The organism is Oceanidesulfovibrio marinus (assembly GCF_013085545.1).
Lineage (GTDB): Bacteria > Desulfobacterota > Desulfovibrionia > Desulfovibrionales > Desulfovibrionaceae > Oceanidesulfovibrio > Oceanidesulfovibrio marinus.
The window spans coordinates 1,434,491-1,546,021 of the sequence record NZ_CP039543.1 but is presented as its reverse complement, the minus strand read 5'-3'; the positions used below and the strand labels follow the sequence as shown (position 1 = coordinate 1,546,021).

Below are 111,531 nucleotides of genomic sequence, written 5' to 3'. Positions count from 1 at the left end.
ACCGAGCGTGGACCCGGATAGGGAAGAGCTTACCGGCCACATCGAGTCCATCACCTTCACCAGCGAGGACGACGGCTTTACCGTGGCCAAGGTCCGGGTGCAGGGCCAGCGCGGCTTGGTTACCGCCGTGGGGCCCATGGCCCAGCCCATGCCCGGCCAGGCAGTGACCATGGCCGGCCGCTGGGTTGTGGACAAGCGCTACGGCGAGCAGTTCCGTGTGGAGTCCTCGTCCGCCGCACTGCCCACCAGCATTACGGGCATCCGGCTCTACCTCGGCTCCGGCCAGATCAAGGGCATCGGCCCCACCTACGCCCAACGCATTGTGGACGCCTTCGGGGCCAAGACCCTGGACGTCATCGAACACGAGCCCAAGAAGCTGCTCTCCGTGGACGGCATCGGCGCCGGCCGGCTGAAGAAGATCGTGGAGGGCTGGCAGGAGCAGCGCGAGTCCCGCGACCTGATGCTTTTCCTGCAATCCCACGGTGTTGGGCCAGGCCTGTCTGTGCGCATCTTTCGCGCCTACGGCCGCGCCGCCCTCGACCTGGTGCGGGAGAATCCGTACCGCCTGGCCGAGGAGATCAGCGGCATCGGCTTTCTCACGGCGGACGCCATTGCCGAAAAGCTGGGCTTTCCGAAAGACTCGCCCCTGCGCCTGGAGGCCGGCCTGCACTACGTCATGTCGGAGTCCGTCAACCAGGGCCACGTCTACATGCCGTCGCACGAGCTGCTGAAGCGCGCATCCGAGATATTGCAGGCCGAGTTCGAGGCGCTGGAGGAGCCCCTGCGCTCCCTGTGCCAGCAGGACCGGCTCACGGCCGAGTACTTCCGCGGCGAGGAGGAGCCCGCCATCTACCTGCCGCGGCTGCACACCGCGGAGAAGATCGTGGCCCACCGGCTGCTGGCGCTGTGCGCCGCGCCCAAGTCGCTGCGGGCCGTGGATGCGGAAAAGGCCATCGCCTGGGTGCAGGAGAAGCAGCGCATCACCCTGGCCCCCAAGCAGGCCGACGCCATCCGCATGGCCGCGCGGGAGAAGGTGCTCGTGGTCACGGGCGGACCCGGCACAGGCAAGACCACCATCATCCGCGCCATCCTGCGCATATTCTCGGCCATGGGCGCCAAGGCGCTGCTGGCCGCGCCCACGGGCCGGGCGGCCAAGCGCATGGCAGAGACCTGCCGCCACGAGGCCAAGACCATCCACCGCCTGCTGGAGTACGGTCCGCAGAACAACGGCTTCCACCGCAACGAGGCCAACCCCTTGTCCTGCCAGCTCATCATTGTGGACGAGGCCTCCATGGTGGACATCTCGCTGATGCACCACCTGCTCATGGCCATTCCCCTGGGCGCCACCGTGGTCCTGGTGGGCGACGGCAACCAGCTGCCCTCGGTGGGGCCGGGCAACGTGCTCTCGGACATCATCGAGTCGAACGCCGTGCCCGTGGTGGAGCTGGACGAGATCTTCCGCCAGGCTCAGCGCAGCGAGATCGTCATGAGCGCCCACGCCATCAACGAGGGGCGGCTGCCCAATATGGAGCCTCCGGCTGACGGTTCCTTGTCCGACTTCTACTTCGTGCGGCAGGAGGACCCGGAGATGGCCGCCGACATGGTGGTGGAGCTGGTGCGCGAGCGCATTCCCCAGCGCTTCAACCTCGACCCCGTGGAGGACGTGCAGGTGCTCTCGCCCATGCACAAGGGCGCCTGCGGCGCGGCGCGGCTCAACGAACGCCTGCAGGACGCGCTTAATCGGGAGACCGCCACGCTCAAACGCGGCAAGCGGATCTTCCGGCTCGGGGACAAGGTCATGCAGGTTCGCAATAACTATGAAAAAGACGTCTTCAACGGCGATATTGGCCGCATCGTAAAGCTGGACCAGGAGCACACCGCCCTTACGGTGCGTTTTGACGACCGCGATGTGGAGCTGGACGACGCCGACCTGGAGGACGTGGTCACGGCGTACGCCGTGTCCGTGCACAAGTCCCAAGGCTCGGAGTACCCGGCCGTTGTTGTGCCCGTGCTGCTGGAACATTACGTTCTGCTGCAACGCAACCTGCTGTATACTGCCGTCACGCGCGGTCGCCGTCTCGTCGTGGTCGTGGGCTCCAAGAAGGCCCTGGCCATAGCCGTGCGCAATAATGCCATCCGCCGCCGGCATACCCGCCTTGCCCAGCGCCTGGCCAAGGGAGCCGACAATGGCTGATCGCACATCCAAGAAATCAATGACGCCTTACGAGATGCTGTCCGGCTTCTCGGAACGCGTCGCACAGGTGGACGGAGAGCAGAGGCAGGGCAGGGACCAGGCCTCGCATGAGGCGTCGCTGCGGTTGGTGCTGTCCAACGCGCCCTTCGGCGTCATGCTGCTCGCACCGGATCTGAGCATCCTCTATATGAACGTGGTGGCCGCCGCGCTGCTGGACGAGGGCAACGGAGTCCCCGAGGATTGGGCCGGGGTAGGCAGGGCCATGGCCGCCGAGACCGGGGAGACGCTGGCGGATCTCGTGCGCTTCGAGGATGGTCAGCAGACCGAGCGCTCCACCGGTGTCATGGAGTTGCACACGCAGGACGGCGTGCGCAGCGTCGATTTCCGCTCCTGCCGTCTGCAGGACGGTCGCATCGTCGTGGGCTTCGCCGATATCACGGAACGACGCAATGTGGTGAAGGATCTGCAGCGCTCCCACAAAAAGCTGGAGCGCATGGTGCACGAGCGCACGCGCGATCTGGTGGCCGCCAACAACGCCAAGCGGGATTTCCTGGCGAACATGAGCCACGAGCTGCGCACGCCGCTCAACGGCATCCTGGGCATGTCGGAGATCCTTCGCGACACGGCGCTGGACGAGGAGCAGCGCATCTGCCTGAGCGCCATCCGCCAGGCCGGCCATGAGATGCTGCGCATCGTCAGCAACCTTCTGGACGTATCCAAGGCCGAAGCCGGACGGCTGGTGCTGCGGCCGCGCAACTTCGCACTGCGCAGCAGCCTGGAGCAGGTCATCACCTTGTTCCGCCGCCGTGCGCTGACCAAGGGCCTTTCCTTCTCCTCGATCATCGAAGCGGACATTCCTGAAGAAATCAATGCCGATCCGGACCGGCTCAAGCAGCTCGTCTTCAACCTGCTGGACAACGCCGTGAAGTTCACCCAGTCGGGCGGCGTTTCGCTCAGCATTCGTCTGGGCACTTCGTCCGCAAGCGGCAGGATTCCCCTGCGCATCGAGGTTTCGGATACCGGGCCGGGCATCGAGGCAGAAGCGCAGGAGCACATCTTCGAAAGCTTTTTCCTGGGCGAGGAGCTGATGACCAAGAAGCACGCCGGTGCGGGTCTGGGCCTGCCCATCGCCAGGCATATCGCCATGTCCATGGGCGGCGGCGTGCGACTGGAATCCAATAAACGTCGGGGCAGCCTGTTCGTGGCCGAGCTGATGGCGGCGCCTGCGAACGGACTTTGGACCGATCGCAGCGCGATGCGGCGCGTTGAGCCCCCCACTTTGGGCCCGCTCAAGATTCTGCTGGTGGAAGATGAGGAGGTGAGCCGGATGTATGCGCGCCTCATGTTGGACAAGATGGGCCACATCGTGGTCATGGCGGAGAATGGCGTTGCGGCGTTGCAGCGTCTTGGCGCAGAGGATTTCGACCTGGTGATTACCGACATCCAGATGCCGAAGATGGACGGCGTCACTGCCGTGGAGCACATCCGCGGCGTTCGGGAAGGGTACGAGGTTCGCGATCCCGCGATCCCGGTGGTGGCGCTCACCGTCTTTGCGCACAACGACGCCCGCGAGCGCATCCTGGCCGCCGATGTGGACGAGTATGTGACCAAGCCTGTAGAGTCGAAGCGTCTTACGGAGGCGATGCGCAACGCCCTGGCCAGACGCGGGCGCAAGGCGTGACGAACGATCCGGCCGCCGCGTCTCCCAAACCTCTCACCCCTTTTGCAGAGTGAGATCATGACATCCGAAAAAAGCTCTTCCAGAACCTTTGCCACGCGTTTTCTCGTCTGCATGGCTGCGATGCTCCTGATTCTGGCCGCCGGTTGCGCGCCGAAGGGGCCGCTCCCGGGCCAGCGCATCGCCGGTGCGCCTGTTGCCGATCTGCTGGAGCTCTCCCAGGACCCGCGCGACTACGTATCCAACGACGCCTCCACGTCCCTGGGATCGGAACGCCAGCACGAGCTTTATGAAAAGTACCTGACGCGATTCTTCGGCCCCTGGCGCATGACCAAATCCGCCCACACCGCGCGGGAGGCGCTCTGGGGGCTGGAACGCTACGGCAGTCAGCCCGGCTACGGCGAGAACACCCTGCGCCGCGGCCCGGAGTTCATGGACGAGCTGCGCCGGGAGAGCCGGCCCGAGGCATTCCCCAGCGAGGCCCGGCGGGCCATTACCCTGCGCAACACCAGCATGCGGGTGCTGCCCACCAATCGCCCGTACTTCGAGGACTTCGACAAAGCCGGCGAGGGCTTCCCCTTCGATTACTTCCAGAACACGGCGGTCTGGGTCGGCACGCCCGTGTTCATCTCGCACGTTTCGGCCTCCAAGGCGTGGCTCTATGCGGAAACGGCCTTTGCCTCGGGCTGGGTTCCGGCCGAGGACGTGGCCTTTGTGAGCGACTCCTTTGTGGACGAGTACCAGACCGGCGACTATGCGGCCCTGGTGGAGGACGACGTGCCCGTGACCGATCCGGGCGGACGCTATGTGTTCACGGCGCATGTGGGGGCGGTGTTCCCGCGTTTCGGCCATGAGGACGCCGCGTCTGCTGGCGGGTATGACGTGATGGTGCCCGTGGCCGACACCGAGGGCAATGCCGTCATCAAAATGGCCCGGCTGAAGCCCACGGACGCCGTGGTCATGCCGCTGACCTTTACCAGCCGCAACATGGCCGAGGTCGCCAGGGTCATGGTGGGCCGGGAGTATGGCTGGGGCGGGCTGTATGAAGACCGCGACTGCTCCTCGCTGCTCAAGGATCTGTTCACCCCCTTCGGCGTGTGGCTGCCGCGCAACTCCAGGCAGCAGTCCAAGGTGGGCGTGGCGACCGAGCTCAAAGACCTGGACCGCGAGGCCAAGAAAGAGCGCATCATCGCAGAGGGCTTGCCGTTTCGCTCGCTGCTGCACATGCCCGGCCACATCATGCTCTATCTGGGCGAGCGCGAGGGCGAGCCCATCGTGCTGCACGCCGTGTGGGGCCTGCGCACCAAGAGCGAGGAGGGTGCCGAAGGCCGCAAGATCATCGGCCGCGCCGCCATCACTACCACGAGCCCGGGCATGGAGCTGGAGCTTGTACAACGCTCCGGCTACGATCTGCTCACGCGCATCGACATCATGAATGACCCCCTTGCCAGGCGCGCTCCCAAAACGGAGCAGGATGCGACGGCAGGAAAGGACGGGCAATGAAAGCCGCAGCCATCGTAGGGTACAAGAACTCGGGCAAGACCACGCTTACAGTGGAGCTGGCCAGGACGCTGCAGGCGCGGGGGCTCTCCGTGGCCGCCGTGAAGTTCGCCCATCATGGGCTGGACGTGGCCGGCCGGGACACGGACCGCCTGGGCAAGTACTGCACGGCCGTTGCCGGCTTGTCGGACGAGACCTCCATGCTCATCTGGCCGGGCCGCCGGCGGTTGGAAGACTTGCTGCCGCTGATGCGCGCTGACTTCCTGCTGGTGGAAGGGGGCAAGAGCCTGGACGTGCTGCCACGGGTGCTGGTGCTGCGCGAGCCGGCCGAGGCGGAAACACTGAAGCCGGAGCTGGCCCTTGGCGCGTATGGCGCTGTCACGGCTTCCGGGCTGGGGCAGCTTGCCGATGTGGACGCGGTGGCCGATGCGGTTCTCGACAAGGGTTTTTTACTGCCCGGGCTGAACTGCGAGGCCTGCGGCAGGGAGAGCTGCCACGACATGGCGGCCGAGATCGTGGCGGGCGACGCCGAACCCGGCGACTGCCGCGCCTTCCCCGAGAATCTTCGCGTAGAGTGCGACGGCAAGGTGCTGCCGCTGGGGCCGTTCGTGGCCGGCATCGTGGGCTCCACCATCCGCGGCCTGCTTTCCGAGCTCAAGGGCTACACTCCAGGCCCTGTCACTATCAAACTTGACTGATTGCTCATGCGTTCATTCTTCCAGGTCCTCTCTGTTGCGGAAGTTGTTCTGAAGCTCACTTCCTTCCCGCCGCTGCCCGTTGAAACCGTGCCCCTCAGCGATGCGCTGGGCCGGGTTCTCGCCGCCGGCGTAACGGCCGACGAGGATTTGCCCCTGGCCGCGCGTTCCTCCATGGACGGCTATGCCGTGCGCGCCGAGGACCTCTTCGGTGCGGGCGAGCTTTCCCCGGCGTATATCGAGTGCGTGGCCCAGGTGTCCGTGGACAAGCCCACCGAGCGCGCCATCGGACCCGGTGAGTGCGCCTCCATCGTTACCGGCGGCATTCTGCCAGAGGGCGCGGACGCCGTGGTCATGGTGGAGCACACCTCGGCCCTGGAGGGCGACGAGTCCGGCGGCGTCGTAACCGGCACTATCGAGGTGCGCCGCGCCGTGGCTCCTGGCGAGCACGTGATGCTCCGCGGCGAGGACGCCGAGTCCGGCAGCGAGGCGCTTTCCGCAGGAATCCGGCTGCGGCCGCAGGAGATCGGCCTGCTTGCCGCGCTGGGCAAGACCGAGGTCCCGGTGGGGCGTCTGCCCCGCGCGGCCGTGCTCTCCACGGGCGACGAGGTCATCCCCATCGATCAGAAGCCGCGGCCCGGCCAGGTGCGTGACGTGAACAGCCCGGCTCTGGCCGCGATGATCGCCCGCGCCGGAGCAACGCCCATTTCTCTGGGCCTGGTGCCGGACCAGGAAGCTGCATTGGAAAAGGCCCTGCGCGAGGGGCTGGAGCAGTGCGACGCGCTCTTTCTTTCCGGCGGCAGCTCCATCGGCGTACGCGACCTGACCCTTGCTGTGGTTTCCCGGCTGCCCGGGGCGGAGATCCTGGCGCACGGCGTGGCCATGCGGCCCGGCAAGCCCCTGGTGCTGGCGCGGGTGGAGCAGGGCGGCTCGGCCAAGGCAATATTCGGCCTGCCCGGCCAGGTGACCTCGGCCCAGGTGGTCATGCACGTGCTCGGCCTGCCGTTTTTGCGCGGCCTCATGGGCGACACGGCGTCCTTCTCCTGGAGCCGTCGTGCATTCGTGCCGGCGGTGATGGGCCGCAACGTAGCCTCCAGGCAGGGCCGCGAGGACTACGTGCGCATCCGGCTGGAGCGTTCATCCAAGCAGGAGCTTCCGGTGGCGCAGCCGGTGCTCGGACCATCGGGACTGCTGCGCACCCTGGTGGAGGCCGACGGCCTAGTGCGCATCCCGGCCGGGGACGAGGGGCTGTACGAGGGCCGCAAGGTCGCGGTCTGCCCCCTGTGGCATCCGGGGGAGGAGCCGGAGGGCCTTTCGTGAGAATTCTCTTCCTGGGCGACGTTGTCGGTCGCCCCGGCCGCCGCGCTGTTGCAGCGCTCCTGCCGGCGCTGATTCGGGAGCACGACCCGGCCCTGGTGGTGGCCAACGGCGAGAACGCCGCAGGCGGCCTGGGCATGGACTTCAAGACCGCGCGCCAACTCTTCGATGCCGGCGTCCAGGTGCTTACCTCGGGCAACCACGTCTGGAAGATCAAGGATTTCTACCCCACCCTGGACACGGAGCCGCGCATCCTGCGGCCGGCCAACTACCCGCCCGGCGCGCCCGGCCGCGGCATGGGCGTGTACGCCGCCGGCGGCGTTGAGGTGGCGGTCATCAACCTCATGGGCCGCACCTTCATGGACGACATCGACTGCCCGTTCCGCACTGTAGATGCGCTGCTGGACAGGCTGGATGCACGGGATACGCCTGTGCCTGTGAGGCTGGTGGATATCCATGCCGAGGCCACATCGGAGAAGATAGCCCTTGCCTACCACCTTGCCGGTCGGGTAAGCGCAGTGCTCGGGACGCACACCCACGTCCAGACAAACGATGCGCGCATCCTGCCCGGCGGAACGGCCGCGCTGACCGACGCCGGCATGTGCGGCGTGCGCGACTCGGCCCTGGGCATGGACCCGCGGGCCATCATCGAGCGGTTCATTACCGGGCTGCCCAAGCGATTCACCGTAGCAAGCGGCGAGGAGCTGGTTTCCGGCGTCTGGGTGGACGTGGACCCAGAGACTGGCAGGGCCCTGGACGTGGGCCTTGTCTCGTGATGCAGCATATTCCAAGGATTCATTTCATATTGACGACCAGAGAGGAGTATTTCCCGTGAGCCAAGACATGGCCCAGATCGAACGTGGCGCTGTCGAGATCATCAATACCGAGGAGTTGCAGAAAAAACTCGCCAAGGGCAGACCTCTGCGCATCAAGGCCGGGTTCGACCCCACCGCGCCGGACCTGCACCTCGGCCACACGGTGCTTATCCAGAAGCTGAAGCACTTTCAGGACCTCGGCCACCAGGTCATCTTCCTGATCGGCGACTTCACCGGGATGATCGGCGACCCCAGCGGCAAGTCCGAGACCCGGCCGCCGCTCACGCGCGAGCAGGTCATGGAGAACGCGGAGACGTACAAGCGCCAGATCTTCAAGATCCTCGACGAGGAGCGCACCGAGATCGCCTTCAACTCCACCTGGATGGACGCCTTCACATCCGCGGACTTCGTGTCCCTGTGCTCACGCTACACCGTGGCGCGCATGCTGGAGCGTGACGACTTCCACAACCGTTATGCCGAGAACCGTTCCATCGCCATCCACGAGTTCCTCTACCCCCTGGTGCAGGGGTACGACTCCGTGGCCCTGAAGGCCGACGTGGAGCTGGGCGGCACGGACCAGAAGTTCAATCTGCTTATGGGTCGCCACCTGCAGCAGCAGTACGGCCAGGAGCCGCAGATCATCCTCACGGTGCCTATCCTCGAAGGGCTGGACGGCGTGAAGAAGATGTCCAAATCGCTGAACAACTACGTGGGCATCGAGGAAGATCCCACCAATATGTACGGCAAGATCATGTCCATCTCGGACGAGCTGATGTGGCGCTACTACGAGCTCCTTTCGGACAGGAGCCTGAGCGAGATCGAGACGCTGAAGAAGGACGTGGACTGCTGCACGCTGCACCCTAAGAAGGCCAAGGAGCTGCTGGCCTGGGAGATCACCGCGCGGTTCCACTCCGAGAGTGCGGCCAAGCACGCCGAGGAGAACTTCCGCCAGGTATTTGCCAAGGGCGAGAACCCCGACGACATGCCCGCGTACACCGTGGAGACCGGCGAGAACAGCCGGCCCATCGCCTTCCTGGCCGACTCCGGCCTCACGGAATCCCGCGGCGAGGCCAAGCGCCTGATCAAGCAGGGCGCGCTCTCCATTGACGGCGAGAAGTACAGCGACGGCGAGTACGTGCTGCAGCCCGGCGAGTACACAGTGAAGCTGGGCAAGCGGCGCTTTCTGCGGCTTACCGTGCAGTAGCGAAAAATACTGTGACGGAGGCTTCGCGGCTTCCGGATGTCAGGCGGACGCTCCGCTGGCCGGCCATGTGTCGGTTCGCGCGGGGCGTCCGCCTTTTTTCATGGCAGGGCGTGTGCGCTTCCCCGGTATGATTACACATGGGCTGTTTCGCCAATGCGCGTTTTTTCTCCTCGAAATGCTCTGCTGGCTGACGCGCTGTTTTCACAATCCTTCGCGCATGTGACAATTCGGCTCTGCCCGGCCATTTCCCTGACAGCGGCCGCGCGGCTGTGGTACCTTATAGGCTGCGCGTCTTGTTGCGCGCCACCCCGCGAACCGAACGAACCATGAATCGAACGACAAGGAGCAAGCGCTGTGGATCCGCACGATATGGAAGAACGCGAGGAAATGATGGAGTCCCGTGAGCAGGCAGGCGAGGAACAGCCCGAGGAGGAGCAATCAGGGGACGCGCCGGTCTGGCAGGACGAGCTGGACCTCGATTCGGAAAACCCGGTTCTGTCGCTGCTCTCCACAGCCCGCACCTATGCCCTGAGCCGCACCAACGGCGGCTTGCTGCCCAAGCACATGGGCAAGCAGGCGAGCGATGTGGTGGATCAGGCCTTCAGCCTGGGCTACGTGGCCTTCGTCAGCCTGGAGACGGGCGAGGGCAAGGTCAAGGGCCTCGTGCTCACCGACAAGGGCTACGACGCCCTTGCCCGGGAGTGCGGCTAGGCGCGTCCGGTAGTACTCGTCAGATACCGCGCCGGCCGGGTCATTCAGGCCGGATCAGATGTCCTTGGACGCCGACTCGTCAAAGGGGATGTGAAGCTGCTCTTTCTCGATGGCGTCCGGGTTCTCGGATGCATACCGCACCATGTTCAGCAGGTGGGGGTAGCTGTCCGGGTCGATGGCCGTGAAGTCCAGCGCCGCCAGATGCTCGTCCGTGCGTGCCACAGTAGCCTCCGCCCTGACCACCACGTCATCGGCCAGGGGAATGCGCACCTTGCAGACATCGCCGGCGCTCAGGATCGTTTCATCCGGCTGGCGGAACTTCATGCCGGTCAGGCTGAGGTTGTGCATCCAGACCTCGAACTCCTGACCCCGGCAGGTAACCAGGGCGCGGAAGTGTGCTTCAACACGGCTGCGGCGGCGATGGGGCATGGCTGGTTCCTCTACTCGTCGAGGGGCAAGGGCGGCGGCGTGGAGCCGTAGGGGTAGGGCATCATCTCCAGGATGGAGGCGATGCGCATGCGGTCCGGAGCAGGGCGCGTGACGATGAGCACTTCCTGGCCGAACTCGTAGAGCACCTGGAGGTCGTCACCCGCGGGAGTGATGATGTTGCCCTTGGCGTCCATCATGACCACGCCGCGCAGGACCGTCTCGCCGTTGGCAATGGCGTTGTAGATGGCCACGCGCAGGGCCGAGCCGGTGAGGGCCGGCTGGCGGTTCTCCACGTTCACGCCGGTGTAGATGGTGCCGGACGCGCCGAGCACGGCCGCGCCCTGCGGGTCCTGGGAATAGGGCGCATAGGCGTTGACCAGCGAGGATGAGGCCGACTGGACCATCCGGTCGATCTGCTCCTGCGTCAGGTCGCGCACGAACCACTTGCGGAACAAGTCCACATAGCCGCCGTTCTCCATGAGCTCCCACAACCCCTGGTCGAGCCGTTTCTTCAGCTCGGGTGTTTCCTTGGAAATAGCGTAGTAGATCCGCGTAACCTCCAGCGGCGTGCCCACGGGCGTCACGTTGGCCAGGCCGAGCTTCTGCACGTAGTAGGCCGCGGTCTTGTCCGCGCCGCCAAAGGCGTCCACCTGGCCGTTGGCCAGGGCGCGCAGGGCCTCGTGCTCACTCTTGTAACCCTTGATGTTCAGGCCACCGAAGTCCTGGAGGATACGCTCGTAGAGCGACCCTTCCTGCACGGACACGGCCTTGCCACGCAGCTGGATCACGTTGCCCACGCGGTTCTCGTTGCGGGTGTAGAGCCGCACCTTGAGCGGGGCCGTGGGGAGCTGGCTGAAGTCGAACAGGAGCTCGCGCTGGGGCGTTCTGGCCATGCCGGATGTTATCTGGATGGAGCCGCCGGAGAGGTCGAGCTGGACTCGCTGCCAGTCCATGGGAACCATCTTGAGCTGGACGTTGCGGCCCTCCAGGGCGGCGTTCAGCAGCTCTACCTCGAAGCCGGCCGGTTTTCCGTCTATCTCGTAGGAAAAAGGCGGGAACTCGCGGTCGAAGCCGTATACGGCCTGGATTGGGGGCAGACTCCCGGGTTGCGCCGCGGCTGCAACCGGGAACAACGCCATGCTTATGAACAGGAGCAGGAGAACGCGGGGGGGAAAGGCGCGGAGCATGGGTGGATTCCTTGTGTCGGTTATTCGCTAGGGGTGTTCGTTCAGGATGGATGTGGCAGTGATTCAAGCGCCCGGCTGATTTCTTCGCCGCGCTTTGCATACAGCTCTTTGGCGAACCGCGTGACGGCGTCGGCGACCGCCGCCAGCGGCGGCAGCTCCGGGAGCGGCGTCAGGTGCAGGGTGGAGCAGTCCACGGGCAACATCATCAGGTCGTGGTCCAGGTCGCAGAGGGAGCCGCCCTCGACGGCTCCGGTCACGCGCTCTTTCTGCATGGTGTCCGGGTCCAGGCACTTGCAGAAGTTCATGACGCACGACGGGGCGTGGTTCTTGTTCACCTTGCGGATGGCCTCGTTGAGCTCCTCGCACTGGTTCATCACGGAAACATAGTTCACGGACAACCGCTGCCGGCCTTCCTGGTCCTTGGCGTAGCTGCCGTTGATATACGCGTTGAGCTCGCGCTGGGCGCGTTCATACGCCAGCTTCATGAGCCTGGAGAAACGGGAGGCAGCGGTCAGGCCGAAGGGCCGGCCCAGGGAGAGCACCGGCGTCCGTCCGCAGGCGTGATTGCACAGCTCCTCGCCGGCGTACGGATCCAGGCCCACGGCCTTGTAAAAGGAGAGGACCGTGGATTTGTCCAGCAGCATGGCGTGCAGCAGGGCCACGGCGTCCAGCACGTGTTCCACCTTGCGGTTGAGCGCGGCGGCCCGCTCGCGCAGCAGTTCCTCTTCCCGGTCGATGCGTACACGCGCACTGAAGAAGCTGTCCGCAGCTTCGGCCAGTACCTCGTCGGCGAGTCCTTTGGAAAATTCTTCAAGAACGGTCATGGGCTATTCCTTAACGTTTCGGATTGTGCCGCCTTCCGAAAGGGAAATCAAGGTGCGATGCGTACTGGCGAGGGTTTGCGTGCACAGGGCGAAGCGGTATAGTGAACGTTACCCCGCGCGTTCGATGCATTCCCGCGCCAACCAATAACAATCACATACCACACTATGATTGATGATATCGAGAAGCTTTCCCGAGAGCTCGGCGAGGCGCTCCTGGCGCAGAGCCTGACCCTTGCCGTGGCCGAGTCCTGCACCGGCGGGCTCGTGGGCGGCGCGCTCACGGCCATTTCCGGCAGCTCGGACTGGTTCATGGGCGGCGTCATCGCCTACCACAACGAGGTGAAGGAGCAACTGCTGGGCGTCGATGCCGCCATCCTGAACACCAAAGGCGCCGTGAGCGAGGAGACCGTGCTGGCCATGGCCTACGGTGCGGCACAGCTCTTGAAAACACAGGCCGCTCTTTCCATATCCGGCGTTGCCGGCCCCACCGGCGGCACGCCGGACAAGCCCGTGGGCATGGTCTGCTTTGGCTGGCATCTGAACGGCGAGACTACGGCGTGCACCGAGCATCTGGAGGGCGACCGCGAGGCCGTGCGCCTGGCCTCGGTGCGCCGGGCCCTGCGCGGCATGCTCAGAATGGTCCGGGGGCAAACACCCTAAATCACGGGTAGACTCGCAAGGAGGGGCCTTCATGCGCTGCTTTGTCGGACTGCCGCTGCCCGAGAGCTATCAGGACGGGCTGGAACGCGTGCGCAGGCAATGGGGGCCACGCTTTGCGCCGCCGCTTACCTGGACGCGACCCGGCAACTGGCACATCACTCTGGCGTTTCTGGGCGAGGTGGAGGAATCCCAACAGCCGGACCTGGAGCAAGCGCTGTCGGCCGTGGCCTTTGCGCCGTTCACCTTCCAGGCTGGCGGGGCTGGGGTCTTTCCGCCCCAGGGCAGGCCCAAGGTGCTGTGGGTGGGCGCGCTGTACGGCGAGCAGGCAGTTGCCGCCCTGGCAAGCGAAGTGCAGCAGTCGCTCATTCCGCTTGGCTTCGAGTCGGACGACCGGCCATTCACCACCCATCTGACCCTGGCGCGGGCCAAGCGCGGCAAATCCAAACGCCACAAGCACACCGGTGCGAAGCGCGGAGCAGGGGACGAATCGTTCCAGAAAATCCCGGACGCCAACGCCTGGCAGGAATGCATTGCCGGCCTGGGCCGCGTGGAGTGGCCGCCCGTCACCATGGATTCGTTCATCCTCTGGCGCAGCCACCTGAGCGAGGCCGGTCCGCGCTACGAGCCCTTGGCGAGCTTTGGAGCGACGAGCGAGTCCAGCAATGGTTAGCAGTGGAATGCAAGAGGCGACAGCGCGGTCAGGCGTTGTATTCGGTAACGAGAAACGAGTTGGCGCGGAAAAAAGCGCCGGACGATTGGATTCGGTGCGTGGGGCGATGCCCCACACGGCGGGCCGGGGGAGTGTGCGACCCGCCGTATCGGACAAAGGTTGTGGTAACTGCAGGAGCCGCCGGCACGGTGGAACAAGGTCCCTGCCGGTTGCCCCTAGAGGTAGTCTCCGCGATTGAACTTGAACCGTTCGGTAACGGTGAGGATCTCAAGAGAATCCACCATGGATTGCAGGGAGGGGTTTTGCTCCTCCAGACCGCCGGCGGCGGCCTTGAGTCCCTCCACATCGCTCGAAATGTCCTCCAGGACCCCGTACGCGTGACGCAGGTCGCCTTCTTCCTGGTTGCTGCTCAGGCTGTCGGCGTACTGCTCCCATTTGTTGAAGACGTGGTCTAGTGTTTCCATTACCTCACGCTCTGTGGTAGGCGGTTGCACTGCCTCGGCCCGGTCCACATTCTGGACGTCCTCGGCTGCTTGCGCGGCCTCGGTGCGTCCGGGGGGCGTGGCCCCTTCCGCAGCCTCGGGGGATTTACCCTTCCGCACTTCCTGTGCGAGCATGTCCCCGAACTTCCCTGTCTTGTCGGGCTGGGAGCGGGACCGGAGCTCTTCCTCTCGCCTCAGTGATTCGAGTTGTTCCGGTCTGATCTTCATAGGCTCCCCCTACTGGTTTGCATCAGGACGAAGCAATAAGCTTGCCAATCGTGTGATATTTGCAACATTATGAAATGGTAGAATAAATTTCCTGGAGGCCCGGAACTTTTTGCCGTATGGCGGCCAAAGGATCTGCTCCGGTGTCCGGCCGGGAACGATCAAGCCAAAAAACGTTTCTTTGCGCCGTGTTCCGACCGTACTGCCTCTGTAAAACAGAAGAAATGCCTTGTCTATCATACCCGCATCTGGCACAAGATGAAGTAATGACTTTATAATGAACAAGCGGCCCCGACACCGCCGCTCCAGCGTATCAAAAGGGGATTGTGATGAAACAGGTCCAAAAAATTCTTTGCGCCGTCGACTTTTCCGAGTTCAGCCCGTCCGTCGCCGAAACGGCCAAGACCATGGCCAACGCATTCGGCGCCGAGATCGTGGTGCTCTATGCGGCGCCCTCGCTGTCCCAGTATGTCGGTTTCCACGTGCCGCCCACGTCCATCGAGAACTTTGTGGGCGAGATCGTGACCGGCGCGGAAAAGAGCATGGACAACTTCCTGTCCGAGCACTTCGAAGGCGTCAAGGCCACCGGCAAGGTCGCCACCGGCTACGCCGCCGAGGAGATCCTCAAGGTCGCCAAGGACGAGAAGGCCGACATGATCGTCATGGGCACTCATGGCCGCACCGGCATCGACCTCATCCTTTTCGGTTCCGTGGCCGAGAAGGTCGTCAAGAGCTCTCCCATCCCCGTGCTCACGGTCCGGCCCGGCAAGTAGTACCGCCAGGTTGATTCCCACGCCGTTCGGAAGTATGCATTGACGGCCCGGCCGCTCACCCGGTCGGGCCTTTTTTCTTGCATTTGCAGATGGCGGGGCATGGCCCCGACCTCCACACGAACACTCTCGAAAAGACAATGGCAGACCAACAGAAACTCCCCGCTTTAGTCCAGGCCCTGCGGCCCGAGGTGCTCGATTTCGAGCCCTACGCGGCCGGGCTCTCCATCGAGGAAATCCGCGAGCGCTACGGCCTCGAATGCGTCATCAAGCTCGCGAGCAACGAGAACCCGCTGGGGGTGCCGCCCCTGGTGCAGAAGCGCCTCAAGGCGTCGGTGGGATTCGCCTTCCGCTATCCCAAGCCGGACACGCCGCGGCTGTGCAAGGCCATTGCCCACCGCATGGGCGTGGACCCCTCCCGCGTGGTGGTAGGCAACGGCTCCGACGAGATCATCGACATCCTCATCCGCGTACGCGCCGTGCCGGGCCGGGACAATGTGCTGGCCTTCAAGCCGTGCTTCTCCATGTACAAGCTCCAGTCCAAGTTCCTGGGCGTGGAGTTCCGACAGGTGCCGGTGGAGGCGGACTTTACCTATGACCTCGACAAGCTCGCCGCGGCCGTGGACGAACACACGGCCCTGGTCTTCGTCACCTCGCCGGACAACCCCTCGGGCTACGCGCCCAAGGCGTCCCTGCTGGAAAAGTTCGCGCGCTCCCTGCCGGAGACGTGCATTCTGGTGGTGGACGAGGCGTACATGGACTTTGCCGTGCCGGAAGAGGAGTACTCCATCCGCAACCTGCTGGGCGAGCTGGACAACCTGGTGATCCTGCGGACCTTCTCCAAGGTTTACGGCCTGGCCGGCTTGCGGCTCGGCTACGGCATGATGCACCCGGCTCTGGCCGACTACCTCTGGCGGGTGCGCCTGCCGTTCAGCGTGAACCTGATGGCCGAGGAGGCCGGCATCGCGGCCATCGAGGACACCTGCTTCTATGAGGCCACGCTGAAGGCCGTGCACACCGGCCGGGAATGGCTCGCGGCGCAGCTCTCGGCCCTGGGCTGTACGCCCAAGCCCACCCAGGCCAACTTCATTCTCTTTGCCCTGCCCGAAGGCTGCCCCTTGTCGGCCAAGGATGTCTTCGAGAAGCTGCTGGAGCGCGGCATCATCATCCGGCCGCTGGGCAGCTACGGCCTGCCGGACAGCCTGCGCGTCTCCATCGGCGCGGAGCGCGAGAACCAGGCCTTCATCGACAACCTGAAAGAGGTGCTGGCGTAATGGCAGACCCCTTCCGCCATATCGTGACTCTGGACGGCCCGGCCGGCGTGGGCAAAACTACCATGGCCAAGCGGCTGGCCGGCGCGTTGCGCATTCCCTACATGGATACCGGCGCCATGTACCGCGTCTGCGGCATGCGCCTGGGCGAAGAAGCCACGGCAATGTCCGAGGCGGATATTCTGCAAACGCTCCGCGCCATCCACTTCTCCCTGGACGGCTCCGGCGAGGGCACCCGCCTCCTGGTGGACGATGTTCCCATGGGCGACGAGATTCGCACGGAGCGCGTGGGCATGCTCGCGTCCACCGTGGGCACGCTGCCGTCAGTCCGCGCCTACTGCCGCGAGGCGCAGCAGGGGCTCGGGGTGGCAACGCCCCTGGTGGCCGAAGGCCGGGACATGGGCACCGTGGTCTTCCCCAGGGCCGCGTACAAGTTCTTCCTCGAAGCCGCCCCGGAGATCCGCGCGCAACGCCGGCTCGATCAGCTCAAGGAAATGGGCGCTTCCGACCTGCCCAGCCTCGACGACCTCGCCGCGCAGATCGCGGCCCGCGATCACCAGGACCGCACCCGCAAAGAAGCGCCCCTCAAACCAGCCGAGGACGCTATCCTTATTGATACTGGAAAACTTGATGTGGATGGCGTTTTCAAACGCCTGATGCAGGAAATCAAGGCTGCGGGCTGATTTTTTATGCCTCCGGCGGCTGGGGGACGCCGTCCCCCAAGCCCCCTGCCGGGGACCACTAGTCCCCGGACCCCATTTATGGGTCCAGGGAGCTTAGCTCCCTGGTGGGAGTTCGAGGGCAAAGCCCTCGGATCACGTTCAATAGCCGTTACTCTTCTTTCTTCGCCGTATCCCACAACGAATTCAGCGTATCCAGGTCCACATCGGCCACGTCCTTGCCCTGGGTCTGGACGGCGTGTTCCATGCGGTCGAAGCGTGTGAGGAACTTGGTGTTGGCGTCGTGCAGGGCCGAGTTGGCCTTGATGGAGTGACGCCGGCCCAGCTCCACGAGGGTGAAGAGGTAGTCGCCGAACTCTTCTTCTTTGCGCTGCTGGTCGCCGGAGGCGGCGGCCTCCTGCCATTCTTTCCATTCCGATGCGAGCTGGCCTTCGAGGTCGGCGTCCGTTGCCCAGGTAAAGCCGTTGCGCGCCGCTTTGGAGTGGATGCGGTAGGCGCGCAGGAGCGGCGGCAGGCCTTTGGGCAGGGATGAGAACACGCCCTTGGGCGGCTCGTCGCCATTGGCGGCTTCGGCCTTTTCCTCGCGTTTGATCTTCTCCCAGTTGGTGATCACATCGCCGGCGCCGTTGACGGATTCCTCGCCAAAAACGTGGGGATGGCGGCGGATCATCTTGCGCCGGATCATGTCCAGGGTGTCGTCCATGGATATGTCGGAGCCTTGCTTCAGGTAGCAGCGGTTGATGAAGCAGAGCAGGAAGAGGAGGTCGCCCATTTCTTCGGCCGCCTCCACCGGGTCCCCGGCGCGGATGGCTTCCACCATCTCGAAGGCTTCCTCGATCACGTAGTCGCACAGTGTGTGCGGGGTCTGCTCCCTGTCCCAGGGGCAGCCCTCGGGTCCGAGCAGGGCATCGATGACGTCAAGCAGCTTGTCGAAGGATCGACTCATGGGAATACGGCCTCAAAAGTTGTCGGTTGCAAAGGATCAGATGTCGGACGTGCTGCCGTCGGAAGGCCCGGTGGGGCCGTAGGGCTCGTAGCCGGGTTGCCGGGGCTTGTCGCCGGAGCCTTGGGGCCCCGGGTGCACGTCGCCGGAGTTGTGGCCGGGGATCATGGACCGCACGGAGTCGGGCACGTAGCGCGACAGGATGCGGCTGTACTCCATGATGTACGGCGCGGCGCGAGAGTTCTCGGCCATGGACGAGTTCGGCATGACCGAGACGAACAGCCAGAAAACAATGGCGCAGACCAGCCCGCCCTTGAGGATGCCGAAGGCGAAGCCGCCCAGATAGTCCAGCCATGCGGCCACGGTCTTCTTGACGATGGCGCGGGTGAGCCCGGCCGCGAAGGAGACGAGCAGGATCGTGGCGATGAAGATGATCAGATAGGAGGCGATGACGACCCAGTCCGGATTGGAGATCACGTGGGAGAGGGGTTCGCCGAGCTCCTCGTGGTAGTGCATGGCCAGGTAGATGCCGAGAACGACGCCGCCCAGAGAGGCGACTTCGAGAATGAGGCCCCGGAACAGCCCCCGGATGGCGGTGTAAGCCAGTACGACCACAAAAATGATGTCGAGCATGTTCATGCCAGGGCGTCCCCGAGGGAGGTTGAAGAGTCAGACGCAGCAATGGAGACAGGGGTACCAAAAGTATCGGGTAAGGGGAAGTGCCCGGAATCCTGAAAGGTGATGTCGCGTTTCGGCCGGTAAACGGTTTGTACCGTGCTGCGGACGGCGGATGCGTTTTCGGAACGCGAGCCCATGCGCCGAACAATGCGGGCGGCGCGTCCGGATCGAGGCCGGTCCGGGACGAACGGTCGCTGGTGCGCGGTGAACGGCAGGCCCTGCCAGTTCTCCCCGTTCATGGCGGGGTTTCCCGCCATCCACCGGAAAGCGCATGCATTGTGGATTGCAGCCGCCGTACAAAGGGATACGCGATCACCCCAAACCCCAAGGAGGACGCCCATGGCCAAGGATCTCAAAGCCTACTGGCGGCGCAACGTGCGCTACATGATCGTGCTGCTCTCGATATGGTTCCTGGTCTCGTACGTATGCGGAATCCTGCTCGTGGAACCGCTCAACACAATCCACATCGCCGGCTTCCCCCTCGGGTTCTGGTTCGCCCAACAGGGAGCCATCTACGTCTTCGTGGCGCTCATCTTCGTCTACTTCTTCCTCATGTCCCGGCTGGACAGGGAGTTCGACGTTCACGAGTAAGCGCAGCGCAACATCGAGGTAGCGGTGGTTTTTGGGGGACGCCGTCCCCCAAGCCCCTGCCGGGGATCACTGGTCCCCGGACCCCAGAATAGGGTCCAGGGAACATTGTTCCCTGGTGGGAGCTCGAGGGCAAAGCCCTCGAACGCACGAGCAACAAGTCTAGCTGCTTCGAAGACGCCAAAAGTCATATTTATCCTTTTGAAGGAGCATCGACCATGTCCATACAAGTCTGGACCTACATCATGGTGGGTCTCACCTTCGGCATCTACATATTCATCGCGTGGAGCTCGCGAGTGAAAGACACACGCGGGTTCTACGTGGCCGGCGGCGGCGTGCCGCCCATTGCCAACGGTCTGGCCACGGCCGCGGACTGGATGAGCGCGGCCTCGTTCATCTCCATGGCCGGCCTCATCTCCTTCATGGGCTACCAGGGCTGCGTCTACCTCATGGGCTGGACTGGCGGCTACGTGCTGCTGGCATTGCTGTTGGCTCCATACCTGCGCAAGTTCGGCAAGTTCACCGTGCCGGACTTTGTGGGCGACCGCTACTACTCCACGGCCGCGCGCATCGTGGCTCTGGTCTGCGCCATTTTTGTCTCGCTCACCTATGTTGCCGGCCAGATGCGCGGCGTGGGCATCGTCTTCAGCCGGTTCCTGGGCGTGGACGTGACCACCGGCGTGGTCATCGGCATGTTCATTGTGTTCTTCTACGCCGGCCTGGGCGGGATGAAGGGCATCACCTGGACGCAGGTGGCGCAGTACATCACGCTGATCATCGCCTTCCTCATCCCGGCCGTGGCCATCAGCATGAAGGTCACGGGCAACCCCATTCCGCAGCTCGGTTTCGGCGGGACCATCGCCCAGGGCCAGGACGCCGGCCAGTACCTCATGGAGACACTGAACAAGATAAGTACGGACCTGGGGTTTGCGGAGTACACCTCGGCCTTCGGAGCCGGGCAGAAGTCCATGCTCGACGTCTTTGCCATGACCTTTGCGCTGATGGTCGGCACGGCTGGTCTGCCACACGTCATCATCCGCTTCTACACGGTCCCCAGCGTCCGGGCCGCGCGCCTCTCGGCCGGCTATGCGCTGCTGTTCATCGCGATTCTGTACACCACGGCGCCTGCCGTGGCCGGGTTCGCGCGGTATAACATGATCAAGACCGTGAACAACGTGCCGTACGCCGAGGCGCCCTCGTGGTTCAAGAACTGGGAGGAGACCGGGCTGGTCGCCTGGATGGACAAGAACGGCGACGGCATCATCGAGTACCGGGCCGGCGCCGCCTTCCAGGGCAAGCCGGAGTTTACGGGCGCGAAGGGTGCCATGGGCCAGCTGGAGCTCGCCAACGCGCCCACGGACAGCCCCAACGAGCTGTATGTGGATCGCGACATCATGGTTCTGGCCAACCCGGAGATCGCCAAGCTGCCCGCCTGGGTCATCGCCCTGGTCGCTGCCGGCGGCCTGGCCGCGGCGCTCTCCACGGCGTCCGGATTGCTGCTGGTCATTGCCTCGTCCATCTCGCACGACCTCTACTACCGCGTCATCAACCGCCAGGCCTCGGAAAAGCAGCGCCTGCTGCTGGGCCGGATCATGATCGGCGTGGCCGTTGTCATCGCCGGCTACTTCGGCATCAATCCGCCGGGGTTCGTGGCCCAGGTCGTTGCGCTGGCCTTCGGACTGGGCGCGTCCAGCTTCTTCCCCATTCTTGTGCTGGGCGTGTTCTGGAAGCGGGCAAACCGCGAAGGCGCCATCGCCGGCATGATCTGCGGCATCGGCTTCACCATGCTGTATATCATCCAGACCAAGTTCCTCGGCGTGAAGCCCTGGTTCTTCAGCATCAGCCCGGAAGGCATCGGCGCTGTCGGCATGGTCATCAACTTCATCGTGACCATCGTGGTCTCCAAGCTCACCGCGCCGCCGCCGGACGACATCCAGGAGCTCGTCGACTCCGTGCGCATCCCCCGTGGGGCTGGTGCGGCCGTGGATCATTGATACGCCTCCGGCAGGCCGGTGTGGGGGACGCTGTCCCCCACGCCCCCTGCCAGGGGAACATGGTTCCCCTGAACCCCAGAAATGGGTCCAGGGAGCCGTACTCCCTGGTGGGAGTCCGAGGGCAAGGCCCTCGGATCACGGCCGGTGCAAGTGAAATAACTTGTGTAGGGAAAGGGCAGAGCAAGGTACACTGAATCCATGGGAATCCGTGACGGCAACAGAAGCGATCCCGGCGCGCAGCCGGAGATGGTGTTGTCCTTCTTCAGGCGGACGCTGCCGTTCAGCGGTTTGGAGTCGCGCAGTCTGGAGATGCTGGCCTCCCATGCGCGCATTGACTTCCTGCCGTCCGGCTCACGGTTCCTGATCCAGGGCGAGAGCGAGGTGGAGGCGCTGTATCTGGTGCAGAAGGGCGGCGTGCGCCTCTATGCAAAGGACGAGACTGGCCGGGAGACGCTGGTGGACTTCCGCGGGGAAGGCGGGGCCGTGGGCGGCATGGCCCTGGTTCAGGGCGGCCGGGCGCGCCTGAGCGCCGAGACCGTGGAGGACACCTTCTTCATCAAGGTACCCAAGGAGACCTTCCTCTCCATCGTGGAGAAGCATCCCCAGGTGGCGCGATTCTATGCCAAGGCGTTTGCCGACGAGTATACGGCCCTGGCCTTTGAGGAGCTGAAGGAGCGCAGCGGCGCATTGCCGGAGCCTGGGGCGCTCTACCTCATGGGCTCCCGCGTGGGGCAGATCATGCACGGGCCGCCGGTGGACATCCCCATGGGGGCGACCATCCAGCAGGCGGCGCAGCTCATGGAGCGCAACCGCGTGGGTTCGGTGCTGGTGGCCGACCCCTCCGGCGAGCACCTGGGCATCGTCACGGACAAGGATCTGCGCAAGACCATAGCCGTGGGCATGCCGCCCGAAGCGCCAGTGGAGATCATCATGTCCTCGCCCCTGGCCACGGTGGACGAGCGCGTCACCTGCTTCGACGCGCTGATGACCATGATGAACAGGGAGCTCCACCACCTGGCCGTGACGCGGGACGGCCGCGTGGCCGGCATGATCACGGCGCACGACATCGTGGTCATGCAGGGCAAGTCGCCCATGGCGCTGTTCCGGGAGATCATGGCCCAGCGCGAGATAGAGGGGCTCTACGACCACTCCCACAGGACGCCGCAGGTCATCCGCGCGCTGGTGGAGGAGGGCGCCAAGGCCGGCCACATCACGAGCATGATCACCGTGATCAATGACTGTCTGCTGGGCCAGGTGATCAAGCTGCTGCTCAAGTCGCTGGGGCCGCCGCCGGTGGAGTTCTGCTGGATGATGATGGGCAGCGAGGGCCGCCGCGAGCAGACCTTCAAGACCGACCAGGACAACGCCATCATCATCCGGGACGTGGAGGATCCGGTCATCGCCAGGGCCGCGGCTGTCTACTTCGAGGCGTTCACCACCCGCGTCATCGAGCACCTCGTGAAGGCGGGGTTCCCGTCGTGTCCTGGCGGGATCATGGCCAGCAATCCCAAGTGGCGGCTTACTCTGTCCCAGTGGAAGGAGACCTTCGAGCGCTGGATACTCAAGCCCGAGCCCGAGGAGGTCATGCATGCGGCCATCTTTTTCGACTTCCGGGCCGGTCCGGGGCAGAGCGCCTTTGCCGAGGAGCTGAAGCGGCACCTTCTGCCGCTCATCCAGCGCCAGGAGGTCTTCCAGCGCTATCTGGCGGCCAACTGCCTGCAGGCGCGTCCGCCGCTCTCCTTTTTCCGCGGCTTCATCGTGGAGAAGAACGGCGAGCACAAGAACAAGCTGGACCTCAAGGAGCGCGGCATCGCCCCCATTGCGGACTTTGCGCGGGTTCTGGCCCTGCGGCTGGGCATTGCCGAGACCAACACCCTGGCGCGGCTGGAGGCCGTGGGCGAGGACGGCATTGTCTCGCGCGATCTCGTCTCCGAGGTCCGCGAGGCGTACGAATTCCTCATGCAGCTGCGGCTGGTACATCAGCTGGCCCAGTGGGAGCGGGGCGAGGAACCGCACAACCACGTGGCTCCGGACATCCTCTCCGAGCTGGAGAAGCGCACGCTCAAGGAGGCGTTCCACGTCATCGGACGTATCCAGTCGTTTCTCAAGGATCTGTACAAACTGAACATCGCTTGAGGTGGTCATGATTCGCAATCAGACATTGCCCGAGCGCTTTGCAAAGTTCATGGGCGGGCTGCTCGCGCCGTCGCCGTCGAATCAATTGCTGGCGAGGAACCACGAGTGCTTTCGGGAGATTGATCAGCACAAGCCTCTGGAGGAGTACGAGTTCGCCGTGGTGGACACGGAGCTGACCGGCCTGGACGTCAGACGCGACGAGATCGTCTCCATCGGGGGGGTGCGCATCCGTAGCATGGAGCTCGATCCCTCCGACACATTCAGCGCCATCGTGCGGCCGCACGGCGATCTGCCCAAGACGTCCACACTGATCCACCGCATCACGCCACAGCAGGTCCGGGACCGGCCGCTGCTGGAGGATGTGCTGCCGGATTTCGTGGTATGGCTGGGGACGAGCTTTATGGTGGGCCACCACGTGGGCCTGGACATGCGCTTTCTGAACCGCGCCTGCCGCAAGGCGTTGGGGGCGGCGCTGAAGAATCCGGGCGTGGACACCATGCGTCTGGCCCAGGTGTACGAGGCCGAGCTCTGGGAGTCGTACTACGACCGCTACGACCTGAACATCTCGTATCATCTCAACGACCTGACCACGCGCTACGGGCTGCCGGCCTTTGGCCGGCACGACGCCCTGCAGGACGCGTTGCAGACGGCGTATCTGTTCCTCTTCCTGGTGCGGAAGCTTCGGCAGGGAGGCATCCACACCCTGCACGACCTCTATCTGGCCGGTCGGAGCTGGCGGTGGTACCTCTAGGCGATGCCTGATCCTGCTTGCCCTAGCTTCCTTCTAAGAGTACAAGTGTTTGCTGGAGAAGAGATATTGGTTGAGGTACTTCTTTTCCGGGCCACACTTCCTTCCAAGAAGCAATACATGGGTATCGTCAGCATAACAGCCCTCCGCAGCGGCATGGAGCTCGCTTCTGATATTCTTGACGGCAACGGCCGCAAGATTATTGGCTGCGGAACGGTTATTAATGAAAAGCATTTGCGTATATTGAAGATATGGGGCGTGACCGAGGCGGACGTCAAAGGGGTCAGTCAGGAACAGGAAAATATCAAAGACCTTTCGCAAATTGACTCCAAGCTCGTGAAAGCCGCCAGGCAGTACCTGTTGGCGCGCTTCGTGTTTGATGACGTCACCCTGCGTCCGGTGAAAGAGTTCCTGAACTTTCTGCTGCTGCGCAAGGCGCGGGATGCGGAGACGCGCGGCTATACCCCGGAGGACCTGCTTGCCAGCATGCCTCCGACTCCTCCGAAGGAGAAGACGCCGCCGCACGTGCCGCCGCTCAGACTCTCGCCGGCGGAGCTGATACTTGAGGATGTGAAGCTCGGCTCGCTGCCGGTGGTCTTCCACAAGCTGGTGGACGTGGTGAACGACTCGCGCAGCTCTGCCTCGGACGTCGCCGAGATCATCTCCAATGATCCGGATCTGGCAATGCGCGTGCTCAAGGTGGTCAACAGCCCGTTCTACGGCCTCTCCGTGCCCATCGATACGGTCTCCCGCGCTGTGGCCATCCTGGGCTCCAACCAGCTGGTGGCCCTGGCCATGGGCATTTCCGTGGTGACGCATTTCCGCGGAATTTCCAGCCGTCACATCAGCATGGAGGGGTTCTGGCGGCACAGCATCGCCGTGGGAATCGGCGCGCGTCTGTTGGCCAGTTACCACAAGACGCCGAATACGGAGCGCTTTTTCGTAGCCGGATTGTTGCATGACGTTGGCCGGCTCCTGATGTACAAGCACCTCCCAGGACCCATGCACGATGCTCTGGACTGGGCTGACCAGGCGGGTCGTCTGTTGATAGATGCCGAAAAGGAGCTGCTTGGTTTCGGCCATCCACAGCTGGCTGCGGCACTGTTCAAGGAATGGCGTCTACCGGTATCGTTGGAACGTAACGTGGGTTGTCACCACAACATCGAACGCTCTGCCAACCCGCAGGAGGCGTCCATCCTGCTCACCGCGGACTGGCTTGCCCATGGAATGGAACTCGGTACCAGTGGAGAACGCTACATGCCCCGGTATCCCGAAAGCGCCTGGGAACGGCTTGATATACCGCTCTCCTCTCTTTCTGAGATTGCGAAGCAAATGCACCATCAAGCGGACCAGATTCTGAGGTTCTTTTTGAGTGATGCCTGAGCACACAAAATCCTCCGCGAGCCGCAGGGAACTCGAAGACCGCATACGGACCCTCGAGGAGCAAGCCCGGCTGACTCTGGATATCCTGGAGATGGCGTCGTCTCTGGGGGACTTTCAGACATCCATCAACAAGCTCCACGAACCGAACCAGATTCTTGCGGAAACCGCCGAGCGCATCTCGCGTTTCGTGAGCTTCCACGCCACGGCCTTCTACCTGGTGGACGAGGACAACAACGATTTTGTCCTCGCCTCGTGCGAGCCCTCCATCCATGAGGAGATCATCCGGCGCGAGGTCTCCCACCTCATCGATACCGGCATCTTTGCCATGGCCATCCGCGAGAACCGGCCCATCACCGTGTACTCCCAGGACGGCAACCATCGGCTCGTGCTCCACGTGCTGGCCACCAGCTCCCGCGTGCGCGGCATGTTCATCGGCCTGACCACCCGCACGGAGCGCAGCATCTCCTCCATCCTCCTGGCGCTCCTCTCCATCGTGCTCAAGAACTGCGCCAACGCCATCGAGAGCTTCGAGCTCTACCAGTTCTTCTACAAGAGCCGTAGCGAGTAGTATTCCGGCCACTCCCAGCCGCGAAGGCCGTCTTCCGGGCCGCATCATCGCTAGCCCATTCAAAGGATGGGAGCCTTCAGTTGTGTGATTTGCGGCGAGGAGCGGCGTGTCTAGAAGCGGATTGTCTCGAACGTGCCGTCGCTCAGGTCGAAGAGCAGCACCGTGGGCTCGGCCGTGCCGCCCAGAAGGAGTCGCACGCATTCCCGCGCCTGGAGCGAGGCGGCGAGCATCACCGTGGGCGCAGGCGTGCCCAGCGTATCTTCCACGCCGCCGGCGTGGGGCAGCAGGTCGGCCGGGCCGGGCGCTCCGGGCGCGACGCACCCCACATAGCCGCACCAACCGGCCACAGCCGCCGTCACCATAGGAATGCCGGCCGCCGTCGCGGCGTGCTGCAATGTCGCGCGGAAGTCCAGACCGCCCAGGCAGTCCACAGCCAGATCCGCACCCTTCAGAAAATCCGCCACCGTGGTCTCGTCCAGGAAGGCGTCCACCACCTCCAGCTCCACAGCCGGGTTGATGCGCTCCGCGCGCTCCCGTGCCGAGTCGGTTTTGGGCTCGCCCAGCCAACGCTCCTCGGCCAAAAGCTGGCGGTTCAGGTTCGATGCCTCGAACACGTCGCCCTCGGCCGCGCGGATGCATCCCACGCCGAGACGGGCAAGGTTCTCCAGCACATACCCGCCCAATCCGCCCAGGCCGACCATGGCCACGCAGGAGCCTAGCAGCCGCGCCTGCTCATGCACGCTGATGGAGCTCGTGTTCCGGCGGTAGCGCTCCGGCAGCACACCCATGGACAACGCGATGCGCTCCACCTGCCGCAGGCCGAGACCGGACTGTGCGGCAATGGCGTGCTCGTCCGCCGGAAGCAGCGGATTGCCGCCGGCAAAGGGCTCCAGGGCGGCGCGGGCTATCGTGTCCGGAGACGGATCGGTCATTGCCGGCTGTTCCTTTCTTCGGTTGTAGCGCTCGCATGTGCGATTCGGGGGCTTTGCCCTCGGGCTCCCACCAGGGAGCTAAGCTCCCTGGACCTATAAATGGGGTCCGGGGACCAGTGATCCCCGGCAGGGAGTGCTGGGGGACAGCGTCACCCAGCCCGCCGGAGGCGTATTTGTCTTTGGTCGAACGTTGTTTCTAGCCGCCGCCCACGGCAGGGAAGAAGCCGAGGCGGTCGCCGTCGGACACCGGGGCCTCGCGGTTCGTATGCCGGCCGTTGATGAAGATGATGTGGACCTCGTCGTCCGGCAGGCCAAGGCGCGCCATGACCGAGGCAACGGTGTCGCCCGCCTGGTGGGGGTAGTTCTCGTTGTCCTCGGGCTGGTAGGACGAGAGCGTTGCAAAGCATTTGATAGTCAGAGCCATGCCGCGGAATCCTCCATGAAAAGGCAGGGTATCGTGTCGTGGCGTTGAGGACAAGGGCATCAGGGCCGGATGGTGAGCCGCAGGAGCTGCGCCGGGTCAATGCCGGGCAGGGCGGTCATATCCGGGGTGAGCCGGACCTCGCGGCCGTCCAGAATAATGGACGGTTGGTCCTGGAAGAATGCGGTGGGCAGCATGGCCAGGCGGCTGGCAAACCGTTGTGCGGTGAGAAAGACGCCGCGCGTGAGGATTTCCGGGCCGAGCTCCGGCAGCACCACGTTGAAGAGCTTGAGGGTGAAAACGCCGTCGCCGCCCGTGGTGATGGAGGCGTCGTTGCGGTGGCTGATACCGGAGCGGAACGAGGAGAGCACGCCCATCTTGCGCATGGTGGCGCCGATGAGGCCGGGCAAGGCGGCCGACAGGGCAATGACAGCGCCGTCGTGGACCGTGTCTTCGAGCCTGTCCACGGGGTGGCCGTCCAGAAATATGGTCTGCACACGGCCGAAGGCGTACTCGGGATCAATGCCGAGGCGCTCCACCATCAGGGACTCCACGGTGCAGCCGGGCATGAAGTCCAGCAGCACGCCGCCCTGGAGCAGGGGCAGGACTGCGGGGACGATCTCGGGGCCGGCCGCGCATTGGATGGCGGCGCTCAGATCGGGTTGGGAGGCGGTCGTGTTCATGGCGTGGATGAACAAAGGGGGGCCGGAAACGGTCCCCCTTTGTGGTTGTGCGTGACTAGCGCATTTTCGTCTTGAAGCAGGACTCCCATCTGAAACAAGTTGCTGTTGTTTCAGATAAATGCATAAGAGCCTCTAAACCTTTTCAAGCTTACCATGCTCTAGAAGTTGAAGACGGAGTCCAGCTCTTGGTCGGTCACATCGAAAACCACGTCGTGCGGCGGCAGCTTTTCGCGGCGGAAGTAGCGCGGCAGGCGGTCGTGCACGTTGGTGAAGCCGGCTTCCTTGTTGAACTCGCGCTCGGCCCGGAGGATGGTCTTGCCCAGCTCAACCACATCGTCGGCCGTGAGGTTCGAGCCGTTCAGGCCGTTCAGCGTGTCGAGCATGGCCTGGAAGGTCTCGGGCTGGTCGAGAATGGCGAAGGCTATGAACAGGCAGAAGCCGGTGGCGTCCAGAGCGGCCGTGGCGATCTGCAGGTTGCGGGAGAGATCGGCCTGGCCGGTGGAGCTCAGGGGATCGACGTCGCCGCCGACCTTGAGGATGTTGGTGGCCACGGCGTAACCGGCGGTGTGGTCCGCGCCCATGGTGGTGGTGGCGTAGGTAACGCCCACGCCCTTGACCGCGCGGGGATCGTAGGCAGGCATGGCCTGGTTCTTGACCACTGGGGCGCGCTCCAGACCGAAGCACTTGGCCGTGATGCCGGCGCCGGCGCCCAGGATGCGGCCCAGCGGCGTGCCCTGGCCCACTTCCTCCAGCAGCTTCACGGCGCCTTCGGCGTCACCAAAGGGGATGACGCCGGCGTCCATGGCGATGCCGATGGTCACGCCCATCTCGATGGTGTCCAGACCGATGTCGTCATCCATGAAGTCGAGCTTGGCGATGGTGTCCAGGTCGTCAATGCCGCAGTTGCCGCCGTGGGCCCAGACGGTCTCGTACTCGGGCTGCTTGGTGACGTAGTTGCCGTCTTTGTCCACGAACACGCCGGAGCACTGGATAACACAGCCGCGGTGGCAGCCGTGGGTGGGGTTGCCGCCGCGCACCTTCTCGGTCTCGGCCATGGTCTCGCCGGAGATCTTCTCCGCGCCCTTGTACACGCCTTCCTTGAAGTTGTAGGTCGGATAGCCGCCTGCTTCGCAGAGGATGTTGGTAAGGATGTTGGTGCCGTAGGCGGGCAGGCCCTCGCCGGTCACGGCGTGGCCGCGCAGGCCTTCCACGAACTTGCGGTTGCCGGCCTTGAATGCCTCGGCATCGACAGGCTGGCGCATCTTGGCGCCGCCGGAATCCACCACGATGCACTTGATGCCCTTGGAGCCCATGACAGCGCCGACACCGCCGCGGCCCGCGTGGCGGGTGGGGCGGAACTCGGGATCGGTGCAGGCGATGGACGCGGCAAGCATGCGCATCTCGCCGGCCGTGCCGATGGAGATGAGGCCGACCTTGTCGCCGTACTGCTCCTTGATCTTCTCGGCCATGGCGTAGTTGCGCAGGCCCACCAGGTCGCCGGCGTCCTCGAAGGTCACGCCGCTTTCATTGATGACAACCTTGTAGAAGCCGCCGTTACGGTCGTGCTCGCCCTCGATGATGATGGCGGCGTAACCCAGGCGGGCGAGATACATGCCGGGCTGGCCGCCGGCGTTGGATTCCTTGATGCCGCCGGTGAGCGGGCTCTTGCAGCCGATGGAAAGCCGGCCGGACGACGCCGCGGCAGAGCCGGTGGCGATGCCGGGAGCGATGACGAGCTTGTTCTCGGGGCCGAGCGGGTGACAGTCGGCCGGAACTTCCTTGGAAACCACGATGCTGGTCATGGCGCGGCCGCCGAGACCGGCGTACTCGCCAAGGGCCTCCACGGTGGCTTTCGGACCGCCGGGAGCACCGACGTCGATGCGAAGAATCTTGTCCATTGCCTCCTCCTTACATGTAGGGACATATTGGGCGGTAGCTTGTGCAGCTACGCAACATTGTCGTTCAGACCACAAACGTGACGCTGCCGGTTGAGCCGCTGCCAGACGACCCAACTATTCCAATACATCCCAAATACCCCTATGCAAGGAGGGGGTCAAAATGGGAAAAATGTCAGAATAAAACGAAAAAACCCTTGTCAGGGCTACTCTTCTGCACCGCCCTCTGCGGGGTCCTCAGAAAAAATTTCGCCCAGTGTCATCCTGGGGCACTCTTTTTTGAGGTAGCAGGCGCCGCAACCGGTGACGCCGCCCATGGGGGTGAGCATGGCGTACTGGCGGGAAAGGGTGGCGTGCTCCTCCCAGCGGATGCCCACCTCGTCCAGGGCCTCGCGCAGGGCTCGGGAAGGACGGGGAACCGGCGCGCAACCGTCCGTGGCCACGTGGGGCAGGTGCTCGCGCACGGCGGCCATGAGTATGGCCTGGGCCAGGGAGTTCATGGTGAACGCCTGGGACGGGGAGCTCTCCCAGGTGGCGTTGACCTCGTCCTCCACGAACTTGTCCAGCCAGATCAGGAGGTACGATTCTCCGGCGGCGTTGATGCGCCGGGCGTGGAGGTAGTCGGCCCAACGGACGAGCATGCGGTCGGCAAGCTCCAGGTCCTTGGTCTCCAGCCGCCTGGACTGGCTGAGGAGCATGAACTGCTCCATATCGAGGTAGGGGGTCGCCTCAAGGACTTCTATGGTGTGGCGAGGCTTGGCTGCTTTCTTCCGCGGAGAGGCCATGGGGTGCTCCTGGTTGTGCTGGTCGTGATGCGATAAGGCGGTCTTGCATACTGCAAAAGCGGCGCGAGCTCAAATGGCGCGAATTGCGCGGCTGGGGCGGCTTTACTTCCCGCCGTGAGCGGCGTACCAATGGAGCTACGCCGGAACATGCGAAACGCGGGTTCGCCCGGGAGCGCGCACATGGGTATAATCGCCGCCACATTCGAGACGAGCAGCTACGCGCTGGGCATCGAGAACTTCATGGATCAGTACCGTGATCCGCCTTTTCTCTCGTTCAAGGATTTGCCGTATCTGCCGGAGCGGTACACGTCCATGATGGACGACTCCGACGCCATCTCCCGCGCCATTGCCGAAAAGGGCGACGCCGAATGGAAGGCCGGCTTTGCCGAACGCGTACTGGCCGGTTTCAAAACAGGCGCATCCGGGGCGCACGCCCGCCCCCCGGAGCAGGCCACGGGATCGGTTCTCAGCAGGGTGGCGTAGCCCACTTGCAGGATCGGCCCTTCCTGCGTACACACACCCGTCGTACAGAAACTCGCACGAACAATGGAGCGCGGCGCAATGGCGGCCGCGCAGCCAAGGAGCTGCGCCCATGGGCCAGGACTATAAGTACCCGGACAAGATTCGATACAAGTACAAGCTTTCCAACGATTGCAACACCTTCCTTGCGCATGGCGTCTGGGGCGGGATCAACGCGCACGGCGAGATAGAGCTGAACCTCTACACCGAGAGCGACGAGCTGCCCACCGAGTCCGAGCAGATGGTCCATCCGGACGGCAGCGTGGGGCCGGAAATTCCGGACCTCGAAGAGGAAACCCGCGCCGTGGAGCGCGTGATCCGCACCAAAGTCATCATCAGCTACCACACGGCCCGGGCGCTCACGGAGTGGCTCGAAGACAAGATGCAGATTCTGGAGCAGGAGGGCGAGGGCTCGCCGTACCTGTTCGACGACGACAGCTCCGGTCCGGCGCAGTAGCGTTTTCCTTCCCGACCACCGCAAATCGGCGCGGGCCAATGGTTTGCGGGGGTGAACTCCGCCTTCCGGAGTTGACCCGGTCCCTCTGTTTTCTTACACACGAAACATGTGCTGGCGTCTGATGCACGCGCTCCGGCAACATGGAGCCGTGCACAGAACGTTCGTGGGTGCTGGCCGCGGGCATCGTTGCCTTGCGGGCCGGAGCATTGTGTGCCCGCGCCGCGCCGGCGTTGTCCACAGGCGGAGTCTGGCGATGCGGATGGGCTCGCCGCAAAAAGCCATGCCTGCGTTTCCGCCATCCTGCGCGGCCGCCTCTCGGTTTCGGCTTGGCCAGACACGCATTTTTCGCAACATGCCGCCGGTGTTATGCATATTGGTTTGGCGTTGCAAAAGCCTCAATAACCCCTTTGCGCCACAGGCCATGTACGGTTATTAATAAGATACAGTCGGCGCACATCTGCCAGTTTTGCATAACCTACACTCCGCTACCGGTGCAGAGAGATCCCCTATGAGCACTGAGCCGGCCACGCTGCTTCTTATTGATGACGACGTACACGTCCGCCGTTCCATGCGTGCATACTTCGAGGACATGGAGCATGAGGTCCTGGAGGCTGAGAACGGCAAGCAAGGGCTGAAGCTTTTTCAGGAGAGCGAGCCGGACATCGTGTTGCTGGACCTACGCATGCCGGAGATGGGTGGGCTGCAGCTCCTTTCCATGTTCCGGGAGATGAACCCGGCCATCCCCGTGATCATCGTCTCCGGCACGGGTGTCATGCAGGACGCCATCAGCGCGTTGCGCCTGGGCGCCAGCGACTTCGTCACCAAGCCAATCATCGACCTTTCGCTTCTGGGCCATTGCGTGGACCATGCCCTGGAAGGAGCGCGGCTCAGGCGCGAGAACAAGCTGTACCGCGAAGAGCTGGAGCGGCTTGTGGAAGAGCGCACCGTCGAGCTGGAGGAGGTCCACGCGCGCCTGAAGGACCACACCGCATTTCTGGAGACGCTGCTCGATTCGCTGCCCACGCCGGTCTACTACCGCGATCGCGAGGGCAGCTTCCTGGGCTGCAACCAGCGCTTTCGGGAGTTCGCCGGCCTTGGCGACAAGGACATCGTGGGCATGAAGTCCGAGGAGCTGATGCCCAGGGAGCTGTTGTCCATAGTGCGCCGCTACGACGAGCAAGAAGGAGCGGGGATCGGCAACGGCACCGAGGGCCGCTGCAGCTACGACATCAATGTGCAACGAGGTGATGACGAGTCCATGGACCTGCATGTCACCCTGGGGCCGTTTCAAGATGCGCAGGGCGTGATACAGGGCGCCGTGGGTGTGCTTTTCGACATGACCGAGCAGAAACGCGCCGAGCGGCTGCTGGAGAAGCAGGCCTTCGAAGACCCGCTGACCGGCCTGGCCAACCGCGCCTTGTTCATGAACCGCCTGGAAGCGGCATGCAAGAAGATGCATCGCGAAGAAGGCTACTCCTTCTCCGTGCTCTTTCTGGACATAGACCGCTTCAAGGTGGTCGTAGACAGCCAGGGCCATTACGTGGGCGACCAGCTCCTGAAGCAGATTGCGGAGCGGCTGCATGGGTGCGTACGCTCCAGCGAGTCCCTGGCGCGGTTCGGCGGCGACGAGTTCGCGATTCTCGTGGAGAAGACGCGCGACGAAGAAGCATCGGCGCGGGACGGCCTGCGCGTGGCCAGGCGCCTGCTGCGGGAGTTCCGCGAGCCCTTCCGCCTTGAAGAGCACGAGTACTACCTGAACGCCAGCGTGGGCATTGTGGCCGCCACGGCGGAGTATGCATCGGCCGAGGACATCATGCGCGATGCGGACATCGCCATGTATCGCGCCAAGCACGATTCGCACGGGCACGTCCGCGTGTACGACCAGGCCATGCACAACGAGGCCCGGCAGGTGCTCACCCTGGAAACGGAGATGCGCAGGGCGCTGACCACAGAGAAGAATGCCCGCGAGATGGGCTTTACCGTCTACTACCAGCCCATTGTTCGCATCTCCGACGGCCTGCTCACCGGCTTCGAGGCCCTGGCGCGGTGGATTCATAAGGAGAGCGGCTTTATCGGCCCGGACGTGTTCATCGCGATGGCCGAGGAGACCGGCACCATCCACGATCTTGGCCGGTTCATCCTGCACCAGTCCCTGCGCGACCTTGCCGGGTGGATCGATCTGGGCTGCTGCCAGGACGCACCGGAAGAGCGGGACATTTTCGTCAGCGTGAACATCTCCGGCAAGCAGGCCATGCGCACCCTGTTTCCGGGCGAGGTGAGCGGCGCCCTGTCCACATCCGGCCTCAAGCCCACCAACCTCAAGCTGGAGGTCACGGAGAGCGTGCTCATGGAGGACATGACCACCGTGGGCGTCATCCTCTCCGGCATCAAGGCCCTGGGCATCGATCTCTGTCTGGACGACTTCGGTACGGGCTACTCGTCACTGGCGCACCTGCACCGCTTCCCCATGGACGTCATCAAGATCGACCGCGCCTTTGTCAGCCGGCTGTCCTCCAACGGATCGGTGGATATGCGCGCCAAGAGCATGGTGGATGCGATTCTGGCCATGGGCAAGAGCCTCGGTCTGAGCGTGGTCGCCGAGGGCATAGAGAACATCAAGCAGGCTCGGATACTCTCCAAGATGGGCTGCCACTTCGCCCAGGGCTACTACTACGCTAAGCCTCTGCCGGCGACGGATGTCCTTGCGCATCTGCAACAGCACGGCCGGGACTGGTCCCCCAAGGCCATGGGCAAGTGATCGCTCCGGTCCGCTGCGGCGTCCTTACCAAATAATACGCGCCAATTAAGCGCCGGCCGCTGTGAGCCGTTCGGGCCGGCACTCCCCCCGCCCCAGCAGGGAGACTGCACGGCGGTAGCCAGCCGGGTTGCCGATGTCGAGCACATCGGCCCCTGTCTCCAGCCCGGCGAACACCGCGCCGGCATCCAGCATCCGCCTGCGCACCACGCCGTCGGTCAGCTCGGTTCCTGCCGCAGGCAATCCATCGGACAGGGCGCTTTCAATAGCCTCGAACCACCGCGCTGTGGCGGCGTAGATGCCGCAGGTGCGCAGCTCGTCCGGGAACCGCGGTGTGAACATGCCGGGACCTTTGGGCAGAAAGCCTGTGATGCTGTGCAGGCCCGACAGGGCCTCATCCATGGAATGCTCAGGATCATCATCCACCCAGGGCGCGAGGTTCACCCGGCCCGAGTCCGAGATATCGTCGCGAGGCTCTGCGCCCGTGGGCATAAGCGCTACGGTCTCGCGTCCGGTCTGTTGCACGGCGGCAGCAAGGCGCAACAACAGCGGGACATTCCGATGTGGTCCGGGAAAGACGAGATTGTCCGGGTAGACCACGGTGACAGGTTGCTCCTGCGCCAGCCCCTTTGTCACGGGCCACGCAGCGGCCAGGGCGTCGCACTCGCCCCGCGGCGAGTCCTGGAAGCAGACATGCACCGTGAGCTGGCGTGCGATGGCTGCTGAGACCTCGGCGCTTTGCGGATAGGCGGCCATGGCTGTCCAAGGATCGGCCAGCACGCGGCGCAGGGCGTGCTTATCCTCCCGCACGACAACCACGGCGTGCGGAATGCCAGCATCAATGGCGAGCATCAGGGCATGGTGGATGGCCGGCAGCCCGGCCACGGGATAGAGCTCCTTGGGCAGGTTCGGCGGCAGCAGGGGATCGACGCCGCGCATGCGCGTGCCCAGGCCGGCGGCCGGGAGAACAGCCACCTGCGGGCGGCAGGAATCGGCGGTAAGCATGCGGCTATCTAATATGGAACGCGGGCGCCGGACAATAGAAGAGGGCCCCGTCACTCGTCCGACTCTCCCCAGACGGACGACTTTCGGGACCCTTCAAGGAGGAAACCTTTCGGCTTCCGGCGGCCACTCGCGGCAAAAAGGAGCAGCCTGTCTCTGGTTGAGAACGATCTAAACAGTGATGTTGATATGTTCCCCCACGCCGGGTACGGCATGGCCCGTGGCCAACGGCGCGGCTGGTTTCTGGTTGTTCTGCACCCGAAGCTGGGCATTCGCGAGACCGTCCTGGCTCGAATTCCCGGAGTTCAGGGTCCGTTGCATCAGCTCCGTCGCCATCCTTTGGCTTTCCAGGGCATTGGCAAGGCCGCCCATGCCGCCTGCTGCCGAAATACCGTCCATGACGCCTCCTTATCCTTTGGATACTTTTCAGGCTCGTCATGGATATTGATCGGCAGCACAGGGGTGGACCTTTAGGTCCGGACGCAATTTTTTTTGAAAAAAATCAGAAGGAGACGCCAATGCCGGCGTAGGGGCCCAAATCGTCGCCCTGGCGGCATACTCCCGGCGTGATGGTGACGCGATTGGTGCCGATGGCGACTCCGGCGAACTCCGGAGAGGTGTCCTCGCCACCGGGGCCGAGCTCGGAGTTGTTCCGGCTGTTTTTGGCCAGGGAATCGGAGTGCAGGCTGATTGAGGCAGCCGGCTGCGGATATGCGTCGTCATACGCTCCATAGGCTCCGGAGGAGAGGCCGCTCCCGGAGGTACGCGGCCTGGCCATCGCGGCCAGCTCTTCGGAGGTAACGGGGCAGCTCTGCTCCGGACTGCTCACGCATACCGGATTGGCCTGCATGCCTGCGAGATCGGTGCGGCTCACGGGCCGGATGCGCACCTGCAGGTTTTCGCCGGCAAAGGGCAGGGGATCGATGGCCGGACGCACCTGTCTGGCGAGCTGCTTTTTCGGAGTCGGCGACTTGGCCGGAGTATATTGGGTCGGAACGTATTTGGCTGGGGCAGGTGGGGCCGCGGCCGGCTTGCGCGCTATCGGACGGGCTTGGGCCGGTGCGAGAGAGGCTGTCTGAAGATGCGGCGGTGTGCGCAGGGCGGGCAGAACCCTGGCGGCGGCGTACACGCCGTGGCGTTCAAATTCTCGACGCAGTGCATCCGCCGCCTGCTGGCTGGGCAGGGGACCGGCGATGAGGCGGATGAAGCGCCCCTTTCCGGGGATGTCCACGACGGAGTAGTATGGGACAAGGCCTGCGAGCAGGCCGGGGGTGGCTTGCGTCAGCTCGGCCCACCCGTTGCGGGCGTTTGCTTCCATCTTGTACGATGCGAGATGGACGCCCCATTGACGGGCGTGGGCAATGCCAGGCAGGCACAGAATGATTGCGGCAATGATGAGTAAGCGCACGGAATTCATGCGACTCTCCCGTGGATGGCGGTGTGGTTGTTCAGGACCAGAGTCATCGTAAAGAATATGGAAGCAGCATTTGTGCCAGCCTGCTTGCCACGGCGTGCGATTCCTGAAAAAGTCGTTTCACTCATACAAGAACCCCAGGAGGTGGCTGCATGTTGATGCCTGAAAAGGAAGCCAAGTTTAAAAATTGTCCGTTGCTGACCACCAAGGACGACAAGTTCCGCTTTTGTCTTGGCAGTGGCTGCATGATGTGGCGGTACCTGGAAACTGAAAAACGGGACGACACCGACAAGGGGTACTGCGGCCTTGCCGGAAAGCCTGTGGGCGCGTTGTAGCAGCCGTTCTGTTGCATGTCTGCGGCTCTGTGGCGGAACATGTTTCAGCGTCAGGATGGTGTGCTCAACATGATGGAGTAACGCAACGACTGTTGTGTATCATACAACGCGTTCTGTATTTTTTCAATACCTTGCCGGCAGACGGAGATTGCTGCCAGAATCAGCGGCCCGCACATCCAGTTGCCGGGCAATGGGCGTGAGGCTGAAAAGCGCGTCATGATGTGGTTGTCTCCTTATGTGATTTTGAGTGCCTTGTTCAGTGCTGCCAGATCTTCTGCCGCTGCGTTGCGTATCTTGGGAAATCGCATCATGGCCGTGGGGTGGTAGGTGACGAGCGCAGGCACGCCGCAGTACTCAAGCATCCGGCCGTGCAGTCCGGAGAGCGGCTCGTTACTGCCGAGGGTCTGGCGCACAGCCGCTTTGCCGGCCAGCAGGATGATTGCCGGCGCAAGGGCGTCCAGTTGCGGAAGCAGCCACTTGTCGCGGCAGGTTTCCAGCTCGTCCCGCCTGGGGTCGCGGTTGTTGGGCGGCCGGCACTTGACTGCCGGGGTGATGAAGAAGTCGTCCCGGTCAAAGCCGTTCTGGGCGAGGAAGCCGTCCAGGAACTGCCCGGTGCGGCCCATGAAGGACAGGCCGAGCTCGTCCTCCCTCTCTCCAGGGGCCTCACCCAGAAGCACGACGCGGCGGCGGTAGTCGCCATTGCCCGGCACGGCGTGCGTGCGGTTCTCATGCAGTCGGCAGGAATGGCAGCGCCGGATGCCGCGGGCCAGAGTTTCAAGCGCAACGATATCCATGCCGCACCGTATCACGCCGCGGAGATTGTGGAAACATGCGCCGGGTTGACGCTGGCATGGCCGCGGCGGTATGCAACGGAGCTTGTCCGTCACTTTAACCCATGGATGTAACAATGGATCGCGCAGAACAGACCCGGCAGGAAGCCCTTGCCAAAGCACTCGACAATATTGCCGTTCTCGATCTGGCGTGCCTCGGCGTGGCCGGACATCTCTATGAAGCGCTGCAACGCAAACAGCCTGGCGACATGTGCATGGGTGCGGCGCGGTTCGTGCTCAACGCCCTGCCCGAAGAGGGCGGCCTGGCCGTCATCGCTACCGGCTTTCCCATGGGCGGCGGCGTACCGGAGACGGACGGCCCTGTGGGCGCGGCCATGCTGGCCCGGGCGCTTCGAGTCGCACGCGGCGCGCGTTCGCTCATTGTGACGGACGAGGATTTCGTGGACGCCGTGAAGGCCGCCTGCATCGGCGCCGGCCTGTCGCCGCGCATTGCCGATCCCGAGGGCCTGGAGTCCATCAGCTACCTGAACCCGGTCTACATCCTGCCCTTCCCGCGGGAGGAGGCGGCGTGCCGCACCCGTTGCGAGCAGGTGCTCGCCAACATGGAGCCCGACCTGCTCGTGGCCGTGGAGCGGCCCGGCAAGAACACCGCCGGCGTGTACCACGGCATGAACGGCCGTCCCCTGGCAGGATTTGTGGCGGATATCGAGCCGCTCTTCGAGATGGGCCGCGACAGGGGCATTCCCATCCTGGGCATTGGCGACGGGGGCAACGAGCTGGGCATGGGCGTGATTCGCGAGGATCTGGGCAAGTTCCTGCCCCAGGCCACCTCGTGCGGATGCCCGTGCGGCCAGGGCACGGCCGCCGTGTTTGCCGCGGATTACCTGGTGGTGGCCAGTGTCTCCAACTGGGGCGCGGACGGCATCATCGCCGGGCTGGCCGTGCTGACTCACAACAGCGACGTGCTGCACTACCCGGACCGCGAGCGCCGGGCCATTGAGCTGTGCGCCAACTCCGGAGCCGTGGACGGCGTACATGTCTCCCCGGTGCCTGCCGTGGACGGCATACCGGCCGAGGAGTGGGAAGGGCTGCTCACCACGCTGCGCGGCATGATCCATCGGGGTACGGACTTCCGCGGGGACTGGCGCCGCCAAAAGCACGGGTAGACAACATTTGATGTCTAAAAAAATGGACGGATATAGTCCATTATTTTAGATAGAGATGTTCGCGCCAAGCTCCGAATCCCGCACATCCAGCATCAGCATGTGGCCGGGCGCATGGGTGATGGCGAAGTCCATGCCGGCGGTGGTGACCGCCGAGAGGCCGGACACACCGCACGCCCAGAAGACCGGCAGCTCGCCGTCGCGCATGGTTACGGCGTCGCCGAAGTCCGGCCGGTCCAGATCCTCGATGCCGAGACCGTGCGGATCGCCTACCCACACTGGTGCGCCATGCACGGCCGGGAAGCGCGCCGTGGAGAGCACGGCTGCCGGCACCAGCCTGGCCGGCACAGGCCGCATGGACACGACCATGGGGCCGGAGAAGACGCCGGCCGGCGTAAGCTGAATGTTGGAGCGGTACATGGGCACGTTCCTGTTCTCCTCGATGTGGCGGACAGGTACGCCCGCCTCCATCAAGCCGGACTCGAAGGTGAAGGAGCAGCCGAGCAGGAAGGTGACGAGATCGTCCTGCCAGATGTCCGAGATGTCGGTCACCTCACGCGTTTTTCCCTTTTCCAGAACTATATAGCGCGGGCAGTCCGTGCGGATATCCGAGCCGGGCGCCATGCTCCGGGAGATGGGATCGCCGGCATCGTAGACCTCCAGTAGGGGCAGGGGCGTGGGATTGCGCTGGCACAGCAGCAGGAAATCCCAGGCGTAGCGCTTGGGCAGAACCACCACGTTGGCCTGGGCAAAGCCGTCGCAAAAGCCCGGCGTGGGGCTGGCGTGTCTGCCGTCGCGGCAGGCCGCCCGCACCTGGGCTGGGGTGTCGTAGGTCATGGTCACTCCTCTGTTGCGGCTGATAGTAAGCCAGCGAAGGGTGGAGGGGAAGGGGGTGTCTTGCCAAAGCAAGGCGCTTTCCGTATGCAGTCATTATCCGATTGGGGTGTTCCGTGTCCAAGGCGGCGCGGAGCTGAGATCATACCCATGGAACCTGATGCAGCTCATCCTGCCGGAGGGAATCGGATGCGCCTTACCACGCCTGTATGTCGGCCGTTCGGCCGGTCCATCGAGCGCCGCGCAATTATCCCTCCTGCATGATGGGTGCGTAACCTCTCATCACCTTTAGGAGAATCGATATGGCGCAGGAGCTCGACGAAATCATAATTACCGAAGCCATCGCGACGGAATACTTCAACAAGTTCCGCAACTGCCTGAGCGTGGACGTGGCCATTGTGGGCGGCGGCCCTTCCGGACTGACAGCTGCGCGCAAGCTTGCGGAAAAGGGACGTTCCGTAGCCCTGTTCGAGCGTAAGCTCTCCCTGGGCGGTGGCATGTGGGGCGGTGGCATGACCTGGAACATCCTGGTGGTGCAGGAGGAATCCAAGCACCTGCTGGAAGAGGTGGGCATCCCGGTCAAGGAGTTCAAGCCCGGCTACTGGACGGCGGACGCCGTGGCCGCCACCACCACACTGGCCTCCACCGCCTGCATCGCCGGCGCGCAAGTCTTCAACTGCATGTCCGTGGAGGACGTGGTGCTGCGCGAGGAGAACGGGCAGACGCGCGTCACCGGCCTGGTCATCAACTCCTCTCCGGTGGAGATCGCCGGCCTGCATGTGGACCCGGTGACCATCGCCACGCGCTACGTCATCGAGTGCACCGGGCACGACACCGAGGTGCTCAAGCGGCTGGTGGCCAAGAACGACGTGGTGCTGAACACGTCTTCCGGCAAGATCGAGGGCGAGAAATCGCTGTGGGCCGAGCGCGCCGAGGCCAACACCGTGCACAATACGCAGGAGGTCTTCTCGGGCGTGTTCGTGGCGGGCATGGCGGCCAACGCCACGTATGGCTCCTACCGCATGGGCCCTGTGTTCGGCGGCATGCTCCTATCCGGCGAGCACGTGGCCGAGGAGATCGACAGAAAGTTGTCCGAGGAACAATAGTTTCAGAAGCGATGTGGCGGATCGGGGCGGAGGTCTCGATCCGGCCGCGCAGAATCTTCGTCCGAGCTCCCGGCCCAACCCGGCCGGGGGCAGGGCGGAGGCCGGCTGTGTCCGGCAGCCGCTGATTCAGCGGAGGACAGAATCGAGGGCCGCGCACAACCCTTCGAAATCGATTGGCTTTGCGAGATATCCGTTCATCCCGGCGTTCAGGAAGCGTTCCTGGTCGCCCTCCATAGCATAGGCCGTCAAGGCGATGATGGGGATGTCGCATCGCACGCCGTCCACCTCGCCGGCGCGGATGCGGCGCACGGCCTCGTCGCCCTTCATCCCCGGCATCTGGATGTCCATGAGCACGAGATCGAAATAGTCGTCTGCCAGGCGCTTCAGAACCTCGTGTCCGTTGACGGCCAGGTCGGGCTGGTGGCCTGCGCGTTTAAGCATGGCCAGCATGACGAGCTGATTCACCTGGTTGTCCTCGGCCACCAGGATGTGTAGGGAGCGGTCGGCGATCGGCGGCTGGGGCGTGCAGGCCTCGCGGTCGGGAGCGGCGCTGTCGCCCAGGGCGAACTCCGCCGTGAAGGCGAAGGAGCTGCCTTTGCCCAGCTCGCTTTCCACGCTGATTGCGCCGCCCATGAGCTCGACCAGCTCGCGTGAGATGCTCAGGCCCAGGCCAGTCCCGCCATACTCGGGATGCGCCGAGGCCCAGCCCTGGGCAAAGCTCTCGAAGATGTGCTGCAGGTTCTCCTCCGGGATGCCCACGCCGGTGTCCTGGACCTCGAACCGCAACAGGGCCCGGTTCCCGTCAATCTCTTCGGCTGATATCCGAACCTCCACGAGGCCTTCGTGGGTGAACTTGATGGCGTTGCTGATGAGGTTCACCAGCACCTGGCGGAGCCGTCCGGCATCGCCCATCAACTGCTCGGGCACCTCGGGCGCGATGGAGAGGTTCAGGCTCAGTCCCTGGTCTTTGGCCGTTCTGCGTAGCGGGGCCAGCACCTTCTCCATCTCGTCCCCAAGATCCATGGGCCTGTGCGCCAGCTCCACCTTGCCGGCCTCGATCTTGGAGAGGTCGAGGACGTCGTTGATGAGCTCCAGCAGATGCTTGCCGGAGCCGCGCAGCAGCTCCAGGTACTCGCGTACTTCGTCGCCGGGATTGCTCATCAGGGCGAGCTCGGCCATGCCCATGATGCCGTTCATCGGCGTTCTGATCTCGTGGCTCATGCTGGCCAGGAAGGCGGATTTGGCCTGATTCGCCGCCTCGGCGCGCTTCTCCGCCGCCTCGCGCTCGGCAAGCTCGGCCTTGAGCCGCGCGGTCTGCTCCAGAACCTGCTCCTTCAGCTCGCGGTTGTAGATGATGATTCGGCCGGACAACGGGCGGAGCGTCTTGGCCAGGGCCAGGATGCTCAGGATCATGACGACCAGGAAGCCGAAGATGACGTTGCGGATGGTCCGGTAGACGTGGTGGTAGAGCTCGGATCTGGACATGACCTGGAACACGGCCCAGGACGTGCCCCGAACCGGGGCATAGGCGACCACGGATTGGCCCAGTGACGGCCATTTCCCGGACCAGACGCCGCTCTTCCCTCCCACGGCGTTGGCGAACAGGGCGCGGATGCTTTCCTGGTCCGGTACCTGGTTCCTGGCCGTCTCGCTGAGCTCCGACCTGGGGAAGAGGGGAACGAGCCGCTTGCCTTCACGGCGGACAATGGCGAGAAAGCCTGCGGTGCCGGCATCCGTGGCTGCGGTCACTATGTTATGCAGCGGCTTTGCCTTGAATAGAACAAGGTCCGTGCCCTGGATCCTGTCTGCTCCGTGTATGGCCGCCGAGACGACCAGGGTCGGCTCCCCGCCGTTTTGGGCCAGGCCCATCACGGTGGGGCCACTGAGGATGGGGATGTGGCTTGTTCCAATGCTTTTTGGAATATCGTTTCCGGCCTGCACGACCACGTTCCCCGAGACGTCGAAACGGACCATGCCCACGGCCTCGGGAGAGACGCGCAGGGCGTCCAGCAGCTTGGGCGCGCTGAACGAGCGTAGCTCCTCCAGGCTGATGAGCCCGGCGTTGTACTGCTCCAGCTTGACACGGATTTGGGTCCGGCTGCCTATTTGCGAGGTAACGTCGAGTGCGCGCTGGACGTACTCCTCCACGCCCACGAGGTTGGAGCGCATGGTGTAGAAGAGGGTGTCCTCGGCGCGTTGGCCCAGGTGGCGGTAAAACGGAACCAGCGTCAGAATGGCGATACAGACGCCCGTAACCAGCAGCGCCAGAATGGAGATGGTGAAGATACGACGTTGTAGATGTGCAGCGTCGATCATGCTCTGCAGTCTCTCTTCCTGTTGCCATGAGTGCATGGCGTCGGCCTGCCACACTTTCCGGACCGGAACCTGAAGCCGCTGCAGGATTTTCAGGCCACCCCGATCCACGTTTCCTTCAAGGCAAGCCCGGTATGGGGTGCGGCAACATGGAGTTTCAGTGCCGGGGAGAGCTTTCAAATGCGCCGTACGGACGTGGATTGGCCATTCCGCAAAATCCCCATGTATCCTGTGCGACCAGGAAGCTCAAGTCGATTCCTCCATTACTTTGATCGGAATTGCGTCTCCCGAGCCGGGCAGCGTCACTGCCTTTGGCGGCGGTTTCGTTAGGTGGCGGTTCTGTGCAGCCTGTATTCGGTTCGCAGATTTCATTAACAAATTGTATACATCTATATATCTTGTCGGAATAGTGATACTTTTAAGCTGAGCATGGAGCCGGTGGAGGAACCGTCCCATAGAGAGTACGAGCAAGATCCTGTCACGCCGTTGACGCACAACAGGCCTTGGTCTAGACAACAAAACCTGCCCAGCCCGCCGTATGGCGGCGGCGCGGGCCGTATATCCCCATTCGTACGGTCCGCGTCCTGGTTCGACGCCTGCCTTGCCCTTGGGGACTCCGTGGACTCGAGCCTGTTTTCATTCCCATCGAGGAACACGTGGATCAAGTTACAAACCAGCGCGCGGTCCCGGCCACAGTGTACTTCGACGAGGCGATAGCCCCGCCGGAATCCCTGGCCGAGGCGCTCGATTTCGAAACGCTGCGCGACAAGGGCTGGGTGCCGCTCAAAAGGGACGGCGACTGGGCCTGGGTTGCGACGTGCCGGCAGAACCAGGAGGCCGTACGCCGCGAGGCGCAAGAGATGTGCGGCGTTGCGGACGTCTCCATCTCGGCTGCCGGCGCAGAGGCGATCCAGCGTTTCATCGACCATGCCGAGGATCTCAACCCCGGCTTTCCTGTGGTGGCGGCGCGCACCTTCCTGGCGCGGACGCGCACCTTTCTCGCCGCGCACCGCTCGCAGCTTTCCAGCTACCGCACCCTTCTTGCCAAGGGCCGTACCGGCCTGGCCATGCTGCGCACCGGCCTGGCGCTTATCGCCATTGCTATGATGCTGCTCAAGGTCTTCGGAGCCGGCTGGATCATCGTGCCGGAGGCAGTTCTGGCGATCTGCGGCGTGGTGCTCGCCTCGGAGGGGCTCACCTGGTACCTCCCGGCCAGGAAGCTGGCGCGCAAGAGGCTGGCTCCTCCGGAGCCTCCCGGACCGGACGTGACAGTGCCCGTGGCGGTTTTCGACCAGGGACGCATCCGCATCAGCCGTAGCGGTCCTGTTCCTGGCGCGGCGCAGTGGATGGAGGAGGTCGAGCGCCACTCGCCGGTCATGCGCCGCCGTTTTCTGGCGCTGGAGCGCACCGAGCTGGCCATGGAGCGCACCCGGCAGGCCCATTTCCGGACCGTCATGGCCAAGTCCCGCACGGGCATGGCCCTGGTGCGGACAGGCATCGCCCTTACCGGTCTTGGCACGGCCCTGATGCGCAGAATCCACGCCCATCCCATGGACGTGGTGGATATCGGCCTGCTCGTGGTGGGCGTCATTCTCATTCTGGAAGGGCTGAGCTGGTACCTTTCCGGCCACGGCGCCGGCCGCACCAGCCTGACCGAAGCGCACCGCGCAGGCGAGAAGACCAGCGCCTGGAGCATGCTCACGCCGCCGGTGCTGGAGGAAAACAGCCTGCGCAGCCGCTCCATTCCTCTGATCTCGCCCGGGTGCAGCGAAGGCATCTGGGGCTCCACGGGTCTGGCTCTGGAACGCACGCTGCTGGCAGAACGCCGCAACGTGATGTCCCGTTTCCGCACGAGCCTTGCCTGCTCCAGAACCGGGTTCGCCTACATCCGCACCGGTGTGAACTTCGTGGCCGTGGGTCTGGGCCTGCTGCTGACCAGCCCCCACCACACCCCCGGCTGGATTATTTTCGACTCCACCATTCTCTGCATCGGCCTGCTGCTGCTCGCCGACGGTTTCCTCTGGCACCGCACGGCGCGTCGCAACCGCTGGCAGCTTTCCTACTGCGAACCGGGCATGGAGATCGACATCCCCGACTACACCAAGCCGCCCGGACAATGGACCACTTTCGAGCTGGAACATGGACAACCCTGACGCAACGCTTTCTTCCGCCGCGGCGCCGTATGCCTCGCTGGCCGAGGATGGCGTCATCAGCCGGGGCGACCTCGCAGCCGCCGATGCAGCCTGGCGCGTCGACGGCATCCATCCCGAGGTCTACTTCCGGCAGAAGCTCGGCCTTGCCCGGTCCACCCTGCGCGGCGCTCTGGCAACGTACAGCGGCCTGGACACGCTGACGTACGACGAGCGTCCGCCCGTGCCGGACGATCTGGCCCGTTTGGCCTTTCAGGCGGAAGGACCGGCCCGCGGGCTGTGGTTTCCTGTCTGCCGCGTGCACGATGTCCTGACCTTCGCCATCAGCGAGTTCGACGACGGCGCTGCCAAGGCCGAGATCGAAGAGCTCTTCCCGGGCCGGCCCAAACGGTTCCTGGCCTGCCTGCGGGAGGAGATTGGCTGGTACGCGCAGGACTTTGCCATGCGCGACACCAACGGCCCGGTGGGCATCCAGCGCACGACCATGGCCTACTGGCGCAACACCATGGCCCTGTGGCGGACCAAGCTGGCCTGCCAGCGCACCAATCTCGCCTGCGGCCGGACCTGGCTCAACAGCCTGCGGTGGGGGCTGGGTCTCATCGGTATGGGCAACAGCCTGCTGCGTCTGGACAATCCGATCATCCCCAAGCCGGCGCTTTGGCTCCTTGTGGTGGCCGGAGCCACGCTGGCCACCGTGGCCATCTTCTCGTACACCCGCCTGCGCCGGTCGTGGCGGCACATCTCGGATCAGAACCTGGTGGAGGCCACCTCGGCCGTGGTGTACTTTTTGGAGGAGTTCCACTTCATCGAGCTGCACGACCCGGCCAACGGCCGGCCCATGAAGCGCACGATGCTCGGCCGGCTAGGCGACTCCCTGGGCCTGTACTCCACGGTTGTCGAACCACGCGGCGGCTACAGGGAGCGCATCACCCTGGCTCGGGAGCGCAATGTCCTGGCCGCGCAACGGACCATCCTGGCCTGCTACCGGACCCTGGCCGCAAGAGCGCGGACCGGCTTGGCCTTTTTCCGCACAGGCGCCGCCGTTTTCACGTTCGGTCTTGGTTTGCTAACATACTTCGGCCTCAGTCCGCTGAGTCTTCTGGATGGATTGCTCATCCTCGCGGGCCTGGGCATGCTCATCGACGGCGCCATCTGGTACTGGCCGGTGCGCAGGGAGTACTCCGAAACGCCGCGGTGCCTCCGGTACGAAGACTATGACGATTAAACGCACCCTCATCCTCCACGGCGTGATCATCATCGGCCTGCTTGCTCTCATGGGCATGTTCGCCGTGCACGATGTCGGCACGCTCACCACATCGAGCCGGTACATGGAGATTCAGGAGGGGCTCAACGCCTCGTTCCTGCAAATGCGCCTGTACGAGAAGAACTATTTCCTGTTCAAGGACGACCAGGCCATGCGGGACATACTCTCCATAATCAAGGCCGCCGGCAAAACCCTGGACAGTTTCAGCGACGCGATGATTCCGGCCATCGGCGAGGCCAAGTATCAGGCGCTGCGAAACTCCCTGAGCCAATACGAGCACGAAGCCCAGCTCATTGCCGAGTCCGGCACGCGGGATGTCGTGGCCGAAACCACCCTGCGGGAGTTCGGCAGACGGCTTCTGGAGCTTTCGACCCGGTTGACGCGGGAGGAGCGGGCCAAGATCGACAAGATCATCACCAAGGCAAAGCGCGGCATGCTGGCGTCCTTCCTGATATTCCTGGTGCTTGCCGTATTCCTCACGCCGCTTATCTACCGCCGCATCTTCTCTTCCATGAAGAAGGTGACCATGCTGGCCAGGGACATCTCCAAGGGGCGCTTCCGGATCATCGACGGCAAGGTACCGGACGACGAGATGGGCACGGTGATCACAGCCATGAACAGCATGTCCCAGGAGCTGCGCCTGCGCGAGGACGAGCTGGTGCAGTCGAAAAAGCTGGGCTCCCTGGGCGTGCTCACGGCCGGCGTGGCGCACGAGATAACCAACCCGCTGAACAACATCTCCATGATCGCCCAGACCTACCAGGAGATGTACGACATGCTGCCGCGGGAGAAGCGCATCGAGTTCATGGATCAGGTTCTGGGCGAGTGCGAGCGCATCCGCGCCATCGTGGTCAACCTGCTCGACTTCGCCAAGCCCAAGGTGGCCTCCTTCAGCCCGGGCGACATCAATGAAGTCATCAATCGCACCCTCGGCCTGGTCCAGAACATGCTCGACGTCTCGGACATCGAGGTGCACCTCGACCTCGACTCCGGCATCCCCACCGTGAACATGGACAAGCACCAGATCAACCAGGTCTTCGTGAACATCATCACCAACGCCATCCAGGCCATGAAGCCGGGGCAGGACCTGACGATACGAACCACGACCACGGAGAAGCGCGACGAGGTGCATATCGTTATCGAGGACACCGGGAAGGGCATGTCCCCGGAGACGCTCAGCCACATTTTCGACCCGTTCTTCTCCACCAAGGGGGTGGACGGCACGGGCCTGGGCCTTTCAGTAAGCTACGGAATAGTAAAGAACCACTCGGGAACCATTACCGCGAGCAGCGAGGTGGACAAAGGGACGACTTTTGAGATCCACCTGCCCGCGACACCGCAGATGGAGGACACGGATGAGTAAGCCGGCGGTTATGATCATTGACGACGAGAAGGTTGTTGGCGACATGTCGAAGTATCATCTGGAAGCGGCCGGTTTCGAGGTGGAGACGTTCGTCGATCCTGCCAAGGCCCTGGATCGTTTCCGGGAAAAGAGCTTCGAGGTGGTCGTGACGGACCTGAAGATGAAGGGCATCGACGGCATGGAGGTGCTCAAGACGATCAAGAGTCTTGCGCCCAAAAGCCAGGTCATAATGATCACGGCGTTCGCCCATCTGAACACCGCCATCGAGGCGCTACGCGGCGAGGTCTTCGACTTCTTCCCCAAGCCCTTCAAGATCAAGGAGTTCGTGGAGTCCGTGCGCCGGGCTGCCGAGCGCGCGCAAGCCTGAACCGGAGCATCGGGCCCGGCCGCCGTGTCTTCTCGGGAGGGCGGCGCCCCTCGGCTCAGTCCGTGGCCGTGCTGCAGTGGAAATCACTGCCGCGCATGGTGAGCATGGCCTCGCTGCCCTTGATCCAGAAGACTATGCCATCGGTCTCGTATCTGGAACCGGAGGCCGACTCGACGCGGTCGAGTTTGAACGTCGAATCCTCGATGCGCAGGAGCAGCGGCTCGGCCGAGAAATCCGCCAGCAGCTCGATGACCTCTTCGCCGTCCTTGTTCTCGCAGATGTAGGCGACCTCGTCGGGCAGATCCGGCGAGGTCTGGTTGTCCTCGTCCACCACGCGGGAGTCTTCGATGGCCGACTGCGAAGAGGTGTCTTCGGGGGAGTCGCCGCAGCCGCCCAGGGGCAGAAGCAGCGCGAGCAGGAGGCAGGCCGTGGCAATTCGTTTCATGGCATAACCCATCAGTCTCGTAGAAATTCAGACTAAAAGTCATCTCAAAAGCAGATATTTCGTTCTATGGCAAGGACGTCGAGTTCTGCCCCGAGGGAGTATGTCCAATAATATTTGGACCTTCGGGCGGAGCGAGCCTGACGCAGCCACGGGGCCAAAGAACATTTTTGCGATGGCTTCTACTCTTCAACCTGCCGGCAGTTGTAGGTCCTCTCACCCAGCAGCAGGGTGATCTCCTTTTCCTTCATGGAGAGCACAATGTCCTTGCCCACGAAATCCATGCCCAGCGGCGTCTGCTCCGCGCTGACGTCGTAGGCGTCCTCGCCTACGTGCAGCTGGAGCGGCAGCATGGTGGGCTCGGCTGTGACCGGCATGTTGTCGCCGCAGACAAGGTTGATGTTGTCCGGCATGCCGGGAACGCCCGTGGGGGCTTCGTCCATCGCCCCGGTCTGGCCAGTCTGATTGGTCGCGTTGGTTTCGGCGGGGTGCTCGCCGGAGCATGCGGCGGCCAGCAGGGCGCCGGCCAGCAGAACAAGCAGGGCCATGCGAAGCGCGATGCGCGCGAAACGTTCCATACGATACTCCCTGGTGTCTAGAGCATTTTCGTCTTTCAACAAGACTCCCATCTGAAACAAATTACTATTGTTTCAGGTAAATGCATAAGAGCATCTAAACCTTTTCAAGGTTAATATGCTCTAAAATTGTGGACATTCGCTGATGCAATCCACGATACATCAGCAGCGCAGCCATATCCAGAAAATCATTCACCCGGTTGCTTCTTCATGCGAAGTAGCCAGCGGCCTCTCGCCGCATGATCCGACGCAATACACTGTCACCGGCTCTGATGACGGTGCCGGGCTACTTCTCCTGGTCAGGCAGCAGCCAGCGCGCCAGGTCGTCCTGCTCCATGGCGCAACTGCACATCGGGCCGCCGACGGGCAGGTCCTCCGGGTCTATGAGCAGCCGCGCATCGGTGTTGGTCATGAGCGTGGCCGGCGGCAGGTGGCGCGCCGTCAGCCGGCAGCCCAGGCCGTACGGCGGCATGAGGCTGTAGGGGGCCGGGACATCGCCGGGGATGCAGCGGCCAACGAGGCTGGCGCAGGACTCGCACGCGGGGCAGGTTGCGTTGCGTGCGACGATCTCCAGGGCACCGCCTTCGTTGTCCAGCTCGTCGAGCAGGGACAGGGTCTCGGCCCTGAGCTTCTCGAAGCGGTCCATGAAGGCGTCGATGGCGTCGGGATCGAGCCCGGCCTCTTCCAGCAGGGCCCAGATGACCTGGCCGGAAAGGCGCTTGAACAACGGATGTATTGCCATGAGTTGCCTAGCTTCAGGCGTGTAGAGTGCTGTCACGGGGTGAGTCCGTATTGCGTTTATGGCGGCGCGCGCCGGGTTCGCACAGGGATGGCGCGTGCGGGAACCCTGGGTTAAAAACGGTGGTTCCACATCATGCATGAGATGGGGGATGTGGTAAAGACGGCCGCGCAGAGCACGTGCGAAGCCTCCGCCGTCTCGTATAAAAAAACGCCCCCGGCCATGAAACCATGGAGCCGGGGGCGTGTGCATCGTGGTGTGCGAGGAGGGGGCTAGCCGGTCTGCGCCGGTGCGACCACCTCGAACTGGACTGCGGCGTCCGCGCCGGCCTTCTCGGCGCGCAGGCTCTTCTGCAACGCCTTGGCTTTCTTGTACTCCCGGCGCCAGTCATAGGCGGCCCGGCCCACCTCGTAGAGCAGGAAGGCGCGTCCCAGCGGTGTGGCTCGGCCCATGAGCGCGGCCACGGCCAATGCCGTGCGGCCGGCGTGGGAGCGGGAGAGCGCCACCTCGGCAACGCCCCTGGCCGCAAACTTCCCGGCCGAGAGCAGGGTACGGATAACGGCCATCTACTTCTTCACCTCCATGTGCCAGGCGGCCGGCCAGATCTCGTCGATGTGCTCGATGTAGCGGATCTTCAGCTTGCGCCTGAGCTCCGCCGGCACGTCTTCGAGGTCCTTCTTGTTCTGCTTGGGAATGGCGACCTCCTTCATGCCGTGGGCAACGGCGGCCAGGATCTTCTCCTTGATGCCGCCCACGGGGAGGACGCGCCCGCGCAGGGTGATCTCGCCGGTCATGGCAAGCTCCGAGTAGATGGGCTTGCCCGAGAGGGCGGAGACCAGGGCCGTGACCAGGGCGATGCCGGCCGAGGGGCCGTCCTTGGGCGTAGCGCCGGCCGGCACGTGGATATGGATGTCGCGCTTCTCGAAGAACTGCGGATCGATATCCAGGGTCTCGGCGCGGGCTCTGGCGTAGGTCATGGCGGCCTGGGCCGACTCCTTCATCACGTCGCCGAGCTTGCCGGTCAGCGTCAGGTGGCCCTTGCCGGGCATGGTGGACGCCTCGATGTGCAGAATCTCGCCGCCGTACGGAGTCCATGCCAAGCCCACGGCCACGCCGGGGGGCAGCTCCTTCTCGCGCTCCTCGTCCAGGAACGTGGGCGCGCCGAGCAGCTTGTGCAGCGAGGTGGGCGTGACCTTGAACGGTCCCTTCTCGCCCTCTGCCTTGCGCCGCGCCAGCTTGCGGAATACGGAACCTACCTGGCGTTCCAGATTTCGCAGTCCTGCCTCGCGGGTGTACTCGCGCACCAGCCTGGAGAGCGCGGACTCGGAGATGTCCACATCCTCGGGCTTGAGGCCGTTGGTCTCGGCCTGCCGCGGCAGGATGTAGCGCTTGGCGATCTTGATCTTCTCCTGCTCGGTGTAGCCGGGGATCTGGATGGTCTCCATGCGGTCCAGCAGAGCCGAGGGGATGGTGTCCAGCACGTTGGCCGTGCAGACGAACATCACCTTGGAGAGGTCGAACGGCACGTTGAGGTAGTGGTCGGAGAAGGAGTGGTTCTGCTCCGGGTCCAGCACCTCCAGAAGCGCGGAGGAGGGATCGCCGCGGAAGTCCGTGCCGATCTTGTCGATCTCGTCCAGCATGATGACCGGGTTGCGCGTTCCGGCCTGCTTGATGGACTGGATGATCCGGCCGGGCATGGAGCCGATGTAGGTGCGGCGGTGGCCGCGGATCTCGGCCTCATCCCGCATGCCGCCCAGGGACATGCGCACGAACTTGCGGTTCAGGGCGCGTGCGATGGAGCGTCCGAGCGAGGTCTTGCCCACGCCGGGAGGACCCACAAAGCAGAGGATCGGGCCCTTCATCTTTGGGTTCAGCTTGCGCACCGAGAGGTACTCCAGGATGCGGTCCTTGACCTTCTGCAGGTCGTAGTGGTCCTCGTCCAGAATCGTGTGCGCCTTCTTGATGTCCAGCCTGTCGCGCGAGGTCTTCTTCCACGGCAGCTCGATGAGCCAGTCCAGGTACGTGCGCACCACCGTGGCCTCGGAGGAGTCCGGGTGCATGGAGGTGAGCCGCTTGAGCTGCTTGTCGGCCTCCTTTTTCACGTCCTTGGGCAGACCGGCCTTGTCCAGAGCTTCCTGGAGCTGCTCGAACTCCTCGGACTCCTCGCCTTCCTCGCCCAGCTCCTTGCGGATGGCCTTCATCTGCTCGCGCAGGAAGAAGTCCTTCTGCGCCTTGTCCATGCCCTCCTTGGCCGAGGACTGGATCTTGGCCTGCATGGTGGCCAGCTCCAGCTCGCGCACAAGCTGGTCGTTCACCAGCGAGAGCCGGCGCATGGGGTCGCGCTCCTCCAGAATGGCCTGGGCGTCCTGCTGGGAGAGCCGCAGGTTGGAGGCGATGAGGTCGGCCAGGCGACCGGGATCGTTTACGTTGTTCAGCACAGCCATGATGTCGGAGGGCGAGATTCCCCGCAGGGAAAGAATCTTCTCGCTCTGCTCCTTGGCGGCGCGCATGAGCGCAATCTGCTCCAGGGAGAGGTCTTCGATCTCAGGTTCGGGAAGGGTCTCCACACGGGCCTGGATATGCGGCTCCGTGGAAGTGAACTCGAGGACCTTTGCCCGAGAGACGCCCTGGACCAGAACCTTGAGCCGGCCGTCGGGCATCTTGAGCATGCGCATGATCATGGCCACGGTGCCGACGTCGTACAGATCGTCGGGACCGGGCTCGTCCACGTTTTCGTCACGCTGGGTGAGGATGGTGATGAACCGGTTGGAGTTCAGCGCCGCGTCCACCGCGGCAACGGACTTCTCCCGTCCCACGAAGAGAGGGAGAATCATGTAGTTGAACACCACGATATCGCGCACCGGAAGCACCGGCATCTCGGCCGGAATCTCCATGGTGGTCTCGCCGGATTCGTTCAAGGCTTCCTCCACCTTGCGCGCGTCTTCCTCGTTGTCCAAAAGGATTTCCTGCGTGGTGAGGCTTTCGTCGCTCATCAGTGTAATAACCTCCCTGTATTCGGAAGAATCATGCTGTAATCTCCTGCAGCGGCGTCAACGGCCGCCGCGTGCGTGTCGGAAACTGAGCATAATCCCACAAGTAGGGATAAATAAGGCCATAATCGTGAATGTCTACCCCATTTCGGGACAAAAGCACGTTCTCAGCGGGCTATGAAGAAGCCGGAAATGACTTCCTCCTCGATTTCAGTGCATTCCAGGGCGTCTACGTGCGAGTAGGGCGGCCCCTGGCCGAACCGTTCGCGAAACAGTTTCAGGGCCTCGTCGTCCCCCTGCGCCATGGCTTCCACCCGGCCGTCGCGCAGATTGCGCACCCAGCCGGACACACCCAGGGAACGCGCGGTTTCCCGGGTGTAGCCGCGAAACCAGACTCCCTGGACGCGGCCGGAAACAATGCAGTGGAGCGTTTTGACCATCTATCCTCCTGGTTGAGCGCGTACCCAGATACGATACAGGAGCTATGCGAGGAAATGAAGGTGGAGAATTGGGGAGGCGGATAAAAAGGCGCTACGGGGGGCGACTCAAGGCTTTGTCCCGAGCTCGGGAGCGAAAAAGCCGCCAGGGTCAGAGCTGCCCCTGCATCTGATAGCTGTAGTAGTCGTCGTCCGTGACGATGATGTGGTCCAGCAGGCGCACGCCCACTTCATGGCAGGCGCGCTGCATCCGCTCGGTGAGCTCGTCGTCCATGCGCGAGGGGCGGGGGTCGCCGCCCGGGTGGTTGTGCACCATGATGCAGCTTGCGGCCTTGCGCTGCAGGGCCTTGGCGATAAGCTCCCGTGGGTACACGGCCGTCTCGTTCACCGTGCCGGAGGTGATGCGCTCCCAGCCGATGAGCCGGTTTTTGGCATCCACCAGCACCACCCAGAACTCCTCGGTGGAGAGGTGGCCCAGGCGGCTCATGGCCATGTGCGCGGCCTTGGACGGATGGGACAGGATCTCGCGCTTCCTGGCCGGTTCCTCTTCCACGCGGGCGCGTATCTCCTTGAACAGCGTGAAGAAAATTTCAGCGGACGGGCCCAGGCCCTTGACGTCGGAGAGCTCCTCCGGCCGGGCCAGGAGCACGCCGCGCAGGGTCTCGTAACGGCTGAGCAGCTCCTTGGCCAGGGGCTTGGTGTCCCGGCGGGGAATGACGTGGGCGAGCAAGAGCTCCAGCAGCTCGTAGTCGGCAAGCTGCGACGAGTCCTGGGTCAGGCGCTCTTTGAGTCGCTGCCGGTGGCCGTGGTAATGGGGCTTGTCCGCCATTACGGTCGCTGCCTCGGCGGGCCGCCGCGGCGTGGCTGCGCAGGACCCGTCGGTCCGCGGCCGGTCGCGGTGTCGTCGGCAAAGAGCGCGGCCATGCCGGCCACGAGGCGCTCCAGAGCCTGCTCCGGCTTGCGTTCGCCGGACTTCACGCCGTACTCCGCCTCCATGGCAAGGTCGAAGAGCACGGCGATGCGCGTGCGGCCCAGCCGGCGGGCCAGGCTCTCCTTGGCGCGCATCACGGACATGGGCAGGCGTATGCCCTGGGTCTCGCCGGCATCTATCTGCCAGAGCAGGCGCGCCTCCCGCGTGAGCAGGGAGAGCAGCGGAAAGAGCATGCCCTCGCCGCCAAGGCGGTCGGCAAAGACCTGTCTCCATACCGCCACGGACGCCGTGCCCTTTTGCAGCGCCTGGATAAAGCCGAAGATGTCGATGTCCGGAGCATAGGCCGTCTCCCTGGCCAGGGCCGTGTCGATGACGCCTTGTCCGTCCCCTTCCACGGCCTGGGCCGCCACAGCCAGCTTGTCCATCTCGGCGGTGATCGCCGCGGCGTCCAGGGGCAGGGATTCCGCCAGAAACTGCAACGCGCCGGGCGCAAAGGCAACGGAGCGCCTGCGGGCCTCGCGCTCCAGCACGGCGGCCATCTTGTTGCGGGTGATGCCCGGGGACTGCCAGTACCAGCCGCGGTCCTGCGCCAGCGTCCAGAACTTCTGCTTGGTCAGCTGCGCCGGGGGCTTGGGCTGGTTTCGCTGCCAGGCAGACTCCAGACAGAAGATGGGAAAGGCGTGCTCCTTGAACCCGGCCAGGGCCGGGACCAGGGCCTTCCAGTCCGCAGCCAGGAGCTTTTCGGCATGCCGCACCACGATGCACTTGGCGCGGCCGGTGAGCGATTGCAGCGTGAGGTCTTCCCAGAATTGCGGGGGCAGCCCTTCCTCGGCCCAGTAGGAACGGCGGTCGAACCCGGTCGCAGAAGCACCCAACAGGCCGCCGCCGGCCTCAGCCGGGGCGTACTGCTTCATCAGCTCCTGGACTTTTCCCTGAATGATCTTGGAGTCCGGGCAGGCGAGGAAGAAAAAACCGGGCCGGTCGGCGCCGGGGCGGGATGCGTTACCGGAAGGCGGGGCTGTCATAGGGCTCATGGAGCGGCAGCATACGGCGGGAACCCTGCCGCTGACAAGCGCCTCCCTGGAATTATAAAAGCCCGTTTTTAACAAATGCTCTGGGGGAAAACCTTTCTGGAAGAAAGGTTTTCCCCCAGCCCCCCTTTCCAAAGACTTTTATCTAGTTTTCCTCAAAAAACAGGCTGCTCTTGTTCGTGAACAAAAGCAGCCTGATGAAAGGTTTGGGAAAGGGAGAGCGCGAGAGGGGAGAACAGCTCTGCTATCTTCATCCCTAAGAGCGCTAACAACCGCGCCTAAGGGCTGAAGTCCTTATTCAAAGGGGTTCCCCTTTCGCATGTGCATCTGCATTGGTGAACTACGTGGCGACCACGTTGACCAGCTTGCCGGGGATGACCACGACCTTGCGCACGGTCTTGCCTTCGAGGTGTTTCTGCACGTTGTTCTCGTTCAGGGCCTGCTCCTCGATGGCGTCCTTGGTGGCGTCGGCCGGCACGTCGATGCGGCCGCGCAGCTTGCCGTTCACCTGGACGACCACGGTCACGGTATCGAGCACCAGGGCGTCGGGGTCGTACTGCGGCCAGCCGGACTCGGCCAGCAGAGTGGCGTGGCCCATGCGCTCCCAGAGCTCCTCGCAGATGTGGGGCACGATGGGCGAGAGCACGAGCACGGTGGAGGCAACGGCCGAGGAAAAGACCTTGCGGCCGCCTTCAGATTCCAGCAGCGCGTCCCGGCTGGTGTACATGAGGTTGACCAGCTCCATGACCGCGGCGATGGCCGTATTGAACTGGAATTTGTCCGAGAGGTCCTCGCCCACCTTCTTGACCGTGGCGTGCTCCTTCTGGCGCAGCTCCTTGGCCGTGTCGGCGGCGTTGCCCGCGGTCTCGCAGTCCGCCGCCGTGGCCGAGCAGGGGGCCATGGTCATCAGGGATTCCTGGGCGTCCAGCACCAGGCGCCAGAGCCGGTTGGCAAAGCGGTAGGCGCCCTCGATGCCCTGGTCGGACCAATCGAGATCACGCTCCGGCGGCGCGGCAAAGAGGCAGAAGAGCCGCACGGTGTCGGCGCCGTACTTGGCGGTCATGTCATCCGGGGAGACCACGTTGCCCTTGGACTTGGACATCTTGGCCCCTTCCTTGAGCACCATGCCCTGGGTGAGCAGGTTGGCGAAGGGCTCGTCAAAGTCCAGGTAGCCCAGGTCGCGCAGAACCTTCACAAAGAAGCGCGAGTAGAGCAGGTGGAGGATGGCGTGCTCGATGCCGCCGATGTATTGATCCACCGGCAGCCACTGGGAGACGATGTCCTTGTCAAAGGGCTTCGTGTCGTTGCGGGCGTCGGCGTAGCGCAGGAAGTACCAGGAGGACTCCACGAAGGTGTCCATGGTGTCGGTCTCGCGCCGGGCCTTGCCGCCGCAGACCGGGCAGACGGCGGTGGTGAAGGTTTCGTCCTCGGGCAGGGGAGAGCGGCCGTCCTCCTTGGTCTTCACCTCCAGGGGCAGGACCACCGGCAGGTTCTCTTCCTTCTCGGGCTGGTAACCGCACTCCTCGCAGTAAACCACGGGGATGGGCGCGCCCCAGTACCGCTGGCGGGAGATGTTCCAGTCGCGCAGACGGTAGTTGATGGCTTTCTCGCCCATGCCGCGCTGCTGCAGGGCATCCACGATCTTGAGCTTGGCCTCCTCGTTGGGAGTGCCGTCGAACTCGCCGGAGTTCACCAGCACGCCGGGATCGGAGTAGGCGGCCTCCATGGTCGCGGGGTCCAGGGTCTCGCCTTCCGGGGTGATGACCACCTCGATGGGCAGGTCGTACTTGCGGGCAAACTCGAAGTCGCGCTGGTCGTGCGCGGGCACAGCCATGACCGCGCCGGTGCCGTACTCCATGAGCACGAAGTTGCCCACCCAGATGGGCATACGCCGGCCGTTGACCGGGTTGACGCAGTACGCGCCGGTGAAGACGCCTTCCTTCTCCATGTCATCGGCTGTCCGGGCGATGCGGTCCATGTCCCGGACCTTCTTGCAGAAGGCCTTGACCTCGTCCTCGCGCTCCGTGCCGGCCACGAGCTGCTCGATGAGCGGATGCTCGGCCGCCAAGCTCATGAAGGTCGCGCCGTACAGGGTGTCCGGCCGGGTGGTGAAGACGCGGATGCGCTCGTCGGAGCTCTCGATCTGGAACTCCAGCTCCGCGCCCACGGACTTGCCGATCCAGTTGCGCTGCATGGCCACCACGCGCTCCGGCCAGCCCTGGACCAGGGACTTGTCCAGGTCGTCCAGCAGCTCCTCGGCATAGGCCGTGATGCGCAGGAACCACTGGGAGAGCTCCCTGTGCTCCACCATGGAGTCGCAGCGCCAGCACTGGCCGTCAATGACCTGCTCGTTGGCCAGCACGGTGTGGCACTTCTCGCACCAGTTGACCGGGGCCTTGCGGCGGTAGACCAGCCCCTTCTCCCACATCTTGATGAAGAAGAGCTGCTCCCACTTGTAGTACTCGGGATCGCAGGTGGTCACCTCGCGGCGCCAGTCCAGAGAGTAGCCCATGCGCATGAGCTGGGCTTTCATGGTGGCGATGTTCTCGTAGGTCCACTTGGCCGGGTGGGTGTTGTGCTTGATGGCGGCGTTTTCCGCCGGCATGCCGAAGGCGTCCCAGCCCATGGGGTGGAGTACCGAGAAGCCCTGCATGCGCTTGAACCGGGCCAGGACGTCACCAATGGAGTAGACCCGCACGTGGCCGATGTGGATGCGGCCCGAAGGGTAGGGGAACATTTCGAGAACGTAGTACTTCGGTTTGTCCGAGGTGCTCTCGCATTCAAAGGCGCGGGCTTCGTTCCAGCGCTTTTGCCATTTTTCTTCCACGGCCTGGAAGTCGTACGGCTCCATGGTGTCTCGTCCTTTCTATGCTTCGTTGAAATTATGTGTATGCGGAACGCAACCCGAAAATCAGTGCGAACGGTTCCTGGACTGGAGCAGACGCAAGAGGCGATAGGTGGGGCGCTTTTCGCGTTCCGCCTGGGCCTGCGCTTCCAGCTCCAGGGCAATGCGCTCGTAGTCGTGCTCGTCATCCACCTGGAGGTGGGGGAACTTCTTGGCCCACCTTTCCGCGCACCGCTGGAAGTCTTCGCGCTGCAGGCCCACCTGGATCAGGACCACGGCCTCGTTACTGAACAGCGGCCAGAAGGCGTCGCCCCAGCTTGCCACGGCGTCCACGATGTAGCGGTCGAGCACCTGCGAGACGGAGAGGGTGTCGATCCACCAGTGGTCCCAGCCCATGCGCATCAGGGTGTCCGCCATGTAGCCGATCCAGGAGCCCATGTTCTTTTCGCCGCGCGGTACGAGGAAGACAACCTCGAAGAGCTGCTCGCCGTCGCGGTTGGGCCAGGAGCGGACCTCGGCAGACGGCGCCTTGCCGTCCTCTGTGGCCGCTATGTAGACGCGGGCGAACTCCGGAGGACTCTGGTCAGCGTCCTTGATGAACCCCAATTTCACCATGCTCGAGCGCCTTTGCCGCAGCATCCAGGATGCCGTTTACGAAACCCTTGGAATTTTCGTCGCCATACTGCTTGGACAACTCCACCGCCTCGTTGATGGCTACCTTGGTGGGGACGTCGTCACGGTAGAGCATCTCGAAGACGGCGAGCCTGAGTATCGTCAACTCAATTTTGGCGATCCGCGTGACCCGCCAATGCTGCGAGAACTTGTTGATTATCTCATCGAGCTCATCCCGCTTCTCCCACACGCCGTGAGTCAGCTCCCAGGCAAAACCCTGGGTCGGCTGCTCCGGATAGGGAACGTCGGAGACGAGCTCCACCTCTTTGCCTTTGGGCGCGACAGGGGCCTTGGCGAAAGCCTTTTCCAGATCACGCTCTGTGGGCGCGCCGGAATAGCTCAGGCCGTACAGCACCTGAAAAGCAGTCTCCCGAGCGCCATGACGGGAGCGACCTGTGTCCGTCATGTTTACAGCTGCTCCAGGACTCGCACACTTTCCAGAGCGGCGGAGGCAGCCTCTACGCCCTTGTTCCCGGCTTTGGAGCCGGCGCGCTCGATGGCTTGCTCCAGCGTGTCGGTGGTCAGCAGGCCGAAGCCGATGGGAACACCGAACTCCAGCGCGACCTGGGCGATGCCCTTGGTGGCCTCACTGGCCACGAAGTCGAAGTGCGGGGTCGCGCCGCGGATCACCGCGCCGAGGCAGATGATGGCGTCGAACTCGCCTTTCTTGGCGAGCTTCTTGGCCACCACGGGCATCTCGAACGCGCCGGGCAGGCGCACCAGGGTGATGTCCTCGCGGCTGGCGCCGTGGCGGACAAGGTAGTCCACCGCGCCGCCCACGAGCTTGTCTACGATGAAATCGTTGAAGCGGGTGGCGACCAGGGCGAACTTCAGGCCCGAAGCGTCCAGCTTGCCTTCGATGGTTTGCAGATGGGGCATGGTATGGTCCTTACTCGTCAGCGGAGGCGTCGCCTCCGGCTTGGCAATTGTTGACGTGCAGCATGTGGCCGAGCTTGCTCTGCTTGGTCTGCAGGTACTTTATGTTGGCGTCGCAGGGGCTCATCTCGACGGGTACGCGTTCTACAACTTCGATGCCGTACCCTTCCAGGCCCACGATTTTCTTGGGGTTGTTGGTCATCATGCGCATCTTGCGCACGCCGAGGCTCACCAGAATCTGAGCGCCGATGCCGTAGTCGCGCAGGTCGGCCTTGAAGCCCAGCTTCTCGTTGGCTTCCACGGTGTCGTAGCCTTGGTCCTGCAGGTGGTAGGCGCGGATCTTGTTGGCCAGGCCTATGCCGCGGCCTTCCTGGCGCATGTACAAAAGGATGCCGGAGCCCTCGGCCTCGATCATCCGCAACGCAGTCTGGAGCTGGCCGCCGCAGTCGCAACGCATGGAGCCCAGCACATCGCCGGTCAGGCACTCGCTGTGCACACGCACCAGCACCGGCTTGCTCGGGTCGATCTCTCCCTTGACGATGGCCAGATGGGTCTGGTTGTCGATCTCGCTATCAAAGGCGATGGCCTTGAACTCGCCGTAGCACGTGGGCAGGCACGCCTCGTCGATGCGCTTTACCGAGGTATGGCCGGTGCGCATGCGCAGGCGGATGAGGTCGCGGATGGTCGCGATCTTCAGGTCGTGCTCCTTGGCGAACTCGACCAGGTCGGGCATGCGCGCCATGTTGCCATCCTCGCGCATGATCTCGCAGATCACGCCGGCCGGCTTGAGCCCGGCCATGCGGGCCAGATCCACGCTGCCCTCGGTCTGGCCGGCGCGCACCAGCACGCCGTCCTTGCGCGCACGCAGGGGGAAGATGTGACCGGGGGTGACCAGATCGTCCGATTTGGCGTTGTCCGCCACGGCCGTGAGGATGGTGGTGGCGCGGTCATAGGCCGAGATGCCGGTGGTCACGCCGGTGCGCGCCTCGATGGACACGGTGAACGGCGTCCCGAACTTGGACGTGTTGTCCGAGGACATCATGGGCAGTTCGAGCCGATCCACCAGGAACGGCGCCATGGCCAGGCAGATCAGGCCCCGGCCGTGGGTGGCCATGAAGTTGATGATCTCGGGGGTGACCTTTTCCGCGGCCACGGTCAGGTCGCCTTCATTCTCGCGGTCTTCGTCGTCCACGAGGATGATCATGCGCCCCTGTCTGATTTCTTCTACCGCCTCTTCGGCGCTGATGATCGGCATGTGCGTTCCCTTATGTTCGTCTCTTCCGGTCTCAGGCATGCAGCGGAAGGGAGGTTCTGTGGTGCGCCCGGCGGGGCGGGCGCATCGAAAAATGGCGCGGCCTTGCCGCTGCGGGAAGGGGTTAGTTCCTATCACAGTCCCGCTGGAGTATCAAAACCCGTGTTTGCGCAGAAAATCCATGGATATGCCGCCGGAATCGTTGGCGTTATCTTCATCGGAAGAACCGCCGGACCACGCCTTGAGCATGCGCTCCACGTACTTTCCGATAAGGTCTGTCTCCATGTTCACTTCCGTGCCTGTGCGCCACTGGGATATGGTGGTTTCAGCCATGGTGGACGGGATGATGTTCACCATCAGAAAGTTCTCGCCGCACCGGTTCACGGTGAGGCTGACGCCGTCCAATGCCACGGAACCCTTGGCCACCACCTGGGAGCCGAAGGCGGCCGGGAACTCCAGCCGGTATACCGTAGATTCGCCGACCTTATCCACCGAGGCCACGGTGGCGATGCAGTCCACGTGACCGCTTACCATGTGGCCGCCCAGGCGGTCGCCCATGGCAAGGGCGCGCTCCAGGTTCACGATGGAGCCGGGCTTGAGCGAGCCAAGCGCCGTGGCGGACAAGGTCTCGGCCGAGGCGTAGGCGGAAAATCGCGCGCCGCGCCCGGTCGGGGTATTTTCGGCGCGCTCCACGGTGAGGCAGGCGCCGTTGACCGCAATGGACTCGCCGAGAACGATATCCTGCAGGGCGAACTGCGGCTCCACGGTGAGGCGGGTCTGGCCGCCGATGTTGTCCAGGCGGGTGATGCGGCCGGTGCCTTGTACGAGTCCGGTGAACATTGTCTATATATCCTAAGAGTCTTGTGGCCGGAAGGTGAGCAACAGGTCCTGGCCGGCGGTTCTGGCCTCGGTGAGCCGCATGCCCAGGGCCTCGTCCATGCGCTCGGGCGCGCGTCCGGCAAACAGGGGCCGTGCCTCGGCGTCGCCCAGCAGCTTGGGCGCCATGTGCAGCCGAAGCTCGTGGACCAGACCGGCTTCCAGCAGGGAGAGCCCGAGCCCGCCGCCGCCTTCGCAGAGCACATGGTGCACGCCCAGCTCGCGGCGCAACGCCTTCAATCCTTCGGCCATGTCCTTCGCCGCAATGATCCGGGCCCCACACTGCACAAGGGCCTTTGCCTGATCGGACTCCGCAGCGGCAGGCGGCGCGATGAACACGGTCTGGTGCGGGCGCTCGGACAGCAACCGGCACACCGCGCCCGGTTCCGGAAGCCGGGACGTGGCGACAACGGCCAGGGGCTGCTTCAATGGATGTGCATCGTCGGCCGTTTCGTCAAGGGGTGCGCCACCTTCGGCCAGGCGGTGGGTGAGCTGCGGATCGTCCTCGCGGAAGGTGTTGCCGCCCACCAGAACGGCGCCCACGCCGCGGCGCAGCTGGTGCACCTCGCGCCGGGCATCCGGGCCGGTGATCCACTGCGAGTGGCCGGTGCGTGTGGCGATGCGGCCGTCCAGCGTGGTCGCAAGCTTGAGAATGACGTACGGCAGGTCGCCGCCCACCCAGACCAGGAAGTCGGCCAGGCTGTCGGCGCAGGCCTGACGCACGTCCGGGTCCTGGCTGTAGCGGGCGTTCACGCCATTCTCTCGCAGAAAGGCCAGGCCGCCGCCGGCTACCAGGGGGTTGGGGTCCGGATGGCCCACCACTACGCTGCGCACGCCGGCGTCCAGGATGGCGCGGGTGCAGGGCGGGGTGCGGCCCGTGTGGTTGCAGGGCTCCAGGGTGACGAACAGGGTGGCGCTGGCAGGATCGACGCCCTTGTCGCGGGCATCGCGCAGGCACATGACCTCGGCGTGGGGCTGGCCCGGCGCGGCGTGATAGCCGCGGGCCAGGATGCCGTCGCGCGTGGCCAGCACGGCGCCAACACAGGGGTTGGGCGCGGTGGCGAAACGGCCGCGCTCCGCCTCGGTCAGGGCAGCGGCAAAGCAGGCGCGTTCGCCGGCGGGCAGGGCCGGGTCCGGCGGGTAAAGCGCTCCGAGCGCAGGGAAGTGGAGACGCTGATCCATGGCCGGGGGCCTTTGCACGGGCTATCGGGCGTCGTTCTCGTCGGTATCGGCGAGGGGCTCGAGCGGCAAGCGTTTGAAGTTGATGCCGGCTTCGCGGAGCATGTCCTCGGCCATCTCGTCCGGGTAGGACTCCGCGTAGTAGATGTTCTTCACGCCGCAGTTGGCGAGCATCTTGGAGCAGATGAGGCACGGCTGCGTGGTGCAGTAGATGTCCGCATCCTTGATGGACACGCCGTGCACGGCAGCCTGGATGATGACGTTCTGCTCCGCGTGCAGGCCGCGGCAGATCTCGTGGCGCTGGCCCGAGGGCACGCCCAGCTGGGCGCGAAGGCAGCCGATGTCCAGGCAGTGGGCCACGTTGGAAGGAGCACCGTTGTAGCCGGTGGCGAGGATGCGCTTATCGCGGACGGCCACCGCCCCCACCTTGCGCCGCAGGCAGGTGGAGCGCTCCGAGACGAGGAAGCAGATGCGCAGAAAGTACTGCGGCCAGGGCAGGCGGCCCACTGCTTTCATGGGGGGGACGATGGCGTCGCGTTCATTCATTGTTTTGACCTTGGCGGCCTACCAGGCAAAGAGCGGGAACTGCCGCGCAAAGGACTGGACGTCCTTGCGGATCTCGCAGAGCCGGGTCTCGTTGCCGGTGTTGTTGAGGACGTCCACAATCCAGCCGCCCACCTTGGACATGTCGTCTTCCTTCATGCCGCGGGTGGTGAGGGCCGGGGTGCCAAGGCGCACGCCCGAGGTGATGAAGGGCTTACGCGTCTCGAAGGGCACGGTGTTCTTGTTCACGGTGATGGCGGCCTTGTCCAGGGCAATCTCGGCGTCCTTGCCGGTGATGTCCTTGTTGGTCAGGTCCACGAGCATCAGGTGGTTGTCCGTGCCGCCGGAGACCAGGTCGTAGCCCGCGTCCATAAGGGTCTGGGCCAGGACCTGGGCGTTCTTGAGCACCTGCTGCTGGTACACCTTGAAGCAGGGCTTGAGCGCCTCGCCAAAGGCCACGGCCTTGGCCGCGATGACGTGCATGAGCGGGCCGCCCTGGATGCCGGGGAATATCTGCGAGTTCAGAGTCTTGCCGAACTCCTCGGAGGACAGGATCATGCCGCCGCGCGGACCGCGCAGGGTCTTGTGCGTGGTGGAGGTAGTGAAGTGCGCATGGCCGATGGGCGTGGGGTGCAGGTCGGCGGCGATGAGGCCGGCGATGTGCGCCATGTCCACCATGAGCTTTGCGCCCACCTCGTCGGCGATCTCGCGGAACCTGGCGAAATCGATGGTCCGGGGATAAGCGCTGGCGCCCGCGATGATCATCTTGGGCTTGTGCTCCTGCGCCAGGGAGCGGACCTGGTCGTAGTCGATCTGCCTGGTCTCGCGGTCCACGCCGTAGAAGGCGATCTTGAAGAGCTTGCCGGAGAAGTTCACGGGGCTGCCGTGGGTGAGGTGGCCGCCGTGGGAAAGGTCCATGCCCAGGACGGTGTCGCCGGGCTCGAGCGCGGCGAAGTAGCAGGCCATGTTGGCTTGGGAACCGGAGTGGGGCTGGACGTTGGCGTACTCCGCGCCAAACAGCTCGCGTACGCGGTCGCGGGCGATGTCCTCGGCCACGTCAACGTACTCGCAGCCGCCGTAGTAACGCTTTCCGGGGTAGCCTTCGGCGTACTTGTGGGTCAGACAGCTTCCCATGGTCTGGCGTACCGCGGCGGAGGTGAAGTTCTCCGAGGCGATGAGCTCGAGATTGCCGACCTGGCGCTCGATCTCCTGCTGGACGGCATGGGCTACCTGGGCATCTGCAAGGAAAAGCTCTTCCATTGATCTGTCCTTGAGGGCTGTTGCGGTTGGAAAAACCTACTCCGCGTATCGCTTGAAGAGCAGAGAGGCGTTGGTGCCGCCAAAGCCGAAGGAGTTGCAGAGCACGTAGTTCATCTGCTTTTCCAGAGCCTTGTGCGGAGTATAGTCAAGGTCGCAATCCTCGGAAGGCGTATCGAGGTTGATGGTGGGCGGAACAACGCCGTCGAACAGCGTGAGGGCGCTGAACACCGCCTCGGCGCCGCCGGCCGCTCCGAGGAGGTGACCGGTCATGGACTTGTTCGCCGTGATGTGCAGGTTCTTGACGTGGTCGCCGAAAACGCGCTTGAGGGCGGTGGTCTCGGCCTTGTCGTTGAGCGGGGTGGAGGTGGCGTGGGCGTTGATGGAGTCGATCTCCTCTTTTTCCACGCCGGCGTCCTGCATGGCGTTTTCCATGGACAGGGCCATGCCGGCGCCGTCATCCGGCGGAGCGGTCATGTGGAACGCGTCGGAGGATGCGCCGAAGCCGACGAGCTCGCAGTATATCTTTGCGCCGCGGGCCTTGGCGTGCTCCAGCTCCTCCAGCAGGAGGATGCCGCAACCCTCGCCCATGACAAAGCCGTCGCGGTCCTTCTCGAAGGGGCGGGAGGCCTTGGCGGGATCGTCGTTGCGGGTGGAGAGCGCCTTGCAGGCGTTGAAGCCGGCGATGGCGAGCGGCGTGATGACGGACTCGGTGCCGCCGGTAACCATGGCGTCGGCGCGACCGAGCAGGATCTCGGAGAAGGCGGTGCCGATGCCGTGCAGGCCGGAGGCGCAGGCCGAGGTGGTCACGTAGTTGGGGCCGCGGGTCTTGAGGTCGATGGAGACCATGCCGGGGGCCATGTTGGAGATGAGCACGGGGATGAAGAACGGGGAGATGCGGCGGGGACCGTCGGAGACGAGCTTGGCGTGGCTCTCCTCGATGGTCTCCAGGCCGCCCAGGCCGCAGCCAAGCAGTGTGCCGACGCGCGGGGCGTTCTCATCGGTGATCGTGAAGCCGGAGTCCTTTATCACCATCTGCGCGCAGGCCATGGCGTAGAGGGTGAAGCGCTCCAGCCGGCGTGCGAGCTTCTTGTTCACGAACGGTTCCGGATCGAAATCCTTGACCTCGCCGGCAATCTTGGTGGCGTGGTCTGCGGTGTCGAACCGGGTGATGGGCCCGATTCCGGAGACGCCGGCGACAAGATTGCGCCAGCTGGTCTCCGCATCGTTGCCAACGGGAGTGATCGCGGAAAGTCCTGTGACGACTACCCTTTTACGCATGGAAACCTCGTACAGACAAAAAGGGATTGGAGCATCGCCAACGGCGATACGGAGAGAGACGAAGGCGGTTGCCGGCTGGCGGCACGCGCTCGATCTCCCTCCGTTTCGAGATGGACGACGCTCGGGGTTCGGGCGGAAGACAGCCCGGGCCCGATTGTTAGACGAACGATGGCGGCGCGATTGCGCCGGGAATGCTACTGCTTGCTTTCGATATAGCTGATGGCGTCTTTCACCGTCAGCATAGACTGGGCGTCATCGTCGTCGATCTCGAGGCCGAATTCCTCTTCCATTGCCATGATGAGCTCGGTGATGTCGAGGGAATCGGCGTTGAGGTCGTCAACGAAAGAGGCCTCGGGCTTGACTTCGTCGGCGGAGACGCCCAGCTGGTCGATGATGATCTTGGTCACTTTCTCTTGAACGGACATGTTCTTGCTCCAGAGTGGTTTGTGTCGTTGTCGGTTGAAGTGGCTGCTCGGTTGCACGCCCGGGGGCGTTTTCCGTTCCGGCACAAATCGCCGGATGCTACATATACATGCCGCCATTGACCGAGAGAACCTGGCCGGTGATGTAACCGGCATCCTCGGAAACGAGGAAGGCGACGGCGGCGGCGATATCGTCGGCCGTGCCAAGGCGTTTCAGAGGAATGCGTTCGAGGTACGCGTCGCGCACCTTTTCCGGCAAAACGTCGGTCATGTCGGACTCGATGAAACCCGGGGTCACAGCGTTCACCGTCACGTTGCGGGAGGCAAGCTCCTGCGCCGCGGTCTTGGTGAGGCCGATGAGCCCGGATTTGGAAGAAACATAGTTGGCCTGCCCGGCGTTGCCCATCTGGGCCACGACGGAGCTGATATTCACGATACGGCCGACGCGCTGCTTGGCCATGATCTTGGCCGCTTCCTGCAGGCAGACAAAGGCGCCTTTCAGGTTCACGTTGATCACGCGGTCGAAGTCGTCTTCCTTCATGCGCAGGATCAGGCCGTCCTTGGTGATGCCGGCGTTGTTCACCAGCACGGAAAGCTGGACCTTGTCCTTGATCTCGGCAGCGAAGAACGCGCGTACGGACTCCGGATCGGCGACGTCCACCTTGAACGCGACGGCCGTGCCGCCGGCCTTGGCGATGTCCGCCACGACCTCCTCGGCAAGCTCGGGCTTGGAGACGTACGTGAGATAGACCTGCTGACCTTCACGGGCGAGGCGCTTGGCAATGGCGCGGCCGATGCCGCGGGACCCGCCGGTGACCAACGCTGTCTTGGGAAGTTCACTCATGATGTCGATGGGGGTGTTGTATGTTCGACGAGGGCGATGCCGTAGGGCATGCTCCTATACTAAAAGGAGCAGGACATCAATTCCGCAAATTATGCCTGATGCCGTGGCGGATACCCGGCGGACCTCAGGCCTGCAGCAAGCCGGCCCCCCAGGTCAGGCCCGCGCCAAAGGATGTGACGAGCACGGAGTCGCCTTTGGCGAGTATACCCTGCTCGATGCCCTCTGTCAGCGCAATAGGGATGGAGGCGGCCGACGTATTGCCGTATTTCTGCACGTTGGAAAAGACCTTGTTGCGGTCGATCTTGAGCCGGTTGCCCAGGGCCTCGATGATGCGCAGGTTGGCCTGGTGCGGCACGAGCAGATCGACATCGTTGATGTCCATGCCCGCTTTTTCGAGCAGCTCCTTGCACAGCGAGGCCATGTTGCGCACGGCCTGCTTGAAGACCTCGCGGCCTTCCATCGTAATGAAAAAGTCCTCGCGGACCGTTTCGCCCAGGGTGTAGGGCGTGGCGGAGCCGCCGCCCTTGATGGTCAGAAGATCGGCGTACTGGCCATCGGAGCGAAGCTGCATGGGGCCCACGCTGAAGGGCAGCTCGCCGGTGGGCTTGTTGGTCAATACAGCCGCGCCGGCGCCGTCGCCGAAGAGTACGCAGGTGGAGCGGTCGGCCCAGTTGGTTCTGGAGCTGAGCACTTCGGACGCGGTGACCAGCACCTTGGCGTCCGGGTATGTGCACAGCAGCGACCGGGCAATTTCCAGGGAGTAGAGGAATCCGGTGCACGCTGCGTTGATATCCATGGCCATGGGTGTGCCTACGCCCAGGCGATGGGCCAGCATCGACGCGGTGTTGGGGCAGTACGAGTCCGGAGTGCAGGTAGCCACCAGCACATGGGTCAGCTCGCCGGGCTCGATGCCGGCATGTTCCAGGGCCCTCTTGGAGGCTTCATATGCCAGGTCCGAAGACGGCTGACCTTTTTCCGCAATGTGGCGAACCTTGATGCCGGTGCGTGCGGTGATCCACTCATCGCTCGTATCGACAAGCTTCTCGAGGTCGGCGTTGGACACTGCGCGCGGTGGCACGTAGCGGCCCAGGCCATTGATATAGCTCGTGGCGCTCATGGGTATATAGATTGGGTACGGGAGATGGTTCGATAAGGAAGGTGAGAACGATGCCTCACTACAGTTTCATGGCGGCTTTGCCGAACCGGGAGAGTTCCTCGTTGGCCGAAAGCTCGGCCATGAGATGGTCGTTCGTCTCCTTGCGAACGTATGTGGCAGCCATGGAACAGGCGCTCTTGATGGCCTTCTCGTTGGACGCGCCGTGGCAGACGATGGCGATGCCCTGCAGGCCAAGCACCGGGGCTCCGCCGTACTCGGCGTAGTCCACGAGCCGTGCGAAGCGCTTGAGCGCGCCTGCGACCAGGCTTGCGCCGAGCCGCGCCGGCAGAGAGCGCATGAGCTCGCGTTTGAGCATGCGCGAAAGCGAGGTGCACAGACCTTCCGAGAGCTTGAGGGCCACGTTGCCCACAAAGCCGTCGCAGACCACAACGTCCACATCGCCGGTAAAGATGTCCCGGCCCTCCACGTTGCCCACGAAGTTCATCGCGGTCATCTTGAAGAGCTCGAAGGCCTCCTTCACCTGGAGGTTGCCCTTGCCTTCCTCCTCGCCGATGGACAAGAGGCCCACGCGGGGACGCTCTATGCCCAGCACGTCGCGCGCCAGCACGTCGGCCATGATGCCGAACTGGAAGAGGTGGTAGGGCTTGCAGTCCACGTTGGCGCCGACGTCCACCAGCACCATGGGCGCATGCTCGGTCTGCATGATGGAGGCGAGCGCCGGGCGCTCGACCCCGTCTATGCGGCCGAGAATGAACATGCCGCACGCCACTGTGGCGCCGGAGTTGCCCGCGCTGACCACGCCGTGGGCGCGGCCTTCCTTGACGATGGCAAAGGCCTGCTGGATGGACGAGTCCTTTTTCCGGCGCAGAACGTCGGAAGGCTTCTCACCCATGGCGGCAACCTGGCTCGTGTGCAGGATCTCCGCCTCGGGGCAGGGACCCAGCTTGTCGAGCTCGTGGCGGATGCGCTTCTCGTCACCCAGAAGGATGATCTTGAAGTCGCCTTCGCGCGCGGCGCGGATGGCGCCGGGGATGACCACGGAAGGACCGTGGTCGCCGCCCATGGCGTCAACCGCGATAACCGGCTGCGTCTCGGAAGAAGAAGGGGGCGCCGTGGTCTCGGGAGTGGCGGCGCCGTTCTCCTCGCTAGGCATCCTCGTTCCTGAGGTACTGGCGGCCCTTGTACATGCCGCAGCTGGGGCAGACGCGGTGGGGCAGGGTGGGCTCGCCGCATTCGCAGTAGATCACGTTGGGCACTGCGACCTTGTCATGGGCGCGGCGCATCCGGCTTCTGGATTTGGATTGTCTTTTTTGGGGAACAGCCATGGTCTCACCTCGTAGTGGGTATCGTTTACGTATCCTACATACTAGTACAATCAGGAGGAGCTTATCTTCAAGCCCCGAAGTACGGCCAGACGGGGATCGCCCTGGTCTTGCTCGCACTCGCATGGCGCCGTATTCAGATCGGCGCCGCACACGGGGCACAGCCCCTTGCAGTCCGGGCGGCACAGCGGCTTGACCGGCACGGCAAGCTGGAACTGCTCCCACAGCAGGCCGGCGGCGTCAAGCTCCCATCCCTGACCGGTCAGGCGAAGCAGGTCGCTCTTCTCGTCCTCCGCCTCGTCTCCCTCGTCCTCGTCGATCGTGCCGGTGGTCGATTCGAACTCCTGGAACTGCGAGTCCACTTCGACAACAGCCGGCTCCGCGCAACGGTCGCACGGCACGGAAACCTTTCCTGTGAGCGTGCCGGAGATCAGGTAGCCTTCCTTTTGCGGAGAGACATAAAGGGAGGCGGAGAGCGGGTCAATCATTTCGTACTGCAGACCGAACTCTTTCCAGGGTTCGGTCCACAAGCCCGGGTCGGAAAAAGAAAATTCCCGGCCTTCGGCCGGGATGTCGTGCAATGGCACCCAAATCTGTGACATCTGTCACCTCGCAAAGACCCACGTCATTACATGGATGGAGTTTTGCTTGTCAAGAAAAAAGCCTTGCATTATCCAGCAAGGGAAGATACGAAGTGTGCTTCCCGACAGCGGCCCCCCCGTCGCAGTACCGCCACGCGGTCCGTAAAAGACGGCGTCGCAACGCGTCCGGGCAGGTCCGAGTCAGAGTATAATCCGTCTCCGCCGCCATGCAAGTGCCAAGCGGAGGATGATGCGCAAGGAGATATGTCATGTCCAAGGTCTGCGAAATCTGTGGTAAACGCCCCCAGGTTGGCAACAATGTGAGTCACGCGCACAACAAGACCAAGCGCCGCTTCATGCCCAACCTGCAGCAGGTACGTGCTCTGCTTCCCTCCGGCGAGGTAAAGCGCATCCAGGTCTGCACCCGCTGCCTGCGCTCCGGCGAGATCGCCAAGCCCCCGGCCCGCCAGGTCGATTGATCCGCCTGCGGCCATTCTTTTTTTCGAGCGCCGCGCCCTGTACCATCGGGATGCGGCGCTCGACTTTTCTTTTTGCGGAGCAGACGAAACAGTCCGCTTCCGTCTTCAGCTCCATCCGCGTACATGCTCCACCGGCAATCCCGGCCGGGGAGCTCCGCCATTTCACCACTGCATGCGACAGGCCGGCCATGCGCCGGACGCTCCGCAACGCCGGCGCAGCAACGCCGCGCGGCGGCGTATTCTTTTGCACCCCCCGCTGAAATGCGCTAGGGATGGAGCTCCCCAAAACGCCCCTGTAAGGAACCCGACATGCTGCTCAAGCTTTTTCTGGGCTTCACGCTCATTCCGCTCCTGGAGCTCTATCTGCTCATCACGGTGGGCTCGTACATCGGCGCCGCCGCCACTATCCTTATAGTCATACTGACCGGCGCCGTGGGCGCCTGGCTGGCGCGGATGCAGGGCGTCAGCACCATGCTCACGATCCGGGAACGGCTGAACAGCGGCCAGATGCCCGCCGAGGAGATGATCGACGCCGCACTCATTTTGGTGGCCGGTCTGCTGCTGCTCACCCCTGGTCTGATTACCGACGTGTGCGGCCTCACGCTGCTCATTCCGCCGGCGCGGAACGCTTTCAAGCGCTTGCTTCGTCGCAAATTTGACACATGGATCCGTCAGGGCCACATCGAGATCCACCGCTTCTAGGCGCGCCTTAAGCTTTCGGCGGCAGGGTTCTGCCGTCCGTATCAACCCAGGAATATTGCTGAATACTCCATGGATCGCCGCCACTCCCCCGCGCGTCTGCTGCGCACGGCTCCCCCGGACGCAGGCTGGCTGGACATCGTTCCCGAGCTGGAGGAGCGGTTCGGGATGTCGGCAAACCGTCGCATTGTCAGATTATGGACGCTCGTGCTCGACTCGCGCAGCGTGCCTAACCACCCTGAATTATACCCGTCTCGCAGAACATCCTGGTTGGGAAGGCCGGAAGGGGCCGCGCAGGCCACCGGTCCAGCCTTGTATGTGCCGGAGCGCCATGTGGAGCGCGCCCTGGACGAGATTGAACAGTATGTGGTTGAGAACGCAGGCAATAGAGGGCGTGCACCCATGCCGGCGCCACCGGCAAGGGCCGGTTTGGGCCAGACCTTTCTCGTGCTCGCCTTGCTTGCGTGCTTCCACGCCCTTGTTACACGCACCAGCAGCCCCGGGCCGCTGACGCTGGATCAGCTGGGGCAGGGCGCGCAGGGCTTTGCCCTGGCCTGGCGCGAGGCCGGCGTGGCCGACTGCATGCGCATTCAGGTGATGGGCGAATGGTGGCGGGCTGTCACAGCTTTGACACTTCACGCCGACGCCGGGCATCTGCTGACCAACGCCTTGTTCGGCGGAGTTTTCTTCTATCTGGTCACCCGGCGAGTGGGCGCGGCCCTGGGCTGGTGGTCCATCCTCTTTACCGGCGTGGTCGGCAACCTCATCAACTGCCGGGTTTCCGGCTACGACCACGTGAGCCTGGGCGCCTCCACGGCCGTGCTCGGCGCTGTGGGCGTGCTTGCCGGCATCGGCGCGGCCGAGGCGGGCATCGGCGTGCTCCTGGTGTCCGGTCCGCATGAGAGCTTCTGGAAACGGGCGTGGCGCGGCGTGCTGCTGCCTTTGGCCATGGGCGTGGCGCTGCTGGCTTTTCTGGGCGCGGGGGAGGGCAACATCGACCTCGGCGCGCACTTCTTCGGCTTTGTGTGCGGCATCGTCCCCGGCATGATCGCCGGCTGGCTCTCCCAGACGGGCCGGGTGCTGCCCGGTCTGTGGGACCGCCTGGTCGCCTTGGGCGCATTGCTCGTGGTCGTGTGGAGCTGGGTCCTGGCGTTTTTGTAGAAGCCTCTCTGAAGTGTTCTGACACGCCGTGGGCGCATCGGGGTTGCTCTATTCGAAGGCCGAATATTGCTGGGTAAGCTCTTTCCCGACGGCCTTCGCCTTTCTTGCCCCACAGTCAAATTCCTCTTTTGAGCGGACTTCTCATTTGCCTGACGTTCAGCCAGCATTATAGTATGGTATCTTCCAGAAATCCGTACCACGGGAGAGTACCATGCACCCACCGCACGGCGGGTTTACCATATTCTACGACGACAAGACCGGCGAGGACCTGAGCCACATCTTCGAAGATGTGGAGTTGTACGAGCTGCGTAAGGGCAACTCCATCTCGGTGCGGCGCCGCGGCCAGAACCGGCGCTATTATCGGATAGTGCGGGTGGAGCCCGGGTTCCACACCAGGGTGTTCGTGCGCCGCGTCCTGCTGCACCCGCGCGACATCATCCAGCTTGCCATTATAGCCGGGCTCTGCTGGTTCCTTTTTGACATGCTGGTTCCGTTTTTCCTCGACTGACCTGGGTTCTGGCATGTGATCTGCATAGAATGTGTTGGGTAATCCTCAAATGTAAAGCGAAGGTGAAAACCGCCGGGAAGGGCTTGACCGCCTCTCTCGGTGTGTATATCACCATAAGCATACAACATTTTGCCACCCTTACTTTGTAACGGGGGTGTTTTTATGAATGCGATTCTCGCCAAGGATGAAGTCGAAATCCTGCTGCATGGGCTCCCTGGCGCGTGTGGAGGACAGCCCGAGTTTTGTGACACAAGGGGTCACGATCTCAGTGAGTTGTTCAACAACGTCAAGGAGAAGGAGCTCTGGACCGGCAACCTGCTCTCTGCCCGCCGCAAGGGTGAGAGCCGGCTGTACTACCGGGTCGTCCACGTGGACCACGGCCTCTTCACCAGAGTGACCGTGCGCCGCATCTGGGTGCATCCCTTTGACGTCATCCAGCTGATGGCCATAGCCGGGCTGTGCTCATACATTTGCAACAAGCTCGTCCCGTTTTTCATGGGCTAGCAGGACCACTGTCGACTTTTTGAAAACCCGACGCTCGGCATATTTTTCCTGGCACGCGCCCTGCACATTGTGTGTGGGGCGCGGTCTTTTTTTCCCAGGCCGGGAATTCTTGACCGTCCAGACCGCCCACCGTATGCTGCAACAGCTCCGGGAGCTCCAACACCATTACCCCGGAGCGGGGTATAACTTATGAGCAAGATTCTCGCACAGGACGAAGTCGATATTCTGCTGCGCGGCCTTTCCGGCGGCGAGATCGAGGTCGAGTCCGATGTCTCGGAGGACGACTCCGGCATCGTGCCCTTTGACCTCGCCAACCAGGACCGCATCATCCGCGGGCGCATGCCGGTTCTGGAGATCGTCAACGACCGCTTCGCCCGGTTGTGCACCAACGCGCTCTCCAACGCCGTGCGCAAGCGCGTGGAGCTCAACCCGATCTCCATCGACATGACCAAGTTCGGCGATTTCATGCGTTCGCTGCCCGTGCCCACCTCCATCAACATTTTCAAGATGGACCCGTTGCGCGGCAACGCCATCATGGTGGTGGACTCGCGCCTGGTCTTCGCCCTGGTGGAAAACTTCTTCGGCGGCACCGGCTCCCAGCCCAAGATCGAGGGCCGGGAGTTCACCAGCATCGAGCAGGCCATCGTGGACCGCGTCATCAAGATCGCCCTGGACAACATGGAGGAGTCCTGGCGACCGGTGCATGACGTGAACCTGGAGCTGGTGCGCTCCGAGATCAACCCGCAGTTCGCGGCCATCGTGCCGCCCTCGGACGTGGTGGTGGTCATCACCTTCGAGGTGGAGCTGGAGAACTCCATTGGCTCCCTGGTGCTGTGCCTGCCGTACGCCACCATCGAGCCCATCCGCTCCAAGCTGCACGCCAGCTTCCAGACCGAACGGCTGGAGGTGGACCACGCCTGGGTCTCCCGGCTCAAGGAACGGCTGCTGGAAACACCGGTGGAGATGCTGGTGCGCTTCGGCCGCTCCAAGATCACCGGCCGGCAGCTCCTGAACCTGGAGGAGGGCGACATCATCCTGCTGGACACCGACACCGACGACCTTTTCGAGGCCGAGATCGAAGGCGTGCTCAAGTACCACGGCATCACGGGAATGGTGAAGGGCAACAAGGCGTTCCAGGTGATCAACGAAGAAGAGCTGCGCACAACCTGACGCCACAGTCGTCTTGACGGTTGACTATTTTTTCCGGCGGCGCGTACGATAGGAATACTGTCGTATGCGCCGTTTCTGTTTTGGCCACCGGCCTTGACAGCGTGCGGCATCCGGATAAACCAATACGGATGGTATCCGCCGGACTGGTGGAACCGGAATCGTCAACAACCCGGCAACAGGCCGGATGCCTATTCTCGCACAAGGAGCTCCCGTGAACGTCAAAGTCTATGCCCTCTCGACCTGTATCCATTGCAAGAACGCCAAAAAATTCCTCGACGAGCATAACGTCCCTTACGAAGCCGTGCACCTGGACCAGGCCCAGGGCGACGAGCGCAAGCAGCTTGTGGAGGAGGTCAAAAAGTACAATCCGGCGTGTTCTTTTCCCACCATCGTCCTCAACGGCGGCGACCGCGTGGTGGTCGGCTTCCGTAAAAGCGAACTGGAGGAGGCGCTTGGCTTATGAGTCCACAAGAGATGACCGCGGAAAAGCTCTATGAGACGCTGAAGAAGATCCAGGAGCCCAAGGGCAACTACTTCAACAAAGATCTCGAGAACATGACCATGCCGCTGCTGGAGGGCCTCTTGGAGAACAAGAAGACCTACGGCTACATGGTCTGCCCCTGCCGCATCGCTTCCGGTGAGTACGAGCAGGACCGGGACATCATCTGCCCCTGCGCGTATCGCGAGCCGGACATGAAGGAGTACGGCGCGTGCTTCTGCGGCCTGTACGTGACGGAAGAATGGAACGCGGCCCCGGAGGAAGAGCACGAGTACGTGCCGGAGCGCAGACCGCCGGAGAAGCTCGCGTTCTAGATTGACGCTATTTGTTGTGGGATGTTATAAGCCGAGCCATCTATAGATGGTTCGGCTTTTTGATTTTTAGGGGGGGCTATGTGCAGCAAAAACGATGCTGAGATTTTCTTGTTACATGAAATGGAAGTGACCATGGATGAGAAAGAATTCGAGCAGCTTCTTGATGGTAAAAGTGAAAACACAACGATACCGGAGTATAGGAATGCTAAGCAATTGATAATAAGAGGATTGCTCTCTACGGGAAGAGATCATACGATAATTAATGGCACCCAAGAATTGATCGGCGGCTCTTTGTGGAGGGATGGCCAATATCATGAGCATAGAATTTTTATATTAGAGGGGGGTAATGCAGCATATTTAATTTGGAAAGGACCTTTTAAGGAGTTCAGTCAGAATTGGAGGAAATGTCGGGATAAATGGGCCGGTCCTGTGGCACCCCGCAGATATGGGCGAGCTTATTATTCCTAATGTGTACAGAGATGATCTCCACCTGTGCCTCCCTCCCCCTGACACTGACAGGGTGACGACCCCGCACCCTCTCCGCTCATCCCTCCTTCTTTTCTCCTCCGTTCTCGATGCCGTCCGGCCCCACCTCGTGCCGGTATCGGCCATCCTTCCACATCCTTCACGCCGCCTTTGAATCGGACGCTTCCTCGACGACCAGTAAGGGAACTGCGGATTCAATTCCTTGGACTTGAGTCGGAAACAATAGACTGCAGAAAAATGCTCATGCATGCGTAAGATAGAGCGGATGCGTGGCTTTTGTATGTTTGTTCAAGATTATGAACACGAAATGGAAGCACGGTTGGTTCAGTATACGGACTTTTTGTTTTTTATATGGATTTTAGCCCGTGCGAGGATTATGCTGCTGGTTGATGGATGTAGCTTTTACAAGGATACTATAGTGTTCGGAGGAAAAGAATGAAAGTCTATCAGCAGTACATCGACGGCGAATTTTGTGATGCATTGTCCAAAGAGCAGTTCGAGGTGTACAACCCGTATACCGAGCAAGTGATAGCAATGGCTCCCAAGGGCGGTGTGGAAGACGCGCAGGCCGCTCTGGACGCCGCCTATGCCTCCCAGAAGGCATGGGCTGCGAAACCTTGCGCCGAACGCGCCGTCTACCTCAAGAAGATGGCGGAGCTCATCCGGCAGAATCGGGACATGCTGGTTCGCACACTGGCTGAAGAGCAGGCCAAGGTCATTCCCCTGGCCCAGGCCGAGATCGACGCCACAGCTGAGTACTTCGATTACTATGCCGGTTGGGCCCGCAAGTACGAAGGCGAGGTCATCTCCAGCGACCGGCCCACTGAAAACATCCTCCTCCACCGCCAGCCCATCGGCGTGGTGGTGGGTATCTGCCCCTGGAACTTTCCGTTCTTCGTCATGGCCCGGAAGGTCGCTCCGGCCATACTGACCGGGTGCACCATCATTCTGAAGCCCAGCAGCGAGACCCCCAACACAACCTTCGAGTTCGCCAAGCTGGTGGCCGGCATCGGCCTGCCCAAGGGCGTGCTGAACTTCGTGGCCGGCGGCGGCAGCACCCTGGGCGACCGCCTGGTCCGCAGCCCCCTGGTGGGCCTGGTCACCCTGACCGGCAGTGTGGAGACCGGCCAGCGCATCATCACCGCCACGGCCGAGAACATCACCAAGACCTCGCTGGAGCTGGGCGGCAAGGCCCCGGCCATCGTGTGCAGCGACGCCGACGTCGACCTCGCCGTCAAGGCCATCATCGACTCCCGCATCATCTTCTCCGGCCAGGTGTGCAACTGCGCCGAACGCGTTTACGTGGAAGCGCCCATCTACGATGAGTTCATGGACAAGCTGACCAAGGGCATGGCCGCCGTGACCTATGGCGACCCGTTTGCCGAGCCCGCCCCGAGCATGAGCTCGCAGATCAACGCCGCCCAGCTGGACAAGATCGACGCCATGGTGCAGCAGGCCAAGGCCGACGGCGTGGATGTCCTGGTGGGTGGTTCCAAGGCGGACGACACCCCTTCCGGCCATTTCTACAAGCCCACGCTCCTGGCCGGATGCACCCAGGACATGGAGATTATCCGCAAGGAGATCTTCGGACCGGTGCTGCCCGTGGTCAAAGCCGCCGACTTCGACGAGGCGCTGGACTTTGCCAACGACTGCGAGTACGGCCTCACGTCCTCCATTTTTACCAACAACATCACCAAGATGATGCGCGCCATCAACGAGCTGAAGTTCGGTGAAACCTACGTCAACCGCGAGCACTTCGAAGCCATCCAGGGCTTCCACGCCGGCTGGCGCAAGTCCGGCATCGGCGGCGCGGACGGCAAGCACGGCCTGTACGAGTATCTCCAGACCCACGTGAGCTACATTCAGTACTAACCGTCTATCAACATGCGCAAAAAGAAGCCGGTCCGATTGGGCCGGCTTCTTTTTTGGAAAAGAAAACGCCTGCCGCCTTTCCCTCTCCCACTTCCCATCCCGTCGTGATACACTCTGCATAAACCGCCTGTCCTGTTTGGGCTGGGTGGCGGCCTTGCGCGCTGAACCGGATGAAATTGCGCGGTTTTTTGCTGTCAGATACTTGACAGATCGTTCCTGGGAATTAGCTACGGGTTCTGGGAAAACGACAATTCGAATCCTGACAACACCGCGTCGTGCGCCGGCCGGAATTCTGCGCGGCCATGGCGCGAAGGTTTCGTAAGGGGAACTCGATCACGATGGAATACAAGGATTATTACAAAATTCTCGGCGTGGACAAGAAGTCGTCCAAGGAGGAGATCTCGCGGGCTTTCAAAAAGCTCGCCCGCAAGTATCATCCCGATCTCAACCCCGACGACAAGACCGCCGAGGACAAGTTCAAGGAAATCAACGAAGCGTACGAGGTCCTCAAGGACGAGGAGAAGCGCAAGCTCTACGACCAGCTTGGCCCCAACTGGCAGCATGGTCAGGACTTCCGGCCCCCGCCCGGGTACGAGAACGTCCACTTCGGCGGGTTCGGCGGCGGTGGCGGCGCGCAGGGTTTTGATGCGTCCGGCTTCTCCGACTTCTTCGAGACGATTTTCGGAGGCATGGGCGGAGGAATGGGTGGAGGAATGGGCGGTGCCTCGTTCCGCAGCGGCGCCGGCGGCGACCCCTTTGGCCGGGGCGGCTTTTCCAGCCGTCCGCGCCGTGGTTCGGACGCCGAGGCGAGCCTCGACCTGTCTCTGGAGGAAGCCTACCGCGGCGGCTCCAAGACCATATCCCTGACCGAGCACGAGCCGGGCGGTCGGCCGCGTACCAAGACGCTGAACGTGAACATTCCGGCCGGCGTCAAGGACGGGGCGCGCATCCGTCTGGCAGGGCAGGGCAACCCCGGCATGTCCGGCGGCCCGGCAGGCGACCTCTTCCTCCGCGTGCGCATCCTGCCGCATGGCCAGTACTACCTGGACGGCAACAACATCGTTACCGACCTGGGCGTGACCCCGTGGGAAGCCGCCCTGGGCGGCAGCGTGCGCGTGCCCACCATGGACGGCGAGGTGGAGATGAAGATTCCCGCCGGCGTGGACTCCGGCCGCAAGATGCGCATCCGCGGCCGCGGTCTGGGCCAGGGCGCGAACAAGGGCGATCTCCTGGTGCGCGTAATGATCAAGTCGCCCAAGGAGCTTACCGACGAGCAGCGCGAGCTGTGGGAAAAGCTGGCCGAAGCCTCGGATTTTGCACCGCGAGGATGACCAACGAGACCCCGTGAGGACGAAAGCATATGAGCAATCATGATACCGAACATCTCCCCGAACGCACGGAGTTCATCCTCTGGGCCGAGTTCATCGAGCGCAGCGGTGTGTCTGCCGCGCGCATCGGCGAGCTCATCGAGCTCGGCTGGATAGAGCCCCGCACCACGGAGCAGGGGGACTACCTCTTTCGCGTATTGGATGTTGTCCGCGCCAACAAGCTGGAGCGCATCTGCCGTGATTTCGAGATTTCCAGTATCGCCGGCACCATCATCATGGACCTGCTCGACCGCGTACAGGGGTTGGAGCGCCAGGTCCGCCAGATGGAGCGGTTGCTCTGGGACGCCTCGGAAGGCGCTAGCGGCCGGCCGTAAGCGCGCAGTACCTATTATTCTTCGCAAGGAGTTGATTATATGGATCTCAGCAAGCTGACTCAGAAATCGCAGGAAGCCCTGGGCGTGGCCCAGGAGACTGCGGTGCGCATGGGCCACCAGAGCGTGGATGCCGAGCATCTGCTCCTGGCCCTCGCCACCCAGGAAAACGGCCTGGTGCCGCGCATTCTGGAAAAGGCCGGCTACGACGCCGGGGCCTATGCCAAGGCCGTGGAAGAGGAGCTGGCCAAGATGCCCTCGGTCTCCGGACCAGGCGCCCAGCCCGGCCAGATCACCGTCACCCAGCGGTTGTCGCAGATCCTGGTCAAGGCCATGGACCACGCAAAGCGGCTCAACGACGAGTACGTGAGCGTGGAGCACCTCTTCCTCACCCTGGCCGAGGAGCCGGAGAAGACCGGCGTGGGCCGGGTGAACAAGCAGTTCGGCCTGACGCCCGAGAAGGTGCTGGAGACCCTGACCGAGGTGCGCGGCAGCCAGCGCGTGACCTCCGACAACCCGGAGGCCACCTACGAGGCCCTGGGCAAGTACGGCCGCGATCTCGTGGAAGAGGCGCGCAAGGGCAAGCTCGACCCGGTCATTGGACGCGACGAGGAGATACGCCGTTGTGTGCGCATCCTCTCGCGCCGCACCAAGAACAACCCGGTGCTCATCGGCGAGGCCGGTGTGGGCAAGACCGCCATCGTGGAGGGCCTGGCCCATCGCGTGCTCAAGGGCGACGTGCCCGAGAGCCTGAAGGACAAGATGATCTACGCCCTGGACATGGGCGCGCTCATCGCCGGGGCCAAGTACCGCGGCGAGTTCGAGGAGCGGCTCAAGGCTGTGCTCAAGGAAGTGGAGAAGTCCGAGGGCAAGATCATCATGTTCATCGACGAGATCCACACCATCGTGGGCGCGGGCAAGACCGAGGGCTCCATGGACGCCGGCAACCTGCTCAAGCCCATGCTGGCGCGTGGCGAGCTCCATTGCATCGGCGCCACCACGCTGGACGAGTACCGCAAGAACATCGAGAAGGACCCGGCCCTGGAGCGACGCTTCCAGCCCGTGGTGGTCAACGAGCCCTCGGTGGAGGACACCATCTCCATCCTACGCGGCCTGAGCGAACGGTTCGAGGTGCACCACGGCGTGCGCATCGCGGACGCCGCCCTGGTGGAGGCGGCCGTGCTTTCGCACCGCTACATCACGGACCGCAACCTGCCGGACAAGGCCATCGATCTCATCGACGAGGCCGGCGCGCTGATCCGTACGGAGATCGACTCCCTGCCCACGGAGCTGGACGTCATCAACCGCAAGATCATGCAGCTGGAGATCGAGCGCGAGGCCCTGCGCCGCGAGAAGGACGAGGCCTCCCGCGAGCGGCTCGGAAAGCTGGAGAAGGAGCTGGCCGACCTCAAGGAGGACCAGGGCGAGCTCATGGCCCGCTGGGAGAAGGAGAAGGGCTCCATCGACGAGGTCCGCAAGGTCAAGGAGGATATCGAGCGCACCCGCCGCGAGATCGAGGAGGCCGAGCGCAAGTACGACCTCAACCGCGCGGCTGAGCTGCGTTTCGGCACGCTCACTCAGCTTGAGAAGACGCTGGCCCAGCTCGAAGGCACGGAAACGGCCGAGGGCGAGGAGAAGTCCGAGACCACCCGCCTGCTGCGCGAGGAAGTCACGCCGGAGGACGTGGCCGCCATCGTGGCCCGCTGGACCGGCATCCCGGTCTCCAGGCTGATGGAGGGCGAGCGCGAGAAACTGATGCGCCTGCCCGAGCTGCTGCACGAGCGCGTGATCGGCCAGGAAGAGGCCGTGAACGCCGTGGCCGACGCCGTGATCCGCGCCCGCGCCGGGCTCAAGGACCCCCGCCGGCCCATTGGCTCGTTCATCTTCCTCGGCCCTACCGGCGTGGGCAAGACCGAGCTGTGCAAGACCCTGGCCCAGGCCCTGTTCGACTCCGAGGACAACATGGTCCGCCTGGACATGAGCGAGTACATGGAGAAGCACACCGTGGCCCGGCTCATCGGCGCGCCTCCCGGATACGTTGGGTACGAGGAGGGCGGCCAGCTTACCGAGACCGTGCGGCGCAAGCCGTATTCCGTCATCCTGCTGGACGAGATCGAGAAGGCGCACCACGACGTGTTCAACGTGCTCCTGCAAATCCTGGACGACGGCAGGCTTACGGACAGCCACGGCCGCACCGTGGACTTCAAGAACACGATCCTGATCATGACCTCGAACATCGGCTCCACAACCATGCTCGAAGGCATTACGGAGCAGGGCGACTTCCGGGAGGGCGTGCGCGACGCCGTGATGGGCGAGCTGCGCCGGCATTTCCGGCCCGAGTTCCTGAACCGCGTGGACGAGACCGTGCTCTTCAAGCCGCTGCTCATGGACCAGCTCAAGCAGATTGTGGAGCTGCAGCTGGCCAACCTGCGCGAGCGTCTGGAAGACCGCAAGATCGAGCTCAATCTCACCGATGCGGCCAAGGAGCTCATCGTGCGCTCGGCCTACGACCCGGTCTACGGCGCGCGGCCGCTTAAGCGCTACCTGGCGGCCCATCTGGAAACGCCGCTGGCCAAGGCGCTTATCGGCGGCAAGCTGCACGACGGCGAGGCCGTGACCTTTGACGTGCTGGACGGGGACCTGGGCTACACCACCGGCCCCCGCACCAGGACCGAGGAGGAGTCGGCCGAGGCGTAGCTGCTTTGACGAATACGTGAATCAAAAAAAGGTCGGGCCGAAAGGTCCGGCCTTTTTTGTGTGCAATTCCGGGTAGGAAGCCATTTTCCCGCGTTCATTGCTTCCCTTTTCGGCGCATAACGGGTAGTAATTGCACTGCATACGGAAACCGAAATCCGTGAGGAGAGTTTCAGGATGACGTCAATGCTGGACAACAATTCCGATGCCGTTCAAGGCCGAATGGCTCGCGCCCGCGAGACCTTTGAAGACGCCCGTGTCCTTGCCCTGGCGTTCCGCTGGGACGGTTGCGTCAGCAGGCTGTGCGACGCCTGCACTTTTGCCATGGATGCGGTGCTTCTGCACCGCGGTTTGCGCAACCCCAAGGGCCTGCCCATCGGCGGCCAGCAGGCGTGGCATCTGCTGGAAAAGGCGATGATACCGCCGGTGCTGGCCTCCAGCTACGCCGACCTGGTGGACCGCTGCCGGGACATGGAGCTGCACACGGAAAAGCACTACGACCGCGACGACACCTTGGACCTGTACGCCTTTGCCGAAGAGTTCATCGACTACATCGATGGCGTGGTGGTGGGGTAGGGTTGTCTGACCCCCGGCAGGCGGATTCACCCGCCGGCCTTGTCTTCTTTTCTGGAAAATTAACCTTGGCTCAAGCAGTTCAGGGTCCAGGGGATCGATGATCCCCTGGCTTCCCTTCAGGCATACCTGTCTGACGCAATCCTAGTATAAAAGCCTTTCAAAAGACTCTCACTCCAGCCCACGCCCCAGCATCACTTCCGCAAGCAGCTCTTCTGTCGCCTTTTTGGGTGATTCGGCGGCGCAGATGGCGCTGACAACGGCGATGCCGTCGGCGCCGGAGCGGATCACGTCGCGCGCATTGGACAGATTCACCCCGCCGATGCCCACGAGCCGCTGGTGGGTCTGGGCGCGCAGACTGGCCAGGTTCTCCAGCCCCCATTCTTCGGACGTGTCCTTTTTGGTATTGGTGGGAAAGATGGGACCCACGCCCAGGTAATCCGGGCCGAACCCCCCGTCGCCGAGCACCACCTCCAGGTCGGGCACGGACAGGGCCTGCTCCATGGTGTCCACGCTCAGGCCCACGATCTTGTGCGGTCCCACCATCTTGCGCACCTCGGCGTAGGGCAGGTCCTTCTGGCCCACGTGCACGCCGTCGGCGTCCACGGCCAGGGCCACGTCCACGCGGTCGTTGATGATGAGGGGGATGCCGAGCCTGTCGAGCAGGTCCTTGGCCGCGCAGGCCAGCTCATAGAACTCTCGGGCCGTGGCGTCCTTTTCGCGGATCTGCACGATGGTGGCGCCGCCGGCCACGGCTTCCTCGATGATCTGCAGAAGGTCACGGCCGGCGCACAACGGCCGGTCCGTGACCAGATAGACGGAGTAGTCGCGTTTCTTGTTCATTGCTGCTCCAGGCGCATGCGCTCGGTGAGCTCGGTTTCCGTGAGCGTGTAGAGCACGTCGTAGAAATGCATCTGCAAGGAGCCGGGCCCCTCGGAGCGCGCGGCCGCTATCTCGCCCACCGCGGACATCACGGCCATGGCGTGGACAGTGGCGGCCAGGGGGCTCGGGTTGACCGCTGCGAATGCCCCGCACAGGGCGCTGGCCGTGCAGCCCAGGCCGGTGACCCGGGGCATCATGGAGTCGCCGCCGGTGAGCACCCAGGTGGCGTCGCCGTCGGTGACGAGGTCGATCTCGCCGCTGACGCAGACGGTGCATTTGTGGCGGCGGGCCAGCTCTTCTGCCGCGGGTGCCGCTTCGTGCACGCCGTGGGCCGTGTCCGCACCCTTGGAGGGCGCGGTCGAGCCGGCGATGGCCAATATCTCGCTGGCGTTGCCGCGGATGATGCTGGGGGCGCGGTCCTTGAGCAGCGAGGCGACGAACTCGCGGCGCAGGCGCGTGGCGCCCACGGCCACGGGGTCCATCACCACGGGGGTGCCGAGCCTGCTCGCGGCGTTGAGGCCTACGGACATGGCCTCCATGTTACCCGGCGTGGGGGTGCCGATGTTCAACACCAGGGCCTGGCAGATGCCCACGATGTCGTCCATCTCGGCCACAGCGTTGGTCATGGCCGGGGAAGCGCCGATGGCGAGCAGGGCGTTGGCCGTGGTGTTCATCACCACGTAGTTGGTCACGTTGACGACGAGCGGTTTCTGCGCGCGGATGGCCTCGACGTCCTGCCATGCGGCCTTGGGAGAGATAGTCATTTACGCCTTGCCTCCGCCCATTTTGGCCTTCACGGAATCCACCTTGATGCGCAGGCCGTTGGTGCGGTCCTTGCGGTGGTCCACGTTCATCATCATATACACGCGGTGGCAGTCGGGCTCCAACGCTTCAAAGCATTTGTGCGCCACGTCCAGGACCTCCTTCACGGTGTCGGCCTCCACGGCAGTGCCCATGGGGCCCATGACATACGGCAGGCCGCTGGCCTCGATCACGTCCATGGCGCGAGCGACGTACACGCCCAGCTCTTCGCCCTGGTCCAGCGGGAATATGGAGAGATTCAATATAGCGCTCATACAAGCCTCCTTGATGCAGCGCCCGCAGTGTTGCGGACGCGTGTGCATGTAATTTGTACAATCAAGAAAGTATGCAGGAGCGGTTGCAAAAAGTCGAGATGGCGGCCCGTTTGAACAACAGGGGCATTTTGAATTGACGGGACTGTATGAACGACGTATACCATGACCGGGAATTGTGAAGAACCCTCAGCGGTTACACCGGCAAAACCGGCCAAGATCGGTGCCAGGTTCCTGTACGGCGCGTTCAGCCGCATTGGGTATGCGGTTTGTAACAGTGGATGTGATATTCCCGTGCAGTACCGATTCAAGCGGAGCGGTCCGGGCCGCCGGTCCGGTTCGAATTTGCATCGCATGATCGCGATGGCATCAGGCAAGGAGTTGCACAGCGCATGGCCCAGATAGACGCCTTCTTCAAGATGCTCCACGAGCACGGCGGTTCCGACCTCCACCTCTCCAGCGGTTCGCAGCCCATCATCCGGCTCCAGGGCGAGCTCCAGCGCGTCAAGTTCAAGATGCTGGAGCACGAGGAGCTCAAACGCCTGCTCTACGAGATCACGCCCGAGAACAAAATCAAGGAGTTCGAGGAAAGCGGCGACATCGACTTTTCCTACGAGGTGCCCAACCTGGCGCGCTACCGCGTGAACTTCTATCTGCAGAGCCGGGGCATCGCCGCCGCCTTTCGTGAAATTCCCGAGGAGATTCTGACCATCGAGCAGCTGGAGCTGCCGCAGCTTCTGGCGCAACTGGCCATGCTGCCCAAGGGCCTGGTGCTGGTCACGGGTCCCACAGGCTCGGGTAAGTCCACCACGCTCGCGGCGATCATGGACTACGCCAACAAGGTGCGTAAGGACCACATCCTCTCCATCGAGGACCCCATCGAGTTCGTGCACCAGCCCAAGAACTGCCTCATCAACCAGCGCGAGGTGGGCCGCGACACCAAGACCTTCTCCGCCGCGCTGCGCGGCGCACTCCGCGAGGACCCGGACATCGTCCTGGTCGGCGAGATGCGCGACCTGGAAACCATCAAGCTGGCTCTGGAAGCGGCCGAAACCGGCCACCTCGTCTTCTCCACGCTCCACACCATTTCCGCGGCCAAGACCATCGACCGCATCATCGAGGTTTTTCCGGGCGACCAGCAGGGGCAGATCCGCTCCGCCCTGTCCGAGTCGTTGCGCGCGGTCATCTCCCAGACGCTGTTCAAGCGCATCGACCGCCCCGGCCGCGTCGCCGCCCTGGAGATACTCATCTGCGTGCCTGCGGTGCGCAACCTGATCCGCGACAACAAGTCCTACCAGATCAACTCCGTCATCGAGACCGGCAGGAACTACGGCATGCAGACCCTCGACGACGAGATCATGCGCTTGTTGAAGAAGGGCATCATCGATCCCAACGACGCGTACAACAAGGCCGTGGAAAAGAAGAAGTTCCGCGACTTCCTGACGAGGCCGCCGGAGGACTTCACGGAGCAATACCAGAATGCTTAGGGCGCAGCTCGACCACATCATTTCCCAGGTGCTGGACTTCGAACCCGAGACCTCGGATATCCATTTTGCAGCGTACAAGCCGCTGCAGGCCGAGGTGCACGGCGAGCTCAAGGACGTGCCCCTGCGGCCCAACCTGGGGCCGCTGCTGCCGTTCCAGACAGAAGCCGTGGCCATGGTCATGATGGGCCAGAACCTTCGGCTCTACCGCGACCTCATCGAGCAGGGCTCCTGCGACCTCGCCTACTCCCTGACCGGCCGGGCCCGCTTCCGCGTCAACGTCTTCTCGCGCACCGGCTCGCTCTCCATCGTCATGCGCCAGCTGCCGTATAAGGTGCCCACCATTGCGGAGATGAACCTGCCGGACATCTTCTATGAGATGGCCAAGGAGAAGTTCGGCCTCGTCCTGGTCACGGGCGCCACGGGCTCCGGTAAATCAACTTCGCTGGCCTCGCTCATCGATGAGATCAACCTGCACAGGCCGGTGCACATCGTGACGCTTGAGGACCCGGTGGAGTTCATGCACGAGCACAAGAAGGCTACCATCAACCAGCGCGAGCTGGGTATGGACTTCGACGAGTTCGCCTCCGGACTGCGCGCCGCCCTGCGCCAGGCGCCCAAGGTCATCCTGGTCGGCGAAATCCGCGACCGCGAAACCATCGAGATCGCCCTGTCCGCGGCCGAAACCGGCCACCTCGTGTTGGGCACGTTGCACACGGCTGACGCCGGCCAGACCGTGAACCGCATCATCGGTATGTTCGAGCTCTCCGAGGAACGCCTGATCCGCACGCGCCTGGCCGAGAGTCTCAAGTACGTCATCTCCCAGCGGCTGCTCTCCAAGGTGGGCGGCGGCCGCGTGGCCGCCTTCGAGATCCTGCGCAAGAACCTGCGTATCACCGATCTCATCGTCAACGGCGAGGACGAGGAAAAGAACTTCTACCGCGTGCTCGCTTCCAGCGGCACATACGGCATGGTCACCTTCGACCAGTTCATCTTCAATCTCTACAAGCAGGGGCTCATCACCGAGGAGACGGCCATGCTCACCGCCAGTGACCGCTCCGTGCTCGGCAAGATGATCGACAAGCTGAAGTCCTCGCGCGGCGAGAAGGTCACGGACATCGTGGGCCTCGTCATCGATGACGACTACGGCGTCGAGATAGAGTAGGGGGAGACTGATCATGCATGTCATCTGTACGGCGTGCCTCAAGCGCCTTTTTATCGCTCCGGAAAAGATGCCCGCCGGGGAGAGCACCTTTCCCATGGTCTGCCCGCGCTGCGGCACGCCGCTCCTGGTGGACCCGCAACACGGCCGAACCTTTGCCACCGGCGCCACGGCCTATGCCGCCATGAAGGCCGATGCCGCGCTCGGCTCTTCCGAGCTGGACGACATTCTCGCCGCGCTGGAGCGCATGACCGTCAAGGTGCGCACCGGCCTGCGGCGGACGTGGCCTGAGGAGCAGGACACCGGGCTGGCGAGCGTGTTCGATGTCGAGGACAATGACTAGATCAACCTTTTTTCCAGGAGCCGCACCGCCATGCGCTTCAAGTGCAACAGCTGTCAGCGCGATCTGAATATTCCGGACTCGAAGCTGCCCGACGCGCCGAAGTTCAAGGTCAAATGCCCCCACTGCCGCAAGGAGATCGTGGTCAACCGCGCGGAAAAGGGCCAGGACCTGGGCGGCGAAGCCATGGGCAAGTCCGGTTCCGTGCCGTACTCCACCATCGAGCCCGAGGTCTTTCCTCCCGGCGCCAGCGTGGCGTTTCTGCTCATCAGCGACAAGCGCTGGTCCGAGGCGGCGCAGAACGGCCTCAAGCAGGCCGAGTACTACATCAGCCAGGCGCGTGGACCGGAAGAAGCCGTGCTCAAGCTCCGGCTCAACGAGTACGACCTGGTGATGGTCGAGGACACTCCGGCGAACCAGGTCGTGATCGAGGAGATAGGTACCTGGACAGGCCTGCGGCGGCGCAGCCTCAACTTCATCCTGATTGGCGACGAGGCGGCCAGCCTCGATCCGCAGATAGCGTTCCGCAAGGCCATCAACTCCTACCTCAACATCAACGATGCCGGACGCGCCGAAACGCTCATGGACAACGTGATCAAGGGGTACGGCGTCTACTACCGCTGGTTTGCGCAGGTCCAGGAGGTCTTCAGTTAGCGCCTGCGGGTTCAATGGCCTGATTTTTCCCTGACATCCCAGTGTATTCGAGGCTGCCGTATAGACGCCGATTTCAGTTCCGGCGCAGTGCGGTGGTCTGTATGGAGTGCTTGTTTCATTTTCTACATACTTTCGATGCGGGCTATTGTAACACCTTTGCGCAGGCCCGCCGATTCCGATCCCACGCCGCTACGCATCGCCACGCCAGACAGCCCGGAGAACCAGCCATGGAAATCGCCTACGTCCACCACGATTGCTTTATCATTTTTCTTGAGGACGCACTGAACACCGCGTTCCTGTTCGATTTTCCGGATGCGGCGCACCGCCCGGAATCCGCGGCAGGCTATGTGCGCGATCAGCTGGCCGGGCGCCGCGTTTTCTGCTTCTTCTCCCACAGCCACGCCGACCACTTCAGCCCGGAGGTGCGCGAGCTCCTGGCCGGAGCCGAATCGGTCAACTATGTGGTCTCCGACGACGTGGCCTCCATGTCCGAGCTTTTTGATCCCGAACTCCATGACGACGTGAGCGTGGTGGAGCCGGACGAGACCATCCACGTGGATGAGCTGGCCATTACCGGCTACGAGTCCACAGACCTTGGCGTGGGCTTCCTCATCAAGCTCACCGGGACCACCATCTGGTTCTCCGGCGATGTGGCCCGCTGGAGCTGGGAGGAGCAGGACGAGGCCTCGCGCGCCTTTGCGGACTCCCACTTCGCAAAGACCCTGGATTCCCTCAAGGCCGCCACCACCCGGCTGGACGTCGCCTTTGTGACCGCCGACCCCAGGCTGCCGCACTGGGCAGGTGGCATCGACTTCGACCGCGCCGTGCGTCCATGCGTCCTGGTGCCCATGCACGCCTTTGGCCGTCTGGACGAGCTGAAGAAGTTCGCCGCCGAGGTGAACGATCCCTCCCGGCTGTTCCTGTACGAGTCCCAGGGAGACAGGTACCGGCCGTCGTTGTAGGGCCCTTTGCCTTCCGTCCAAGACCGGGTAAAGTGGAGCGCGATGCTCAAAGTGGACCTCAAACGCCTTCTGGAGCGGCTCAACCCGTACTGCATGGACGTCATGCAGACGGCGGCCACCAGCACATCCGCCCGCGGCCACTACGAGGTTCGCATCGAGCATGTGCTTCTCGTGCTCGCCGAGGATGCGGCCAACGACTTCGGGTTGATCCTGGCCGGTTTCGGGCTGGACGGACGCGAGCTTGCGCCGCTTCTCGAATCGACCCTTTCCGCGCTGCCCGGCGGCTCCACCGGCCGTCCGGTCATGTCCCCGCTGCTCATCGACCTCTTGCAGGAGGCATGGCTCGTCGCCTCCATCGAGCTCGGCGAGTCGGCCCTCCGCTCCGGCGCAATCCTCCTGGCCCTGCTCGGCAGCCAGTCCGTGGACAGCTCGTCACCGGCCGTGGAGTACCTGCGCCGCGTCAGCAGGGAGCAGCTCGCCGCGCGGTTCGAGGATCTCGTCTCCCTTTCCGTGGAGAGCGCCGCGGCAGAGCGGTTGCGCGATGCTCCGGCGCCGGCCGGCGCTCCCGGCGTCATTCCCGGCCCCAGCCCCACCGGCGAGTACCTGCGCCGCTACACTGTTGATCTGTGCGAGAAGGCCCGCGAAGGCTCCATCGACCCGGTGTTCGGCCGGGAGGAGGAGTTGCGCCGGCTCATCGATATTCTGGCCCGCCGCCGCAAGAACAACCCCATCCTCGTGGGCGACGCCGGCGTGGGCAAAACCGCGGTGGTGGAAGGGCTGGCCCTGCGCATGGTGGAGGACGAGAACCAGCCCCCGGCCGAGCGGCGGCTGCCCTCCATGCTTTGGGACGTCACTCTGGTGGCCCTGGACGTGGGCCTGCTGGAGGCCGGCGCCGGGCTCAAGGGCGAGTTCGAGGACCGGCTTCAGCGCGTGCTCGCCGATATCCAGGCCTCACCCACGCCCATCATCCTTTTCATCGACGAGGCCCACACCCTTATCGGGGCCGGCGGACGGCCCGGCGGCAGCGACGCTGCCAACCTGCTCAAGCCGGTGCTGGCCCGTGGCGAGATACGCACCATCGCCGCCACCACCTGGCGCGAGTACAAACGCTACTTCGAGCGCGACGCCGCCTTGTCGCGCCGCTTCCAGCCAGTGGTTTTGGACGAGCCATCGGTGCATGCCACGGCCCAGATCCTCCGAGGGCTCAAGCCCCGCTACGAGGAGGACCATGGCGTGACCATCCGCGAGGACGCCGTGGAGGCAGCGGCCCAGCTCGCCGCGCGCTACATCACCGGCCGCTTCCTGCCGGACAAGGCCGTGGATCTGCTGGACACCGCGGCGGCGCGCGTGCAGCTCAGCCTCTCGGGTCGGCCCGAGCTTCTGGACAAGGAGGAGCGGGACATCGAGGACATGCGCCGCGAGATAGAAGGACTCATGCGCGACCGTCGGGGCGGGTTGCCCGTGGACGAGAAGGCTCTGCACTCCGCCTGGGCGCGGCTCGACGCCATGAAGCAGGAGGCCCGTACCCTGCGTGAACGCTGGCGCAGGGAGAAGCTGCTGGTGGAGCGCCTCGTCACTCTGCGCGGGGTCATGTCCCGCGTGGCCAGGGCTCCCGGCTTGCTGCGGGAGACCGACCCCGAGGATGTGCGCGCCGAACTGGCCGAATGTCTGGTCGAGCTGGATCGCGTGCAGGGCGACTCGCCGTTGGTGCGGCACGAGGTGGACCCGGACACCGTGGCCCGTGTAGTCTCGCAGTGGACCGGCATCCCCCTGGGCAAGGTCCGGCGGGACGAGGCCGCCTCGGTGCTGGGCCTCAAGTTCGCCCTGCGTGAGCGCATCCGCGGCCAGGATACCGCCCTGGAAATCCTCACCCGCGCCATCCGCGCCTCCAAGTCCGGCCTCAAGGAGCCGGACGCGCCGCTCGGCGTGTTCCTGCTCGCCGGGCCCTCCGGCGTGGGCAAGACCGAGACGGCCCGCGCCGTCTCCGAAATACTTTTCGGTGAGGAAGCCTCGCTGCTGGCCCTGTCCATGAGCGAGTACCAGGAGCGCCACTCCGTCTCGCGGCTCATCGGCTCGCCGCCCGGCTACGTGGGCTTTGGCGAGGGCGGTGTGCTCACCGACGCGCTACGCCGGCGGCCGTACTCCGTGGTGCTGCTGGACGAGGCGGAAAAGGCCCACCCCGAGATACTCAGCATCTTCCACCAGATTTTCGACAAGGGTCGGGTGAGCGACGCCGAGGGCCGCGCTGTGGACTGCCGGCACTCGCTCTTCTTCCTGACCACCACGGTATCGGACCAGCCCGACCCGGACGCCGACGCGCTGGACAACGGCGCCGATGCCGAGCCAGAGCGCCAGTCGCCCGACAGCGCAGCTTCCGAGGACACGGAGCGCCGCGCCCTCATTGAGCGTCTGCAGCCGCAGCTCGCCGAGTTCTTCCCCCAGGCCCTGCTGGCGCGCACCACTATCGTACCGTTTCTGCCCCTTTCCCCGGACGCGCTCCAGGACATCGTCTCCCTCAAGCTCACCCGCCTCGCCATCCAGGCCGAAGAAGGCAAGCGCATGCTCCTGGAGTTCTCGCCGGACGTGGTGCACGCTGTGGCCCACATGGCTGCTATCAGCGGCAGCGGCGCGCGCGGTGTGGACAACGTGCTGCGCGTCGAGGTGCTGCCCCGCCTGGCCGAAGCCATCCTGCGCAACACCGGCCACGACCAGCGCGACTCCAGCCGCGAACCCCGTGCCCAACGCATGCTGCGCGTGGAATGCACGCCCGACGACGCCCCGACCGCTCTGTCCTGGCGCTTCTCAGTCCGGGAACTCCTCCCGGAGAATTAGTATGTTTTTGCCTCCGGCGGCCAGGGGAACACTGTTCCCCTGGACCCCAAATCTGGGGTTTCTGGGTCCATATAGGTCCAGGGAGCCGCGCTCCCTGGCGGGTGCCCGAGGGCAGAGCCATCGGAATCCTGCCGATGACTACCGCCGTTTGATGACGACCAGGGTGACGTCGTCTTCAAAGGGAGTGCCGGCTGCGAATGTTTCCAGATCGGTGATGACGGCGTCGAAGATGCCGTTGGCGTCGAGGTGGGCGTTGGCGCGGACGGTCGCCTCGAAGCGGTCCTTGCCGTACATGTCGCCGTTGGCGTTACGCGCTTCCCAGATGCCGTCGGTGCCCAGGACGAGCAGGTCGCCGGGTTCATCCAGCCGGGCTTCGTGCTCGGTATACTGGAAATCCGAGATCACGCCGAGCACGACGCCGTCGCCGTAGAGGTACTCCAGCGTTTCGCTGGCCGGGTGATAGAGCAGGGCGGGATCATGGCCGCCGCGGACCCAGCGCATGGTGTTGTTGGCATCGTCGAGTTCCAGCAGGAAGAGCGTCATAAAGCGGCCGGTGCCGGCGACGTCGTCGCAGAGCAGGCGGTTGGCCAGGCCCACGCGCTGGGCCATGGACATATCCTGGCAGGGCACGGCGCACAGGCAGCGCAACAGGGCGCGCGCCGTGGCCATGAGCAGGGCCGAGGGCACGCCGTGGCCGGACACGTCGCCCACGATGACGGCCATGGTGGAGAGGCCGTCGTGGGTGACAGGCACGAAATCGTAGTAGTCGCCGCCGGTTTCGTCGCAGTAGAGGGAGGCCCCCTGGATGTCGAAGTGCTCCAGCCGGGGCGGCGTGCCGGGCAGGAGGTTCCGTTGCACCTCCTCGGCCACGGCCAGCGTATGGCGCAGATGCATGTGGTCCTGCAGCTTGGGGCCCATTTCGTTGAGCGCCCCGACGATCAGGTCGCGCTCGTCCTTGAGGTGCATGTTGAGCCGGACAGAAAAATCGCCTTCACCCAGGCGGCGCGCGGCGTCCGCAATCTGCAGGAAATGGACGGTGTAACGGCGTGCGCCGAAGTAGACGAGCAGGAGCACCGCGATGAGGATGAGGGCCATTGCCGCGCCGGAGACCAGGATGTTGAGCCGTGTGACGTCGGTCACGGCCTCGTGCACCTCGTTGGGCAGCGACATGTACACGGACTGGGGGACGAGGAGCAGGAAGCTGATCGAGTCGGAGGAGGCGTAGGCGAGCAGATTTTCGTCGCTGTCGTAGAGGACCTCCATGGCGCCTGGCCTGTCGTCGTCCAGGCGGTCCAGCAGGCGGGCCTTGTCGTCCGGCTTCAGGCCCGGGAGCCAGGGATGCAGCACGCCGTTGTCTTCCTGGGAGGCGTCATCCTGGAAGACGCTGTCGCGTTTCATCGGCGGCTGGCTGGCCGCCACCTGCAGGTCCATGGCCCCGGTGACGGGGTTCTGCATGGGGTAAACGAGAAAGGCGCGGGCCGAGCTGCCCCAACGGTCGGTGATCTCCCGGCCGCCCATGGCCACGGTGTCGAGCACATCGAGGGCGGCCACGCCGATGATGCGGCCGGAGACGTCGCGGATGGGGGCCGAAGCCGTGACGATCATCCGGTTCGTGGCCACATCCTGCAGCGGCAGCGTCCATACCAAGGTGCCGGTGGTCACGGCGCGGCGGTACCACGGTCGCTCGCGCGGGTCATAGCCCTCGGGATAGGCGGCGTGGCCCGGCAGGGAGCAGTGCAGACCGTTCTCCAGCGTGATGTAGACCCGGAACACGGTGTGGGGAAAGGTCTTCAGGATGCGGCGCATGAGGGATGCCGTGGCGGAAAGGCCGCGCACGTCCGCCGGGTAGGAGCCGTCGGCCTGCTTCATGGGGCGCTTGTCGGCATAAAACATGACCGGGTGTTGCCGGCTGACGGCGGTGGTTTCTTGTTGAGGCGGTGAGTAGACGGGGTCCTCGGTGGCGTCATCCGGTGCCGCGCCGGGGTTTCCGAACTCCTGGGTGGAATAGATCGGTTCGAGGACTCGGGCCGGCGGTTCGGTCAGGGCGCGCTGTGTCTCGTCGGCAAGCACGCCCACGGTGAAGAGCAGCGTCTGCTTCTGCTTGTTAATACCCGTGGCGAGGTTGGAGACCATCTGGATGAGGTCGTTGCGCACCACGTCTTCCATGGCGTTGGCCGCGCCTGTGGATATGAGCTCGCCTGCGCTCTCCGTAATGGAGTGGTTGACGAGGGACACGACGCCCACGGGCACCAGGCTGAACGCCAGGACGATGAAGAATATTTTCCAGCGAAAGCTCATAATGTAACCTACACACATCCCGATATATAAAAAAGAGCATGGAATGGGGTGCGTTGTCCAGAGCGACAGGGGCGATGCAAGGAGCGGCGAGAGTAAAGCATAATGTTATCAGTCGAATAAAAGCTTGACCAGAATGATAGGTTTCGTAAGCTGCACCATACGACTGCCGCCGATGCACTGGCGGCTTCGGAGAACCCCATGCGCTCCGCGCCGATTGATTTTTCTTGTATTCTTGTCTGCCAGCTCTCGCTTCTGGGCGATGTGCTCCTAGCCACGCCGGCCATCGAGTGCCTGGCGCGGGCCTACCCCGGGGCCGAGATCCATGTGCTGACGGACACGCGCGCCGCGCTGCTGCTGGAGAACAATCCGCATATTACGCGAATCCATGCGGTGAATGCGGCGGACACCACCGGGATTGTCCGCGCGCTGCGTATTGCCTTGCGGATGACACGGAGCATGCGTTTCGACCTCGTGGTGGATTATCAGCGCACCGTGCTTACGCGGATAGTGGCGATGCTCTCCGGCGCGCAGGTGCGAATTGCCGATACGAGCGGTCTCCACCTGCGGCCGTTCTACACGCACATGGTCACGCGCCGGCCGGGCTACGCCGCCAGGAGCAAGGTGGACCTGCTGGCTCCGCTAGGCATCGAGTGGCAGGGCGAGCGGCCGCGCATCTACCTGGACGAGGGCGACCGCGCCGAGGCGCTTACGGAGCTCGATGCATTGTTTTCCGGGGAGGCGAGCCGCGGGGGCGAGATCCCGGTTGCGGAACAGAATGCAGAGGCCGGTGGGGCGGTGGTAGGCCAGGATGAGGAACACGGATCGGCAGCCGGGTCCCGCCGCGGCGCATGGCGCGGCCGGCTGGTAAGCGTGGACCCCACGCAGGCGCGGCCGTGTCGGCGCTGGCCGGAGGAGCGTTTCGCCCGGCTTTTGGCCATGGTCTGGCGGGCGCATCCCAAGCTGGTTTATCTGCTGCTGCACGGACCGGGCGAAGAAGAGGTCGTCCAGACTGTGCATCGCGCCGCCGTGGAGCAGGGCGTTCCGGCCGGCTCCATCAGGTATGCGGCGCAGCCGCTTCCGTTGCGCACAGCCGCGGCGTGCATCGAAGCCGCGGTGCTGCACGTGGGCAACTGCTCTTTGCCGCGGCATCTGGCCGTGGCCGTGAGCACGCCGAGCCTCACGGTGATGGGGCCGACCGATGAAGTCTCGTGGACGTATCCCTGGAGCGTATGGGGCGGCGAACCGCACGAGGCGGCAATGTCGCCGCTTTCCTGTGCGCCGTGCGCCGTGGCCGGATCGAAAGGGGACTGCGGCGAGCCGCTCTGCATGGAAGCGTTGGAGGTGGATGCGGCGTACTCCGCCCTGGAGCGGGTGTTGTCCGCTACGGAAGGCGGCGCAACCTAGCACGTCTATTGCATCCATGTCCCTGAAAAGGCAATGATCGAGCCGCCATCAGGGGAAGCGCATACACAGCGCGTCCGGACAGCCCAATGACGAAACCTTTGTGCAGCTATTGTAACAGACGAATATTCAAGGATAAATCTGAAGAATGCTTCAGGATGAAACCATAGAGACACGCCAAACGCATCCCGCAACGGGACGGGGCGAACTCAACGCGGACAGGACGTGGTGCGCCGGACGCCAAAAAACCGCCGCCGGCGCGCCGCAGCTACTCGGCCATGTGCTCGACTTTGCTGACGGCCTCGCTCTTGACCCGGTCGAGGAACTCGGCCAGGGCGGCCTTCACATTCTCGCGAATGTCGCCGGCTACGACGAGCAGGAGCACGTCGTCGCCAGGAACGAGATGGCCGCCGCGGGCTTCGGCATACACGCGGAAGATACCGGGATAGCTCTCGAACTCCTGCCGCAACGCTTCGATGCGATCCTGGTCGGGGGTGACGTCCACGGCGGTGACCGCGCGCTTGTCCTTGCGGGAGGTGGCGCGCACCACGCCGTTGTGGACGAGAATCATGCCGACGTTCTCGGCAAAGCCGGGTTCCTGTTTTATGGCCGCGATGGCGGCGTCTGCGCTCATTGGTTTCATACGGGCATAGTTCCCTGTTCCATGCCCCACGTCAAGGAGAAGGGATGGACAAGATAACGCTGAGCTCGCTCGTCAAAAAGCTGCCCCAGTTCAAGGAATCGCGGATGGTCGCCACGGGTTTTGCGGCGTGGGTCTCCTGGTCCGCGGACCTGAACCCTGCGGTGGCAAAGACCCTGGCCGACTATGGCGGCATGCAGATGGCCTCGGAGCGGCGGCAGGCTCTGTGGTTCTTCTTCACCAAAGATGTCTTCATGGCGCTGGCCAAGCTGGAGGTCTGGTCGCGCCTCAACCCCCTGAAGGCGTTTGTACAGGCGGCTCCGGCCAAGCTGCTGGTGGACATGAAGCTGCAGCTCTCCATGTCTCTGGACCGCGATCTGGCCAGCCAGGAGGCGCCGATTCCGGAAGATTTCCAGGCCTGGGTGCATCCCAAGTTGGCCGATACGTTGAAGGGTTCTCCGGGAATCGAGCTCAAGCCAGCGCCGCGTAAAACCGGCATGGCCAAGGTGGAATGGAAGACGCTGCACGCCGATCCGCGGCTGCCGTACCAGTCGTCCATGGGCTGGTATCTAGTGCTCAAGCCGGTGGGCAACCCGCTGGACAAATCGTTCCAGCACGGATGGCGGGAGTTCTTCTCCGAGATCGAGCAGATACTCAAGCGGCTCAAAACCAAGTATATCCTCAGCAACAACTTTCTGATGCTGCCGCTGGACACCCTGCGTGAGCTGCGCACGTGGTGCCAGGAGTATCTCGGCATGGTCTCCCGGCTGCGGGAATCGGCCCCGGAGAAGTACTGGCCGTGCGTCCAGGCCATCGTGGACAGGAAGGGCCTGAACCTGAACCCGGAGATGTACAAGAAGATCGCCCTGGACTGGGACCAGCTCTCGCCGGACTTCCCGCACATGAGCTACCGCACGGCATTTCTCATGGGCGATGGATTCAAGATCAAGGATGTGCGCTTCTCCGTGGACCAGAGCTCCATGGACGACTGGTGCAATGTGAGCCTTAAGGACGAGCTGGCCGTGATGGAGGACATGCTCCAGGTGGAGCTGCCCAAACGGCTGGTGGCCGGGCAGAACCCGTCCTGCTTCTACTGCGGCCAGCGCACGCACAAGGTCACGGAGTGCCCCAGCCGGCACATGGAAGAGCTGGAGCAGGACATCTGGGAACGCGTGGCCGCCGTGGACATCGACGAGATGCGCCGCGCCCTGGAAGGGATCGACTCGACACTGAAGGGCGAGGTGACCGAGGCCATCGGCGATCTGTTGCATGGCCAAGGCACCACGGAAAGCCTGCTGATGCGGGCGATCTACGAGATCAACGCACCGTCCCAGCTGCGCATGCTCCGCACCGTGTGGCGCAGCCAGGGGCGCGAGTACCCCAAGGCATTGACGCAGCTTGCCGAGCCGAGCGGCGACCCTGTCTGGGAGGCGCTTGCACTGCTTCTGGAGGGCGAGTCGGTCAGCGTGGAGCGTATCGTCTCCAAGGAAATTTTCAAGGCGCCGCGCAACTATCAGCCCCTGGCCCTGCGCGGGTTCTCTATGCTGGAACGGGGGGAGGAGCCGCGGGCGCTTTCCCTGTGGGGCGAGGCCGAGCGGCACGCCTCCACGCCGTTGCAGCAGGCCTACCTGCTGTTCCTGCAGGGGCGCGCGCAGGAGATGATGGGCAAGCACGAGACAGCCATGGAGCTGTACAAGAGCGTGCTCAAGATTTCGCCCACATGGCTGGACGCCGCCTATCGCCAGGGCGTGTGCCAGGTGAAGATGGGCTTTGCCGAGCAGGCCATGGGATTTTTCGAGGAGCTCTTCGCCAAGGACCCGCACATGTTCAACCGCGCCCTGTTCGACCCGGAGATGGAGCGCGGCCACGTGCAGCTTCTTTCCTCCCTGCACCGCCTTTGGAGCGACGCCAAGAGCCGCGCCGAGGACGAGCTCAAGAGCTTCGAGGAGCTGAAGAAGGAGGTGGGACGCTGGTTCCCCACCGACCATCCCTTCTACGAGGAGATGGAGAACCGCATCGCCATGGTGCAGCGGATGTCCGAGATCAAGAACTACGTGGCCTTCATCAAGCTGGCGCAGGAGCGCCTGGCCCTGGCGCGCGACCTCCAAAAGCGTGTGGAGGAGGAGGGCCGCAAGCTCAAGAAAAAGTACGCCAACTACATGGAGCGGCTCAAGGTCATCCGGCAGGAGTCCTCCTGGTTCCCGTTTCCGCGGATACTCGTGGATTTCAACAAGGACTTCAACTACGTGGCCAAGCACCTCAACTGGGTCATGTCGCAGCATCTGCAGGTGGCGGACAACTTCCGCAAGGCCAGCGACATGGAAGAGAAGGTGCAGGCCAAACTGGAAAAGCTGGAGAGTCGGCTGCGCACCCTGAAGATCGTGCGCGACTCCACGCTGTTCGTGATGATCATGGGCAAGACCTTCATGTGGCTGGAGCTGGCCTGCCTGGTGCTTTCCTTCGCCTTCCTGCCGCTGGCGTCCTACTGGGGGCCGGCGCTGGGGATAGATTTTACAGGGGAGATGCCACTGCGCGAGAAGTTCGCAATCCAGACGAACATCATCGTGCTTTTCTCCCTCCTGGCGCTGGGCATCTCGGCCCTGCGCACGGCGCTTATCTTCGAGTCGCGCAAGGACAAGCTGTTCCGGAAAATACAGCAAAGCTAGCACACATCTCTCTGAAATTCTGGATGATATGACCGCGTGCCGCTGGTGGAAAAACGGCGGCGCGCGGTCATGTTGTTTCTGGATGTTGACTATACCTACCGGTAGGTATAAGACTCGTTCCATGAACATCGATACTCGGAAGACCATGCTGGATCAGGCGCTCCTGCTCTTTGCAAAGCGGGGGTACGAAGGCGTCGGCGTGCAGGAGATTGTGGCTGCGACCGGAGTGACCAAGCCCACGCTGTACTACCACTTCAAGAGCAAGCAGGGGCTGTTGTCCACCTTGCTGGACGAGCGTCTGTCCCCGGTTCTGGTCCACCTGGAAGAGCAGGAGCCCAGCGGAGACATCGAGCCGGACCTGACGCGGTGCGCCGCAACACTCTTTGCCTATGCCGCGAGCAACCCGGAGATGTACCGGCTCTTTCTCGCGCTCATGTTCGCCTCGCCCGAGTCGCCGCAACACGAGATCGCAGCGGTCCATGCGGAGCGACAGTTCCGGGCCATAGAGCGGATTTTCGTACGCGCGGTGGAGGCTGGAACCGTGGAGGACGACGCGGCGTTGCTTGCCGCCACGTTCCAGGGCGCGCTGCATAACTACATCACCCTGTTCCTGCTGGGGCATGTGGGGCTGGATGAAGGCGCCGCCAGGGGCGCAGCGCACCGTTTTGTGCACGGCATCGGAAGCCCGGACAGTGGTAATGAATGATCCCCGGCCTGGAATGGCCGGAAATTACATAAGAAAGTGAGGTGCGAGATGGAGACGACAGTGAAACGCGTGCTGATTGTCGGTTCCGGAACCATCGGGACCCAGGTGGCCGCCCTGTTCGCCCTGCGCGGGTTCGACACGGTTATGCACGATGTCTCGAAGGAACGGCTGGAGCATGCGGCCGGCGCGATAGCCGGCATGTACAACGAGCTTGCGGCGGGCGGCCATATCGATGCTGAGGCGGCCGCCGCCGGTCTGGAGCGGCTGCATCAGGAAGAGGACCTGGGGCGCGCCGCTGTCGGCGTGGATCTGGTGAGCGAGTCCGTGCCCGAGGACATCGCGCTCAAACGCGCGGTCTTTGCGCAACTGAACGAGGTCTGCGACCCGGACACCGTGTTTACCACGAACACCTCGGACCTTGTGCCTTCCATGCTGGCGGACGCCACAGGCAGACCCGAGCTGTTCGCCGCGTTTCATTTCCACTCGCCCATGCGCGGCGGCGACGTGGTGGACATCATGGGCCACCCCGGCACCAGCCCCGCGGTGCTGGTGCTGCTCCAGGAGCTGGCGGGCGAGTTGGGGCAGGCGCCCATCGTGCTCAAGCGGGAGCATCCCGGCTATGTGTTCAACAACCTCCTCAACGCTCTGACCCGGGCGGCACTGGAGCTGGCAGTGGACGACGTTGCTTCGCCCGAGACCGTGGACATGGCCTGGAAGCGCGTCATGCACATGCCTGTCGGACCCTTCGGGATTCTGGACATGGTGGGCCTGGACACGGCGTTGCGCATTGCCAGACTCGGCGCGGAACAGTTGCAGGATAACGGCCTGCAGCGCATCGTGGATTACTTGGCGCAGTACGTGGAGGAGGGCAGGCTCGGCGTGCAGAGCGGCAGGGGCTTTTACGAGTACGCCAGAGTGGAGGCATGAGGGGAGCGGGCAGCGGAGAAACGCATACCCGGCGCCGAAAGCGCAAAAAAAGAGGACGGGGCGAACCCCGTCCTCTGAACATCGAGATGCTTTGTGCGTCGGGTGCGACTTAGACGCAGCCGGTGGGCTTGGGCAGACCGGCCATCTTACAGGCTCCCTTGCCGGGGCCCGAGGGGAACAGCTCGTAGATCTGCTTCAGCTTGTAGCCGGTCACCTTGGACAGGATGCGGACCATGGGGGCGATGCCGTTCTTCTTGTAGTAGTCCTGCAGGAAATCGATGACCTTCTGGTGGCCTTCCGTGAGCTCTTTGATGCCCTCGGACTCTTTCACGTAGTCAACCCACTCGGGGCACCAGTCTTCGAAGCGTTGCAGGAAACCGTCCTCATCAACCTCAAAGCTCTTGCCGGCGTATTCAACCGTTGCCATGTGACATCCTCCTTGACAAGTGCATGTTTTTACGGGTTCGAGGGCGATCCGCCCCCGGAAATCCCTATTGATGGCCCGCACACAAGCGAACCGTACACACGATCCAATCGACGGCACTACGTCCTGATTTGTGTCGCATACGAAACAATACCGTCGAGATTGGAGTTACCTAAATTCTCCGGCCTTCCTTTGTCAAATCCTTTTTATCCGTGACAGGTAGGTGATATTGCAAAATTGAAATGTCTACACGCCTGAATTCAAATCATTCAGGTGGTTACGTGCAAACTCCAGGCTGGGGTCCAGCTCCAGGGCGGCGCTGAGCAGCTCGACGGCCTTGTCGTCATTGCCCATGTGTCGGTTGCATACGCCCAGGTTGGCGATGTCCATGGCCGAACCCTTGTCCAGGCCCAGCGCTGCCTCGAAGTCGCACGCCGCCTCCTCGTACATGGCCTGCTTGAACTTGGCCACGCCGCGAAGGTTGAAGTACTCCTTCACGTCCTGTGACAACCTGATGGCGCGATCCAGGCAGGGGATGGAGCCCTGCCAGTCCTGCATCAGCGTCTTCACATAGGCGATGTAGAAGGCTGCCAGCGCCTTCTTGTCGTCATCCGGTTGCAGCGGCTCGGCCTCCTGGAACCACTCCTCGGCGGCCAGCAGCTGCTCCTGCCGCAGGGCCAGCATGCCGCGGAAAAAGGGCAGGAAGAACGCGTCGTCCCCATACACATCGGCGATGACGGCCAGGCCGCGCTCCGCCTCTTCCGGGTCGGCGCCTTCGGCCAGCATCCGGCCCACGAACAGGCCGAGGCTGGGGCGGGTGTCGCGCTCCCGGAACTGGAGGCCGGGCACAAAACCGTAATGCGCAGGCAACAAAAGGTCGGGCCGGGTCAGATCCACGGCGTAGTAGGTCAGCTCCTTCTCCCGGAGCCCGGCGCACAGCGCGGCAAGCTCCTTGGCGATGTCGTCCGCTTCGATGGAGGGCAGGGCGTTCAGGTCCACCCTTGGGCCTTCCGCCAGAGCCTCGAAATCATCAGGCCCCTCCAGCTTGGGCAGGCCGGACGCCTCGTAGACAGAGCCAGTCTCGAAGTCGCCGCCCAACTGCGCGACTTCCGTAAGGGCGCGGATGGCGGCCTTGACCGGGGACGCGGCCGTGCCGGCCGTGAAGACGATCTCGGAGCGGTCGGGCCAGGTGTTGGGATCATACGCCGCAGCGGCCACGGTGGGCGCGGGCATGGACATGGAGAAGTCCTTGAGCACCACCCGGATGTTGCGATCGGTGAACTTTCGGAGCAGCTCCAGCAGCACCGGGTCGTCGATGGACTCGTGGCGGATGGTGGGCGTTTCCATGCGTTCGCGGTCCCAGAGGGCGCAGACGTGGCGTTCCACCAGCTCGCACCCGCCCTGCAGCAGGGACTCGGCCGGGGCATTACCGGCGCAGGTGCCGTTGAACTCGCCGAGGATCTTGAACCAGTCCAGGGGCGTTAAAGCCTCGCGCTCCTCGCCCAGGGCCGTGACCGGGTGGAAGAGCCAGCGCATGGTGTCCAGAACGCGCAGCGCGTCCGCCTCGGGCAGCTCCTCATTCACGGAAGCGAGGATCTCGGACACGGGCATGACCGGCGGCAGCCCCAGCGATTCGGCCTGGGCCAGCGCTTCGGAGTACGTCATCAGGGCGAACTCGGCGTCCTCCCAGAAGCTGAAGAAGGAGAAGCGCTCCACCAGCTCCATGAGCGCAGATGCCTCGGCCTGCTCCGGGGAAGCGCCCTTGCCCATCTGTTTGCGGGTGGGCATCACGCGCTTGGCTGCCTCGCCGCACACGGAAAGGAATACAGGGATGTCCAGCCGGCCGGTGTCGATGCGCTTGGTCTCGGCCAGGATGTCGCGGCCCTTGGCCGACAGCGCCTGCTTGACGCGGGCAACGGTCTCCGAGGGCGGGGTGGTCTTGTCCTGGTCGCGGGTGTAGCCCTTGGGGCACGGCTCGACGCGGATCATGCGGCGCTCCCTGCCTTGCGCTGCGTGAGGCGGTAGAGCGCGCAGAGGAATCGCTCGGGATCGTCGCCGTCCTCGCTCTCGTTGGCCTTGAAGCCCATGACCTGCTGCTGGATGTTGAACTCTTTCTCGGCGCGCTGGAAAAAGCCGTGGGCCTTGCGCGTGTAGCTCATGGAGAGCACGCACTCGGCATCCGCTCCGGTCGCGAGGTGCCGGCCGATGAACTTGGTCAGAGGGCGGTATGTATCCTCTATATACAGAACCTCGGCGCCGAGGATGAGGTCGAAGCGATCGGTCAGCGTATCCCGCTCCTTGTCCGCGCCGAAATCTACCCGGGCGACGCTGGCTTTGTTCTCCAGGCCGTTCTTGAGGATGTTGGCGCGCGAGAAGATAAGCGCGTCGGTCTCGATGTCCGATATCACGGTGTCATAGCCCTTGGAGGCGGCCACCAGGCCGGTCAGGCCCACGCCGGCGCCCATCTCCAGGGCGCGCTGGCCGGGCTTGGGCTGGAAACGTTTGGCGTAGTAGGCCAGCAGCACGGAGGCGGGCCACAGCTTGGCCCAGAAGGGCAGCTCCAGCGGGCCGTCGCCGGCCTGGTCGGCCAGCTGGTCCACGTAGCGCTCCATGTCGCTTATCTGAAGAACCTGAAACGGCTGCCCGTCTACGGTCACGGGCTCGAAATGGACCTCGAACTTGGCGCGGGCCGCGTCCAGCAGCTCGTCCAGGCTGGCTTCGTTGATTTCCTGCGCAGTGGCGGGGGTGGAAACTTGGGGCATGCGTGCGACTCCATCAAGGGTGGCAGTGGCGCCGCGGGGGAGAAGCGGCGCCGATACAATAAAAAAAGCCGGCGCAGGGCCGGCTTTTGCTCATTTGGAGCGGGAGACGGGATTTGAACCCGCGACTTCAACCTTGGCAAGGTTGCACTCTACCACTGAGTTACTCCCGCATGGAGGCGGCATCCGGATTTGAACCGGAGAATGGAGGTTTTGCAGACCTCTGCCTTACCACTTGGCTATGCCGCCGAAAACGGTGCCCTTGTATGGAGCGGGAGACGGGATTTGAACCCGCGACTTCAACCTTGGCAAGGTTGCACTCTACCACTGAGTTACTCCCGCTCAGCAAGAGAGAAGAGTGTTTATCGCCGTGCCTTCGATCTGTCAACCCTCGAAAACTGGAGAAGGTAAATTTGTCGAAAAAGTTTCGCAGGGATCTAAAGATTATCAAGACGCCAGCCGATCCCATGAACAGGGCGAGTGCAACCGAACACAAGGAGGGAGCCATGCCCATAAGCGGAATAGGGGGCATGACGAGCCCCTTCGATCGTCAAACCTTTGGTGCGGCCGTGGTCACAGAGACCATGAACACGATGAACAACGCCAGCCAAAATCAGTTCCAGGGCGCCATGGCGCCTGTGGACAAGGGGACCGTGGGCGCGTCCGTGGTGTCGCAGACGCTGAACACCATGAACTACGGCTCGCCGAGCGGTCTCGTGGACCCCGTCTCCCAGTCGTACGATTTCAACTCGCAGGTCCTGGGCTCCTACGCGGGCCTGGGCTCGGTGGTGAACTCGTTCGTCTGATTACTCCGCAACCGGTTGACCCGCGCCCGAATGAGAAACGCCCCCTGCGCCGGAAGGTGTGGGGGGCGTTTTTTCGTTAGAAAGGGATGGTGTCCCAGGGGCGTTGGGCGGCGCGAGCTACGGCCGAAATATGCCCCGTTGGGTGACGCCTGGTGGCGTTCGCCCGTCAGACAGGACGCGAGGCGACCAGCTCGAACTTCATCTTGCGCCGGAGGAACGGCGCTTCGACAAAACGGTACGACAGCGCGGAGATGCCGGTGGTGATAGCCAGCGCGTACACGAACGTCGCCGCCTTTCCGGAAGGAAGCCCGCCTGCATACCCGGTCAGGACGTCGGTGAGATGAATCCCCAGGAAATGGTAGACATACAGGCCGTAGGAGCGTTTGCCGAGGTACACGAACGGCGCCCACGAGAGTAGTCGCCTGAGCCCTCTGCCGTGGAGGGCGGCGAACAGGATCAGTGCGGGGCCAATCCCGGCCAGAGCGTATGTCGCCATCAACAGGGGCGAGATCGTGTCCACGTTCGGGAACAGGAAAATCCCGGAGGTCAGGACGATGCCCAGGATGAACCAGTAGATGGGCCTGGCCGCTTTCAGCAGGAAGTTGAACCCGCCGTAGCCGATCACCATGCCGAGCACCATGGACTCGAAGTGCGTGGCCGGAAGGACCCAGATCGCCGGGTGTGGCACGTCGGCCCGGATCAGCAGCAGCCTGAAGGTGAACAAGGTTGCGAAAATGGCGGCAAGTACCAGCAGAACCCTGCGCACGGGCATCCGGGAGAATATCAGAATCGCCGCCGGGATGATGATGTAGAACTGGACCTCGTAGGAAATCGTCCAGAGGTGCGGCGCAAAGGGCAGCAGGTTGTACCCCATAAAGCCCGACAGGATGTTGTCCGTAAAGGAGAAGAGGCCCAGGACGCGGAGCAGGAATGTCCCGGTCCACGGCGCGCCGTACCAGAAGAGGTAGACCAGCATGGAGAAGACGATGAACAGATAGTACAGCGGGCAGACCCTGAGCACCCGGCGGATATAGAACTTTTTGAGGTCCAGGGTGCCGGTCTTCGCCATCTCGGCATTCAGCAGGAAAGTAAACAGGAACGCGGAGAGCGCGAAAAAGAGATCGACCCCGACCCAGCCGTAGTTGTGGAGAACGCACACGACCGGCACGCCCTTGCACGAAGGGTGGTGGTGGATGAAGACCAGCAGAAAGGCGAAAAATCGCAGGCCGTCCAGCTGAGCGGAATAGAGTCGATGTTGCATGCGTATTCAGAGTTGTGGAGGCGGGGGCCAGTACTATAGCAAACCAGGTACGCTGGCAAGTGCTGTAACATCTCGATACAACATCCCATCCGCGTGACGCCTCGAAAGAGAAAATGTGTTCACGTCTGAATATAGACGCGTGCGCGACTCGGGATAGGGGGAATAGGCAGAGCCGTGGCGGGGGCGCTCGTCGCTGAAGGGCGTTGTTGGAGGCGACGAGTGAGTTCGTCTGGATATTTGGTAGCAGGAGGGGGGATGGATGTGGTAGCTGCTATTTTGGAAGATTCAGGAGAGGAATTGATGGGTCGTAGCGCTTAACTGAGATGGTGAGCTAGCTAGGTTTAATATGGGAACCAAGTCTCTTTAGCAATTCTTCACATTGTTCAGGTGTTAATCGAGATATCATTTGGTGCAGTGATTTTATGGCTTTTTGCCGTTCAATTTGAGGCTTATCATAGTCGATTACGTTGAGCAGGCTTAGCTTGACTTCTGGAGCAGGGTTCAATTCCAAAGTTGCAAGTTGAAACTTGTATGTGAACTGGTAATCTCCAGTGGTCTTGCTGGCTCTATATAATTGATCTCGACTTTTAATTAATGCGGACATATCAGAAGCGTATACGGCTATTGCTTTGGTGAATAATATTGCAATTGCAAGTATTCCTGTGGATGGTGAATTGACTTCAGCGTCCATCATTTCTTCTGGTATTCCATGCCATTTACCTATTCCGCCTAAGATAAAATAATTTTTTCCTGTGGAATCCTTGAGCCACTTTGATCGTCTCCCAACAGGCCGCAAATCAATATTATAGCAACGCTCAATTCCTTTTATTACAAACTGCCTGTCTTGGTTAGAGAATTTAGCAGGTGTCATCCCCACCCCCTGTGCATGTTTAAGCACATTGTTGGTGCGTTATACTGCTGTCGATATAAATGCTCCAAATAGTCAAAGGGGTCAACTGTCACACCAAAAAATATCGCCCCAAAAAAGAAAGAGCCCGCCACAATGGCGGGCTCCTTCAAGAGGGGTACAGCTCCTCGGCGGAATACGGTTCCAATCTATATACTATAGGATGACAGCAAGGGGTAGTCCTTTTTCGTAAAAAAACGGAAAGGTTTCGCCTTACTTCTTCACGAAGCTCAGGGCCTTGGCCGTACAGCCGGCCACGCACGCCGGGTCCATTCCCTGGTCCACCAGATCGCGGCAGTAGTCGCACTTGAAGGTCAGGTTCTGCTCCGGGTCGTACACCGGCACGTCCCACGGGCACGCCTCGATGCACTGCTGGCAGCCGATGCACGCGTCCTGGTCGATCCAGACGATGCCGTCCTCTTCGCGGATGTGGATGGCCTCGGTGGGGCAGGCCGGCACGCAGGCCGGGTCCGGGCAGTGGTAGCAGGCGCGGTAGTTCAGCTTCAGAACCGGCTTGCCGTCTTTTTCCTCGTAGTCGCCAACCGTGAGTTTGTTGTAGGATAGTCCGGCAGGGACCTTGTTCTTGGCCTTGCAGTGGACAAGACACGCCTCGCAGGCGATGCACCGTTTCCTGTTGAACTTGATCTTGTATTGACTCATGTCGCCTCTTGTAAGGAGCAGCGCGCTAGGCCGCGCTCCGGACGGTGGTTGCGTGGGTTGCCGGGATGGATATGAATCGACGTAGTCATCGAACGCTATCTATCGATGGACCAGGGGACGCCGCCGTGTCAAAGCCGGGCTGCGGTTGTGATTTTTTTCTCAAAGTCGCCCTACTTGTCACGTTTTTGGCCCATATCCGGCCACCTGTGGCTTGTTCTAATTTTCACGATCTCCAGGGCAACTTGCTCCGGTACAGGGCCCTTGCTAGGCACAGATAGAATTGCACGCAATAACGTCCTGGAGTCCACGTCCATGATTCCGATGCCCGGAAAGGAGAATACACCACAATGAGCGATTTCAAAACTGTCTACACCATTTGCGGTATGTGCACCGTGCGCTGCCCGGCCCAGGCCTTTGTCAAGGACGGCGAGGTCTCTTTTGTCCGGGGCAACCCCCATGCGGGTGGCATCAAGGGCTCGCTCTGCGCGCGCGGCGCCGCCGGCGTAGCTCTGACCATGGACGACGAGCGGCCGCAGACCCCGCTCATCCGCGAAGGCGAGCGCGGCGAGGGTAAGTGGCGCAGCGTGTCCTGGGATGAAGCGCTCGACTACGTGGCCGACAAAATCAAGGAACTCCAGGCCAAGCACGGCAAGGAGACCGTCCTCTTCTCCGACCGCGGCGGCCCCTTCCGCGACCACTACCGCGCCTTCCTCCGCGGCATCGGCACGCCCAACTACTGCAACCACGACTCGGCCTGCGCCCGCAACGTCCAGCATGGCGCCATGAGCGTCTACGGCTTCGGCCGCAAGACCGTGAGCTACGACCTCAAGAACGCCAAGCACGTGGTCCTGCAGACCCGCAACATCTTCGAGGCCATCAACGTCAAGGAGGTCAACGACCTGCTCGACGCCATGGACAATGGCTGCAAGCTCACGGTCATCGACGTGCGCGCCAACATCCCGGCCTCCAAGGCGGACAACGTCTTCATCATCCGCCCCGGCAGCGACTACGGCTTCAACCTAGCCGTGCTCCACGTGATGCTCCGCGACGGGCTCTACGACAAGGAGTTCGCCGACAAGTGGATTCAGGACCTGCCGGCCCTGGAAGAGTTCGTGAGGCCCTACACGCCCGAGTGGGCCGAGAAAGAGACCGGCGCGCCGGCCGCGGCCATTGAGGACTTTGTCAAGCAGATTTGGGAAGCGGCGCCGTCTGTGATCTGGCATCCAGGCTGGATGACCGCGCGCTACTCCGACTCCTTCTACGTCTCGCGCACGGCGTATCTCATCAGCGCGCTGCTGGGTTGCGTGGGCGCCAAGGGCGGTCTGCCCCTGGTCTCCAAGCCCGGCGACGTTGGCGCGAAGGGGCTCAAGTCCTTCATGAACCTCTATCCCAAGCCCGAGGCCAAGCGCGTGGACGGCGTGGGCTGGGAGCAGGGCATGACCCATCTCGACCCCGGCCCCGGCCTGGTGAACCTGGCCTACAAGGCCATCGAGACCGGCAAACCGTATCCCATCACGGCGTACATCGCCCACCGCCATGATCCGCTCATGGCCTTCCCGGACAAGCGCGACGTGCTGGAGTCCTGGAAGAACCTGGAGCTGCTCGTCTCCGTGACCTTCAGCTGGTCCGACACGGCCTGGAACGCTGACGTGGTGTTGCCGCTCTCGCCGTACCTGGAGCGCGACTCCATCATCGCTACCAAGAACGGCCTGTCCCCGCACTTCTTCAAGCGCAACCAGGCCATGAAACCGCGCTACGACACCAAGGCCGAGTGGGAGATCTACTCCGAGCTGGCCAAGCGCTTCGGCCTGGACGAGATGGTCTTCGACACCATCGAGGATCTCTGGAACTTCCAGCTCCAGGAAACCGGCGTGACCCTGGAGGACTTCGAGGCCACGGGCACGGCCAAGCTCACGGACTCGGCCGTGTATAAGGAAGTGAACGAGAAGACCTTCAAGACGCCGTCCGGCAAGGTGGAGGTCATCTCGGCCGCGCTGGAGAAGAGCGGGCTGGAGTCACTCCCGGCGTACAAGGCCCCGGCGCATCCGCCGGCGGGCCGCTACCGCATCACCTTTGGCCGCTGCGGCCTGCACACCCAGGGCCACACCGTGAACAACCCGCTGCTCTTTGAACGCATGCCCGAGAACATCCTCTGGATGCACCCGGAAGCGGCTCAGAAGCTGGGCATCGAAAGCGGCGAGTATGTGGAGGTGGGCAACAACGGCTACACCGGCCGGATTCGCGCCTACATCACGCAGTTCATCCACCCGGAGGCCGTGTTCATGGTCCATGGCTTTGGCCATGACCTGCCGGCCGAGAGCCGGGCCTTTGGCAAGGGCGCCGCGGACAATATGCTCATGCCCAAGGGCATCGACAACTACGACAAGGCCGGCGGCGCCATCGCCATGCAGGAGCACTTCATCGAAGTGCGCAAGACGGCTGCGTAGCTGACTGGGGCGCTGCCCCAGGCCCCGCAAGGGAGCACGGCTCCCTTGATCCTTTTTTGATCGCTGCGCCAACCGCGAGACGCGGCTGGCGCAGCGATCAAATTAATATGGGGTGCAGGGGCCCATGGTCCCTGCCGGGGGTCGGGGCAGAGCCCCGATTCTTTGTTTGTCAAATCCACCTTCCAGATAGTAGACTAGACTGGTTATGAATATCGGTTCCTATACGTTCCAGGAGTTCAAGGACATGGCCAAGGCCTTCCACGGCTACCCCGCGCCGGGGCTGCTCGTGGGCGGCTACATGGTCGAGCTTGCCAAATCCCGTCTGCCCGAGGGCACGTTGTTCGAGGCGCTCGTAGAGTCGCCCAAGTGCCTGCCGGACGCCGTGCAGCTGCTCACGCTGTGTTCCATGGGCAACGGCTGGATCAAACTGCTCAACCTCGGCCGCTACGCAGTCACGCTGTTCGACAAGTA

109 protein-coding genes, 3 tRNA genes and 1 riboswitch (2 of these 113 only partly in view) are annotated in these 111,531 nt (G+C 63.4%); of the genes, 56 read left to right on the top strand and 56 right to left on the bottom strand.

From position 1 onward, the window contains the following. The 8 genes from recD2 to E8L03_RS06930 all read left to right on the top strand — a co-directional run. On the top strand, window positions 1-2,194 hold the 3' portion of the coding sequence (recD2, locus tag E8L03_RS06965; RefSeq protein WP_235896683.1) for an SF1B family DNA helicase RecD2. It extends 65 nt beyond the left edge of the window; 2,194 of the gene's 2,259 nt are visible here — the last part of the coding sequence; the start codon falls outside the window, past its left edge; the stop codon is at window positions 2,192-2,194. Then, entirely contained in the window at window positions 2,187-3,875 is a 1,689-nt protein-coding gene (locus tag E8L03_RS06960) for a response regulator (RefSeq protein WP_144306109.1), read from the top strand. Before recD2 ends, E8L03_RS06960 begins: the two co-directional genes overlap by 8 nt. A gap of 57 nt (window positions 3,876-3,932) precedes the next feature. Continuing rightward, window positions 3,933-5,375 carry an SH3 domain-containing protein gene (locus tag E8L03_RS06955; RefSeq protein ID WP_171266928.1) on the top strand — a complete coding sequence of 481 codons (1,443 nt, stop codon included), beginning with the start codon at window positions 3,933-3,935 and terminating at the stop codon, window positions 5,373-5,375. Further along, window positions 5,372-6,070 carry a molybdopterin-guanine dinucleotide biosynthesis protein MobB gene (locus tag E8L03_RS06950; protein WP_144306111.1) on the top strand — a complete coding sequence of 233 codons (699 nt, stop codon included), beginning with the start codon at window positions 5,372-5,374 and terminating at the stop codon, window positions 6,068-6,070. The genes E8L03_RS06955 and E8L03_RS06950 overlap by 4 nt, the downstream gene beginning before the upstream one ends. A gap of 6 nt (window positions 6,071-6,076) precedes the next feature. Continuing rightward, window positions 6,077-7,387, top strand: a complete 1,311-nt coding sequence (locus tag E8L03_RS06945; RefSeq protein ID WP_171266927.1) for a molybdopterin molybdotransferase MoeA — start codon at window positions 6,077-6,079, stop codon at window positions 7,385-7,387. After that, window positions 7,384-8,160: a TIGR00282 family metallophosphoesterase gene (locus E8L03_RS06940; RefSeq protein ID WP_144306113.1), complete on the top strand. Its 777-nt coding sequence runs from the start codon at window positions 7,384-7,386 to the stop codon at window positions 8,158-8,160. The genes E8L03_RS06945 and E8L03_RS06940 overlap by 4 nt, the downstream gene beginning before the upstream one ends. A 67-nt stretch (window positions 8,161-8,227) precedes the next feature. Then, window positions 8,228-9,403, top strand: coding sequence for a tyrosine--tRNA ligase (gene tyrS / locus E8L03_RS06935; protein WP_144306233.1), 1,176 nt, complete (start codon window positions 8,228-8,230; stop codon window positions 9,401-9,403). Between the two features lie 354 nt (window positions 9,404-9,757). Continuing rightward, window positions 9,758-10,114, top strand: a complete 357-nt coding sequence (locus E8L03_RS06930) for a hypothetical protein (RefSeq protein ID WP_171266926.1) — start codon at window positions 9,758-9,760, stop codon at window positions 10,112-10,114. A 54-nt stretch (window positions 10,115-10,168) separates the two neighbouring features. Here the strand turns inward: E8L03_RS06930 and E8L03_RS06925 are convergent, their stop codons facing one another. From E8L03_RS06925 to E8L03_RS06915, 3 genes are read right to left on the bottom strand one after another with little or no spacing between them, the layout of a single operon-like run. Continuing rightward, window positions 10,169-10,543: a PilZ domain-containing protein gene (locus E8L03_RS06925; protein ID WP_144306115.1), complete on the bottom strand. Its 375-nt coding sequence runs from the start codon at window positions 10,541-10,543 to the stop codon at window positions 10,169-10,171. An 11-nt stretch (window positions 10,544-10,554) separates the two neighbouring features. Continuing rightward, window positions 10,555-11,730, bottom strand: a complete 1,176-nt coding sequence (locus E8L03_RS06920) for a cytidine deaminase (protein ID WP_144306116.1) — start codon at window positions 11,728-11,730, stop codon at window positions 10,555-10,557. A gap of 41 nt (window positions 11,731-11,771) precedes the next feature. Further along, on the bottom strand, window positions 11,772-12,554 hold the full coding sequence (locus E8L03_RS06915; protein ID WP_171266925.1) for a hypothetical protein: 783 nt from the start codon (window positions 12,552-12,554) through the stop codon (window positions 11,772-11,774). A 165-nt stretch (window positions 12,555-12,719) separates the two neighbouring features. Here E8L03_RS06915 and E8L03_RS06910 point away from each other — a divergent pair, with 165 nt between their 5' ends. Then, window positions 12,720-13,214, top strand: coding sequence for a CinA family protein (locus E8L03_RS06910; RefSeq protein WP_171266924.1), 495 nt, complete (start codon window positions 12,720-12,722; stop codon window positions 13,212-13,214). Window positions 13,215-13,245: 31 nt separating this feature from the next. Continuing rightward, the gene (gene thpR / locus E8L03_RS06905) at window positions 13,246-13,884 is read left to right on the top strand and encodes an RNA 2',3'-cyclic phosphodiesterase (protein WP_171266923.1); all 639 of its coding nucleotides are present in this window, start codon (window positions 13,246-13,248) and stop codon (window positions 13,882-13,884) included. A 215-nt stretch (window positions 13,885-14,099) separates the two neighbouring features. On the opposite strand, the gene E8L03_RS06900 is transcribed toward thpR, so the two are convergent. Next, window positions 14,100-14,594, bottom strand: coding sequence for a hypothetical protein (locus E8L03_RS06900; protein ID WP_144306119.1), 495 nt, complete (start codon window positions 14,592-14,594; stop codon window positions 14,100-14,102). Window positions 14,595-14,920: 326 nt separating this feature from the next. On the opposite strand from E8L03_RS06900, the gene E8L03_RS06895 reads away from it, so the two are divergent. The 3 genes from E8L03_RS06895 (at window position 14,921) to cmk (ending at window position 17,315) form a co-directional block, all read left to right on the top strand. Further along, the gene (locus tag E8L03_RS06895; RefSeq protein WP_144306120.1) at window positions 14,921-15,364 is read left to right on the top strand and encodes a universal stress protein; all 444 of its coding nucleotides are present in this window, start codon (window positions 14,921-14,923) and stop codon (window positions 15,362-15,364) included. Between the two features lie 137 nt (window positions 15,365-15,501). Next, window positions 15,502-16,635, top strand: coding sequence for a histidinol-phosphate transaminase (gene hisC, locus E8L03_RS06890; protein WP_171266922.1), 1,134 nt, complete (start codon window positions 15,502-15,504; stop codon window positions 16,633-16,635). Further along, window positions 16,635-17,315, top strand: coding sequence for a (d)CMP kinase (cmk, locus tag E8L03_RS06885; protein ID WP_171266921.1), 681 nt, complete (start codon window positions 16,635-16,637; stop codon window positions 17,313-17,315). Before hisC ends, cmk begins: the two co-directional genes overlap by 1 nt. Before the next feature lie 148 nt (window positions 17,316-17,463). Here cmk and mazG read toward each other — a convergent pair whose 3' ends face one another. Both mazG and E8L03_RS06875 read right to left on the bottom strand, forming a co-directional pair. Continuing rightward, window positions 17,464-18,258 (bottom strand): nucleoside triphosphate pyrophosphohydrolase, encoded by a 795-nt coding sequence (gene mazG, locus E8L03_RS06880; protein WP_171266920.1) that lies wholly within the window; start codon window positions 18,256-18,258, stop codon window positions 17,464-17,466. A 36-nt stretch (window positions 18,259-18,294) separates the two neighbouring features. Then, on the bottom strand, window positions 18,295-18,894 hold the full coding sequence (locus E8L03_RS06875) for a CvpA family protein (RefSeq protein WP_171266919.1): 600 nt from the start codon (window positions 18,892-18,894) through the stop codon (window positions 18,295-18,297). A gap of 378 nt (window positions 18,895-19,272) precedes the next feature. On the opposite strand from E8L03_RS06875, the gene E8L03_RS06870 reads away from it, so the two are divergent. The 6 genes from E8L03_RS06870 to E8L03_RS06845 all read left to right on the top strand — a co-directional run bounded on the left by E8L03_RS06870 (window position 19,273) and on the right by E8L03_RS06845 (window position 26,350). After that, window positions 19,273-19,524 (top strand): DUF4212 domain-containing protein, encoded by a 252-nt coding sequence (locus E8L03_RS06870; protein WP_144306125.1) that lies wholly within the window; start codon window positions 19,273-19,275, stop codon window positions 19,522-19,524. A gap of 215 nt (window positions 19,525-19,739) precedes the next feature. Beyond that, window positions 19,740-21,515: a sodium:solute symporter family protein gene (locus E8L03_RS06865; RefSeq protein ID WP_171266918.1), complete on the top strand. Its 1,776-nt coding sequence runs from the start codon at window positions 19,740-19,742 to the stop codon at window positions 21,513-21,515. Window positions 21,516-21,713: 198 nt separating this feature from the next. Then, window positions 21,714-23,651: a DUF294 nucleotidyltransferase-like domain-containing protein gene (locus E8L03_RS06860; protein WP_171266917.1), complete on the top strand. Its 1,938-nt coding sequence runs from the start codon at window positions 21,714-21,716 to the stop codon at window positions 23,649-23,651. A 7-nt stretch (window positions 23,652-23,658) separates the two neighbouring features. After that, a complete protein-coding gene (locus E8L03_RS06855; RefSeq protein ID WP_216367947.1) occupies window positions 23,659-24,402 on the top strand; it encodes a 3'-5' exonuclease in 744 nt (247 codons plus the stop codon). Window positions 24,403-24,447: 45 nt separating this feature from the next. Then, window positions 24,448-25,782 (top strand): HDOD domain-containing protein, encoded by a 1,335-nt coding sequence (locus E8L03_RS06850; RefSeq protein WP_171266916.1) that lies wholly within the window; start codon window positions 24,448-24,450, stop codon window positions 25,780-25,782. Then, complete coding sequence (locus E8L03_RS06845) at window positions 25,775-26,350, top strand: GAF domain-containing protein (protein ID WP_144306130.1); 576 nt, start codon at window positions 25,775-25,777, stop codon at window positions 26,348-26,350. Before E8L03_RS06850 ends, E8L03_RS06845 begins: the two co-directional genes overlap by 8 nt. A gap of 110 nt (window positions 26,351-26,460) precedes the next feature. Here the strand turns inward: E8L03_RS06845 and E8L03_RS06840 are convergent, their stop codons facing one another. The 5 genes from E8L03_RS06840 to E8L03_RS06820 all read right to left on the bottom strand — a co-directional run bounded on the left by E8L03_RS06840 (window position 26,461) and on the right by E8L03_RS06820 (window position 31,066). Further along, entirely contained in the window at window positions 26,461-27,282 is an 822-nt protein-coding gene (locus E8L03_RS06840) for a HesA/MoeB/ThiF family protein (RefSeq protein ID WP_171266915.1), read from the bottom strand. Window positions 27,283-27,478: 196 nt separating this feature from the next. Beyond that, window positions 27,479-27,706, bottom strand: coding sequence for a MoaD/ThiS family protein (locus E8L03_RS06835; RefSeq protein WP_144306132.1), 228 nt, complete (start codon window positions 27,704-27,706; stop codon window positions 27,479-27,481). Between the two features lie 59 nt (window positions 27,707-27,765). After that, complete coding sequence (locus E8L03_RS06830; RefSeq protein WP_144306133.1) at window positions 27,766-28,386, bottom strand: hypothetical protein; 621 nt, start codon at window positions 28,384-28,386, stop codon at window positions 27,766-27,768. A gap of 158 nt (window positions 28,387-28,544) precedes the next feature. Continuing rightward, window positions 28,545-30,284 carry an aldehyde ferredoxin oxidoreductase family protein gene (locus E8L03_RS06825; RefSeq protein WP_144306134.1) on the bottom strand — a complete coding sequence of 580 codons (1,740 nt, stop codon included), beginning with the start codon at window positions 30,282-30,284 and terminating at the stop codon, window positions 28,545-28,547. 203 nt (window positions 30,285-30,487) lie between these two features. Continuing rightward, window positions 30,488-31,066 (bottom strand): hypothetical protein, encoded by a 579-nt coding sequence (locus tag E8L03_RS06820; RefSeq protein WP_171266914.1) that lies wholly within the window; start codon window positions 31,064-31,066, stop codon window positions 30,488-30,490. Window positions 31,067-31,246: 180 nt separating this feature from the next. Between E8L03_RS06820 and E8L03_RS06815 the strand changes: the two genes are divergently transcribed. From E8L03_RS06815 to E8L03_RS06805, 3 genes are all read left to right on the top strand, one after another. After that, window positions 31,247-31,549: a hypothetical protein gene (locus tag E8L03_RS06815; RefSeq protein ID WP_144306136.1), complete on the top strand. Its 303-nt coding sequence runs from the start codon at window positions 31,247-31,249 to the stop codon at window positions 31,547-31,549. A gap of 109 nt (window positions 31,550-31,658) precedes the next feature. Further along, the gene (locus tag E8L03_RS06810) at window positions 31,659-32,042 is read left to right on the top strand and encodes a hypothetical protein (protein ID WP_144306137.1); all 384 of its coding nucleotides are present in this window, start codon (window positions 31,659-31,661) and stop codon (window positions 32,040-32,042) included. Window positions 32,043-32,550: 508 nt separating this feature from the next. After that, window positions 32,551-34,800, top strand: coding sequence for an EAL domain-containing response regulator (locus E8L03_RS06805; RefSeq protein ID WP_171266913.1), 2,250 nt, complete (start codon window positions 32,551-32,553; stop codon window positions 34,798-34,800). A gap of 45 nt (window positions 34,801-34,845) precedes the next feature. Here the strand turns inward: E8L03_RS06805 and E8L03_RS06800 are convergent, their stop codons facing one another. From E8L03_RS06800 to E8L03_RS06790, 3 genes are all read right to left on the bottom strand, one after another. Next, complete coding sequence (locus E8L03_RS06800) at window positions 34,846-35,802, bottom strand: glycosyltransferase family protein (protein WP_171266912.1); 957 nt, start codon at window positions 35,800-35,802, stop codon at window positions 34,846-34,848. Between the two features lie 168 nt (window positions 35,803-35,970). Continuing rightward, window positions 35,971-36,198, bottom strand: a complete 228-nt coding sequence (locus E8L03_RS06795; RefSeq protein ID WP_144306140.1) for a hypothetical protein — start codon at window positions 36,196-36,198, stop codon at window positions 35,971-35,973. A gap of 103 nt (window positions 36,199-36,301) precedes the next feature. Further along, window positions 36,302-37,216, bottom strand: coding sequence for an SPOR domain-containing protein (locus tag E8L03_RS06790; protein ID WP_171266911.1), 915 nt, complete (start codon window positions 37,214-37,216; stop codon window positions 36,302-36,304). 149 nt (window positions 37,217-37,365) lie between these two features. Between E8L03_RS06790 and E8L03_RS06785 the strand changes: the two genes are divergently transcribed. After that, window positions 37,366-37,548: a hypothetical protein gene (locus E8L03_RS06785; protein WP_144306142.1), complete on the top strand. Its 183-nt coding sequence runs from the start codon at window positions 37,366-37,368 to the stop codon at window positions 37,546-37,548. Between the two features lie 50 nt (window positions 37,549-37,598). On the opposite strand, the gene E8L03_RS06780 is transcribed toward E8L03_RS06785, so the two are convergent. Together E8L03_RS06780 and E8L03_RS06775 are read right to left on the bottom strand one after the other, a co-directional pair. After that, window positions 37,599-37,766 carry a hypothetical protein gene (locus E8L03_RS06780; protein ID WP_171266910.1) on the bottom strand — a complete coding sequence of 56 codons (168 nt, stop codon included), beginning with the start codon at window positions 37,764-37,766 and terminating at the stop codon, window positions 37,599-37,601. A 15-nt stretch (window positions 37,767-37,781) separates the two neighbouring features. Further along, a complete protein-coding gene (locus E8L03_RS06775; RefSeq protein WP_144306143.1) occupies window positions 37,782-38,342 on the bottom strand; it encodes a uracil-DNA glycosylase in 561 nt (186 codons plus the stop codon). Window positions 38,343-38,455: 113 nt separating this feature from the next. On the opposite strand from E8L03_RS06775, the gene E8L03_RS06770 reads away from it, so the two are divergent. Next, entirely contained in the window at window positions 38,456-39,505 is a 1,050-nt protein-coding gene (locus E8L03_RS06770) for a DUF4392 domain-containing protein (protein WP_171266909.1), read from the top strand. Between the two features lie 45 nt (window positions 39,506-39,550). Here the strand turns inward: E8L03_RS06770 and E8L03_RS06765 are convergent, their stop codons facing one another. Then, complete coding sequence (locus E8L03_RS06765; protein WP_171266908.1) at window positions 39,551-40,339, bottom strand: putative hydro-lyase; 789 nt, start codon at window positions 40,337-40,339, stop codon at window positions 39,551-39,553. 92 nt (window positions 40,340-40,431) lie between these two features. After that, window positions 40,432-40,537: riboswitch (TPP riboswitch) on the top strand. A 101-nt stretch (window positions 40,538-40,638) separates the two neighbouring features. Between E8L03_RS06765 and E8L03_RS06760 the strand changes: the two genes are divergently transcribed. Next, window positions 40,639-41,442 (top strand): sulfide-dependent adenosine diphosphate thiazole synthase, encoded by an 804-nt coding sequence (locus E8L03_RS06760; protein WP_144306146.1) that lies wholly within the window; start codon window positions 40,639-40,641, stop codon window positions 41,440-41,442. Window positions 41,443-41,568: 126 nt separating this feature from the next. On the opposite strand, the gene E8L03_RS06755 is transcribed toward E8L03_RS06760, so the two are convergent. Next, on the bottom strand, window positions 41,569-43,758 hold the full coding sequence (locus E8L03_RS06755) for an ATP-binding protein (protein WP_171266907.1): 2,190 nt from the start codon (window positions 43,756-43,758) through the stop codon (window positions 41,569-41,571). 653 nt (window positions 43,759-44,411) lie between these two features. On the opposite strand from E8L03_RS06755, the gene E8L03_RS06750 reads away from it, so the two are divergent. The 4 genes from E8L03_RS06750 to E8L03_RS06735 are packed head-to-tail and all read left to right on the top strand — an operon-like array spanning window position 44,412 to window position 48,899. Then, window positions 44,412-45,908: a GspE/PulE/PilB domain-containing protein gene (locus E8L03_RS06750; protein ID WP_171266906.1), complete on the top strand. Its 1,497-nt coding sequence runs from the start codon at window positions 44,412-44,414 to the stop codon at window positions 45,906-45,908. Further along, window positions 45,895-47,130: a general secretion pathway protein GspE gene (locus tag E8L03_RS06745; protein WP_244963686.1), complete on the top strand. Its 1,236-nt coding sequence runs from the start codon at window positions 45,895-45,897 to the stop codon at window positions 47,128-47,130. Before E8L03_RS06750 ends, E8L03_RS06745 begins: the two co-directional genes overlap by 14 nt. Beyond that, complete coding sequence (locus E8L03_RS06740) at window positions 47,120-48,532, top strand: sensor histidine kinase (RefSeq protein WP_171266905.1); 1,413 nt, start codon at window positions 47,120-47,122, stop codon at window positions 48,530-48,532. Before E8L03_RS06745 ends, E8L03_RS06740 begins: the two co-directional genes overlap by 11 nt. Next, window positions 48,525-48,899 carry a response regulator gene (locus E8L03_RS06735; RefSeq protein WP_171266904.1) on the top strand — a complete coding sequence of 125 codons (375 nt, stop codon included), beginning with the start codon at window positions 48,525-48,527 and terminating at the stop codon, window positions 48,897-48,899. The genes E8L03_RS06740 and E8L03_RS06735 overlap by 8 nt, the downstream gene beginning before the upstream one ends. Window positions 48,900-48,954: 55 nt before the next feature. Here E8L03_RS06735 and E8L03_RS06730 read toward each other — a convergent pair whose 3' ends face one another. The 24 genes from E8L03_RS06730 to E8L03_RS06615 form a co-directional block, all read right to left on the bottom strand. Beyond that, the gene (locus tag E8L03_RS06730; protein ID WP_171266903.1) at window positions 48,955-49,344 is read right to left on the bottom strand and encodes an MliC family protein; all 390 of its coding nucleotides are present in this window, start codon (window positions 49,342-49,344) and stop codon (window positions 48,955-48,957) included. 179 nt (window positions 49,345-49,523) lie between these two features. Beyond that, window positions 49,524-49,919 (bottom strand): hypothetical protein, encoded by a 396-nt coding sequence (locus E8L03_RS06725; protein WP_144306152.1) that lies wholly within the window; start codon window positions 49,917-49,919, stop codon window positions 49,524-49,526. A gap of 283 nt (window positions 49,920-50,202) precedes the next feature. Continuing rightward, on the bottom strand, window positions 50,203-50,694 hold the full coding sequence (locus E8L03_RS06720; protein WP_171266902.1) for a hypothetical protein: 492 nt from the start codon (window positions 50,692-50,694) through the stop codon (window positions 50,203-50,205). 233 nt (window positions 50,695-50,927) lie between these two features. Next, window positions 50,928-51,221, bottom strand: coding sequence for a hypothetical protein (locus E8L03_RS06715; RefSeq protein WP_144306154.1), 294 nt, complete (start codon window positions 51,219-51,221; stop codon window positions 50,928-50,930). Further along, window positions 51,222-53,648, bottom strand: a complete 2,427-nt coding sequence (gene lon, locus E8L03_RS06710; RefSeq protein ID WP_144306155.1) for an endopeptidase La — start codon at window positions 53,646-53,648, stop codon at window positions 51,222-51,224. A 164-nt stretch (window positions 53,649-53,812) separates the two neighbouring features. Then, window positions 53,813-54,085: an acylphosphatase gene (locus tag E8L03_RS06705; protein WP_171266901.1), complete on the bottom strand. Its 273-nt coding sequence runs from the start codon at window positions 54,083-54,085 to the stop codon at window positions 53,813-53,815. A 148-nt stretch (window positions 54,086-54,233) separates the two neighbouring features. Next, on the bottom strand, window positions 54,234-54,911 hold the full coding sequence (gene radC / locus E8L03_RS06700; RefSeq protein ID WP_144306158.1) for a RadC family protein: 678 nt from the start codon (window positions 54,909-54,911) through the stop codon (window positions 54,234-54,236). Next, window positions 54,911-56,047 carry a DNA polymerase III subunit delta gene (locus E8L03_RS06695; protein WP_171266900.1) on the bottom strand — a complete coding sequence of 379 codons (1,137 nt, stop codon included), beginning with the start codon at window positions 56,045-56,047 and terminating at the stop codon, window positions 54,911-54,913. The genes radC and E8L03_RS06695 overlap by 1 nt, the downstream gene beginning before the upstream one ends. Before the next feature lie 337 nt (window positions 56,048-56,384). Then, the gene (gene leuS / locus E8L03_RS06690; RefSeq protein ID WP_171266899.1) at window positions 56,385-58,895 is read right to left on the bottom strand and encodes a leucine--tRNA ligase; all 2,511 of its coding nucleotides are present in this window, start codon (window positions 58,893-58,895) and stop codon (window positions 56,385-56,387) included. 60 nt (window positions 58,896-58,955) lie between these two features. Then, the gene (locus E8L03_RS06685; protein ID WP_171266898.1) at window positions 58,956-59,504 is read right to left on the bottom strand and encodes a hypothetical protein; all 549 of its coding nucleotides are present in this window, start codon (window positions 59,502-59,504) and stop codon (window positions 58,956-58,958) included. After that, window positions 59,473-59,967 (bottom strand): transcription antitermination factor NusB, encoded by a 495-nt coding sequence (nusB, locus tag E8L03_RS06680; protein ID WP_144306162.1) that lies wholly within the window; start codon window positions 59,965-59,967, stop codon window positions 59,473-59,475. Before nusB ends, E8L03_RS06685 begins: the two co-directional genes overlap by 32 nt. 2 nt (window positions 59,968-59,969) lie before the next feature. After that, a complete protein-coding gene (gene ribH, locus E8L03_RS06675) occupies window positions 59,970-60,440 on the bottom strand; it encodes a 6,7-dimethyl-8-ribityllumazine synthase (protein WP_171266897.1) in 471 nt (156 codons plus the stop codon). 10 nt (window positions 60,441-60,450) lie between these two features. Then, window positions 60,451-61,692 carry a bifunctional 3,4-dihydroxy-2-butanone-4-phosphate synthase/GTP cyclohydrolase II gene (locus tag E8L03_RS06670; protein ID WP_144306164.1) on the bottom strand — a complete coding sequence of 414 codons (1,242 nt, stop codon included), beginning with the start codon at window positions 61,690-61,692 and terminating at the stop codon, window positions 60,451-60,453. 150 nt (window positions 61,693-61,842) lie between these two features. Beyond that, complete coding sequence (locus E8L03_RS06665) at window positions 61,843-62,529, bottom strand: riboflavin synthase (protein ID WP_171266896.1); 687 nt, start codon at window positions 62,527-62,529, stop codon at window positions 61,843-61,845. Between the two features lie 12 nt (window positions 62,530-62,541). After that, complete coding sequence (gene ribD, locus E8L03_RS06660; protein WP_171266895.1) at window positions 62,542-63,747, bottom strand: bifunctional diaminohydroxyphosphoribosylaminopyrimidine deaminase/5-amino-6-(5-phosphoribosylamino)uracil reductase RibD; 1,206 nt, start codon at window positions 63,745-63,747, stop codon at window positions 62,542-62,544. A gap of 21 nt (window positions 63,748-63,768) precedes the next feature. After that, a complete protein-coding gene (locus tag E8L03_RS06655; protein ID WP_425325952.1) occupies window positions 63,769-64,290 on the bottom strand; it encodes a deoxycytidylate deaminase in 522 nt (173 codons plus the stop codon). An 18-nt stretch (window positions 64,291-64,308) separates the two neighbouring features. Then, complete coding sequence (gene glyA, locus E8L03_RS06650; RefSeq protein ID WP_171266894.1) at window positions 64,309-65,547, bottom strand: serine hydroxymethyltransferase; 1,239 nt, start codon at window positions 65,545-65,547, stop codon at window positions 64,309-64,311. Between the two features lie 36 nt (window positions 65,548-65,583). Next, complete coding sequence (gene fabF, locus E8L03_RS06645) at window positions 65,584-66,825, bottom strand: beta-ketoacyl-ACP synthase II (protein ID WP_171266893.1); 1,242 nt, start codon at window positions 66,823-66,825, stop codon at window positions 65,584-65,586. Between the two features lie 194 nt (window positions 66,826-67,019). Next, window positions 67,020-67,250: an acyl carrier protein gene (locus tag E8L03_RS06640; RefSeq protein ID WP_144306169.1), complete on the bottom strand. Its 231-nt coding sequence runs from the start codon at window positions 67,248-67,250 to the stop codon at window positions 67,020-67,022. Between the two features lie 97 nt (window positions 67,251-67,347). After that, window positions 67,348-68,091: a 3-oxoacyl-[acyl-carrier-protein] reductase gene (fabG, locus tag E8L03_RS06635; RefSeq protein ID WP_171266892.1), complete on the bottom strand. Its 744-nt coding sequence runs from the start codon at window positions 68,089-68,091 to the stop codon at window positions 67,348-67,350. Between the two features lie 124 nt (window positions 68,092-68,215). After that, window positions 68,216-69,208: a beta-ketoacyl-ACP synthase III gene (locus E8L03_RS06630; protein WP_171266891.1), complete on the bottom strand. Its 993-nt coding sequence runs from the start codon at window positions 69,206-69,208 to the stop codon at window positions 68,216-68,218. 58 nt (window positions 69,209-69,266) lie between these two features. Then, window positions 69,267-70,271: a phosphate acyltransferase PlsX gene (plsX, locus tag E8L03_RS06625; protein ID WP_235896686.1), complete on the bottom strand. Its 1,005-nt coding sequence runs from the start codon at window positions 70,269-70,271 to the stop codon at window positions 69,267-69,269. 82 nt (window positions 70,272-70,353) lie between these two features. Next, entirely contained in the window at window positions 70,354-70,533 is a 180-nt protein-coding gene (gene rpmF / locus E8L03_RS06620; RefSeq protein WP_144306173.1) for a 50S ribosomal protein L32, read from the bottom strand. A 50-nt stretch (window positions 70,534-70,583) separates the two neighbouring features. Next, window positions 70,584-71,132: a YceD family protein gene (locus tag E8L03_RS06615; protein ID WP_144306174.1), complete on the bottom strand. Its 549-nt coding sequence runs from the start codon at window positions 71,130-71,132 to the stop codon at window positions 70,584-70,586. 248 nt (window positions 71,133-71,380) lie between these two features. Here E8L03_RS06615 and rpmB point away from each other — a divergent pair, with 248 nt between their 5' ends. The 14 genes from rpmB (at window position 71,381) to E8L03_RS06545 (ending at window position 83,772) form a co-directional block, all read left to right on the top strand. Beyond that, window positions 71,381-71,590, top strand: coding sequence for a 50S ribosomal protein L28 (gene rpmB / locus E8L03_RS06610; RefSeq protein WP_144306175.1), 210 nt, complete (start codon window positions 71,381-71,383; stop codon window positions 71,588-71,590). A gap of 309 nt (window positions 71,591-71,899) precedes the next feature. Further along, complete coding sequence (locus tag E8L03_RS06605; RefSeq protein WP_144306176.1) at window positions 71,900-72,292, top strand: FxsA family protein; 393 nt, start codon at window positions 71,900-71,902, stop codon at window positions 72,290-72,292. A gap of 69 nt (window positions 72,293-72,361) precedes the next feature. Next, window positions 72,362-73,450 carry a rhomboid family intramembrane serine protease gene (locus E8L03_RS06600; protein WP_171266890.1) on the top strand — a complete coding sequence of 363 codons (1,089 nt, stop codon included), beginning with the start codon at window positions 72,362-72,364 and terminating at the stop codon, window positions 73,448-73,450. A 211-nt stretch (window positions 73,451-73,661) separates the two neighbouring features. Continuing rightward, window positions 73,662-73,958, top strand: coding sequence for a ubiquitin family protein (locus E8L03_RS06595; RefSeq protein WP_144306178.1), 297 nt, complete (start codon window positions 73,662-73,664; stop codon window positions 73,956-73,958). A 162-nt stretch (window positions 73,959-74,120) separates the two neighbouring features. Then, window positions 74,121-74,462 (top strand): hypothetical protein, encoded by a 342-nt coding sequence (locus tag E8L03_RS06590; RefSeq protein ID WP_144306179.1) that lies wholly within the window; start codon window positions 74,121-74,123, stop codon window positions 74,460-74,462. 189 nt (window positions 74,463-74,651) lie between these two features. After that, window positions 74,652-75,632 carry a flagellar motor switch protein FliM gene (fliM, locus tag E8L03_RS06585; RefSeq protein ID WP_144306180.1) on the top strand — a complete coding sequence of 327 codons (981 nt, stop codon included), beginning with the start codon at window positions 74,652-74,654 and terminating at the stop codon, window positions 75,630-75,632. A gap of 184 nt (window positions 75,633-75,816) precedes the next feature. After that, entirely contained in the window at window positions 75,817-76,095 is a 279-nt protein-coding gene (locus tag E8L03_RS06580) for a glutaredoxin family protein (RefSeq protein WP_144306181.1), read from the top strand. Window positions 76,096-76,106: 11 nt separating this feature from the next. After that, a complete protein-coding gene (locus E8L03_RS06575) occupies window positions 76,107-76,445 on the top strand; it encodes a ferredoxin-thioredoxin reductase catalytic domain-containing protein (RefSeq protein WP_171268443.1) in 339 nt (112 codons plus the stop codon). A 132-nt stretch (window positions 76,446-76,577) separates the two neighbouring features. Further along, window positions 76,578-76,913 carry a hypothetical protein gene (locus E8L03_RS06570; protein WP_171266889.1) on the top strand — a complete coding sequence of 112 codons (336 nt, stop codon included), beginning with the start codon at window positions 76,578-76,580 and terminating at the stop codon, window positions 76,911-76,913. A gap of 453 nt (window positions 76,914-77,366) precedes the next feature. Further along, the gene (gene aldA / locus E8L03_RS06565; protein WP_171266888.1) at window positions 77,367-78,803 is read left to right on the top strand and encodes an aldehyde dehydrogenase; all 1,437 of its coding nucleotides are present in this window, start codon (window positions 77,367-77,369) and stop codon (window positions 78,801-78,803) included. Window positions 78,804-79,141: 338 nt separating this feature from the next. Then, the gene (locus E8L03_RS06560) at window positions 79,142-80,134 is read left to right on the top strand and encodes a DnaJ C-terminal domain-containing protein (RefSeq protein ID WP_144306184.1); all 993 of its coding nucleotides are present in this window, start codon (window positions 79,142-79,144) and stop codon (window positions 80,132-80,134) included. 29 nt (window positions 80,135-80,163) lie between these two features. Next, a complete protein-coding gene (locus E8L03_RS06555) occupies window positions 80,164-80,505 on the top strand; it encodes a chaperone modulator CbpM (protein ID WP_144306185.1) in 342 nt (113 codons plus the stop codon). 39 nt (window positions 80,506-80,544) lie between these two features. After that, window positions 80,545-83,199, top strand: coding sequence for an ATP-dependent chaperone ClpB (gene clpB, locus E8L03_RS06550; protein WP_171266887.1), 2,655 nt, complete (start codon window positions 80,545-80,547; stop codon window positions 83,197-83,199). 183 nt (window positions 83,200-83,382) lie between these two features. Beyond that, window positions 83,383-83,772: a HEPN domain-containing protein gene (locus tag E8L03_RS06545; RefSeq protein WP_167512539.1), complete on the top strand. Its 390-nt coding sequence runs from the start codon at window positions 83,383-83,385 to the stop codon at window positions 83,770-83,772. A gap of 168 nt (window positions 83,773-83,940) precedes the next feature. Here the strand turns inward: E8L03_RS06545 and thiE are convergent, their stop codons facing one another. From thiE to E8L03_RS06530, 3 genes are read right to left on the bottom strand one after another with little or no spacing between them, the layout of a single operon-like run. Further along, entirely contained in the window at window positions 83,941-84,612 is a 672-nt protein-coding gene (gene thiE / locus E8L03_RS06540) for a thiamine phosphate synthase (protein ID WP_171266886.1), read from the bottom strand. Continuing rightward, window positions 84,609-85,415 (bottom strand): hydroxyethylthiazole kinase, encoded by an 807-nt coding sequence (thiM, locus tag E8L03_RS06535; protein ID WP_171266885.1) that lies wholly within the window; start codon window positions 85,413-85,415, stop codon window positions 84,609-84,611. The genes thiE and thiM overlap by 4 nt, the downstream gene beginning before the upstream one ends. Continuing rightward, a complete protein-coding gene (locus E8L03_RS06530; protein WP_144306190.1) occupies window positions 85,416-85,727 on the bottom strand; it encodes an MTH1187 family thiamine-binding protein in 312 nt (103 codons plus the stop codon). A 389-nt stretch (window positions 85,728-86,116) separates the two neighbouring features. On the opposite strand from E8L03_RS06530, the gene E8L03_RS06525 reads away from it, so the two are divergent. The 6 genes from E8L03_RS06525 to tssH all read left to right on the top strand — a co-directional run bounded on the left by E8L03_RS06525 (window position 86,117) and on the right by tssH (window position 93,158). After that, on the top strand, window positions 86,117-87,211 hold the full coding sequence (locus tag E8L03_RS06525; RefSeq protein WP_144306191.1) for a type IV pilus twitching motility protein PilT: 1,095 nt from the start codon (window positions 86,117-86,119) through the stop codon (window positions 87,209-87,211). Next, the gene (locus E8L03_RS06520; RefSeq protein ID WP_144306192.1) at window positions 87,204-88,373 is read left to right on the top strand and encodes a type IV pilus twitching motility protein PilT; all 1,170 of its coding nucleotides are present in this window, start codon (window positions 87,204-87,206) and stop codon (window positions 88,371-88,373) included. Before E8L03_RS06525 ends, E8L03_RS06520 begins: the two co-directional genes overlap by 8 nt. Before the next feature lie 13 nt (window positions 88,374-88,386). Continuing rightward, window positions 88,387-88,713 (top strand): hypothetical protein, encoded by a 327-nt coding sequence (locus E8L03_RS06515; RefSeq protein WP_144306193.1) that lies wholly within the window; start codon window positions 88,387-88,389, stop codon window positions 88,711-88,713. A gap of 30 nt (window positions 88,714-88,743) precedes the next feature. Further along, complete coding sequence (locus tag E8L03_RS06510) at window positions 88,744-89,364, top strand: zinc-ribbon domain-containing protein (protein ID WP_144306194.1); 621 nt, start codon at window positions 88,744-88,746, stop codon at window positions 89,362-89,364. A gap of 227 nt (window positions 89,365-89,591) precedes the next feature. Next, window positions 89,592-90,326, top strand: coding sequence for an MBL fold metallo-hydrolase (locus E8L03_RS06505; RefSeq protein ID WP_144306195.1), 735 nt, complete (start codon window positions 89,592-89,594; stop codon window positions 90,324-90,326). 42 nt (window positions 90,327-90,368) lie between these two features. Next, on the top strand, window positions 90,369-93,158 hold the full coding sequence (tssH, locus tag E8L03_RS06500) for a type VI secretion system ATPase TssH (RefSeq protein WP_144306196.1): 2,790 nt from the start codon (window positions 90,369-90,371) through the stop codon (window positions 93,156-93,158). A 138-nt stretch (window positions 93,159-93,296) separates the two neighbouring features. Here tssH and E8L03_RS06495 read toward each other — a convergent pair whose 3' ends face one another. Continuing rightward, window positions 93,297-95,456, bottom strand: coding sequence for a SpoIIE family protein phosphatase (locus E8L03_RS06495; RefSeq protein WP_171266884.1), 2,160 nt, complete (start codon window positions 95,454-95,456; stop codon window positions 93,297-93,299). Window positions 95,457-95,654: 198 nt separating this feature from the next. On the opposite strand from E8L03_RS06495, the gene E8L03_RS06490 reads away from it, so the two are divergent. Beyond that, a complete protein-coding gene (locus E8L03_RS06490; protein WP_144306198.1) occupies window positions 95,655-96,860 on the top strand; it encodes a glycosyltransferase family 9 protein in 1,206 nt (401 codons plus the stop codon). Between the two features lie 265 nt (window positions 96,861-97,125). Here E8L03_RS06490 and E8L03_RS06485 read toward each other — a convergent pair whose 3' ends face one another. Then, the gene (locus E8L03_RS06485) at window positions 97,126-97,491 is read right to left on the bottom strand and encodes a molybdenum cofactor biosynthesis protein MoaE (RefSeq protein WP_144306238.1); all 366 of its coding nucleotides are present in this window, start codon (window positions 97,489-97,491) and stop codon (window positions 97,126-97,128) included. Window positions 97,492-97,544: 53 nt separating this feature from the next. On the opposite strand from E8L03_RS06485, the gene E8L03_RS06480 reads away from it, so the two are divergent. The 3 genes from E8L03_RS06480 (at window position 97,545) to E8L03_RS06470 (ending at window position 101,796) form a co-directional block, all read left to right on the top strand. Beyond that, complete coding sequence (locus E8L03_RS06480; RefSeq protein WP_144306199.1) at window positions 97,545-100,163, top strand: tetratricopeptide repeat protein; 2,619 nt, start codon at window positions 97,545-97,547, stop codon at window positions 100,161-100,163. Between the two features lie 121 nt (window positions 100,164-100,284). After that, entirely contained in the window at window positions 100,285-100,869 is a 585-nt protein-coding gene (locus tag E8L03_RS06475; protein ID WP_171266883.1) for a TetR/AcrR family transcriptional regulator, read from the top strand. A 60-nt stretch (window positions 100,870-100,929) separates the two neighbouring features. Next, complete coding sequence (locus E8L03_RS06470) at window positions 100,930-101,796, top strand: 3-hydroxyacyl-CoA dehydrogenase NAD-binding domain-containing protein (RefSeq protein ID WP_171266882.1); 867 nt, start codon at window positions 100,930-100,932, stop codon at window positions 101,794-101,796. Between the two features lie 109 nt (window positions 101,797-101,905). Here the strand turns inward: E8L03_RS06470 and E8L03_RS06465 are convergent, their stop codons facing one another. The 6 genes from E8L03_RS06465 to E8L03_RS06440 form a co-directional block, all read right to left on the bottom strand. Beyond that, window positions 101,906-102,223, bottom strand: a complete 318-nt coding sequence (locus tag E8L03_RS06465; RefSeq protein WP_144306202.1) for a TusE/DsrC/DsvC family sulfur relay protein — start codon at window positions 102,221-102,223, stop codon at window positions 101,906-101,908. Window positions 102,224-102,466: 243 nt separating this feature from the next. Further along, window positions 102,467-104,209: a YcaO-like family protein gene (locus tag E8L03_RS06460; protein WP_171266881.1), complete on the bottom strand. Its 1,743-nt coding sequence runs from the start codon at window positions 104,207-104,209 to the stop codon at window positions 102,467-102,469. Then, complete coding sequence (locus tag E8L03_RS06455) at window positions 104,206-104,982, bottom strand: class I SAM-dependent methyltransferase (protein ID WP_144306204.1); 777 nt, start codon at window positions 104,980-104,982, stop codon at window positions 104,206-104,208. Before E8L03_RS06455 ends, E8L03_RS06460 begins: the two co-directional genes overlap by 4 nt. Before the next feature lie 95 nt (window positions 104,983-105,077). After that, window positions 105,078-105,152: transfer RNA gene (locus E8L03_RS06450), tRNA-Gly, on the bottom strand. A 1-nt stretch (window position 105,153) separates the two neighbouring features. Further along, a tRNA-Cys gene (locus E8L03_RS06445) sits at window positions 105,154-105,228 on the bottom strand. Window positions 105,229-105,246: 18 nt separating this feature from the next. Further along, window positions 105,247-105,321: transfer RNA gene (locus tag E8L03_RS06440), tRNA-Gly, on the bottom strand. Between the two features lie 164 nt (window positions 105,322-105,485). On the opposite strand from E8L03_RS06440, the gene E8L03_RS06435 reads away from it, so the two are divergent. Beyond that, window positions 105,486-105,785 (top strand): hypothetical protein, encoded by a 300-nt coding sequence (locus tag E8L03_RS06435; protein WP_144306205.1) that lies wholly within the window; start codon window positions 105,486-105,488, stop codon window positions 105,783-105,785. A gap of 166 nt (window positions 105,786-105,951) precedes the next feature. Here E8L03_RS06435 and E8L03_RS06430 read toward each other — a convergent pair whose 3' ends face one another. From E8L03_RS06430 to E8L03_RS06420, 3 genes are all read right to left on the bottom strand, one after another. Beyond that, window positions 105,952-107,046 carry an acyltransferase family protein gene (locus E8L03_RS06430; RefSeq protein ID WP_171266880.1) on the bottom strand — a complete coding sequence of 365 codons (1,095 nt, stop codon included), beginning with the start codon at window positions 107,044-107,046 and terminating at the stop codon, window positions 105,952-105,954. 331 nt (window positions 107,047-107,377) lie between these two features. Continuing rightward, window positions 107,378-107,917: a hypothetical protein gene (locus E8L03_RS06425; protein WP_171266879.1), complete on the bottom strand. Its 540-nt coding sequence runs from the start codon at window positions 107,915-107,917 to the stop codon at window positions 107,378-107,380. A 249-nt stretch (window positions 107,918-108,166) separates the two neighbouring features. Further along, window positions 108,167-108,613, bottom strand: a complete 447-nt coding sequence (locus tag E8L03_RS06420) for a 4Fe-4S dicluster domain-containing protein (protein WP_171266878.1) — start codon at window positions 108,611-108,613, stop codon at window positions 108,167-108,169. 347 nt (window positions 108,614-108,960) lie between these two features. On the opposite strand from E8L03_RS06420, the gene E8L03_RS06415 reads away from it, so the two are divergent. Next, the gene (locus E8L03_RS06415; RefSeq protein WP_171266877.1) at window positions 108,961-111,060 is read left to right on the top strand and encodes a molybdopterin-dependent oxidoreductase; all 2,100 of its coding nucleotides are present in this window, start codon (window positions 108,961-108,963) and stop codon (window positions 111,058-111,060) included. Between the two features lie 205 nt (window positions 111,061-111,265). Further along, on the top strand, window positions 111,266-111,531 hold the start of the coding sequence (locus tag E8L03_RS06410) for an FmdE family protein (RefSeq protein ID WP_171266876.1). Its footprint extends 1,408 nt past the window's final position; only the first 266 of its 1,674 coding nucleotides appear in the window; it begins with the start codon at window positions 111,266-111,268; its stop codon lies off the right edge, out of view.

Bases quoted from the DNA above. Each gene is read 5' to 3' on its own strand.
- rpmF (WP_144306173.1), bottom strand. From the start codon at position 70,533: ATGGCTGTTCCCCAAAAAAGACAATCCAAATCCAGAAGCCGGATGCGC.
- E8L03_RS06510 (WP_144306194.1), top strand. From the start codon at position 88,744: ATGCGCTTCAAGTGCAACAGCTGTCAGCGCGATCTGAATATTCCGGAC.
- E8L03_RS06870 (WP_144306125.1), top strand. From the start codon at position 19,273: ATGGCCAAGGATCTCAAAGCCTACTGGCGGCGCAACGTGCGCTACATG.
- E8L03_RS06485 (WP_144306238.1), bottom strand. From the start codon at position 97,491: ATGAGCGCAGACGCCGCCATCGCGGCCATAAAACAGGAACCCGGCTTT.
- glyA (WP_171266894.1), bottom strand. From the start codon at position 65,547: ATGGAAGAGCTTTTCCTTGCAGATGCCCAGGTAGCCCATGCCGTCCAG.
- E8L03_RS06730 (WP_171266903.1), bottom strand. From the start codon at position 49,344: ATGAAACGAATTGCCACGGCCTGCCTCCTGCTCGCGCTGCTTCTGCCC.
- E8L03_RS06875 (WP_171266919.1), bottom strand. From the start codon at position 18,894: ATGAACATGCTCGACATCATTTTTGTGGTCGTACTGGCTTACACCGCC.
- E8L03_RS06825 (WP_144306134.1), bottom strand. From the start codon at position 30,284: ATGGACAAGATTCTTCGCATCGACGTCGGTGCTCCCGGCGGTCCGAAA.
- E8L03_RS06670 (WP_144306164.1), bottom strand. From the start codon at position 61,692: ATGCCGATCATCAGCGCCGAAGAGGCGGTAGAAGAAATCAGACAGGGG.
- radC (WP_144306158.1), bottom strand. From the start codon at position 54,911: ATGGCGGACAAGCCCCATTACCACGGCCACCGGCAGCGACTCAAAGAG.
- tssH (WP_144306196.1), top strand. From the start codon at position 90,369: ATGCTCAAAGTGGACCTCAAACGCCTTCTGGAGCGGCTCAACCCGTAC.
- E8L03_RS06835 (WP_144306132.1), bottom strand. From the start codon at position 27,706: ATGGCTCTGACTATCAAATGCTTTGCAACGCTCTCGTCCTACCAGCCC.
- E8L03_RS06760 (WP_144306146.1), top strand. From the start codon at position 40,639: ATGGCGCAGGAGCTCGACGAAATCATAATTACCGAAGCCATCGCGACG.
- E8L03_RS06520 (WP_144306192.1), top strand. From the start codon at position 87,204: ATGCTTAGGGCGCAGCTCGACCACATCATTTCCCAGGTGCTGGACTTC.
- nusB (WP_144306162.1), bottom strand. From the start codon at position 59,967: ATGACGGACACAGGTCGCTCCCGTCATGGCGCTCGGGAGACTGCTTTT.
- E8L03_RS06895 (WP_144306120.1), top strand. From the start codon at position 14,921: ATGAAACAGGTCCAAAAAATTCTTTGCGCCGTCGACTTTTCCGAGTTC.
- E8L03_RS06460 (WP_171266881.1), bottom strand. From the start codon at position 104,209: ATGATCCGCGTCGAGCCGTGCCCCAAGGGCTACACCCGCGACCAGGAC.
- E8L03_RS06920 (WP_144306116.1), bottom strand. From the start codon at position 11,730: ATGCTCCGCGCCTTTCCCCCCCGCGTTCTCCTGCTCCTGTTCATAAGC.
- E8L03_RS06560 (WP_144306184.1), top strand. From the start codon at position 79,142: ATGGAATACAAGGATTATTACAAAATTCTCGGCGTGGACAAGAAGTCG.
- leuS (WP_171266899.1), bottom strand. From the start codon at position 58,895: ATGGAGCCGTACGACTTCCAGGCCGTGGAAGAAAAATGGCAAAAGCGC.
- E8L03_RS06945 (WP_171266927.1), top strand. From the start codon at position 6,077: ATGCGTTCATTCTTCCAGGTCCTCTCTGTTGCGGAAGTTGTTCTGAAG.
- E8L03_RS06860 (WP_171266917.1), top strand. From the start codon at position 21,714: ATGGGAATCCGTGACGGCAACAGAAGCGATCCCGGCGCGCAGCCGGAG.
- E8L03_RS06865 (WP_171266918.1), top strand. From the start codon at position 19,740: ATGTCCATACAAGTCTGGACCTACATCATGGTGGGTCTCACCTTCGGC.
- E8L03_RS06430 (WP_171266880.1), bottom strand. From the start codon at position 107,046: ATGCAACATCGACTCTATTCCGCTCAGCTGGACGGCCTGCGATTTTTC.
- E8L03_RS06515 (WP_144306193.1), top strand. From the start codon at position 88,387: ATGCATGTCATCTGTACGGCGTGCCTCAAGCGCCTTTTTATCGCTCCG.
- E8L03_RS06845 (WP_144306130.1), top strand. From the start codon at position 25,775: ATGCCTGAGCACACAAAATCCTCCGCGAGCCGCAGGGAACTCGAAGAC.
- ribD (WP_171266895.1), bottom strand. From the start codon at position 63,747: ATGGATCAGCGTCTCCACTTCCCTGCGCTCGGAGCGCTTTACCCGCCG.
- E8L03_RS06695 (WP_171266900.1), bottom strand. From the start codon at position 56,047: ATGAGCCCTATGACAGCCCCGCCTTCCGGTAACGCATCCCGCCCCGGC.
- cmk (WP_171266921.1), top strand. From the start codon at position 16,635: ATGGCAGACCCCTTCCGCCATATCGTGACTCTGGACGGCCCGGCCGGC.
- E8L03_RS06745 (WP_244963686.1), top strand. From the start codon at position 45,895: ATGGACAACCCTGACGCAACGCTTTCTTCCGCCGCGGCGCCGTATGCC.
- E8L03_RS06425 (WP_171266879.1), bottom strand. From the start codon at position 107,917: ATGACACCTGCTAAATTCTCTAACCAAGACAGGCAGTTTGTAATAAAA.
- E8L03_RS06555 (WP_144306185.1), top strand. From the start codon at position 80,164: ATGAGCAATCATGATACCGAACATCTCCCCGAACGCACGGAGTTCATC.
- E8L03_RS06810 (WP_144306137.1), top strand. From the start codon at position 31,659: ATGGGCCAGGACTATAAGTACCCGGACAAGATTCGATACAAGTACAAG.
- E8L03_RS06950 (WP_144306111.1), top strand. From the start codon at position 5,372: ATGAAAGCCGCAGCCATCGTAGGGTACAAGAACTCGGGCAAGACCACG.
- rpmB (WP_144306175.1), top strand. From the start codon at position 71,381: ATGTCCAAGGTCTGCGAAATCTGTGGTAAACGCCCCCAGGTTGGCAAC.
- E8L03_RS06595 (WP_144306178.1), top strand. From the start codon at position 73,662: ATGCACCCACCGCACGGCGGGTTTACCATATTCTACGACGACAAGACC.
- E8L03_RS06925 (WP_144306115.1), bottom strand. From the start codon at position 10,543: ATGCCCCATCGCCGCCGCAGCCGTGTTGAAGCACACTTCCGCGCCCTG.
- E8L03_RS06855 (WP_216367947.1), top strand. From the start codon at position 23,659: ATGATTCGCAATCAGACATTGCCCGAGCGCTTTGCAAAGTTCATGGGC.
- E8L03_RS06715 (WP_144306154.1), bottom strand. From the start codon at position 51,221: ATGGCCGTTATCCGTACCCTGCTCTCGGCCGGGAAGTTTGCGGCCAGG.
- E8L03_RS06415 (WP_171266877.1), top strand. From the start codon at position 108,961: ATGAGCGATTTCAAAACTGTCTACACCATTTGCGGTATGTGCACCGTG.
- fliM (WP_144306180.1), top strand. From the start codon at position 74,652: ATGAGCAAGATTCTCGCACAGGACGAAGTCGATATTCTGCTGCGCGGC.
- E8L03_RS06665 (WP_171266896.1), bottom strand. From the start codon at position 62,529: ATGTTCACCGGACTCGTACAAGGCACCGGCCGCATCACCCGCCTGGAC.
- E8L03_RS06815 (WP_144306136.1), top strand. From the start codon at position 31,247: ATGGGTATAATCGCCGCCACATTCGAGACGAGCAGCTACGCGCTGGGC.
- E8L03_RS06525 (WP_144306191.1), top strand. From the start codon at position 86,117: ATGGCCCAGATAGACGCCTTCTTCAAGATGCTCCACGAGCACGGCGGT.
- E8L03_RS06435 (WP_144306205.1), top strand. From the start codon at position 105,486: ATGCCCATAAGCGGAATAGGGGGCATGACGAGCCCCTTCGATCGTCAA.
- E8L03_RS06490 (WP_144306198.1), top strand. From the start codon at position 95,655: ATGCGCTCCGCGCCGATTGATTTTTCTTGTATTCTTGTCTGCCAGCTC.
- E8L03_RS06475 (WP_171266883.1), top strand. From the start codon at position 100,285: ATGAACATCGATACTCGGAAGACCATGCTGGATCAGGCGCTCCTGCTC.
- E8L03_RS06830 (WP_144306133.1), bottom strand. From the start codon at position 28,386: ATGAACACGACCGCCTCCCAACCCGATCTGAGCGCCGCCATCCAATGC.
- E8L03_RS06770 (WP_171266909.1), top strand. From the start codon at position 38,456: ATGGATCGCGCAGAACAGACCCGGCAGGAAGCCCTTGCCAAAGCACTC.
- E8L03_RS06735 (WP_171266904.1), top strand. From the start codon at position 48,525: ATGAGTAAGCCGGCGGTTATGATCATTGACGACGAGAAGGTTGTTGGC.
- ribH (WP_171266897.1), bottom strand. From the start codon at position 60,440: ATGCCCCATCTGCAAACCATCGAAGGCAAGCTGGACGCTTCGGGCCTG.
- hisC (WP_171266922.1), top strand. From the start codon at position 15,502: ATGGCAGACCAACAGAAACTCCCCGCTTTAGTCCAGGCCCTGCGGCCC.
- E8L03_RS06575 (WP_171268443.1), top strand. From the start codon at position 76,107: ATGACCGCGGAAAAGCTCTATGAGACGCTGAAGAAGATCCAGGAGCCC.
- clpB (WP_171266887.1), top strand. From the start codon at position 80,545: ATGGATCTCAGCAAGCTGACTCAGAAATCGCAGGAAGCCCTGGGCGTG.
- E8L03_RS06705 (WP_171266901.1), bottom strand. From the start codon at position 54,085: ATGGTCAAAACGCTCCACTGCATTGTTTCCGGCCGCGTCCAGGGAGTC.
- thiE (WP_171266886.1), bottom strand. From the start codon at position 84,612: ATGAACAAGAAACGCGACTACTCCGTCTATCTGGTCACGGACCGGCCG.
- E8L03_RS06615 (WP_144306174.1), bottom strand. From the start codon at position 71,132: ATGTCACAGATTTGGGTGCCATTGCACGACATCCCGGCCGAAGGCCGG.
- E8L03_RS06775 (WP_144306143.1), bottom strand. From the start codon at position 38,342: ATGGATATCGTTGCGCTTGAAACTCTGGCCCGCGGCATCCGGCGCTGC.
- E8L03_RS06480 (WP_144306199.1), top strand. From the start codon at position 97,545: ATGGACAAGATAACGCTGAGCTCGCTCGTCAAAAAGCTGCCCCAGTTC.
- E8L03_RS06590 (WP_144306179.1), top strand. From the start codon at position 74,121: ATGAATGCGATTCTCGCCAAGGATGAAGTCGAAATCCTGCTGCATGGG.
- E8L03_RS06955 (WP_171266928.1), top strand. From the start codon at position 3,933: ATGACATCCGAAAAAAGCTCTTCCAGAACCTTTGCCACGCGTTTTCTC.
- E8L03_RS06685 (WP_171266898.1), bottom strand. From the start codon at position 59,504: ATGGTGAAATTGGGGTTCATCAAGGACGCTGACCAGAGTCCTCCGGAG.
- E8L03_RS06765 (WP_171266908.1), bottom strand. From the start codon at position 40,339: ATGACCTACGACACCCCAGCCCAGGTGCGGGCGGCCTGCCGCGACGGC.
- E8L03_RS06785 (WP_144306142.1), top strand. From the start codon at position 37,366: ATGTTGATGCCTGAAAAGGAAGCCAAGTTTAAAAATTGTCCGTTGCTG.
- E8L03_RS06840 (WP_171266915.1), bottom strand. From the start codon at position 27,282: ATGACCGATCCGTCTCCGGACACGATAGCCCGCGCCGCCCTGGAGCCC.
- mazG (WP_171266920.1), bottom strand. From the start codon at position 18,258: ATGAGTCGATCCTTCGACAAGCTGCTTGACGTCATCGATGCCCTGCTC.
- fabG (WP_171266892.1), bottom strand. From the start codon at position 68,091: ATGAGTGAACTTCCCAAGACAGCGTTGGTCACCGGCGGGTCCCGCGGC.
- aldA (WP_171266888.1), top strand. From the start codon at position 77,367: ATGAAAGTCTATCAGCAGTACATCGACGGCGAATTTTGTGATGCATTG.
- E8L03_RS06790 (WP_171266911.1), bottom strand. From the start codon at position 37,216: ATGAATTCCGTGCGCTTACTCATCATTGCCGCAATCATTCTGTGCCTG.
- E8L03_RS06725 (WP_144306152.1), bottom strand. From the start codon at position 49,919: ATGGAACGTTTCGCGCGCATCGCGCTTCGCATGGCCCTGCTTGTTCTG.
- E8L03_RS06740 (WP_171266905.1), top strand. From the start codon at position 47,120: ATGACGATTAAACGCACCCTCATCCTCCACGGCGTGATCATCATCGGC.
- E8L03_RS06960 (WP_144306109.1), top strand. From the start codon at position 2,187: ATGGCTGATCGCACATCCAAGAAATCAATGACGCCTTACGAGATGCTG.
- E8L03_RS06915 (WP_171266925.1), bottom strand. From the start codon at position 12,554: ATGACCGTTCTTGAAGAATTTTCCAAAGGACTCGCCGACGAGGTACTG.
- E8L03_RS06755 (WP_171266907.1), bottom strand. From the start codon at position 43,758: ATGATCGACGCTGCACATCTACAACGTCGTATCTTCACCATCTCCATT.
- E8L03_RS06795 (WP_144306140.1), bottom strand. From the start codon at position 36,198: ATGGACGGTATTTCGGCAGCAGGCGGCATGGGCGGCCTTGCCAATGCC.
- E8L03_RS06600 (WP_171266890.1), top strand. From the start codon at position 72,362: ATGGATCGCCGCCACTCCCCCGCGCGTCTGCTGCGCACGGCTCCCCCG.
- E8L03_RS06495 (WP_171266884.1), bottom strand. From the start codon at position 95,456: ATGAGCTTTCGCTGGAAAATATTCTTCATCGTCCTGGCGTTCAGCCTG.
- E8L03_RS06800 (WP_171266912.1), bottom strand. From the start codon at position 35,802: ATGCTTACCGCCGATTCCTGCCGCCCGCAGGTGGCTGTTCTCCCGGCC.
- plsX (WP_235896686.1), bottom strand. From the start codon at position 70,271: ATGGGCGGCGACCACGGTCCTTCCGTGGTCATCCCCGGCGCCATCCGC.
- E8L03_RS06630 (WP_171266891.1), bottom strand. From the start codon at position 69,208: ATGAGCGCCACGAGCTATATCAATGGCCTGGGCCGCTACGTGCCACCG.
- thpR (WP_171266923.1), top strand. From the start codon at position 13,246: ATGCGCTGCTTTGTCGGACTGCCGCTGCCCGAGAGCTATCAGGACGGG.
- E8L03_RS06545 (WP_167512539.1), top strand. From the start codon at position 83,383: ATGCTGGACAACAATTCCGATGCCGTTCAAGGCCGAATGGCTCGCGCC.
- E8L03_RS06910 (WP_171266924.1), top strand. From the start codon at position 12,720: ATGATTGATGATATCGAGAAGCTTTCCCGAGAGCTCGGCGAGGCGCTC.
- E8L03_RS06465 (WP_144306202.1), bottom strand. From the start codon at position 102,223: ATGGCAACGGTTGAATACGCCGGCAAGAGCTTTGAGGTTGATGAGGAC.
- E8L03_RS06530 (WP_144306190.1), bottom strand. From the start codon at position 85,727: ATGAGCGCTATATTGAATCTCTCCATATTCCCGCTGGACCAGGGCGAA.
- E8L03_RS06640 (WP_144306169.1), bottom strand. From the start codon at position 67,250: ATGTCCGTTCAAGAGAAAGTGACCAAGATCATCATCGACCAGCTGGGC.
- E8L03_RS06455 (WP_144306204.1), bottom strand. From the start codon at position 104,982: ATGCCCCAAGTTTCCACCCCCGCCACTGCGCAGGAAATCAACGAAGCC.
- E8L03_RS06570 (WP_171266889.1), top strand. From the start codon at position 76,578: ATGGATGAGAAAGAATTCGAGCAGCTTCTTGATGGTAAAAGTGAAAAC.
- E8L03_RS06655 (WP_425325952.1), bottom strand. From the start codon at position 64,290: ATGAATGAACGCGACGCCATCGTCCCCCCCATGAAAGCAGTGGGCCGC.
- tyrS (WP_144306233.1), top strand. From the start codon at position 8,228: ATGGCCCAGATCGAACGTGGCGCTGTCGAGATCATCAATACCGAGGAG.
- E8L03_RS06420 (WP_171266878.1), bottom strand. From the start codon at position 108,613: ATGAGTCAATACAAGATCAAGTTCAACAGGAAACGGTGCATCGCCTGC.
- E8L03_RS06900 (WP_144306119.1), bottom strand. From the start codon at position 14,594: ATGAAGATCAGACCGGAACAACTCGAATCACTGAGGCGAGAGGAAGAG.
- lon (WP_144306155.1), bottom strand. From the start codon at position 53,648: ATGAGCGACGAAAGCCTCACCACGCAGGAAATCCTTTTGGACAACGAG.
- E8L03_RS06580 (WP_144306181.1), top strand. From the start codon at position 75,817: ATGCCTATTCTCGCACAAGGAGCTCCCGTGAACGTCAAAGTCTATGCC.
- E8L03_RS06605 (WP_144306176.1), top strand. From the start codon at position 71,900: ATGCTGCTCAAGCTTTTTCTGGGCTTCACGCTCATTCCGCTCCTGGAG.
- E8L03_RS06820 (WP_171266914.1), bottom strand. From the start codon at position 31,066: ATGGCCTCTCCGCGGAAGAAAGCAGCCAAGCCTCGCCACACCATAGAA.
- fabF (WP_171266893.1), bottom strand. From the start codon at position 66,825: ATGCGTAAAAGGGTAGTCGTCACAGGACTTTCCGCGATCACTCCCGTT.
- E8L03_RS06780 (WP_171266910.1), bottom strand. From the start codon at position 37,766: ATGACGCGCTTTTCAGCCTCACGCCCATTGCCCGGCAACTGGATGTGC.
- E8L03_RS06505 (WP_144306195.1), top strand. From the start codon at position 89,592: ATGGAAATCGCCTACGTCCACCACGATTGCTTTATCATTTTTCTTGAG.
- E8L03_RS06805 (WP_171266913.1), top strand. From the start codon at position 32,551: ATGAGCACTGAGCCGGCCACGCTGCTTCTTATTGATGACGACGTACAC.
- thiM (WP_171266885.1), bottom strand. From the start codon at position 85,415: ATGACTATCTCTCCCAAGGCCGCATGGCAGGACGTCGAGGCCATCCGC.